At 72.7% G+C, this 114053-nt stretch carries 114 protein-coding genes and 2 tRNA genes (2 of these 116 only partly in view); 46 read left to right on the top strand and 70 right to left on the bottom strand.

The genetic code is table 11. The features are described from left to right. Positions 1 to 247, top strand: partial view of a DUF2631 domain-containing protein gene (locus tag JL106_RS00845; protein ID WP_205258771.1) — the 3' portion only. It extends 92 nt beyond the left edge of the window; the window shows 247 of its 339 coding nt (coding positions 93–339); its start codon lies beyond the left edge, outside the window; it ends in the stop codon at positions 245 to 247. 63 nt (positions 248 to 310) lie between these two features. Here the strand turns inward: JL106_RS00845 and rlmN are convergent, their stop codons facing one another. Continuing rightward, positions 311 to 1420, bottom strand: coding sequence for a 23S rRNA (adenine(2503)-C(2))-methyltransferase RlmN (gene rlmN, locus JL106_RS00840; RefSeq protein WP_236006400.1), 1110 nt, complete (start codon positions 1418 to 1420; stop codon positions 311 to 313). Between the two features lie 164 nt (positions 1421 to 1584). Between rlmN and JL106_RS00835 the strand changes: the two genes are divergently transcribed. The 3 genes from JL106_RS00835 to JL106_RS21825 all read left to right on the top strand — a co-directional run bounded on the left by JL106_RS00835 (position 1585) and on the right by JL106_RS21825 (position 4062). Further along, the gene (locus tag JL106_RS00835) at positions 1585 to 2049 is read left to right on the top strand and encodes a PTS sugar transporter subunit IIA (protein WP_205258769.1); all 465 of its coding nucleotides are present in this window, start codon (positions 1585 to 1587) and stop codon (positions 2047 to 2049) included. Positions 2050 to 2114: 65 nt separating this feature from the next. Then, entirely contained in the window at positions 2115 to 2381 is a 267-nt protein-coding gene (locus JL106_RS00830) for an HPr family phosphocarrier protein (RefSeq protein WP_205258768.1), read from the top strand. A 4-nt stretch (positions 2382 to 2385) separates the two neighbouring features. Continuing rightward, positions 2386 to 4062, top strand: a complete 1677-nt coding sequence (locus tag JL106_RS21825; protein ID WP_205258767.1) for a putative PEP-binding protein — start codon at positions 2386 to 2388, stop codon at positions 4060 to 4062. Between the two features lie 10 nt (positions 4063 to 4072). Here the strand turns inward: JL106_RS21825 and JL106_RS20510 are convergent, their stop codons facing one another. The 3 genes from JL106_RS20510 to JL106_RS00810 form a co-directional block, all read right to left on the bottom strand. Further along, positions 4073 to 5020, bottom strand: a complete 948-nt coding sequence (locus tag JL106_RS20510; RefSeq protein WP_205258766.1) for a mechanosensitive ion channel domain-containing protein — start codon at positions 5018 to 5020, stop codon at positions 4073 to 4075. A 70-nt stretch (positions 5021 to 5090) separates the two neighbouring features. Then, a complete protein-coding gene (locus JL106_RS00815; protein WP_205258765.1) occupies positions 5091 to 5885 on the bottom strand; it encodes a fructosamine kinase family protein in 795 nt (264 codons plus the stop codon). Positions 5886 to 5898: 13 nt separating this feature from the next. Further along, complete coding sequence (locus JL106_RS00810; RefSeq protein WP_205258764.1) at positions 5899 to 6585, bottom strand: HAD family hydrolase; 687 nt, start codon at positions 6583 to 6585, stop codon at positions 5899 to 5901. Positions 6586 to 6743: 158 nt separating this feature from the next. Between JL106_RS00810 and JL106_RS00805 the strand changes: the two genes are divergently transcribed. From JL106_RS00805 to JL106_RS00795, 3 genes are all read left to right on the top strand, one after another. Then, positions 6744 to 7451, top strand: coding sequence for an MOSC domain-containing protein (locus tag JL106_RS00805; RefSeq protein ID WP_205258763.1), 708 nt, complete (start codon positions 6744 to 6746; stop codon positions 7449 to 7451). A gap of 1 nt (position 7452) precedes the next feature. Further along, complete coding sequence (locus JL106_RS00800) at positions 7453 to 8316, top strand: Fpg/Nei family DNA glycosylase (RefSeq protein WP_205258762.1); 864 nt, start codon at positions 7453 to 7455, stop codon at positions 8314 to 8316. Between the two features lie 252 nt (positions 8317 to 8568). Beyond that, positions 8569 to 10506 carry a prolyl oligopeptidase family serine peptidase gene (locus JL106_RS00795; protein WP_205258761.1) on the top strand — a complete coding sequence of 646 codons (1938 nt, stop codon included), beginning with the start codon at positions 8569 to 8571 and terminating at the stop codon, positions 10504 to 10506. Here the strand turns inward: JL106_RS00795 and JL106_RS00790 are convergent. Continuing rightward, positions 10489 to 11166, bottom strand: coding sequence for a ferritin-like fold-containing protein (locus tag JL106_RS00790; protein ID WP_205258760.1), 678 nt, complete (start codon positions 11164 to 11166; stop codon positions 10489 to 10491). The two genes, JL106_RS00795 and JL106_RS00790, sit on opposite strands and share 18 nt — an antisense overlap. 412 nt (positions 11167 to 11578) lie before the next feature. Here JL106_RS00790 and JL106_RS00785 point away from each other — a divergent pair, with 412 nt between their 5' ends. Beyond that, the gene (locus JL106_RS00785) at positions 11579 to 13366 is read left to right on the top strand and encodes a DEAD/DEAH box helicase (RefSeq protein ID WP_205258759.1); all 1788 of its coding nucleotides are present in this window, start codon (positions 11579 to 11581) and stop codon (positions 13364 to 13366) included. A 94-nt stretch (positions 13367 to 13460) separates the two neighbouring features. Then, the gene (locus tag JL106_RS00780) at positions 13461 to 14981 is read left to right on the top strand and encodes an Rv3212 family protein (RefSeq protein WP_205258758.1); all 1521 of its coding nucleotides are present in this window, start codon (positions 13461 to 13463) and stop codon (positions 14979 to 14981) included. On the opposite strand, the gene JL106_RS00775 is transcribed toward JL106_RS00780, so the two are convergent. The 3 genes from JL106_RS00775 to JL106_RS00765 all read right to left on the bottom strand — a co-directional run bounded on the left by JL106_RS00775 (position 14971) and on the right by JL106_RS00765 (position 17627). Then, positions 14971 to 16185, bottom strand: a complete 1215-nt coding sequence (locus tag JL106_RS00775) for a DNA polymerase domain-containing protein (protein WP_407940062.1) — start codon at positions 16183 to 16185, stop codon at positions 14971 to 14973. The two genes, JL106_RS00780 and JL106_RS00775, sit on opposite strands and share 11 nt — an antisense overlap. 106 nt (positions 16186 to 16291) lie before the next feature. Beyond that, positions 16292 to 16672: a hypothetical protein gene (locus JL106_RS00770; RefSeq protein WP_205258756.1), complete on the bottom strand. Its 381-nt coding sequence runs from the start codon at positions 16670 to 16672 to the stop codon at positions 16292 to 16294. A 79-nt stretch (positions 16673 to 16751) separates the two neighbouring features. After that, the gene (locus JL106_RS00765) at positions 16752 to 17627 is read right to left on the bottom strand and encodes a PHP domain-containing protein (protein WP_205258755.1); all 876 of its coding nucleotides are present in this window, start codon (positions 17625 to 17627) and stop codon (positions 16752 to 16754) included. 218 nt (positions 17628 to 17845) lie between these two features. Between JL106_RS00765 and JL106_RS00760 the strand changes: the two genes are divergently transcribed. Next, positions 17846 to 19027, top strand: a complete 1182-nt coding sequence (locus tag JL106_RS00760) for a magnesium and cobalt transport protein CorA (RefSeq protein WP_407940061.1) — start codon at positions 17846 to 17848, stop codon at positions 19025 to 19027. A gap of 78 nt (positions 19028 to 19105) precedes the next feature. Here JL106_RS00760 and JL106_RS00755 read toward each other — a convergent pair whose 3' ends face one another. Further along, the gene (locus JL106_RS00755) at positions 19106 to 19618 is read right to left on the bottom strand and encodes a general stress protein (protein ID WP_205258821.1); all 513 of its coding nucleotides are present in this window, start codon (positions 19616 to 19618) and stop codon (positions 19106 to 19108) included. 370 nt (positions 19619 to 19988) lie between these two features. Here JL106_RS00755 and JL106_RS00750 point away from each other — a divergent pair, with 370 nt between their 5' ends. Beyond that, positions 19989 to 21122: an Mrp/NBP35 family ATP-binding protein gene (locus JL106_RS00750; RefSeq protein ID WP_205258753.1), complete on the top strand. Its 1134-nt coding sequence runs from the start codon at positions 19989 to 19991 to the stop codon at positions 21120 to 21122. 22 nt (positions 21123 to 21144) lie between these two features. Here the strand turns inward: JL106_RS00750 and JL106_RS00745 are convergent, their stop codons facing one another. The 4 genes from JL106_RS00745 to sigE form a co-directional block, all read right to left on the bottom strand. Continuing rightward, on the bottom strand, positions 21145 to 21729 hold the full coding sequence (locus tag JL106_RS00745; protein ID WP_205258752.1) for a Sec-independent protein translocase family protein: 585 nt from the start codon (positions 21727 to 21729) through the stop codon (positions 21145 to 21147). 216 nt (positions 21730 to 21945) lie between these two features. After that, positions 21946 to 23220 (bottom strand): S1C family serine protease, encoded by a 1275-nt coding sequence (locus JL106_RS00740; protein ID WP_328840880.1) that lies wholly within the window; start codon positions 23218 to 23220, stop codon positions 21946 to 21948. 397 nt (positions 23221 to 23617) lie between these two features. Further along, entirely contained in the window at positions 23618 to 23980 is a 363-nt protein-coding gene (locus JL106_RS00735; protein ID WP_205258750.1) for an anti-sigma factor, read from the bottom strand. After that, a complete protein-coding gene (sigE, locus tag JL106_RS00730; protein ID WP_205258820.1) occupies positions 23956 to 24603 on the bottom strand; it encodes an RNA polymerase sigma factor SigE in 648 nt (215 codons plus the stop codon). Before sigE ends, JL106_RS00735 begins: the two co-directional genes overlap by 25 nt. A gap of 315 nt (positions 24604 to 24918) precedes the next feature. On the opposite strand from sigE, the gene JL106_RS00725 reads away from it, so the two are divergent. Continuing rightward, positions 24919 to 25542, top strand: a complete 624-nt coding sequence (locus tag JL106_RS00725) for an O-methyltransferase (protein ID WP_205258749.1) — start codon at positions 24919 to 24921, stop codon at positions 25540 to 25542. Further along, complete coding sequence (locus tag JL106_RS00720; protein ID WP_205258748.1) at positions 25539 to 26237, top strand: D-alanyl-D-alanine carboxypeptidase family protein; 699 nt, start codon at positions 25539 to 25541, stop codon at positions 26235 to 26237. The genes JL106_RS00725 and JL106_RS00720 overlap by 4 nt, the downstream gene beginning before the upstream one ends. 41 nt (positions 26238 to 26278) lie before the next feature. Here JL106_RS00720 and glgC read toward each other — a convergent pair whose 3' ends face one another. Continuing rightward, positions 26279 to 27499, bottom strand: a complete 1221-nt coding sequence (gene glgC / locus JL106_RS00715) for a glucose-1-phosphate adenylyltransferase (protein ID WP_205258747.1) — start codon at positions 27497 to 27499, stop codon at positions 26279 to 26281. An 88-nt stretch (positions 27500 to 27587) separates the two neighbouring features. Between glgC and glgA the strand changes: the two genes are divergently transcribed. Continuing rightward, a complete protein-coding gene (gene glgA / locus JL106_RS00710) occupies positions 27588 to 28751 on the top strand; it encodes a glycogen synthase (RefSeq protein WP_205258746.1) in 1164 nt (387 codons plus the stop codon). Between the two features lie 95 nt (positions 28752 to 28846). Here the strand turns inward: glgA and JL106_RS00705 are convergent, their stop codons facing one another. Beyond that, a complete protein-coding gene (locus JL106_RS00705) occupies positions 28847 to 29014 on the bottom strand; it encodes a DUF3117 domain-containing protein (protein WP_205258745.1) in 168 nt (55 codons plus the stop codon). Between the two features lie 308 nt (positions 29015 to 29322). Here JL106_RS00705 and JL106_RS00700 point away from each other — a divergent pair, with 308 nt between their 5' ends. Beyond that, positions 29323 to 29616: a DUF6191 domain-containing protein gene (locus tag JL106_RS00700; protein ID WP_205258744.1), complete on the top strand. Its 294-nt coding sequence runs from the start codon at positions 29323 to 29325 to the stop codon at positions 29614 to 29616. Positions 29617 to 29664: 48 nt separating this feature from the next. Here the strand turns inward: JL106_RS00700 and JL106_RS00695 are convergent, their stop codons facing one another. The 4 genes from JL106_RS00695 to folP all read right to left on the bottom strand — a co-directional run bounded on the left by JL106_RS00695 (position 29665) and on the right by folP (position 32127). Then, positions 29665 to 30273, bottom strand: coding sequence for a DNA-3-methyladenine glycosylase I (locus JL106_RS00695; RefSeq protein ID WP_205258743.1), 609 nt, complete (start codon positions 30271 to 30273; stop codon positions 29665 to 29667). Continuing rightward, positions 30270 to 30770 (bottom strand): SRPBCC family protein, encoded by a 501-nt coding sequence (locus tag JL106_RS00690; RefSeq protein WP_205258742.1) that lies wholly within the window; start codon positions 30768 to 30770, stop codon positions 30270 to 30272. The genes JL106_RS00695 and JL106_RS00690 overlap by 4 nt, the downstream gene beginning before the upstream one ends. Then, positions 30767 to 31234 (bottom strand): DivIVA domain-containing protein, encoded by a 468-nt coding sequence (locus JL106_RS00685; protein WP_236006398.1) that lies wholly within the window; start codon positions 31232 to 31234, stop codon positions 30767 to 30769. Before JL106_RS00685 ends, JL106_RS00690 begins: the two co-directional genes overlap by 4 nt. 80 nt (positions 31235 to 31314) lie before the next feature. Next, positions 31315 to 32127, bottom strand: a complete 813-nt coding sequence (gene folP, locus JL106_RS00680; protein ID WP_205258819.1) for a dihydropteroate synthase — start codon at positions 32125 to 32127, stop codon at positions 31315 to 31317. A gap of 249 nt (positions 32128 to 32376) precedes the next feature. Between folP and JL106_RS00675 the strand changes: the two genes are divergently transcribed. Continuing rightward, entirely contained in the window at positions 32377 to 33126 is a 750-nt protein-coding gene (locus JL106_RS00675; protein ID WP_205258740.1) for an SDR family oxidoreductase, read from the top strand. Between the two features lie 14 nt (positions 33127 to 33140). On the opposite strand, the gene JL106_RS00670 is transcribed toward JL106_RS00675, so the two are convergent. Both JL106_RS00670 and JL106_RS00665 read right to left on the bottom strand, forming a co-directional pair. Continuing rightward, positions 33141 to 36560, bottom strand: a complete 3420-nt coding sequence (locus JL106_RS00670; RefSeq protein ID WP_205258739.1) for an ATP-dependent helicase — start codon at positions 36558 to 36560, stop codon at positions 33141 to 33143. Beyond that, on the bottom strand, positions 36557 to 39916 hold the full coding sequence (locus JL106_RS00665) for an ATP-dependent helicase (RefSeq protein ID WP_205258738.1): 3360 nt from the start codon (positions 39914 to 39916) through the stop codon (positions 36557 to 36559). Before JL106_RS00665 ends, JL106_RS00670 begins: the two co-directional genes overlap by 4 nt. Positions 39917 to 40028: 112 nt before the next feature. Here JL106_RS00665 and JL106_RS00660 point away from each other — a divergent pair, with 112 nt between their 5' ends. Then, positions 40029 to 40343: an MGMT family protein gene (locus JL106_RS00660; protein ID WP_328840868.1), complete on the top strand. Its 315-nt coding sequence runs from the start codon at positions 40029 to 40031 to the stop codon at positions 40341 to 40343. Positions 40344 to 40422: 79 nt separating this feature from the next. Next, complete coding sequence (locus JL106_RS00655) at positions 40423 to 41538, top strand: DUF4192 domain-containing protein (RefSeq protein ID WP_205258737.1); 1116 nt, start codon at positions 40423 to 40425, stop codon at positions 41536 to 41538. 20 nt (positions 41539 to 41558) lie between these two features. Here JL106_RS00655 and JL106_RS00650 read toward each other — a convergent pair whose 3' ends face one another. The 4 genes from JL106_RS00650 to JL106_RS00635 form a co-directional block, all read right to left on the bottom strand. Then, positions 41559 to 42395 (bottom strand): TIGR02569 family protein, encoded by an 837-nt coding sequence (locus JL106_RS00650; protein ID WP_205258736.1) that lies wholly within the window; start codon positions 42393 to 42395, stop codon positions 41559 to 41561. A 117-nt stretch (positions 42396 to 42512) separates the two neighbouring features. Continuing rightward, positions 42513 to 43688, bottom strand: coding sequence for an adenylyltransferase/sulfurtransferase MoeZ (gene moeZ / locus JL106_RS00645; RefSeq protein WP_205258735.1), 1176 nt, complete (start codon positions 43686 to 43688; stop codon positions 42513 to 42515). Between the two features lie 125 nt (positions 43689 to 43813). Next, entirely contained in the window at positions 43814 to 44824 is a 1011-nt protein-coding gene (locus JL106_RS21820) for a DUF3152 domain-containing protein (protein WP_205258734.1), read from the bottom strand. Between the two features lie 325 nt (positions 44825 to 45149). Further along, the gene (locus JL106_RS00635) at positions 45150 to 46250 is read right to left on the bottom strand and encodes an alpha/beta fold hydrolase (RefSeq protein WP_205258733.1); all 1101 of its coding nucleotides are present in this window, start codon (positions 46248 to 46250) and stop codon (positions 45150 to 45152) included. Positions 46251 to 46440: 190 nt separating this feature from the next. Between JL106_RS00635 and JL106_RS00630 the strand changes: the two genes are divergently transcribed. From JL106_RS00630 to JL106_RS00615, 4 genes are all read left to right on the top strand, one after another. After that, positions 46441 to 46725, top strand: coding sequence for a hypothetical protein (locus JL106_RS00630; protein ID WP_205258732.1), 285 nt, complete (start codon positions 46441 to 46443; stop codon positions 46723 to 46725). Positions 46726 to 46759: 34 nt separating this feature from the next. Then, positions 46760 to 48334, top strand: coding sequence for an alpha/beta hydrolase (locus JL106_RS21815; RefSeq protein ID WP_205258731.1), 1575 nt, complete (start codon positions 46760 to 46762; stop codon positions 48332 to 48334). Positions 48335 to 48439: 105 nt separating this feature from the next. Beyond that, positions 48440 to 49336, top strand: a complete 897-nt coding sequence (locus JL106_RS00620; protein WP_205258730.1) for a hypothetical protein — start codon at positions 48440 to 48442, stop codon at positions 49334 to 49336. A 250-nt stretch (positions 49337 to 49586) separates the two neighbouring features. Beyond that, positions 49587 to 50228 carry a TetR/AcrR family transcriptional regulator gene (locus JL106_RS00615; protein ID WP_205258729.1) on the top strand — a complete coding sequence of 214 codons (642 nt, stop codon included), beginning with the start codon at positions 49587 to 49589 and terminating at the stop codon, positions 50226 to 50228. 77 nt (positions 50229 to 50305) lie between these two features. On the opposite strand, the gene JL106_RS21810 is transcribed toward JL106_RS00615, so the two are convergent. The 3 genes from JL106_RS21810 to murA form a co-directional block, all read right to left on the bottom strand. After that, positions 50306 to 50539, bottom strand: a complete 234-nt coding sequence (locus JL106_RS21810) for a DUF3107 domain-containing protein (RefSeq protein WP_205258728.1) — start codon at positions 50537 to 50539, stop codon at positions 50306 to 50308. A 214-nt stretch (positions 50540 to 50753) separates the two neighbouring features. After that, complete coding sequence (gene nucS, locus JL106_RS00605; protein ID WP_205258727.1) at positions 50754 to 51413, bottom strand: endonuclease NucS; 660 nt, start codon at positions 51411 to 51413, stop codon at positions 50754 to 50756. Positions 51414 to 51476: 63 nt separating this feature from the next. Beyond that, positions 51477 to 52736, bottom strand: a complete 1260-nt coding sequence (gene murA / locus JL106_RS00600; protein ID WP_205258726.1) for a UDP-N-acetylglucosamine 1-carboxyvinyltransferase — start codon at positions 52734 to 52736, stop codon at positions 51477 to 51479. Between the two features lie 122 nt (positions 52737 to 52858). Here murA and JL106_RS00595 point away from each other — a divergent pair, with 122 nt between their 5' ends. Further along, positions 52859 to 53494 (top strand): cob(I)yrinic acid a,c-diamide adenosyltransferase, encoded by a 636-nt coding sequence (locus JL106_RS00595; RefSeq protein WP_205258725.1) that lies wholly within the window; start codon positions 52859 to 52861, stop codon positions 53492 to 53494. A gap of 34 nt (positions 53495 to 53528) precedes the next feature. On the opposite strand, the gene JL106_RS00590 is transcribed toward JL106_RS00595, so the two are convergent. The 12 genes from JL106_RS00590 to JL106_RS00535 all read right to left on the bottom strand — a co-directional run bounded on the left by JL106_RS00590 (position 53529) and on the right by JL106_RS00535 (position 63939). Further along, a complete protein-coding gene (locus JL106_RS00590) occupies positions 53529 to 54008 on the bottom strand; it encodes a DUF2550 domain-containing protein (RefSeq protein WP_205258724.1) in 480 nt (159 codons plus the stop codon). A 25-nt stretch (positions 54009 to 54033) separates the two neighbouring features. Next, complete coding sequence (locus tag JL106_RS00585; protein ID WP_205258723.1) at positions 54034 to 54426, bottom strand: F0F1 ATP synthase subunit epsilon; 393 nt, start codon at positions 54424 to 54426, stop codon at positions 54034 to 54036. A 296-nt stretch (positions 54427 to 54722) separates the two neighbouring features. Then, complete coding sequence (gene atpD / locus JL106_RS00580) at positions 54723 to 56162, bottom strand: F0F1 ATP synthase subunit beta (protein ID WP_205258722.1); 1440 nt, start codon at positions 56160 to 56162, stop codon at positions 54723 to 54725. Between the two features lie 91 nt (positions 56163 to 56253). Continuing rightward, entirely contained in the window at positions 56254 to 57192 is a 939-nt protein-coding gene (locus JL106_RS00575; RefSeq protein ID WP_205258721.1) for a F0F1 ATP synthase subunit gamma, read from the bottom strand. Positions 57193 to 57286: 94 nt separating this feature from the next. Next, positions 57287 to 58930 carry a F0F1 ATP synthase subunit alpha gene (gene atpA, locus JL106_RS00570; RefSeq protein ID WP_268927881.1) on the bottom strand — a complete coding sequence of 548 codons (1644 nt, stop codon included), beginning with the start codon at positions 58928 to 58930 and terminating at the stop codon, positions 57287 to 57289. Between the two features lie 130 nt (positions 58931 to 59060). Continuing rightward, the gene (locus tag JL106_RS00565; RefSeq protein ID WP_205258719.1) at positions 59061 to 59885 is read right to left on the bottom strand and encodes a F0F1 ATP synthase subunit delta; all 825 of its coding nucleotides are present in this window, start codon (positions 59883 to 59885) and stop codon (positions 59061 to 59063) included. Then, positions 59885 to 60415: a F0F1 ATP synthase subunit B gene (locus JL106_RS00560; RefSeq protein WP_205258718.1), complete on the bottom strand. Its 531-nt coding sequence runs from the start codon at positions 60413 to 60415 to the stop codon at positions 59885 to 59887. The genes JL106_RS00565 and JL106_RS00560 overlap by 1 nt, the downstream gene beginning before the upstream one ends. A 34-nt stretch (positions 60416 to 60449) precedes the next feature. After that, positions 60450 to 60680 (bottom strand): ATP synthase F0 subunit C, encoded by a 231-nt coding sequence (gene atpE, locus JL106_RS00555; protein WP_205258717.1) that lies wholly within the window; start codon positions 60678 to 60680, stop codon positions 60450 to 60452. A 173-nt stretch (positions 60681 to 60853) separates the two neighbouring features. Further along, entirely contained in the window at positions 60854 to 61672 is an 819-nt protein-coding gene (gene atpB, locus JL106_RS00550; RefSeq protein ID WP_205258716.1) for a F0F1 ATP synthase subunit A, read from the bottom strand. Further along, positions 61663 to 61992, bottom strand: a complete 330-nt coding sequence (locus tag JL106_RS00545) for an AtpZ/AtpI family protein (RefSeq protein ID WP_205258715.1) — start codon at positions 61990 to 61992, stop codon at positions 61663 to 61665. Before JL106_RS00545 ends, atpB begins: the two co-directional genes overlap by 10 nt. Before the next feature lie 106 nt (positions 61993 to 62098). Next, positions 62099 to 62677, bottom strand: a complete 579-nt coding sequence (locus JL106_RS00540; RefSeq protein WP_205258714.1) for a hypothetical protein — start codon at positions 62675 to 62677, stop codon at positions 62099 to 62101. 59 nt (positions 62678 to 62736) lie between these two features. After that, positions 62737 to 63939 (bottom strand): MraY family glycosyltransferase, encoded by a 1203-nt coding sequence (locus JL106_RS00535; RefSeq protein ID WP_205258713.1) that lies wholly within the window; start codon positions 63937 to 63939, stop codon positions 62737 to 62739. A gap of 610 nt (positions 63940 to 64549) precedes the next feature. Between JL106_RS00535 and JL106_RS00530 the strand changes: the two genes are divergently transcribed. Both JL106_RS00530 and JL106_RS00525 read left to right on the top strand, forming a co-directional pair. After that, on the top strand, positions 64550 to 64888 hold the full coding sequence (locus tag JL106_RS00530) for a hypothetical protein (protein ID WP_205258712.1): 339 nt from the start codon (positions 64550 to 64552) through the stop codon (positions 64886 to 64888). A gap of 83 nt (positions 64889 to 64971) precedes the next feature. Next, positions 64972 to 65478, top strand: coding sequence for a hypothetical protein (locus tag JL106_RS00525; RefSeq protein WP_205258711.1), 507 nt, complete (start codon positions 64972 to 64974; stop codon positions 65476 to 65478). On the opposite strand, the gene JL106_RS00520 is transcribed toward JL106_RS00525, so the two are convergent. The 12 genes from JL106_RS00520 to argS all read right to left on the bottom strand — a co-directional run bounded on the left by JL106_RS00520 (position 65441) and on the right by argS (position 78470). Continuing rightward, positions 65441 to 66091, bottom strand: coding sequence for an L-threonylcarbamoyladenylate synthase (locus tag JL106_RS00520; RefSeq protein ID WP_205258710.1), 651 nt, complete (start codon positions 66089 to 66091; stop codon positions 65441 to 65443). The two genes, JL106_RS00525 and JL106_RS00520, sit on opposite strands and share 38 nt — an antisense overlap. Continuing rightward, complete coding sequence (gene prmC / locus JL106_RS00515; RefSeq protein ID WP_205258709.1) at positions 66088 to 67026, bottom strand: peptide chain release factor N(5)-glutamine methyltransferase; 939 nt, start codon at positions 67024 to 67026, stop codon at positions 66088 to 66090. The genes JL106_RS00520 and prmC overlap by 4 nt, the downstream gene beginning before the upstream one ends. Beyond that, the gene (prfA, locus tag JL106_RS00510) at positions 67023 to 68117 is read right to left on the bottom strand and encodes a peptide chain release factor 1 (protein WP_205258708.1); all 1095 of its coding nucleotides are present in this window, start codon (positions 68115 to 68117) and stop codon (positions 67023 to 67025) included. Before prfA ends, prmC begins: the two co-directional genes overlap by 4 nt. A gap of 118 nt (positions 68118 to 68235) precedes the next feature. Beyond that, positions 68236 to 68448 (bottom strand): 50S ribosomal protein L31, encoded by a 213-nt coding sequence (gene rpmE, locus JL106_RS00505; protein WP_205258707.1) that lies wholly within the window; start codon positions 68446 to 68448, stop codon positions 68236 to 68238. A gap of 213 nt (positions 68449 to 68661) precedes the next feature. Then, a complete protein-coding gene (locus JL106_RS00500) occupies positions 68662 to 69084 on the bottom strand; it encodes a PPOX class F420-dependent oxidoreductase (protein ID WP_205258706.1) in 423 nt (140 codons plus the stop codon). A gap of 26 nt (positions 69085 to 69110) precedes the next feature. After that, entirely contained in the window at positions 69111 to 71201 is a 2091-nt protein-coding gene (gene rho / locus JL106_RS00495) for a transcription termination factor Rho (protein ID WP_205258705.1), read from the bottom strand. Positions 71202 to 71620: 419 nt separating this feature from the next. Further along, positions 71621 to 72619: a homoserine kinase gene (thrB, locus tag JL106_RS00490; protein ID WP_205258704.1), complete on the bottom strand. Its 999-nt coding sequence runs from the start codon at positions 72617 to 72619 to the stop codon at positions 71621 to 71623. After that, positions 72616 to 73743, bottom strand: coding sequence for a threonine synthase (gene thrC / locus JL106_RS00485; protein WP_236006396.1), 1128 nt, complete (start codon positions 73741 to 73743; stop codon positions 72616 to 72618). The genes thrB and thrC overlap by 4 nt, the downstream gene beginning before the upstream one ends. Continuing rightward, positions 73740 to 75056, bottom strand: a complete 1317-nt coding sequence (locus JL106_RS00480) for a homoserine dehydrogenase (RefSeq protein WP_205258703.1) — start codon at positions 75054 to 75056, stop codon at positions 73740 to 73742. The genes thrC and JL106_RS00480 overlap by 4 nt, the downstream gene beginning before the upstream one ends. After that, positions 75053 to 75304: a hypothetical protein gene (locus JL106_RS00475; protein WP_205258702.1), complete on the bottom strand. Its 252-nt coding sequence runs from the start codon at positions 75302 to 75304 to the stop codon at positions 75053 to 75055. The genes JL106_RS00480 and JL106_RS00475 overlap by 4 nt, the downstream gene beginning before the upstream one ends. Further along, complete coding sequence (lysA, locus tag JL106_RS00470) at positions 75301 to 76740, bottom strand: diaminopimelate decarboxylase (protein WP_205258701.1); 1440 nt, start codon at positions 76738 to 76740, stop codon at positions 75301 to 75303. The genes JL106_RS00475 and lysA overlap by 4 nt, the downstream gene beginning before the upstream one ends. Beyond that, the gene (argS, locus tag JL106_RS00465) at positions 76740 to 78470 is read right to left on the bottom strand and encodes an arginine--tRNA ligase (protein ID WP_205258700.1); all 1731 of its coding nucleotides are present in this window, start codon (positions 78468 to 78470) and stop codon (positions 76740 to 76742) included. The genes lysA and argS overlap by 1 nt, the downstream gene beginning before the upstream one ends. 259 nt (positions 78471 to 78729) lie before the next feature. Between argS and JL106_RS00460 the strand changes: the two genes are divergently transcribed. From JL106_RS00460 to JL106_RS00450, 3 genes are all read left to right on the top strand, one after another. Continuing rightward, positions 78730 to 79674, top strand: coding sequence for a DUF3105 domain-containing protein (locus tag JL106_RS00460; protein WP_205258699.1), 945 nt, complete (start codon positions 78730 to 78732; stop codon positions 79672 to 79674). 4 nt (positions 79675 to 79678) lie between these two features. Continuing rightward, positions 79679 to 80461, top strand: coding sequence for a DUF305 domain-containing protein (locus JL106_RS00455; protein ID WP_205258698.1), 783 nt, complete (start codon positions 79679 to 79681; stop codon positions 80459 to 80461). A 90-nt stretch (positions 80462 to 80551) separates the two neighbouring features. Further along, positions 80552 to 80623 (top strand) — tRNA-Arg (locus JL106_RS00450). A 61-nt stretch (positions 80624 to 80684) separates the two neighbouring features. On the opposite strand, the gene JL106_RS00445 is transcribed toward JL106_RS00450, so the two are convergent. Continuing rightward, complete coding sequence (locus JL106_RS00445; protein WP_205258697.1) at positions 80685 to 81551, bottom strand: MBL fold metallo-hydrolase; 867 nt, start codon at positions 81549 to 81551, stop codon at positions 80685 to 80687. A gap of 150 nt (positions 81552 to 81701) precedes the next feature. Between JL106_RS00445 and JL106_RS00440 the strand changes: the two genes are divergently transcribed. The 3 genes from JL106_RS00440 (at position 81702) to JL106_RS21805 (ending at position 84562) form a co-directional block, all read left to right on the top strand. Further along, positions 81702 to 82436, top strand: coding sequence for a sensor domain-containing protein (locus JL106_RS00440; RefSeq protein WP_205258696.1), 735 nt, complete (start codon positions 81702 to 81704; stop codon positions 82434 to 82436). A 263-nt stretch (positions 82437 to 82699) separates the two neighbouring features. Beyond that, on the top strand, positions 82700 to 83860 hold the full coding sequence (locus tag JL106_RS00435) for a sensor histidine kinase (RefSeq protein WP_407940060.1): 1161 nt from the start codon (positions 82700 to 82702) through the stop codon (positions 83858 to 83860). Between the two features lie 60 nt (positions 83861 to 83920). Next, complete coding sequence (locus JL106_RS21805; protein ID WP_205258695.1) at positions 83921 to 84562, top strand: response regulator transcription factor; 642 nt, start codon at positions 83921 to 83923, stop codon at positions 84560 to 84562. A gap of 27 nt (positions 84563 to 84589) precedes the next feature. Here JL106_RS21805 and JL106_RS00425 read toward each other — a convergent pair whose 3' ends face one another. Continuing rightward, complete coding sequence (locus JL106_RS00425) at positions 84590 to 84802, bottom strand: hypothetical protein (RefSeq protein WP_205258694.1); 213 nt, start codon at positions 84800 to 84802, stop codon at positions 84590 to 84592. Positions 84803 to 85001: 199 nt separating this feature from the next. On the opposite strand from JL106_RS00425, the gene JL106_RS00420 reads away from it, so the two are divergent. Continuing rightward, complete coding sequence (locus tag JL106_RS00420) at positions 85002 to 85946, top strand: PP2C family protein-serine/threonine phosphatase (RefSeq protein WP_205258693.1); 945 nt, start codon at positions 85002 to 85004, stop codon at positions 85944 to 85946. A gap of 23 nt (positions 85947 to 85969) precedes the next feature. Here JL106_RS00420 and JL106_RS00415 read toward each other — a convergent pair. From JL106_RS00415 to JL106_RS00405, 3 genes are all read right to left on the bottom strand, one after another. Then, a tRNA-Val gene (locus JL106_RS00415) sits at positions 85970 to 86044 on the bottom strand. Positions 86045 to 86188: 144 nt separating this feature from the next. Further along, positions 86189 to 86665, bottom strand: coding sequence for a redoxin domain-containing protein (locus JL106_RS00410; protein WP_328840848.1), 477 nt, complete (start codon positions 86663 to 86665; stop codon positions 86189 to 86191). 47 nt (positions 86666 to 86712) lie between these two features. Beyond that, positions 86713 to 87138, bottom strand: a complete 426-nt coding sequence (locus JL106_RS00405; RefSeq protein ID WP_205258692.1) for a DUF3052 domain-containing protein — start codon at positions 87136 to 87138, stop codon at positions 86713 to 86715. Between the two features lie 388 nt (positions 87139 to 87526). Between JL106_RS00405 and aceE the strand changes: the two genes are divergently transcribed. The 7 genes from aceE (at position 87527) to JL106_RS00370 (ending at position 96320) form a co-directional block, all read left to right on the top strand. Continuing rightward, a complete protein-coding gene (gene aceE / locus JL106_RS00400; RefSeq protein WP_407940056.1) occupies positions 87527 to 90358 on the top strand; it encodes a pyruvate dehydrogenase (acetyl-transferring), homodimeric type in 2832 nt (943 codons plus the stop codon). A 339-nt stretch (positions 90359 to 90697) separates the two neighbouring features. Beyond that, positions 90698 to 90901, top strand: coding sequence for a cold-shock protein (locus tag JL106_RS00395; RefSeq protein ID WP_205258691.1), 204 nt, complete (start codon positions 90698 to 90700; stop codon positions 90899 to 90901). Positions 90902 to 91023: 122 nt separating this feature from the next. Continuing rightward, a complete protein-coding gene (locus JL106_RS00390; RefSeq protein WP_205258690.1) occupies positions 91024 to 92322 on the top strand; it encodes a PucR family transcriptional regulator in 1299 nt (432 codons plus the stop codon). A gap of 116 nt (positions 92323 to 92438) precedes the next feature. Further along, complete coding sequence (locus JL106_RS00385) at positions 92439 to 93413, top strand: ACP S-malonyltransferase (protein ID WP_205258689.1); 975 nt, start codon at positions 92439 to 92441, stop codon at positions 93411 to 93413. Further along, positions 93410 to 94387 carry a beta-ketoacyl-ACP synthase III gene (locus JL106_RS00380; protein ID WP_205258688.1) on the top strand — a complete coding sequence of 326 codons (978 nt, stop codon included), beginning with the start codon at positions 93410 to 93412 and terminating at the stop codon, positions 94385 to 94387. Before JL106_RS00385 ends, JL106_RS00380 begins: the two co-directional genes overlap by 4 nt. A 221-nt stretch (positions 94388 to 94608) precedes the next feature. Continuing rightward, entirely contained in the window at positions 94609 to 94851 is a 243-nt protein-coding gene (locus JL106_RS21365) for an acyl carrier protein (RefSeq protein WP_205258687.1), read from the top strand. Between the two features lie 245 nt (positions 94852 to 95096). Beyond that, positions 95097 to 96320, top strand: a complete 1224-nt coding sequence (locus JL106_RS00370; RefSeq protein ID WP_205258686.1) for a beta-ketoacyl-[acyl-carrier-protein] synthase family protein — start codon at positions 95097 to 95099, stop codon at positions 96318 to 96320. 54 nt (positions 96321 to 96374) lie between these two features. Here JL106_RS00370 and JL106_RS00365 read toward each other — a convergent pair whose 3' ends face one another. Both JL106_RS00365 and JL106_RS00360 read right to left on the bottom strand, forming a co-directional pair. Beyond that, positions 96375 to 97874 (bottom strand): glycoside hydrolase family 3 protein, encoded by a 1500-nt coding sequence (locus JL106_RS00365; protein ID WP_205258685.1) that lies wholly within the window; start codon positions 97872 to 97874, stop codon positions 96375 to 96377. Continuing rightward, positions 97871 to 98413 carry a hypothetical protein gene (locus tag JL106_RS00360; protein ID WP_205258684.1) on the bottom strand — a complete coding sequence of 181 codons (543 nt, stop codon included), beginning with the start codon at positions 98411 to 98413 and terminating at the stop codon, positions 97871 to 97873. Before JL106_RS00360 ends, JL106_RS00365 begins: the two co-directional genes overlap by 4 nt. 354 nt (positions 98414 to 98767) lie before the next feature. Between JL106_RS00360 and JL106_RS00355 the strand changes: the two genes are divergently transcribed. Then, positions 98768 to 99259, top strand: coding sequence for a DUF3145 domain-containing protein (locus JL106_RS00355; protein ID WP_205258813.1), 492 nt, complete (start codon positions 98768 to 98770; stop codon positions 99257 to 99259). A 12-nt stretch (positions 99260 to 99271) separates the two neighbouring features. On the opposite strand, the gene JL106_RS00350 is transcribed toward JL106_RS00355, so the two are convergent. Beyond that, a complete protein-coding gene (locus JL106_RS00350; protein ID WP_205258683.1) occupies positions 99272 to 99409 on the bottom strand; it encodes a hypothetical protein in 138 nt (45 codons plus the stop codon). Between the two features lie 73 nt (positions 99410 to 99482). Here JL106_RS00350 and JL106_RS00345 point away from each other — a divergent pair, with 73 nt between their 5' ends. From JL106_RS00345 to JL106_RS00335, 3 genes are all read left to right on the top strand, one after another. Next, positions 99483 to 100421, top strand: a complete 939-nt coding sequence (locus JL106_RS00345) for a LysR family transcriptional regulator (RefSeq protein ID WP_205258682.1) — start codon at positions 99483 to 99485, stop codon at positions 100419 to 100421. Between the two features lie 277 nt (positions 100422 to 100698). Next, complete coding sequence (locus JL106_RS00340) at positions 100699 to 100860, top strand: hypothetical protein (RefSeq protein WP_205258681.1); 162 nt, start codon at positions 100699 to 100701, stop codon at positions 100858 to 100860. Positions 100861 to 100882: 22 nt separating this feature from the next. Continuing rightward, positions 100883 to 102571, top strand: a complete 1689-nt coding sequence (locus tag JL106_RS00335; protein ID WP_205258680.1) for a flavin-containing monooxygenase — start codon at positions 100883 to 100885, stop codon at positions 102569 to 102571. A gap of 67 nt (positions 102572 to 102638) precedes the next feature. Here the strand turns inward: JL106_RS00335 and JL106_RS00330 are convergent, their stop codons facing one another. Next, positions 102639 to 103307 carry a GntR family transcriptional regulator gene (locus JL106_RS00330; protein ID WP_205258679.1) on the bottom strand — a complete coding sequence of 223 codons (669 nt, stop codon included), beginning with the start codon at positions 103305 to 103307 and terminating at the stop codon, positions 102639 to 102641. 115 nt (positions 103308 to 103422) lie between these two features. On the opposite strand from JL106_RS00330, the gene JL106_RS00325 reads away from it, so the two are divergent. Beyond that, positions 103423 to 104373 carry an alpha/beta hydrolase gene (locus JL106_RS00325; RefSeq protein ID WP_205258678.1) on the top strand — a complete coding sequence of 317 codons (951 nt, stop codon included), beginning with the start codon at positions 103423 to 103425 and terminating at the stop codon, positions 104371 to 104373. A gap of 64 nt (positions 104374 to 104437) precedes the next feature. Here JL106_RS00325 and JL106_RS00320 read toward each other — a convergent pair whose 3' ends face one another. Beyond that, positions 104438 to 104896, bottom strand: coding sequence for a tellurite resistance TerB family protein (locus tag JL106_RS00320; protein ID WP_205258677.1), 459 nt, complete (start codon positions 104894 to 104896; stop codon positions 104438 to 104440). Positions 104897 to 105077: 181 nt separating this feature from the next. Here JL106_RS00320 and JL106_RS00315 point away from each other — a divergent pair, with 181 nt between their 5' ends. Continuing rightward, positions 105078 to 105434: an HNH endonuclease gene (locus tag JL106_RS00315; RefSeq protein WP_205258676.1), complete on the top strand. Its 357-nt coding sequence runs from the start codon at positions 105078 to 105080 to the stop codon at positions 105432 to 105434. Between the two features lie 103 nt (positions 105435 to 105537). Next, positions 105538 to 105660, top strand: coding sequence for a hypothetical protein (locus tag JL106_RS21360; protein WP_268927878.1), 123 nt, complete (start codon positions 105538 to 105540; stop codon positions 105658 to 105660). A 952-nt stretch (positions 105661 to 106612) separates the two neighbouring features. Here JL106_RS21360 and JL106_RS00310 read toward each other — a convergent pair. From JL106_RS00310 to JL106_RS00275, 8 genes are all read right to left on the bottom strand, one after another. Next, a complete protein-coding gene (locus JL106_RS00310) occupies positions 106613 to 107476 on the bottom strand; it encodes a GAF and ANTAR domain-containing protein (protein WP_205258675.1) in 864 nt (287 codons plus the stop codon). Positions 107477 to 108240: 764 nt separating this feature from the next. Beyond that, a complete protein-coding gene (locus JL106_RS00305; protein ID WP_205258674.1) occupies positions 108241 to 108684 on the bottom strand; it encodes an acyl-CoA thioesterase in 444 nt (147 codons plus the stop codon). A gap of 428 nt (positions 108685 to 109112) precedes the next feature. Next, positions 109113 to 109745, bottom strand: a complete 633-nt coding sequence (locus JL106_RS00300; RefSeq protein WP_205258673.1) for a TetR/AcrR family transcriptional regulator — start codon at positions 109743 to 109745, stop codon at positions 109113 to 109115. 94 nt (positions 109746 to 109839) lie between these two features. Then, positions 109840 to 111066 (bottom strand): acetyl-CoA C-acetyltransferase, encoded by a 1227-nt coding sequence (locus tag JL106_RS00295; RefSeq protein WP_205258672.1) that lies wholly within the window; start codon positions 111064 to 111066, stop codon positions 109840 to 109842. 106 nt (positions 111067 to 111172) lie between these two features. Beyond that, positions 111173 to 112423 carry an NAD(P)/FAD-dependent oxidoreductase gene (locus tag JL106_RS00290; protein ID WP_205258671.1) on the bottom strand — a complete coding sequence of 417 codons (1251 nt, stop codon included), beginning with the start codon at positions 112421 to 112423 and terminating at the stop codon, positions 111173 to 111175. Then, positions 112420 to 112743, bottom strand: coding sequence for a 2Fe-2S iron-sulfur cluster-binding protein (locus tag JL106_RS00285; RefSeq protein ID WP_205258670.1), 324 nt, complete (start codon positions 112741 to 112743; stop codon positions 112420 to 112422). The genes JL106_RS00290 and JL106_RS00285 overlap by 4 nt, the downstream gene beginning before the upstream one ends. A gap of 121 nt (positions 112744 to 112864) precedes the next feature. Then, on the bottom strand, positions 112865 to 113515 hold the full coding sequence (locus JL106_RS00280; protein ID WP_205258669.1) for a TetR/AcrR family transcriptional regulator: 651 nt from the start codon (positions 113513 to 113515) through the stop codon (positions 112865 to 112867). A 100-nt stretch (positions 113516 to 113615) separates the two neighbouring features. Further along, positions 113616 to 114053: the end of an LLM class flavin-dependent oxidoreductase gene (locus tag JL106_RS00275; RefSeq protein ID WP_205258668.1), read on the bottom strand. The gene runs 741 nt beyond the window's last position; the window shows 438 of its 1179 coding nt (coding positions 742–1179); its start codon lies beyond the right edge, outside the window; its stop codon occupies positions 113616 to 113618.

The raw sequence follows: 114053 nt of genomic DNA, 5'->3' as shown, positions 1-114053 counted from the left end.
CGTCCGCTACAACCCGGACGCACCCAGCCAGGACTGGGGCTGGCACGGGTCGTGGCGCGAGTTCGCACCGCGCGGCAGCAACATCCTGCTCGTCTCCGGTGTCGTGGTCCTCATCCTGATGTTCTTCATCGGCAATCACGTGTCGAACGTCGAGAACTACTGGCTCTGGGCCATCGCCGCGCTGATGGTGGTGTGGATCGCCTTCCGCACCCGAGCGCTCAAGCGCAAGCAGTCGCGGCGCCCCTGATCCGACGCGGACGGGCCGGTCCGGCGGGAGCACCGCCGGACCGGCCCGTTCGTGTGTCCTGGGTCAGACGCCCTCGGCGGCCAGCTGCCCGCAGGCCGCGGCGATCTCCTGACCGCGGGTGTCGCGGACCGTGCAGGACACGCCCGCCGCCCGAACCCGACGAACGAACTCCTGCTCCACCGGCTTCGGGGAGGCGTCCCACTGCGAGCCCGGCGTCGGGTTCAGCGGGATGAGGTTCACGTGCACCAGCTGGCCGAGCGCCTCGCGCAGGATGCGGCCCAGCTCGTCGGCCCGCCAGGCCTGGTCGTTCACGTCCCGGATCAGCGCGTACTCGATGGACACGCGCCGACCGGTGCGGTCGGCGTACCCGCGGGCCGCGTCCAGCACCTCGGCGATCTTCCAGCGTTGGTTCACCGGTACCAGGGAGTCGCGCAGCTCGTCGTCCGGGCAGTGCAACGACACCGCCAGCCGGACCTGCAGCCCCTCCTCGGTGAGCTTGCGGATGGCCGGCACCAGCCCGACCGTCGAGACGGTGATCGACCGGGCCGAGATGCCCAGACCGTGCGGCGCCGGGGCGGCGATCAACCGGATCGCCCGCAGCAGCCGCGAGTAGTTGGCCAGCGGCTCGCCCATCCCCATGAACACGATGTTGGACAGCCGGGCCGGGGCGCCGAGCGCGCCGTCGCGGGACGCCTTGGCGGCCAGCCGGACCTGCTCGACGATCTCCGCCGTCGACAGGTTGCGCTGCAGCCCGCTCTGACCGGTGGCGCAGAACGGGCAGGCCATGCCGCAGCCGGCCTGTGAGGAGACGCACAGCGTGACCCGGTCCGGGTACTGCATGAGCACCGACTCGATGAGGGTGCCGTCGTGCGCCCGCCACAGCGTCTTGCGGGTGGTGTCGTCGTCACAGGCCAGCGAGCGCACCTCGGTGAGCAGCTCGGGCAGCAGGGCGGTCACCAGCGCGTCCCGGCCGTTGGCCGGCAGGTCGGTCATCTCAGCCGCGTCGCGGGTGAGGTTGCCGAAGTAGTGGCGGGCGAGCTGGTCCGCGCGGAAGGCGGGCTGGCCGGCGTCGGCGACCGCGGCACGGCGGGCGTCGGCATCGAGATCGGCGAGGTGGGTCGGCGGCAGCGCCCGGCGGGGGGCGGTGAACACGAGCGGCAGGGACTTCGTCATGGCCTGATCAGTGTTCCACGCCGATCGGCCCAGGTCCGGGGCCCGCCGCGGCGCGGAGGCGCCCCGGGGCCCGGTTGGCGCGAGACGACGGTCACACATAGCGTGCCGGTGCACACCGTCCGCGCGTCCCCCGACCGCACGCCGACCCCTGGAGGACACGCCCCATGACCGGCAGCAGCAGCGACCTGATCACCGCCGACCTCGTCGTGCTGCAGCTCCGGGCCAGTGACCGGCAGGATGCCATCCGGCAGCTGGCCGGCCGGTTCGCCGCCGCCGGCCGGGTCACCGACCTGGACGGGTTCCTGGCCGACGTGGCCGCGCGGGAGCAGCAGATGGCCACCGGCATGCCGGGCGGCGTGGGTCTACCGCACGCCCGGTCCGCGGCCGTCACAGCACCCAGCCTGGGGGTGGCCACCGCACTGGACGGCGTCGACTTCGGCGCCCCGGACGGACCGGCCACGCTGATCTTCCTGATCGGGGTGCCGGACGGGGCCGGCAGCGAACACCTGACCATCCTGGCGTCGCTGGCGCGCCGGCTGGTCCGGCCGGGCTTCCGCCGGACCATCGTCGAGGCCACCGACCCCGAGACCGTCGCGCACTTCCTGCGGGAGCAACTCGCGCCGCGCTGACCCGACCCGCCGGCCGCCGCCGGCACCGTGTCCACCGTCGTCCCCCGGAACGAGGAGCTCGCCCGATGCCCACCCGAACGGCCGCGGTCGCCTCGCGAGTCGGCCTGCACGCCCGTCCCGCGTCCCTGTTCGTGCAGGCCGCCACGGCCACCGGTCTGGCGGTGACCATCGCCCGGGCCGGCGGCGTGCCCGTCGACGCCCGCAGCATCCTGCTGGTCATGGGGCTCGGCGCCCGGCACGGCGACGAGGTGGTGCTCGAGGCGCACGGCGAGGGGGCCGAGACGGCGCTGGACGCACTGGTCCAGCTGTTGCAGACCGACCACGACGCCTGAAGCGGTGACCCCGGCACGCTGGCCCGGGATCGGCGTCGGTCGCGGCGCGGCCATCGGCCGGGTCGTGCAGCTGGCGCCGCCGGTCCGTCCACCGGTGGACGAGGCGGCCGGCGACCCGGTCCGGGCGATGGCGCAGGTCCGGACGGCCACCGGAGCGGTCGCCGGGGCGCTCCGGGACCGGGCGGCGGGCACCGACGCCACGACCGCGGCGGTGCTCGAGGCGACGGCACTCATGGCCCTGGATCCCAGCCTGCTCGCGGACGTCGAGGCCCGGGTCGAGCAGGGCGTTCCCGTCACCCACGCGGTGGACGCGGCGGTGGAACGGTTCTGCGCAGTGCTGATCGCCGGCGGTCCGGTGCTGGCCGACCGAGTCACCGACCTGCGCGACGTCCGCGACCGACTCGTCGCACGGCTGCTGGGCGTCCCGGAACCCGGTCTGCCCGTGCTGACCGGGCCGACCGTCGTGGTGGCCGCCGACCTCGCCCCCAGCACGGTGGCGGCGTTCGATCCGCGGCTGGTCGTCGCGATCGTGCTGGAACTGGGCGGGCCGACCAGCCACACCGCCATCCTCGCCGCCGAGCTCGACCTGCCCTGCCTGGTCCGGGTGGCCGGCGCCCGCACCATGCCGACCGGTGCATTGGTGGCGGTGGACGCGGCCGCGGGCACGACCGTGCTGTTCCCCGACGCGTCGGTGCGCGCCGCGGTGGCCCGGCGACGCACTGCCCGCGCCACCGGCCGGACGGCGACCTCCGGCCCCGGGGCGACCCGCGACGGCACCCCGGTGCGTCTGCTGGCCAACGTCGGCACCGTTGCCGACGCGGTGGCCGCCGCGGGTCGGGACGTGGAGGGCGTCGGCCTGTTCCGCACCGAGGTGCTCTTCCTGGACCGCACGGTGGCCCCGTCCGAGGCCGAACAGGCGGACGCCTACGCGGCGGTGCTGGCCGCGTTCGGTGAACGGCCCGTGGTGGTCCGCACCCTGGACGCGGGTGCCGACAAGCCGCTCACCTTCACCGCCGGGGAGCCGGAGGTCAACCCCGCGCTGGGCCGGCGCGGACTGCGCACCGCGGCCCGGTTCCCGGACCTGCTGGACGACCAGCTGCGGGCGCTGCGCCGGGCCGCGGACCGGACCGGGACCGAGCCGTGGGTGATGGCGCCGATGGTCGCCACCGCGGCCGAGGCCCGGTGGTTCGCCGATCGTGCCCACGCCGCCGGGCTGCCGACCGCCGGGGCGATGGTCGAGGTGCCGGCGGCGGCCCTGCGCGCCGGGGCCATCGCCGCGACCTGCGACTTCCTGAGCATCGGCACCAACGACCTCACCCAGTTCGTCATGGCCACCGACCGCGCCGCCGGATCGCTGGCCGAGCTGCTGGACCCGTGGCAGCCGGCCGTGCTCGACCTGATCGCGGCGACCGGGGCGGCCGGGCGGTCGGCCGGCATCCCGGTCGGGGTGTGCGGCGAGGCCGCGCGGGACCCGCTGCTGGCCCTGGTGCTGGTCGGATCGGGGGCCACCAGTCTGTCGATGGCCGCACCCGCCGTGCCGGCCGTCCGGTCAGCGCTGTCCCGCACCGACCTCACCACCTGCACGGCGATGGCCGCGGCCGCCCGGACGGCGGAGTCGGCCGCGCACGCCCGCGCCGCCGTCGAGGCGATGGCGGATCCGGATCTGTTGGACGGGCGCTGACGGACGCGGATCAGGACGTGCCGCGGCCGGTGCGCACGGTGGTGTCCTCGGCTCGGTCGTCGAGGCCGTGGTCGGGTTCGAGGGCGTCGGGATCCGCCGTGGTGGCATCCGCGGCGACCGGCCGGGGCGGACTGGACGTGGCCGCCGGCTCAGTCCCGGGGTCGTGGTCGGCGTCGGCGTCGGCCAACGGCGCGGGGTCCACCGTCACCGCCGCCGCCAGCAGGCCGGCGTTCGGCAACCGCATGAGCCCGGCGTCGGTCTGCACGGACGTGTACATGACGCTGGCCTCGATGATGGTGCCGTCGAACGGCCCGCCGAGAGCGCCGGTGTGCACGCGCACCCGCTGCCCGGGGACGTACGGACGGGCGAAGAACAGCACCATGCCGGCGAAGAAGTTGCCCAGTGTCTGCTGTGCGGCGATGCCCAGCACCACGCCGGTGAGCGCGCCGCCGACCAGCAGGTTGCCCAGGTTCAGTTGCAGCACCGTCATGGCGCCGATGAGGACGATGACGTAGCCGACGATCAGGGTGACCAGGCGGATGGCCGACGCGGCGGCGACCCCGCCCAGGTTGCGGCTGACCCGGGCGAGTTCCTTGGCGATCGACCGCACGGCGACGATCCCGGCGATGACGAACCCCAGGGCCAGGCCGATGACCAGCACGAGGCCCCATCCCGCGGGCATGCTCACGGTCCAGCCGAAGATCCACGCCCCGACCCGGTCCGTGCCGGTGTAGTCCCCCACCCGAGTGCCGACCGCGAAGCAGGCGAAGGCCAGGATCGTGGCCGGGACTGCCTTGATCAGATTGATCCGGCCGGCCCGCGGATCGACGCGGCTGAGCGTGTCGCGGAAGCCGCTGCGCTCATCGGGAGGCGTCGGCCCGGTCGGCGGGCTGGTCGGCGGGCTGGTCGGATCGTCGGTCGATCGGGCGGTCGGGGGACCGGCGGGGGGAACCGTCACCCGTCCATGGTGGCAGTGGCCGCCGTCCTGGAACCCCGGCGCCGATCCGGTGCAGCGCCCGCGGTCGGGATCATCGGTAGCGGCGGGCGACCTGGTCGGCGTGCCGGCCGTAGGACGGCCCGTGGGACACGGCGTGGACCAGCAACGGGTGGAGCTGGTGCAGGCCGGTGCGCTCCGGCCAGTCGGCCGGCAGGTCCGCGGCCTCGGCGTACGCGGCCTGGATCCGCGCGAGCTGCGGCGCGCCGAACAGTTCCAGCATGGCCAGGTCGGTCTGCCCGTGGCCGCCGTGTGCAGCCGGGTCGATCACCACGACGCCGTCCGCGGTGAACAGCACGTTGCCGCCCCAGAGGTCGCCGTGGATCCGGGCCGGCGGGCGGTCGTCGTCGAAGTCGCCGGCGTGCAACCGGTCGGCGACCCGTTCCACCGCCCGGAGTCCGTCCGCGCCGAGGTGGCCGATCTCGGCGGCGCGCCGGGCGTAGGGCAACACCCGCAGGTCGGCGAAGGACGCACCCCACGCCTCGAACGACCGCATGGGCGACACCTGCCGACCGATCCACGCGTCGCCCTGCCACCCGGGCGGCGGCGCCCCGAACGCCGCGGCGCCGGCGGCGTGGGTGACGGCCAGCGCGGTCCCGAACGCCTCGGCCGCCGCCGCGGTCGGCGGCACCTCGCGCAGCCGCTCCAGGGTGATCGTCCCGGTCCCGACGGCGCGTACGCGCACCGTCCGGGCGCCGCCGTTCGGTTCGGCCTCGGCCAGCCAGGCCAGTCCCGCGGCCTCGGCCGCGAAGAACCCGTCCGGTGCGTCGGGGCGCCGCTTGACGAAGCCGCCGCCGGTCGCGTCCGGGTACCCGTCTCCCCTGCTCATCGGGTCACCGCCGTCACAGCTCCCACAGCCGCAGCAGCACCTCGGTGTCCTGCAGGTCGTCCAGCAGCAGGTCGGCGCCGAGCTCGGCCATCGACGCCGCCGGACGGCGGCCGGTGCCGACCAACGCGCAGCGCACGCCCAGCAGGCGGGCGCAGGTCAGGTCGCGGGGCGTGTCGCCGACGATCCAGCAGTCCCGCAGCGAGTGCGGTCGCCCCGCGTCGGCCAGCCGCCGCAACGCCGCAGCCGCCACCTCCAGCCGGTCCCGGCCGTCGTCGCCGAATCCGCCGAGATCCGGCTCGATCGGCGGGTCGAGCTGCGCCGCAGCCAGTTTCATCCGGCCCACCAGCGCGAGGTTGCCGGTGACGACGGTCTGGGTGACGCCCGCCCCGGCCAGCTGGGCCACCAGCTCGGGGACTCCCGGCAACAGGGTGACGTGGGCGTCGAAGTCGCGCACCCGCTCGGTCGCCAGGTCCCGGAACCGGGCCAGCACCGGCTCGACCAGCGCCGCGTCGGCGCCGACCGCGTCGAGCAGGGCGGCGGCGATCTCCGGGTCGATCCGACCGCCGAAGTCCAGTCCGTCCGCCACCGGCCGGGCACCTGCGACCTGTTCCACGGCGTCCAGGAACGCGCCACCGGCGACCCAGCCGGCGGTCAGCAGGGTGCCGTCGATGTCCCACAGCACCGTGCCGATGCGCGTCACCGGTGTCCTCCGTCGTCGTCCACGACCGCGACGGTAGTGAGCGTGACGCCGGGAGACCGACGGGACCGGTCGTCGGACCGGTCTCGCCGGTGATCGCGCCGGGGAGATCGCGACTGGGAGATCGCGACTGGGAGATCGCGACGACTACCGTGCGATCCATGTCCGAGATGCTGGACCCCTTCCTCCCGACCTTCGACGGCCCGGCAGTCGTCCGGTCGGTGAACGTCGGCGCGGCGAGCACGGTCGGGTCGCGCGGCCGGGTCACCGGGATCGACAAGCGGCCGGTGGACGGGCCGGTGGGCGTGCGCGCCCCCGGGCCGCGCGGAGTGGGCTTGGGCGGACTCGCCGGGGACACCATCTGCGACCTGGCGCACCACGGCGGCGACGACCAGGCGGTGTACGCGTACGCCCGGGAGGACCTGGACGTCTGGCAGCGCGAGCTCGGCCGCCCGCTGAGCGACGGCGGGTTCGGCGAGAACCTCACCACCGCCGGTCTCGACGTGAACGACTGCCTGATCGGCGAACGGTGGCAGGTCGGTCGGACGCTCGAGCTGGAGATCAGCGACGTGCGGATCCCGTGCCGGACCTTCGCCGACTTCCTGGCCGAGCGGGCCTGGGTACGCCGCTTCACCGAACGGGGCGCGCCCGGGGCGTACCTGCGCGTGCTGACCCCTGGGTCGGTCCGCGCCGGCGACGCCATCACCGTGCTGTCCCGACCCGACCACGGCGTCACCGTCCGTACCGCGTTCCGCGCCCAGATGGACCGGCCCGACCTGCTTCCCGAACTGGCCACCGCGCCGCAGCTGTCCCCGGCGACCCGGATCAAGGTGCTGGCCAAGCTCTCTGCCCCGGATCGGGCGTCCTGACGTGCCGGAACTGCCCGAGGTCGAGCGGGCCCGACGGTTGCTGGCCGACCACGCCCTGGACCGCACCATCGTCGACGTCGACGACCGCGACGAGTTCGTCACCCGACCGCACCGCCCCGGCGAGCTGCGCAGCGCGCTGACCGGCCGGACCCTGACTGCGGCCCACCGTCGCGGCAAGTCCATGTGGCTCACCACCTCGCCGAACGGAACCGACACGGACGGCCCGGACCTGGGGATCCATCTCGGGATGGGCGGCGTGCTGGTCGTCCGGGACGCCGACGGCTCGGTGTTCCTGGACGGCGATCCGAACCCCACGGCGCGGCCGACGGTCGACGACGGCCCCTACGGCGCGGCCTCGCGCGCCGCCGGGCCGCACAAGCCCGAGTGGGACCGCTTCGTGCTCCGCTTCGCCGACGGCGGGACGCTGGCGCTGTTCGACAAGCGGCGCCTCGGCCGGGTGCGGCTGGACCCGGCCGTCGACGGGCTGGGCCCGGACGCCCTGGGACTGCCGCGGGCCCGGTTCCGCGACCGGATGGGCCGCTCCACCGCTCCGGTGAAGGCACGGCTGCTCGACCAGTCGGTGCTGGCGGGCGTCGGCAACCTGCTGGCCGACGAGGCGCTGTGGCGGGCGAAGATCCACCCCGCGACCCCGGTGAGCGAGCTCGACGACCCGGCGATGGACCGGCTCCACCGCAGCCTCAAGGGCGCGCTGGACGACGCCATCGCGCAGGGCGGGGTGCACACCGGCCGGGTCATCCCGGCCCGGGTCAAAGGCGGCCGCTGCCCGCGCTGCCGGGCGGCGATGGAACACGGCACCGTCGGTGGTCGCTCGACCTGGTGGTGCACCCGGGAACAGGTGCGCTGACGCCAGGTCAGCCCCGACGCGTGGAGGAGCGCGTGCGACGATCCGCCGATGACGTCGTCCCTCGCTGCCGCGACTGCTCCGGATCCGATGGTCGGAGCCCGCGATCGCTCGTCCCTCGCTCCCGCGACTCCTCCGGATCCGATGGTCGGAGCCCGCGATCGCTCGTCCCTCGCTCCCGCGACTCCTCCGGGTGCCTGGCCCTCCCCGCTCACCGCCGAGGACGCCGTCGCCGCCGGCCGGTCACTCGAAGCGGTGCGGTTCGCCGGTGAGCAGGTGTGGTGGTCCGAGGGCCGGCCGTCCGAGGGTGGCCGGGTGGTGGTGTGCCGGGCCGGCGCCGACGGGGAGCCGCCCGTGGTCGACCTGCTGCCCGCACCGTGGAACGCCCGCACCCGGGTGCACGAGTACGGCGGGGTGTCCTGGATCCCGGTGCCCCGGTCGCCGGCCGACTCGACCGACCCGACCGACGAGGTCCCGCTGCTGGCGTTCGTGGAGTTCACCGACCAGCGTCTGTACCTGCTCGACCCGCTGCAGCCGGACGCGGCGCCCCGTCCGCTGACCCCGTCTCCCGACGAGCCGGCCGGCGTCCGGTACGGCGACTTCAGCTGGGACCCACAGCGGTCCCGGCTGCTGGCCGTGTGCGAACGGCACCTCCCGGCCGCGGAGGAACGGCCCCGCATCACCCGGACGGTCGTCGGCATCCCGGTGGACGGGCGCGGCGCGCTCGACGCCGACCTCGTCGAGGACGTGCTGCGGGACGTCCCGACCGCAGACTTCCTGGCTTCCCCGCAGCTCAGCCCGGACGGCCGCGAACTGGTGTGGATCTCCTGGAACCACCCCGCCATGCCATGGGACGGCACCGTCCTGCACCTGGCCGAGATGGGTCCCGGAGGGCGCGCGACCGGAGCGCGATCGGTGGCCGGCGGCCCGAACGTCAGCGTGGTCGAGCCACGGTTCGTCCCGTCGAACGACGCCCGGGTGCTCATCGTGGCGCAGAGCGACGCGACCGGCTTCTGGCGTCCGACGCTGGTCGACCCGCACGCCGGCACCGCCACCCCGCTCACCGACCATCCAGCCGACTTCACCGGGCCGCAGTGGCAGCTCGGGCACGGCTCGTGGGGCCGACTGCCGGACGGCACCGTCATCACCGTCCCGGCCGGCCGGCTCGGCGTGCTGGCCGCGGACAGCACCGAACCGGTCCCGGTGGACGAGCGGTGGTCCTGGTGCGGCGACCTGCAGATCGGTCCGGACGGGTCGGTCGCCGCGGTCGTCGGCGGCGACCGGATCGCGACATCGGTGGTGCACCTGCCGCCCGGGCAGCTCGGTGCGCCGCAGGTGCTGCGCCGGGCGACCGACACCGAGCTCGACGCGGCCTGGATCCCCGAGGCAATCACCCGGACCGTCGACGGCGTGCACGTGGTGATCCACCCGCCGACCAACCCGCACCACACCGCCGCTCCCGGCACCTCACCCGCGGTCCTGGAGATCCACGGCGGCCCGACCGCCCAGTGGCCTCGGGTCCGGTCGGCCCGCACCGCGTACTTCACCAGTCGCGGCTTCACCGTGGTCGGGGTCGACCACCGCGGTTCCACCGGCTACGGCCGGGAGTACCGGGACGCGCTCCGCGGCCGGTGGGCCGGCGCGGACATCGACGACGCGATCGCCGTGGCCCGGGCCCTGCTGGCCGACGGCACCATCGGCGCGGCGCTGATCGCCGGCGGATCGGCCGGTGGCCTGACCGTGCTGGGCACGGTGACCCGTCCCGACCACCCGTTCGCCGGTGGCATGTCGTCCTACGGCATCGCCGACCTGGTCGCTCTGGGCGAGCACACCCACGACTTCGAGTCCCGGTACCTGGAGTCCCTGCTGGGTCCCGACCGGCAGGTGTGGGTCGACCGGTCGCCGCTCACTGCGGCGGGCACGCTGCGCACCCCGGTGCTGCTGCTGCAGGGCGGGCTGGACCCCGTGGTGCCTCCGGAGCAGGCGCAGGTGTTCGCCGACGCCTGCGCCGCCCGCGGGGTGCCGCACGCGCTCGTGCTCTTCCCGCAGGAGAGCCACGGTTTCCGGGCGGCGGCGGCCCGGGTCACCGCGCTGGAGGCCGAACTGTCGTTCGCCGGTCAGGTGCTCGGATTCGAGCCGCCGGGGGTGCCGCGGTTGCCGCTGCGGACCGGGGACTCAGGCCAGGCCGAGTGACTTCATCCGCTCGGTGTGACCCATCTGCAGGCGGCGGAACAACGCGGCGATGCCGGCCAGGTCACCCGAGCCGCTGATGATCAGCTCGGCCAGACTCTCCCGCTCCGCCACCACGTACTGGGCCTGGGTGATCGCCTCGCCGAGCAACCGGCGCCCCCAGAGGGCCAGGGGGCCGGCGATGCGCGGGTCGGCGGCGCACGCCTTGCGCACCTCGCGCACCGCGAAGGCGGAATGCCCGGAGTCACCGAGCACCTCGAAGACCAGGTCCCGGGTCTGCGGGTCGAGCCACTCGGCGACCTCGCGGTAGAAGTCGGCGGCCAGACCGTCGCCGACGTGCGCCTTGACCAGCGACTCCAGCCAGGAGTGCGGGGCGGTGGAGTCGTGGAAGGCGTCGAACGGTCCGGTGAACGGCGCCATGGCCGCCTCGACGGCCACGCCGCGGTCGGCCAGGCTGCGGGCCAGCGCCCGGAAGTGGCCCATCTCGGCCGCCGCCATCTGGGACAGCGCGATCCGGCCCGACATCGTCGGGGCGTACCGGGCGTCCGAGGCCATCCGGTCGAACGCGGACAGTTCGCCGTAGGCCAGCACCCCGAGCAGGTCGACCTCCGCCTGCTCGTGCGCCACCGCGGTGCTCGCGCCCTCGTGCTGCTGCACGTCCATCCTGGTCGGTTCTCCTCACGCCGGAACCCTGCGATTGTGCCCGGTCCGGCTGGCGGCCGGGCCACCGCGGGTGCGCGCGCCGCCGGATGACCGCGCCCGGACGGGCCGACGGATGTCACATCGTGTCGTTCCTCGTGGTCAGCCCGGTCGCGCCGGTCGAGCACGTACCATGCTGGAGAACGCAGGGTGTCCGCGTCTGATCAGGATGTCTGATCAGGGCGAGTCGGATCACGACGTCGGACCGCTCGGTTCCTGCACCAGCAGATCAACTCTGTGCGCGCGTCGCCCGCCGGCCACTCCCTCCCGGAGTCCGGTGCGGCAGCAGGCACGCCGGCCGACCGGCCCGGGTCGCTCCTTCACCCGCTCGCCCTCGCGAGAACGCGCGCGAACGTCGAGGAAGGCACGACCCCACATGACCCACGCACACCCCGAGGCCGACGTCCAGCCGGCCGAGCAGCCCGCCGTCACCAGCACCGATGTGGAGCTGATCGAGGAGTCGGCGATCGCCCCCGAGGACGCCACCGCCTCGCATCCGCTGCAGGCCGACGCCCCGGTCGAGCCGGAGTCGCCCACGTTCGCCGAGCTCGGCGTCCTGGAGCCGATCGTCCGCTCGCTGCACAGCGCCGGCATCGAGCGCACCTTCGCCATCCAGGCCCTGACCCTGCCGATCGCCCTCGGCGGCGGCGACCTGATCGGCCAGGCCCGCACCGGCATGGGCAAGACCCTGGGGTTCGGCGTCCCGCTGCTGCAGCGGCTCGTCGCCACCACCCCGGCCGGCGAGGACGGCCGGCCGGCCGGCGGTCGCGCGCCCCGCGGCCTGGTCATGGTGCCCACCCGTGAACTGTGCGTGCAGGTCACCCGTGACCTGCACGACGCGGCCAATCACCTGGACCTCAAGGTCACCGCCGTCTACGGCGGCCGGGCCTACGAACCGCAGATCGCCGCGTTGAACGCCGGCGTCGACGTGGTGGTCGGCACCCCGGGCCGATTGCTCGACCTGGCCAACAGCGGTTCGCTGCAGCTCGGCGCCGTGCAGGTGCTGGTCCTGGACGAGGCCGACGAGATGCTCGACCTGGGCTTCCTGCCGGACATCGAGCGGGTGCTCGGCATGGTGCCCGACCAGAAGCAGACCATGCTGTTCTCGGCGACCATGCCGGGGCCGATCATCACGCTGGCCCGCAGCTTCATGCGCCAGCCCACCCACATCCGGGCCGAGATGCCCGCCGAGGGCGCCACCCACCGCACGACCACCCAGTTCATCTACCGCGCGCACGCGCTGGACAAGGTGGAGATGCTGGCCCGGGTGCTGCAGGCGCGGGACCGCGGGCTGACCATGGTCTTCACCCGTACCAAGCGGACCGCCGCCAAGGTGGCCGACGAGCTGACCGAGCGTGGCTTCGCCGCCGCCGCCGTGCACGGTGACCTCGGCCAGGGCGCGCGGGAGCAGGCCCTGCGGGCGTTCCGGAGCGGCAAGGTCGACGTCCTGGTCGCCACCGACGTCGCGGCCCGCGGCATCGACGTCGAGGGCGTCACCCACGTGGTCAATTTCCAGTGCCCCGAGGACGACAAGACCTACGTGCACCGCATCGGCCGCACCGGCCGCGCCGGTCGGACCGGCGTCGCGGTCTCGTTCATCGACTGGGACGACATCCCGCGGTGGAAGCTGATCAACGACGCCCTCGGCCTCGATGCGGCCGACCCGGCCGAGACCTACTCGACCTCGAAGCACCTGTTCACCGACCTGGACATCCCGGAGGGCGTGACCGGCCGGTTGCCGCGGGCGCAGCGGACCCGTGAGGGCCTGTCCGCGGAGGCGGTCGAGGATCTCGGCGAGACCGGCAAACGGCAGAAGGCCCCGTCCGGACGGCGTGACGGCCGGTCGGCCGACGCCGCCGGACCTGCCGACAAGCCAGCCGGCGAGGGTCGCTCGCGGCGGACCCGGACCCGGACCCGCAGCGGCCGTCCCGCCGACACCACCACGGCTGGCGGCAAGGCCACCGAGCACGCCGCCAAGGAGACCGGTCCCGGCCCGGAAACGCCGACCGACGAGACCGGTCCGGCCCCGAAGCGCCGCCGGGCCCGCCGCCGCACCCGCGGCGGCTCCGGCAATGCCGCCACCGAGGGCGGGACCGCCGGTCCGAACGACTCCACCGGTGCCGCCGAGGTCGCCGCTGCCGCGGAGCCCGCGACCAACGCCTGATCACCCGCACCACCCCGCCCGCCCCGGTCGCCCTCGCTGGGCGGCCGGGGCGTGGTCGTCCCGGGGGTCCCGTCACGGCCCGTAGGCTCGGACCGTGATCTCGAGCCCGGCCCGGCGCCGCCGCGTCGACCGCCTGGTCGCCGCCGGTCTGGCCGTCGCGGTGCTCGCCGTGGCCGCGGTCGTGTGGCTGACCAGCGACATCCGGGCCACCACGCTGCGGGCCGGCGGGGTCGTCCCGATCCCGGAGCTGCCGAGCCAGGTCCCGACCGCGCTGACCGAACGGTGGGAGCTGGGCACCGATGCCCGGCTGGGGGCGGTGGCCTCGCCCTACGGGGTCGTGGTGACGGCCAGCGAGCACGCCGTCACCGGCTGGGACGCGACCACCGGAACGTCCCGCTGGTCCTACGAACGGTCGAACCGCTCGCTGTGCACGGTCCGGTCGGGCGACGTCGACACCCCGGGCGCCACCGTGGCCGGGCAGGTCCGCGGCATCGCGGCGGTGTTCGAGGTCGGCGACCACTGCTCCCAGGTGCAACTGCTGGACCCGGTGACCGGCGAGCGGACCTACTCCCGGACCGGGCCGTACCAGCCGGGCGGTGCCCTGGCGTTCGGCGGCCCGTACGCCGGGTGGATCGGCCCGACCCTCGTCGAGGTGTGGCGCAACGATCTCGTCCGCACCATCCAGTACGGCGACCAACCGCAACCGACCAAGCCCGGCTCCAGCCGGAACGGCTGCCTGTTCACCGACATCGCCCTGGCCGACACCCAGTTCGCCACCGTCGAGCACTGCTCGACCGGCACCCAGGCCTCCCCCAACGCCCGGCTGGTGATCAACTGGGCGACACCCGGCTCGGCTCCCGACAAGCCGTCCGACCAGGACGTGTTCAAGCACACGCCCCGCGCCGACATCGACACCGGGTCACCGGCCGCCCGGATCGTCGGCATCACCGCCGACCGGGTCGCCGTGCTGGTCTCTGCGCCGGAGCCGGCCGTGGTCGTCTACGACGCGGCCGGCACCGAGACCTCCCGCACCCCGGTGCCCGTCCCGGCCGCCGCGATCGTGCAGGCGGACGTACTGCCGACCACCCCGGAGCAGGTGGCGGCCGGCGCCACCGAGGTCCCGGTGGCGATCACACCGGCCACCGAGGCCGGACCGGTCCGCTACTCGCTCGTCGGGGACGTGGTGCTGGCCGTCGCACGCGACCAGGTACAGGCCCCCGCCCCGGCGACCACCGCCGCGACCACGCCGTCGACCGAGCCGTCGACCAGCGCCACGGCCAGCTCGGTGGCTCCCGGCGCGGCGCTGCCGGGCGCGGCCGAGGCCACCGTGGCCACCGACGACCTGCAGGTCCGCTGGACCCGGTCCGGGGCGCTGGGCACCCCGGCCACCGTCGCTGGGTCGGTCCTCGTCCCGACGGCCGGGGGTTACGACGTGGTGCCCGCTGGCTGGACCGGTGGGGTGAGCCGGCTCGGCAGCCTGGACGAGGCCACCGGTACTCCGGTGAGCAGCATCCCGGTCGTCCGGGGCGACGGAGCGGGCCGGGTCGACGCCGTCGCGGTCGGCTCGATGGTGATCGAGGACCGCGGCGCGACGGTGGTCGGCCTCAGCCCGTGACCGGCGCGGTGGTCGAGCGGTTCCACGGCGCCGACGCCGGGTCGTTGCGCCAGCGCGCCCACGGGTCGTAGTCGACCTCGAGCGGTTCCTGGGGCGGGCGCAGGCCCTCGGGGACGTGCTGCAGGTTGATCCTGATCCGGTACCAGACCGAACTGCTGCCGCGCATCCCGTCGATGAGCACATCGGCCGGCTCGAGCAGCGCGGAGACCTCCGGGTGGCGCTCGCGCCAGCGAGCGAGCCCGGCCACCGCCTCCGGCTTGGTCTTCGCCCGCGCGATCTCCACCAGCGGCATCATCCGCATCCGCGTGCCACTGCCCTTGGGCGGCTTCTCGGCCGGGCCGAGCTCGCGGGCCAGTGCCAGCAACCCGTCCAGCGAGCCATCGGCCCGCTCGATGCCGGCCCACGGGTCACCGATCTCGCCGAACCGCCGCAGCACGGTGGGCACGGTGAAGGCGGCCGGATCGCACGCTTCGACCTCCGACCAGTCCAACGGCGTCGACACCCGGGCGTCCGGGGTGGCCCGCACCGAGTACGCCGAGGCGACCGTCCGGTCCTTGGCGTTCTGGTTGAAGTCGACGAAGACGCCCTGCCGCTCCTCCTTCCACCACCGGCTGGTGGCCAGGTCCGGCGCCCGCCGTTCCACCTCCCGGGCCACCGTCTCGGCGGCCAGGCGGACGTCGCGGAACTCCCAGCGGGGCAGGATCCGGGCGTAGACGTGGAAGCCCCGCGAGCCCGAGGTCTTGGGCCAGCCGGTCAGGCCGTGGTCGGCGAGCACCTCGCGGACGACCAGCGCGGTCCGGGTGATGTCGCTCCACGGCACGCCCGGCACCGGGTCCAGGTCGATGCGCAGCTCGTCGGGCCGGTCGAGGTCCTCGGCCAGCACCGGGTGCGGGTTCAGGTCGATGCAGCCGAGGTTGACCACGTAGGCCAGGCCAGCGGCGTCGTCGACCACGGCCTCCTCGGCCGACGTGCCGGAGGCGTAGCGCAGCGTCGCTGTGCGGAGCCAGGACGGGCGGTTCTGTGGCACCCGCTTCTGGAAGAACGCCTCCTCGTCAATGCCCTTGACGAACCGCTTGAGGATCATCGGACGACCGGCGACGCCGCGCACCGCCCCGTCCGCGACGGCGAGGTAGTAGTCGACCAGGTCGCGCTTGGTCAGGCTCGGGACCGGGAAGACCACCTTGTCCGGGTGGCTGACGGTGATCTCCCGCGCTGATCCGTCGGCGGACGTGAGTTGGAGGACCGCCCCACCCTGCTTCGCAGGCTGCTGCTCGGTCGGCTTCTTCCCGGTCACCGCCAGCCCCTCCCGCTCAGCTCCACCAGCCCCACCACAGCACGGTCACGCCGATCACGACGACCACCGCATCCAACAGCAGTCGGACGGCGCCGGCACGGGCGGTGTCGCGGCCGCGCACCTGGACCAGCACCTCGGCGAGCACGCCGGCCCCCAGCGTGACCAGCACCCGGTCCCAGCCCGGTCCGGTCGCCAGCCCGAGATCCGTCGCGTCGGCCACCGACGGGGACAGCGTCTGGGCGATCAGCAACACCAGGCCGAGCACCGTCAGACCGGCGGCCAGGGCGCCGGCCACCGCGTCCAAGGCCCGGACGGCCCCCGACGGCCGGGGCCGACCAGCCGGGTCGGGGACGGGCCGGGCGCCGGCCGGCCCGTCGAGGCCGGGCGGGACCGGCAACGGCGCCGTCCGTGGCACGTCGGCGGGAGCGTGCTGGTCACAGGCACGGTCAGGCGGCCAGGAGCCGGGTGCGGTCATCTCAGGGCACCGGCCCCAGTGGCGGGGTGACCCCACTGCTCGCGGCCACGATGCGGGCCAACTGGGCCGGCGCGGTCGTCTCCTGGCCGAGCCGGATGGTCTTGTTGGTGCCGTGGTAGTCCGAGGAGCCGGTGGTGATCAGGCCGAGGTCGTCGGCGATGGCCCGGAGCTCGTCACGAGCCGCCTCGTCGTGGTCGGGGTGGTCGACCTCCAGTCCGGACAGGCCGAGTCGCTGCAGCTGCTCGATCCGCTCGGGGGTGAGGACGCGCCGCTCGCCGCGGCCTCGCGGATGGGCCAGCACGCTCACCCCACCGGCCGCGGCGATCATCCGGACCGCGGTGGCCAGGTCCGTGTCGGGCTTGGGCACGTAGTACGGCCCGCGGCCGGCCAGGTAGCCGGAGAACGCCTCGGTGACCGAGGACACCACCCCGGCCTGGACCAGGGCCCGACCGATGTGCGGGCGGCCGACGGGTGCCCCGGCGGCGATGGTGAGCACCTGGTCGTTGGTGATCGGCACGCCCGCGGCGACCATCTTGTCGACGATGGCCGTGCCGCGACGCAGCCGCGCCGCCTGCAGCCGCCGGTGCTCCGCCACGATCACCGGATCGTCCGCGTCGAACAGGTACCCGAGCAGGTGCACGCTCACCGGTCGACCGTCCGGGGACCCGCCGAGCGGATCCTGGGTGGAGAACTCGGCAGCCCGGATGACGGTCAACCCGGCCGGTCGCGCCTCCTCGACCGCCGCCCAGCCGCCCGTGGTGTCGTGATCGGTGACGGCCAGGACGTCCAGGCCCGCGGCCACCGCGGCCCGGACGAGGTCGGCGGGCGGGTCGGTCCCATCGGAGCGATCCGAGTGGGTGTGGAGGTCGATGCGCATCGATTCCCATCCTGCCTTCCCCAGCGATCGTCCCGGTGCGCGGGCGGACCGGTGTGTTCACCATCCGTTCGACTGCGGAGAGTAACTTCCGCCTCGGCGCAGCGTCATCGTCTTCATCGCGGCGTCCCGGTCCGGGGCCGCTGCCTCCGGCCGGTGGACGGACCTGGGACCGGTGCGATGGCCGGTGCGCGAGCAGGAAGAGGTCGGACATGCGGATGATGCCGGCACCGCGTCCCGAGTGGACGCCGCTGGACCTGTTGGCCCGCAAGCACGGCGACGCCGCTCCGACCGAACCGCGGCCGGGGACGGTCGTCGGGTGCGAGGCGTACATCGACGGCGTGCCGCACCCGGGTTGCGCGACCCCCGAGGCAGCCCGGCAGGCGATCGCCGAAGCCGGATCGGGGTTCGTCTGGATCGGCCTGCACGAACCCACCGGGGCCGACATGCAGCACCTGGCCGAGGTCTTCGACCTGCACGAACTCGCGGTCGAGGACGCCGTGCACGCCTACCAGCGCCCCAAACTCGACGCGTACCGCCACAGCCTGTTCATGGTGCTCAAGACGGTCGCCCACGTGGACCACGCGACCGGACTGCTGGGGTCCACCGAGGTCGGCGACCGTCGCGGCGCGCTGCGGCACCGGCCGGCCCCCGTCGGGCACACCTACGCCGAGGCCGACCCCGCCCGGACCAAGGCCAACAGCGTGGAGATCGTGCAGACCGGCGAGATCATGGTCTTCCTGGGCGCCGACTTCATCATCACCGTCCGCCACGGTGACCACTCGAGCCTCATCGGTCTGCGGCAGGAGCTGGAGAGCCGACCGGAGCACCTGCAACTCGGTCCCGCCGTGGTGCTGCACGGCATCACCGACCGGATCGTCGACGAGTATTTCGCGGTCGCGGAACAGATCGAGCAGGACATGGACGACCTCGAGACCGCCGTCTTCTCCCCCGGCGCGCCCGTGTCGGTCGAGCGCATCTACAGCTTCAAGCGGGAGATCATGGAGCTGCGCCGGGCCGTGGTGCCGCTGGCCCTGCCGCTGCGGACGCTGACCAACGGATCCAGTCCGTTGGTGCCGGACGAGGTCCGCCGGTACTTCCGCGACGTCGAGGACCACGTGCTGCACGTCTCGGAGCAGATCGGCTCCTTCGACGAACTGCTCACCAACCTGGCCAACGCACTGCTGGCCGAGGTCGGGGCGCGGCAGAACGAGGACATGCGCAAGATCTCGTCCTGGGCGGCCATCGCTGTGGTGCCGACCGCGATCGCCGGCATCTACGGCATGAACTTCGACGACATGCCGGAACTGCACTGGCAGTACGGCTACCCCGCCGTCCTGCTGCTGATGTTCTGTTTGTGCTTCGGCATCCACCGGTTGCTGCGCCGCCGCGGCTGGCTCTGACCCACCCCGGTCCGAGACGGCGACGGCCCGGCCACCCGGCAGGGTGGTCGGGCCGTCGGTCGGCGACGTCAGGTGGAGTCAGCCGCGGCGGCCGAGCTCCATCTTGGCCAGCAGGTCACGGGCCTGCTCCGCGGTGCGCGGCTGGCAGAGCACGTCATAGAGGCGGGCGACGACCTGGGACGCCGAGGTGAAGTCGCGACGACCCTTGGCCAGCGAGAACCCCAGCCAACCCATGACGGCGCCGAAGATCGCGCCGATGGCGATGGCGGCGAGGATCAGGATCAGGAGGCTGCTCTGCACCGGGGCGAAGAAACTCATCAGCAGGCCGACGAACAGCCCCATCCAGGCACCGGACGCGGCGCCCGCGGCGGCCAGCTTCTTGGCCGTCAGCCGGCCGGTCACCCGCTCGACCATCTGCAGGTCGGACCCGACGATGGTCACGTCCTGGATGGAGAAGTCGTTGCGCACGAGGTGCTCGACCGCGTTCTGGGCCTGCGCGTAGGTCGGGTAGCGGGCGACCACGAACCCGGTCGGTGGCGTGGGCAGGTTCGGCACCGTCGCCGATGCCCGGAAGCCCATCGGTGAGGTCATGACGTACGGACCCTTTCTCGTGCGGGCGGTGGCCGGGAAGACACCCATCGCGCCTGTCCCGGTTCCGCTCGACTCCACGGACGGCCCCTCCCGCGACGAGCGGGTGGAGCCGGCCGTTCCATGCTGACACAACCGGCCGGAGCAGCACCTGGACGGGCACGCCGGAGCCCGGCGCACGAGGACCACTGTCCTGGTTCCGCCGGTGAGTGGCATCGGCGCTGCATGAGAACCGTACGTGCAGCGCGAACGGACGTGACCGCCCCAGCACGTACCCTGACCGATGTGGACAGCGCCGTCCGGGCGGGACCACGTCGGGCGGCGGAGCCGGGCCGCGGTCGCGTGCGGATGGGTACGGACGAGCAGGGAGCGCATGACCGTCACCGTTGAGCAGATCCGCGGCGCCCTCGCCGGGGTGAAGGACCCTGAGATCCGGCGGCCGATCACTGATCTGAACATGGTCGACACGCTGTCGGTGGACGCCGCCGGCGGGGTCGACCTGACCGTGCTGCTGACCATCGCCGGCTGCCCGTTGCGCGACACCCTGACCAAGGACGTCACCGCCGCGGTCCGGGCCGTGCCCGGAGTCTCCGACCTGCGGCTCACCCTCGGGGTGATGACCGACGAGCAACGCGGCCGGCTGCGCGAGCAGCTCAAGGGCGGCGCCACCAAGGACATCCCGTTCGCCCGGGCCGAGTCCCGCACCCGTGTCTACGCCGTCGCCTCCGGCAAGGGCGGCGTCGGCAAGTCCACCGTCACGGTCAACCTGGCCGTCGCGCTGTCCGCCCGTGGTCTGCGCGTCGGCGTGGTCGACGCCGACGTCTACGGCTTCTCCGTGCCACGGATGCTCGGGGTCACCGGCCGCCCCACCCGGGTCGCCGACATGATCATGCCGCCGGTCGCCCAGGGCGTGAAGGTGATCAGCGTCGGCATGTTCGTCGACGGCAACACCCCGGTCGTCTGGCGCGGCCCGATGCTGCACCGGGCGCTCGAGCAGTTCCTGGCCGACGTGTACTGGGGCGACGAACTGGACGTGCTGCTGCTGGACCTGCCCCCCGGCACCGGTGACGTCGCCATCTCCAGCGCCCAGCTCATCCCCACCGCCGAGATCATCGTGATCACCACCCCGCAGACCGCGGCGGCCGAGGTCGCCGAACGGGCCGGCGCCATCGCGTTGCAGACGCGGCAGAAGGTCGTCGGCGTGGTGGAGAACATGGCCGGCCTGGTCCTGCCCGACGGCACCCGCGTCGACGTCTTCGGCACCGGCGGCGGCGAGCAGGTCGCCGCGTCCCTGTCCCGGCTCACCGGCACCCAGGTCCCGCTGCTCGGCTCCATCCCGCTCGACCCGGACGTCCGCGAAGCCGGCGATGTCGGCCTGCCGGTCGTGCTGCGTGACCCACACTCCCCCGCCGCCCAGGCCCTGAGCACCGTCGCCGACCACCTGGCCACCCGACGCCGCCCACTCACCGGGGTGTCCCTGGGCATCTCCCCCGCCGGCCGCCGCTGAGAGCTCGCCGACGGCCCGGCGATCAGGTCGCGTCGGGGTCGAACGGCGGACGTTCACCGGGCTGCAGCGAGACGATCGCGCGACCCGGACGTGACGCCGCGGGGCGGGACGGCCCGCCCGGGGACGGGGTGGGCACCGCGGAGGCCTTCGGCGCCGGTGCCGGTTTGCGGAAGTCCGGCTGCGCCGGGGCTGCGGCCGGTGCTCCCGTGGGCCTCGCCTTGGCCGCGGTGCCGGCCGAGCCGTTGCCGGTGGAGGCGTCACTGGTCGCCGCGGCGGACTGGTCCAGGCCGAGGAAGCCGCCGATGCCGCCGGAGAACTCGTCACCCAGGATGTTCTTGCCGATCAGCCGCTTCGGGTGCAGGTCGCGCAGGTCCCGGAGTTCCTGCAGCTCCTTGAGGGACTGCAGATCGGCCACCTGGCGGCGGAGCTCCTCCAGTTCAGGACCGAGCTGGGTGCGCAGCTCGGCCTGCGCGCCGGCGGCCAGACCCCGGACCCGGCGCAGCGAACTGGTCACCCACTGCACCGCGGTCGGGATGCGCTCGGGCCCGATGACGAACAATCCGACGAGCACGATGATGGCGATCTGACCCCAGGACAGGCCGAACACGTGGCGGTTCCCTCCTGGTCGTCCGCGGCTGTCGTCCGCCGCGGAACGGCGGAGCAGCTGCTGGTGTCGTGGTGCGTCGGCGGCGAGCCTCGGCTGGCCGCGATCCGGCGTCAGGTCAGGATAGCCAGCCGACGGTCCGGTTCCGGGTCGGTGCGATCGTCGTCTCGTCCGCCGCGGGGTCGCGGCGACCGCGGGTCACACGATGCACCGGGTCGGTCACTCGGACCCCAGAACGACCTGGATGGTCGTCTCCCGCCCGTCCCGGACCACCACGACCGGCACGGTCTCACCCGGCTGGTGCGCGCGGACGGCGACGATCAGTTCGTCGGCGTTGCCGACGTCGCGGTCGCCGACCCGGGTGATGATGTCGCCCTCGGCGATGCCGGCGGCGGCGGCCGGTCCCGACGTCTGCACGTTCTGCACCTGGGCGCCGTCGGTCACCCCGTCGGTCGCGGACCTGGCGTTCACGCCGATCGACGCGTGCGTCACGGAGCCGGTGGCGATGAGCTGCTGGGCGATGTCCCGCGCGGTCTCGATCGGGATGGCGAAGCCGAGGCCGATCGAACCGCTCTCCTGACCGCCGAGGGTGCGGATCGCCGAGTTGATGCCGATCACCGCACCGGTCGCGTCGACGAGCGGACCGCCGCTGTTGCCGGGGTTCACCGCCGCGTCGGTCTGGATGGCGTCGATGACCGCGTCGGTGTCCGAACCGCCGCCCTGCAGCCGCACCGGCCGGTCGACCGCGGAGACCACGCCGGTCGTCACCGTCCCCGCCAGGCCCAGCGGCGAACCGATCGCGATCACCGGGTCACCGACCGCCAGGCTCGCCGAGTCGCCGAGCTGGGCCACGACCGCGCCCGTCACGTCGACCTTGACCACGGCAAGATCGGTGAGCGGGTCGCGCCCGACGATGGTGCCGGGAACCCGGGTCTGCTCCTCGTCGTCGAAGACCACGGAGAGCACCGCACCCGCCGTGGTGGCTGCGGACGACACGACGTGATTGTTGGTCAGCACGTACCCGCCATCGATGACGACGCCGGAACCGGTGCCCCCGACGTCCCCGGTGCGCACCTCGATCGAGACGACGGACGGCAGCACCCGGCCCGCGATCTCGGCGACCGAGCCGGGGTCGCGCACCACACCCGGCTGGACCTGGGCGAGTTCGACGTCCGGATCGGTGAGTGCGCCCGGCGTCCGTTCCACCACCAGCGCCCCGATCACCGCCCCCACGGCTCCGATGAGCATCGCTGTGACCAGCAGCCCGATCAGGGTGCTGAGCCGCAGGCGCCGTTCGAACAACGCCTCGCGCAGCGTGAAGCGACGCAGCGCCGCCGGCGGCTCCGGATCCGGTGATGCCTCCGGCGGCCCGGCCAGGCGGGTCGGCTCGTGCGGGTTGCGCCAGCGGCGCTGCGGATCGTCGTCGTCCCGGGTGGGCCCGTCGTGCCGCGTGACGCCGACGGTGCCGGGCTCACGGGACAGGTCGTCGGTCACCCCCGGTGGACGACCGAAGGCGGATCGGACGGCGTCCGGCAACGGCGGTGCGGTGCCCACCGCACCGCGGCCGGTCCCATCCGGACGGGGTGGCCGGAACGAGCCGTGATGCGCGTCCGGTCGGCGGAAGACCGACGCGACGGCCGGGTCGATCGTCGGCGTGACGGGTCCGTGCTGGGGCCTCCGACCCGGGACGTCCGCGTCGGCGGATCCGGCGCGCGGCCGATCGCCGCCCGCGCCGTTCACGGGCTCGCTGCCGTCCATGTGTGCTCCTGCTGCTGCGCGCCTGACCGTCCCGCCCGTCCCAGGCTACGGGGCGGCCGATGTCGTCCTGGGCGGTGGCGGTCGGCTGCGCGGGATGCCGCCGGGACGTCGATCGATCGGGTGAGCGGCGGGGTCAGCTGCGCGGATCGACGCTCCACCGGGCGACGACGCCACGGGGAGCACGCTCCCGCAACCGGGGCAGCCCGGCACGGCTGCGCTCGACCGGAGCCACCTCGGCGCGGACCGCCCCGGGCTGGCATCGCCCGGGCACGGCGATCGGGATCGACCGCAGCGCCTCCCACAACGACCGCGGCATGGCTGGCGCCTGCGCGGAGCGCAGGAACTCCCGAGCGCTGGCCTGCTCGGCAACCTCCTCGGTGCACCGGGTGCACCGGTCGAGGTGGGCGGCGGCCCGCTGGTACGCCGTCAACGGCATCTCGCCGTCGGTGAACGCGACGATGGCGTCCAGGGTCAGGTGGTCGTCGAAGACCGCCACGGCTGCACCACCTTCCGGGTGTCGCTGGACTCGACGTGCGCCGCTCGCCTCCGTTCCAGGCCGGCTCGCAGCGCCTGGCGGCCGCGGTGGATCCGGGAACGCACGGTCCCCAGTTTGACCCCCAGCGTCGCACCGATCTCTTCGTACGACAGCCCCTCCACGTCGCACAAGACCACGGCGGCACGGAACTCCGGCAGCAGGTCGTCCAGGGCGCCCTGCAGGTCCGGATCGAGGCTGGAGTCCGCGAACGCCTGCTCGGGCGAGGGCTCCCGACCGACGATGCGATCGGTCTCCTCGGGCAGCGCCTCCATGCGGATGCGTTGACGACGACGGACCAGGTCGAGGAACACGTTGGTGGCGATCCGGTGCAGCCAGCCCTCGAAGGACCCCGGCCGGAAGGTGTCGAGCGAACGGAACACCCGGATGAACGTCTCCTGGGTGATGTCCTCGGCGTCGTGTGAGTTGCCGGCGAGTCGGTAGGCGAGCCGGTACACCCGGTCGCCGTGCTGCCGGACGATGTCGTCCCAGGACGGCGGGGTCCACTCGACGGGGGCGGCGCCCGCGTCGTCGAGGCGGTCCGGATCGACCTGATCGGCGCTGCTGGGCTCGCCTGGTCGCCCGATCGCCGAGCGCGTCGGGCCGTCTGCGGCCACGGCGGACAGTTCGGACAGGACAACCACCTCCGGGTGAGCCGGCACGGTCGCCGACCTCACAATTGTCGCGACCGCCGATGTGAGCGGGGTGTGAACGGCACCCGCTCGGGTGGGGTACCGGTGCTGATCTCCGCCTGATCGCCCGGGTCCGTCGTCGTGGGGCACGACCCGGAACGGCGCGGTGCGTCACCCCCGGTAATCTCAGCGAGTCGCGCGCCCGCCGTCGACCCCGGTGACCTGTGTCGGGGTCCGGACCGGCTGCCGCCCCGAGTCAGGAGGTTCCCGGTGACCACCAGCCGGTCGTACGCAGAGTTCTTCGTCCCCGAGGACGATGCCGTGCTCGCGGCACGTGGCCGCGCCGCCGAACTCGGCTCGGTGCCGCTCGGGTCCGGCGCCGCAGCCGCGCTGAGCTTCCTGGCCGCCACGCTGGCCGCCCGCACCGTGGTCGAGGTCGGCACCGGGACCGGGGTGAGCGGCCTGCGTCTGTTCGCCGGGATGAGCCCGGACGGCGTGCTGACGTCCATCGACCCGGAGGTCGAGCACCAGCGGGCCGCGCGCCAGGCGTTCGCCGACGCCGGCATCGCCTCGACCCGCACCCGGCTGATCAACGGCCGTGGGCTGGAGGTGCTGCCCCGCCTGACCGACGGGGCCTACGACATGGTCCTGGTCGACGGCATCCGCACCGAGTACCCGCAGTACGTGACCGAAGCGGTCCGCCTGCTGCGCCCGGGCGGCGTGCTGGCCCTCAACGGTGCGTTGGCCGGCGACAAGGTGCCCGACCCCACGCAGCGCGACCCCGACACCAGCGCCGTCCGCGAGGCCGGGCGACTCGTCCGGGACGACGAGCGGCTGCTGCCGGTCATGCTGCCGTTGGGCGACGGCCTGCTGGTGGCGGTCAAGCGCCGGTGATCGCGCGGCGTGTCCGCGGCGCGATGGCGCTGCTGGGCGCCGCGTCGGTGCTGCTGGCCGGCTGCGGACCGGGCGGCCGCGCCTCGGCGGCCGATCCGACTGCCACAGCGACCACGGTGTCGACCGCTGTGCCGACCACCGCGCCATCGAGCAGTGGTGCCGTCTCGACGGTCTCGACGACCACGGTGTCGACGACCACCTCCTCGACGACCAGCGCCGCATCGGCCGCGACCCCGCCACCGTCAGCTCCCGACCAGGGTGACGTGCCCGGACCGGAGGGCACCGGTCGCTGCGCGGTGGACACCCGGTACACCGACGAGCCCGCGACCGGGCTGCTGCCCGAGGTGGCCGCGGCGTGGGCTGCGGTGCTGGCCGAGGCCGCCCAGGTGGGCGTCGACGTCTGTCTGGCCGACGGCAAACGCAGCCGCGCCCAGCAACAGCAGATCCGCGACGAGTACGTGCGGGACTACGGCGAGGCGATGGCCGAGCAGTACACCCTGCCCCCGGAGCGCTCGGCCCACGTGACCGGGACCGCCGTCGACGTCCAGCCGCGCGCCGCGTCGAACTGGCTGGAGGGCTCCGCCGGTCGGCTCGGCTTCTGCCGGACGTACGACAACGAGCCGTGGCACTTCGAGTTCGACGCCACGTTCGCCGTGACCGGGTGCCCGGCCCGACTGCCCAGCCCGAACGGTTGATCCCCGCTGCCGAGGCAGCGCGGGCCAGCCCACCCGGACGCTCAGCCGGCGACCGTGACGCCCTTACCGACCACGGTGATGCCGCTCTGACTCACCGTGTACCGCTGCCGGTCGACGTTGAGGTCGACCCCGAGCATGGCGCCGTCCGGCACCACCACGTTCTTGTCGAGGATGGCGTTGCGGATGACCGCGCCGCGGCCGACCCGCACCCCGGGCAGCAGGACCGATCCCTCGACGTGACTGCCGGACTGGATGTGCACGTCCTCCGAGATCACCGACCGCTTCACCGTGCCGCCGGAGACGATGCTCCCGGGGCCGACCATCGAGTCCAGCGCGGTGCCGTTCTCGACGAACTTCGCGGGCGGCCAGCCGACCGGCAGGCTCAGGATCGGCCAGCGCCGGTTGTAGAGGTTGAAGATGGGATGCACGGACACCAGGTCCATGTGCGCGTCGTGGTACGCGTCCAGCGTGCCGACGTCCCGCCAATAGCCGCGGTCCCGGTCCGTGGTGCCTGGCACCTGGTTCCGCGCGAAGTCGTAGACGTGGGCGGTGCCCTTCTCCACGAAGGCCGGAACGATGTCGCCGCCCATGTCGTGCGCGGAATCCTCGTTGAGCGCATCGGCCCGCAGCGCCTCGATGAGCGAGGCGGTGGTGAACACGTAGTTGCCCATCGAGGCGTACGCGATGTCCGGGTCGTCGGGGACGGCCGGCGGATCGGCCGGCTTCTCCAGCCAGCTGTCGATCCGGGTGCCGTCCTCGGTCTGGATGACGCCGAAGGCGGTGGCTTCGCGACGGGGCACTCGGATGCCGGCGACGGTGCACTCCGCGCCGGAATCGATGTGGTCCTGCACCATCTGCGACGGATCCATCCGGTACACGTGATCGGCACCGAAGACGACCAGGTAGTCAGGGTTGTCGTCGTACACCAGGTTCAGCGACTGGAAGATCGCGTCGGCGCTGCCGGTGTACCAGCGCGGGCCGAGCCGCTGCTGCGCGGGCACCGGCGTCACGTAGTTGCCGATGAGTTGATCAAGCCGCCACGTCGTGGTCAGGTGCCGGTCCAGTGAATGCGACTTGTACTGCGTCAGCACGCAGATCCGCGTGTACCCGGCGTTCACCAGGTTCGACAGCACGAAGTCGACGAGTCGGTAGTTGCCGCCGAACGGAACGGCTGGCTTGGCCCGATCGGCGGTGAGCGGCCACAGGCGTTTGCCCTCGCCACCGGCCAACACGATGCCGAGGACCCTGGGCTTGGAGACCATGCCCGAACAGTAGCGGTCGCAGCGGACATCGGCGCGCACACCATGGGGCGGATCAGCGCGCCGTCCGCGGCGGCGCTACGTTGCCGAAGTGCGGACCGCCATCCTGACCCGTGAGTTCCCGCCGGACGTGTACGGCGGCGCCGGCGTCCACGTCGAGTACCTGGTGCGCGAGCTCCGGGCGCTGATCGACGTCGACGTGCACGCCTTCGGCGATGACCGGCCCGGCGCCACTGGCCATCGGCCCGGCCCCGGCCTGGCCGACGCCAACGCAGCACTGAGCACGCTGTCGGTCGACCTGGACATGGCCGCGGCGCTGGACCGTGGCGTGCGTGCGGACGTGCTGCACTCCCACACCTGGTACGCCAATCTGGCCGGCCAGGTGGGCGGACTGCTGACCGGTGCGCCGCACGTGATCACCGCGCATTCGCTCGAGCCGCGGCGCCCGTGGAAGGCCGAGCAGCTGGGCGGTGGCTACCGGTTGTCCAGCTGGGTCGAACGCACCGCCTACGGGGCGGCAGACGCCATCATCGCGGTGTCGGACGGCATGCGCACCGACGTGCTCGCCGTCTATCCGGAACTGGACCCGGCCAAGGTGCACGTGATCCGCAACGGCATCGACACCGCGATCTACCACCCGGTGGATGCCCGAACGGTGCTCACCGATGCGGGTGTCGACCTGGACGCCCCCATCGCGTCGTTCGTCGGCCGCATCACCCGACAGAAGGGGGTCCGGCACCTCATCGCGGCGGCCCACCAGTTCGATCCGGGAGTGCAGCTGGTGCTGTGTGCCGGGGCTCCCGACACGCCCGAGATCGCGCGGGAGACCGCCGAGGCGGTGGCGGAGTTGCAGCGGAGCCGACCGGGCGTGTTCTGGTTCGACGGCATGCTCACCCTGGACCAGGTCACCCAGGTGCTCTCCGCGTCCACCGTCTTCTGTTGCCCATCGGTGTACGAGCCGCTGGGCATCGTCAACCTCGAGGCCATGGCCTGCGGGGCGGCGGTGGTGGCCAGTGACGTCGGCGGCATCCCCGAGGTCGTGCAGGACGGCGTGACCGGGACGCTGGTGCACTACGACCCGGACGACGAGACCGCCTTCGCGACCGACCTGGCCGCGGCGGTCAACGCACTGGTCGGTGATCCGGCCGAGGCCGCTGGGTTCGGCCGGTCCGGACGCCAGCGCGCGGAACGGGAGTTCTCCTGGACCGCCGTGGCCGAGCGGACGGTGGAGCTGTACCGGCAGGTGCTGCGCTGATCGAACGGAGCAGCCGGCCGACCCGTGTCGGATCGACTCCGGCCCGGCGCCGGTGGAGGAACGACCGGCGCCGGCGCACGAACGTCAGCCGTCGGTCAGTTGACGACAGCCTTCAGCGCATCGCCCAGGGCAGCCGCCTCGTCGGCGGAGATCTCGACGACCAGCCGGCCGCCGCCCTCCAGCGGAACCCGCATGACGATGCCCCGCCCCTCCTTCGTGACCTCCAGCGGTCCGTCTCCGGTCCGGGGCTTCATGGCCGCCATCTGCGACTCCCTCCACTTCGTTTGCACGTCCGGCCGACGGGCCCACGTCCGTGGACCGGTCGACCGAGCGGCGCTCATGCCAGCCGGGCGGTGTTCCGTCCGGCACGTCCCGCACGCCGCGCGGGAACTCCATTCTCCCTCATCACAGCCTCGCTGCGGAAACCGGACCCGCCGGACCGGGCGCTGATGCTCGCGCGGCGGCGGGCGAACCTGGTCGGCCGGCGGTCGATCATCGTCGGCCTGACGGTGGTCGGCGGAGCCGGCTCGCTCCGGAACCCGGACCGGGCGCGCTGACGTAGCCTGGGGCGGTGACTCTCGGAGACCTCGGCGCCCTGTTCAACCCGGGCATGCGCCATGAGCTCGCTGAGCGCCGCTCCCGGGCGATGCGCCGTGAGGAGGAGGGACACGGCCGCGACGGCGACCTGCGCATCGACTTCGAGTCAGGCGTCGCCGTGATCAACGTGCAGCAGCCGGACGCCGAGGCTGCCGAGCCTGAGGACGACGACCCCGGCGCCGACGGGCCCGACGCCGCCGGAGCGCAGGACGCCCCGGACGACGACACGGTTGAGGCGAACGGCCGAGCCACCGGCCGGGACGCCTGAGACCCACTCCTGATCGTCCGCGGGGTGGTGTGGGGGACGGCGCTCCCCTCAGCTGGAGGTCGGCGCGAGCCAACACGCCTGAGCGTGGTCGTTGACCATGCCGGTGGCCTGCATGAGCGCGTAGGCGGTCGTCGGTCCGACGAACCGGAAGCCGCGCCGCTTCAGCTCGCGCGCCATCGCCGTCGACTCGTCGGTCCGGGCCGGCACGGCGCCCGGGGCCAGCGGCGCGGACCTCGGCGCGGGCGCGAACGACCACAGCAGCGCGTCCAAGCCATCGGGCAGCGCGGCCGCGGCCCGCGCGTTGCCGATGGTGGCCTCGATCTTGCTCCGGTTGCGGACGATCCCGTCGTCGGCCAGCAGTCGTGCCACGTCGTCGTCGGAGAACGCCGCCACCGTGGCCATGTCGAAGTCGGCGAACGCCGTCCGGAACGCCGGTCGCTTCCGCAGGATGGTGATCCAGCTCAGGCCCGACTGGAAGGCCTCCAGACTCAGCCGTTCGAACAGCGCCGCGTCACCGTGCAGCGGTGTCCCCCACTCCTGGTCGTGGTAGGCGACGTACTCGGGGGCGCTGCCGGCCCATCCGCACCGGCCGGGGTCCTCGGCGGGCTCCGGAGCGGACGGCTCCGGCCCGGTCGCTGCGTGCGCCGGGGTGCTCATGCGCGCCCTCCGCCGGTGACGGCGGTGGTGCCCGTGGTGGCGGCGGCCGCATCGGCGCGGAGCTGCACGGCGAGCCGGCGCAGGGAGACCTGCAGTCCCACCCTGGCGACCGGCCGGACCAGCGGCCAGCCGAGCCGGCCGACCAGCCCGAACGGCAGGTCGAGATGTTCGGTCCAGGTCACACGACACGAGTCGTCCCGCGCGGCGTCGATCTCGAAGATCCCGACGCCCCGGACGAAGTCGGCCTCGTGGGCGGTCACCCACCGACGGGGCGGGTCATATTCGGTCACGGTCATCACGTCGAGGAAGCCGACGCCGGCGACCCCGGTGAAGGCGGCCAGCCGGGCACCGACCTGTGGTGACGGCGCGGGCGCGGTCAGTTCGTAGAGCCGCGTCGCGACCATCCACCGTTCCTGGCGGGCCAGGTCGGTCACGGCCGTGAAGACCTGGTCGGCCGACGCGCGCAGCACCTTCGACGCGGACACGGTGACGGTCATCGCTGCGGCTCCTCGTGGCTGGTGGACAGCGATCCGGATGCGGCGGCCGACGGCCCGGCGGGTGGTCGGATCGGCTCTGACGCCGCCCCGCCGGCGTGCGAGGGGACCGGGTCGCCGGCCGTTCCGCCGGGCGGCGTCGCCTCGGCGGCGACGTCCGTCCCGGCTCGTGGACCGTTCACCGCGTCCGGATCGAGTTCACGGAGCCGGGCGCGGAGCCGGTCGAGTTCACCGGACAACCGGTGCAGCGTCCAGTCGACGTCGCTCATCCGGTAGCCGCGGACCGCCAGGCCGAACCGCACCTGCTCCACGTCGCTGCCGGTGATCGGGCCGTCCGGCAGGTGCGCGGGCGACGTCCGGGGCGGCAGTGGCGCCATCTGCTCCCCACGGCCGAAGACCACGACCGCGATGCCGAACACGGCGAGCCCGATCACGGCCGCGATCAGCAGGTACTGCAGCAGGGTCATCACGGTGCCGATGGTGCCACGGGGTGCCGACAGCGCTCCGAAGGTGGAGGTGCAGGCATCCGCGGGCGGACCGGGACGGTTCAGACGAGCCCGCGGACCGGCGCGACCGGCGGCCGGGTGCCGCGGATGCTGGCTGCCATCTCGACGACCCGCCGGGTGGCCCGGACCTGATGGGCGCGGAAGACGGCGACCCCCTGCCACGCCGCGATGGCCGTCGCCGCCAGTGTGCCCTCGACCCGCTGGTCGACCGGCAGGTCCAGGGTCTCGCCGACGAAGTCCTTGTTGGACAGCGCCATCAGCACCGGCCAGCCGGAGGCCACCAGCTCGGCCGACCGGTGCACCAGCTCCAGCCCGTGCCACGTGTTCTTGCCGAAGTCGTGCGTCGGATCGATGAGCACGCCCGCAGCCGGAACGCCGGCCGCCACCATCCGGTTCGCTGCGGCCGTCGTCTCGGCGAGCACGGATGCCACCACGTCGGCGTACGCCGGCCGGAACGGGTTGGTCCTGGGCACCGCGCCCCCGGTGTGCGAACACACGATGCCGGTGCCGAACTCGGCCGCCACCTCGACCAACCCCGGGTCGGCCCCGGCCCAGGTGTCGTTGATCAGATCCGCGCCGGCGGCACAGGCGGCGCGGGCCACCTCGGTGCGCCAGGTGTCGACGCTGATCACCAGGTCCGGGAGCTCGCTGCGCAGGCGTTCGACGAACGGCACCACCCGCCGGATCTCCTCGGCGACGTCGACGGCGGCTCCGACGCCCGCCTTGACACCGCCGACGTCGACCAGGTCGGCGCCCTCCTCGACCGCCCGGTGCGCCGCGGCCAACGCCGGGGCGTCGTCGAACGTGGCGCCACCGTCGTAGAACGAGTCGGGGGTGCGGTTGATGATCGCCATGACGGCGGCCCGGTCGGCCGGCAGCGCCCGCCCACGCAGCACGACGGCTGGGCGCGGTGCCGGCTCCCCCGTCGATCCGCGCTCGTCGGTCCCGGTCCGGTGCGGCGCCGGCTCGACGGCAGGTCGCGGCCCGGTGCGGTCGTCCGAGGGGGGTCCGGGCACCCGCCTAGGCTACGGCCGGACCTGATCCGACCGACATCGGTGGCGGTCGGAGCGACACCACGACGACCTGTCCTGAGGAGATCGACGATGAGCACCGTGTTGGTGACCGGAGCCAGTGCCGGGTTCGGGAACGCCATCGCCCGACGGTTCGTGTCCGAGGGACACCGGGTGATCGCCACCGCCCGGCGGGTCGACCGTCTCGCCGCGCTGGCCGAGGAGCTGGGCGAGGCGGTGCACCCGGTGGCGCTGGACGTCCGTGACCGCGCGGCGGTGGAACAGGTGGTGGCCTCCTTGCCGGAGCCGTTCGCCACCATCGACGTGCTCGTCAACAACGCCGGCATGGCGCTCGGCATGGAGCCCGCGGCCGAGGCCGATCTGGACGCCTGGGACCAGATGGTGGACACCAACTGCAAGGGCGTCATGTACTGCAGTCGCGCCGTGCTGCCCGGGATGGTCGAGCGCGGGCGCGGCCTGGTGGTCAACCTCGGGTCGATCGCCGGCAACTGGCCCTACCCGGGGGGCAACGTCTACGGCGCCACCAAGGCCTTCGTGCAGCAGTTCAGCCTCAATCTGCGCGCCGACCTGCAGGGCACCGGCGTGCGGGTGACGTGCATCGAGCCCGGCCTGTGCGGTGGCACCGAGTTCTCCACGCTGCGGTTCCGGGGCGATCAGGACCGCGCGGACGCCCTCTACGCCGACGTGGAGTCCATCTCGGCCGACGACATCGCCGAGTCCGTGTACTGGGTGGCCAGCCTGCCCGCGCACATGAACATCAACACCATGGAGATCATGCCGGTGGCGCAGAGCTTCGGGCCGCTGCCGGTCTTCCGGGGCTGACCCGGACGGTCGGGTCACCGGCGGCCGGCGGGGCTCGGTGCATCGTCGGGCTCGCCGTCGGTCGCCGACCGGATCAGTGCCGCCAGCCCATCGGCGTCCAGCATGTCCACCGGCATGACGGTGCGGTCCTGACGGACGTAGTGGAACGCGGCCCGGACCTGGTCCAGCGGCAGGTCGAACAGGTCGGCCACCGCCAGGCGGTAGACGGCCAGTTGCACCGCGGCGATCCGTTCCTCTTCCGGGTCCGGTCGCCGGCCCGTCTTCCAATCCACGACCGTGCGTCCGCCGTCGTCGTCGACGTAGACGGCGTCGATGCGGCCGCGCAAGGCCAGGCCTCCGACCGTCACCGAGAACGGCAGCTCCACGGCGACCGGTGTGCGGCGCGCCCACGACGACCCCTGGAACGCCGCCTGCAGGCGCTCGAGTTCCGGGTCGTCCCGCGCGCCGGGATCACCAGCACCGGGCAGGTCACCGAGGTCCAGCATCGCCTGACCGGCGCTCTGCCGCTGCAACCAGTCGTGGAAGGCGCTGCCCCGCCGCCGGGTCCGCAACGGCGGGACCGGCAACGGTCGCCGGACCCGGAGCGCCAGCTGCTCGGGATCGCGAGCCAGGTCCACCAGCGCGGACACGGTGAGCCCGGCCGGCAGGTCGACCGTCATCGACGTGCTGGCTGCGGTCGCGGTCCGTTCGGCCAGCAGCAGGTCGACGTCGCGGCGCCAGCCGTCGATGTCGTCGTCGATGCCGTCGCCCGGCGCTCTCGGTTGCGCGAGCGGATCCGCGGGTGGCGGAGGCGCGTCGGGCTGATCGGGCTCGACCCGGCGCATCGCCTCGACCACCAGGCGTGCCCCGGCGGTCGCGGTCGTCCGCTGCCCGCCGAGCGGGTCCACCGGCCACGTGGCCGAGCGCGGCACCGCAGTCATGGGGTTGATCGCCTCCGGCTCAGGCGGGTCCGCCCAGCAGTCGACCTCGACCCCCGGCACACCGGACAACTCGGTGAGGAACTCGCTCGGCCCCAGCGGCTTGGCCGTGCTCGCGCCCCAGTGATGCCCCGACAGCAGCAGCATCGACTCGGCCCTGGTCACCGCGACGTACATGAGGCGCCGCTCCTCGTCGAGCCCGGCGGCCTTGAGTTCGTCGACGTGCTCGCCCAACGCCCGGGCCAGCTCGCCCTGGTCGCCGCCGACGGGCAGATCCAGGACGGGGACGTCGGACCGGTCGCCCCGCAGGTCCGGGGGCAACTGGGCGGCGTCCTGCAACCAGTGTTCGACCCGGTTGCTGGGGAAGACGCCGGCCACCAGGTGCGGGACCGCGACGGTGTCCCACTCGAGGCCCTTGGCGCCGTGCACGGTGAGGATCTGCACCGCGCCGGGCGTCACGGTCGTGTCCCCCGGCTGCAGCCCGTCCTCGCGTTCCTCGGCGGTGGCCAGGTAGTCGAGCAGTTCCGGCGGGCCGACGCCGGACGCCGCGACGTCGGCGACGACATCGGCGAAGGCGTCGAGGTGGACCCGGCCGTCCGGACGGTGCAACGCCGTCTCGACATCGATGCCGATGGTGCGCTCCACGTCGGCCACCACGTCGGTGAGCGGCTGGTCGAGCCGCGACCGGAGCCGGTCCAACTCGGCCGCGAACCGGCTGAGCCGGCGGTGTCCCGTTGCTGAATAGGCCGCGGGTTCACCCAGGTCGGCCAAGGCGTCGACCAGGGACATCGGCTCGCGTTCCAGGTCGGCGAGGTCGATCGTCCCGGCGGGTGGCCCGGCTGCGCCCGGATCCGCCGGGGCCGGGTCGGGAGCGGGAACCACGGTCGTGGCGGCGTCGCGGGCCAGCAGCCGCGCACGGTCGGCCAGCACGCGCAGGTCCGCCATGCCGATCCGCCACCGCGGCCCGGTCAACAGCCGCAGCACCGCATCGCCGGCATGCGGGTCGACCAGGACGCGGAGCGTGGCGATCACGTCCGCCACCTCCGGTTCGTGGATGAGCCCGCCGAGTCCCATGACCTCGACGGGCAGGCCACAGGCCCGCAGCGACTCGGCCACCGCCGACATGTCCCGGCGTCGCCGCAGCAGGACCGCGGTCGTCGGGGTCGGCGTTCCGCCCGGGGTTGACTCGGCCGACCAGCCGGCGGCCTGCCAGCGTCGGGCGATCTGATCGGCCAGCCAGTCGTTCTCGTCGTCGACGGTGGTGAGCAGACCGGTCACCACCCGCCCCACGGGGGCCCCGGTCCGGCCGCGCAGCTCGTCGACCAGCACCGTGGACGCCTCCCGCAACGGCGCGGAGGTGACGTTGGCCAGGTCGAGCACCCGGGCCGGATTGCGGAAGCTGGTCAGCAGCGACATGACCGGGGCCGGCCGACCGTCCCGGTCGGGGAAGTCGGTGACGAACCGGGCGAGGTTGGCCGCACTGGCGCCACGCCACGAGTAGATCGACTGCACGGGGTCGCCGACGGCGGTCACCGCCGGCGGGACTGACCGCTCCTCGCGATCGCCGACCCGATCGGGGTCAGCCCCGAACACCGCGCGCAGGATCACCCGTTGGGCGTGCCCGGTGTCCTGGTACTCGTCCAGCAGCACCACCCGGTACCGACCACGGACACTGCGCCGGACCTGCGGGTACTGCCCCACCAGCCGGGCCGCCTGATGCATCTGATCGGCGAAGTCCAAGGCCCCGGCGCGACGCTTGGCCTGCTCGTAGGCATGCACCAACGGCAGGATCCAGACCCGGTCCTGCAAGCTCTTCAACGGGCCGGCCAGTTTGGTGTGCACCGGGTTCCGCTGCCGCGGGGCCGGTGGCGCAGAGCGCAGCAGCGTCACCAGCTCGGCCAGTCGGTCGGCCACCGCGTCGACCGACACGAGATGGTCGGCGAGCCCGCCGGCCAGGGCGAGCAGCCGTTCGGTCACCGTGTCAGCGGTGAGCTCCGTCTCCAGGTCACCGTCCCACCGGCTGACCACGCGGCGGGCCAACTGCCAGGACGCCGTGGCGGTCAGCACCGTCTCGGACGGCTCCAACCCGACGAGCGGCCCGAACTCGTTGATGAGCTGGCCACCGAAGGCGTGGTAGGTGAAGACCTCGGGCTCGCCCGACGCGGCGGCGAGCCGGGCGCGGACGCCCTCGGGAAGCCCCCCGGCCTCCTGCAACATGCGCAACCGCGCTCGGATCCGGGCACCGAGCTCACCAGCGGCCTTGCGGGTGAACGTCAGACCCAGGACTTCCCCCGGTCCGACCACGCCGTTCGCGACCAGCGAGACGACCCGGGCCGCCATGGTCTCGGTCTTGCCGGAACCGGCACCCGCCACCACCAGGGCCGGACGGAGCGGCGCCTCGATGACGCGGGTCTGTTCCGGCGTCGGCCGGGGCAGACCCAGGACGGTGGCCAGCTGGTCGGCGCTGAGCCAGCCGGCCGATCCCGGACGGGCGGCCGCCGGATTCCGCCCGCTCATCGGGTCACCTGCCGGCCTTCGTCACGGAGCGGGCAACTGGATCTGACCGGGCACCGTTCACACCCACGGTTCTCGGTGGCGGTGAGCGCCGTGCGCGTCAGCGCCCCGGCCGAGTCCAGGATCAGCTCCCGCCACCGCTGCGCCTGTTCCTCGGTCAGCGGCGGCTGCGCGAGGACCTTGGGCCGACCGCTGCGCAGGTAGACCAGTTCCGCGCCGCCGGGTGCCCCGGTGACCCGTCCCGGATCGGCGTCGGTTCCCGCCGTCCGGGCGCCCGCGCCGTCGGCCAGCGCGACCTGGTAGGCACCCAGCTGGGCGTGCTCGGCGACCTGCGCCCGGGTCGGCACGCTGGCGCCCGTCTTGAAGTCGGTGACCACCAGCGAGCCGTCGGACCGCCGGGACAGCCAATCCATCCGGCCGGCGATCCGCGCCGCCGGGGTCTCCGGGCCACCGGGCACCTCGGCGACGACCTCGAGTTCGGCTCCGACCGGCGTCCGGTCCTGCTGGTTCTCCGCGAGCCACTGCTCGGCCGCGTCCAGCATGGTGAGCAGTCCGCGGCGCGTCCGCGCCCGCAACCATCCGGCGAGTTGTGACTGGCCGGTCAGGAAGTCGTCGACGCGCTGCACCAGCTCCTCCCGCGGCACACCGTCGGCCAGTCCTTGGACCAGCGCGTGCAGCAGGATGCCCTCAACCTGCGCGGTGCCGGTGGGTCCGCCACCGCCACGCGCCTGCAGGACCCCGCGGAGCTCGCACGTGGTGATGCGCTCCACGGCCGACGGCGAGACGGGCACCGGTCGATCGGTCGGCAGGGCAGGCTCGTCGGTGCTGGTCCCGGCCAGGCCCCACCACTGGCCGGGGTGCGCCCCCGGGACGCCCGCGGTCGCCAACCGCGCGAGCTGTTCGGCGGCGCGTGCCGCCGTTCCCGGTGCCTCCTCCGGGTCGACCACGGCCCGGCGCAACTCGGCGACCAGGTCGGTCAGCTGCGTCCCGCGGCGCCGCCGACCACGTCGATCGACCGGCCAGCCGAACAGGATCTCCGCGTCCGCCCCGACCAGTTCGGCCAGGAAGCGGGACGGTTCGTCCGACGCCGACCGGACGGCGGTGACCAGCAGCCGCCGACCCGCCCGGGTGCAGGCCACGTAGAACAGGCGCCGTTCATCGGCCAGCGTCGCGGCGGGCACCGAGACCGTGCTGGGCAGACCGGACGCCGCGGCGAGCAGCTCGCCGGCTCCCAACAGGTCCGGTCGGGAACGCAGGTCGGGCCAGCGGCTCTCCTGGACGCCGCTGACCGCGACGACGTCCCACTGCAGACCCTTGGCCCCGTGGGCGGAGACCACGCGCACGCCGTCGGCGCCGACCCGCCGGGCCGGATCCGCGTCCGCGAGTCGCTTCTGGTCGATCAGTTCGAGGAACGCTGCGACCCCGGCCATCGGCAGCCGCTCGGCGAAGTCGGCCGCCGTCCGGAACAGCGTCACCACCGCGTCGAGGGTCGCGTCCGCCCGGGCGCCGGACCGTCCACCGGCCAAGACGTCGGCGAGCAGGGAGTCGGCCAGACCGGACAACTCCCAGACGGCCCAGAGCGGCTGTTCGGCGTCGGTGGCATCGATCTGGGCCCGGGCCGCGTCCAGCATCCCGGACAGGTGGTGGACCGCCGTCCGCTCCGGATCGGCCACCGAGTCCGGCAGCGGCGCGCCCAGCAGGGTAGCGGCCAGTTCGTCCGCGGTCGTCGGCCCGGCAGGCCGACGCGACCGGATGGCACGTCGCAACCGCCGGAGGGCGATGGCATCGAGTCCCCCCAGCGGACCGGTGAGCAGCTCGGTCGCCCGCTCGGCGGTCAGGCCGACCGGGTCGGCGGCGCAGCGGAGGACCAGCACCATCGCCCGGACGGTGGGATCCAGCTGGAGCACGGGAGCGGTCTCCTGGGTGACCAGCGGCACACCGGCCGTCGAGCAGGCCCGTCGCAACGCGGTGATCCCAGCGCTGGGTGACCGCATCAACACCGCCATCCGGGACCAGGGCACCCCGTCGTGGATGTGGGCCCGGCGCAACTCGTCGGCCACGAAGGCGGCCTCCGACGCGGCCGAGGCGAGGATGCGGACCTCCACGGACCCGGACGGACCGGGCACCGGAACGGCAGGTGCAGGCACCGCGACCCGTGGAGGGTGCAGGGGACCACCCGAGGACGGCGGCAGCGTCGACTCAGGGAGCGTGGTCGGCAGCCGCAGCGTCCGGTGCCCGGCGGGACCCGGCAGCCGGTCGGCCAAGCGACGGGTCGCCCCGATCACCGCCTCGGGCAGCCGGTGGGAGGTGGACAGCACGATGGTGCGGTCCACCGACACGGTCTGCAGGGCCTCCCGGTCCGACCCGCGGAAGCCGAACACCGATTGGTCCGGATCGCCGAACACGACGAACTCGTCGGCACCGTCGGCGAGCCGCTCGACGAGCGCCGCCTGCGCGGGATCGACGTCCTGGTACTCGTCGACCAGGATCCGGCGGAACCGGCGTTGCTCGCTGGCCAGGGCGGTGTCATCACGGAGCACGGCGAGGGCGGCCGTGGTCAGCTCGGCCTGGTCCAGCGCCGCGCCGAAACCGCTGCTGCCCTGCCGCAGATCGGCCACATCCTGGTACTCACGCGCGAAGGCACCCGCGGCCTGCCATTCGGGTCGGTGCCGGCGCCGGCCCCACTCGGCGATCCGGGCGGGGCTGAGCCCCCGTTCCGCCGCTCGCATCATGAGGTCGCGCAGGGACGCCGCGAACCGCGCGGAGGTGAGGGCCGGCCACAGACTCGGCGGCCACGGGCCCCCGCCTTCCGCGGCGTGCCCCGCCAGCAACTCCCGGACCATCTGGTCGGAGTCACCGGCGACCAGCAGTCGCGGCGCCGCCTCGCCGGTGCGGTCCGCGTCGCGGCGCAGCAGCGCGAAGGCGTACGAGTGCAGCGTGCGGACCAGCGGCTCGCCGGTGGTCCGCCCGGTGCGGTGGGCGATCCGGTCGGACAACTCGGCCGCGGCCTGCCGGGAGAACGTCAGGACCAGGATCTGGTCCGGATCGACGGCCGGGCGACGCACGCGATCCGCGACCGCCTCGACGAGCGCGGTCGACTTGCCGGTACCGGGGCCACCGAGCACCCGGAGGCGCCCGCGATCGTGCTCGACGACCGCCCGCTGCTCGTCGTCCAGCACCACCGGCGGCTCCGCCGCCCGACGGCGCAGCCGCAACCGGCACCCCGGCGAACCGTCCGGTGCCATGAGCGGCCCCGGCTCCAGCACCCGGCCGCCGGCGGAGACGCGCGACCGGCCCGGTCCACCCGGGTGTGCTGTCACCCCGAGCGCCGCCTGCGCCGTCCCCACCGTGTCCACCATGGCCAGGATTGCACCACCACCCACCGACAGTCGGCCGTGACGAGCCGGCGACCGTGATCGGCCCACCTGCTCCGGCTTCCCGGAGACCCGGTCACCACCGCACACTGTCCGGGTGGACGAGGTACTGGCGGACCGGATGCTCGAGGTGGTGCGCGCGGTCCCCGCCGGCACTGTGGTCACCTATGGGGACATCGCCGCCCGGGCCGGCTCGCCGTCCGCACGACTCGCGGGATGGGTGCTGTCCAACCTGGCTGACGAGTCGGTGCCCTGGCACCGGGTGGTGCGGGCGGACGGCCGGATGGCGGCGCATCTTGCGGTGGAACAACGGACGCTGCTGGCCGCCGAGGGCGTGCTGTCCGTCGACGGTCGCGTCGACCTGCGCCGGTTCCGCCACCGGCCCGGGCGCGACGACGGTCTGAGCGGTTGAGTTGTCCACATGGGTGCCAGTTGTCCACCGACCGGACCGGCCATCGATCCGGACGCGGACGGCCTCCACCGTCACCGACATGACCGACGACCGTCCGCCCGCCGCCCAGACCCGCCCCGCCGTCCCGTCGCCCGACCCGTCGGGCGGCAGTCGCGTCCGCCTCTCCGGGGTCGTCGGACTCCTGGCGGCCGTTCCGGCCACCCTCGGGTTCCATCCGTCCGACAGCCTGGTGATGGTCTGCCTGACCGCGACCGGGGAGCTCGGGCCGGTCGCCCGGGTGGACCTCCCGGTCGGGCCGTCGGGCGGCGTGCCGTACCAGCGGCTGGCGTCCTTCGCGGCCCAGCACGCGGACTCCGTGGTGCTGCTGAGCTACCGGACGCGCGCGGCGATCCCCCGCGCGCTGCCACGGTTGGCCGGCGCACTCCGGCAGGCCGGTGTCCCGCCCCGGGACCTCTGGGCGGTGCACGGGGGTGCGGCCCACCGGGTGGATCCGGTCCGCGGGGTCCGCGACCCGTCGGCGGCGCCGGTGCCGCTCCCGGGCCGGGACGATCCGCAGGTGCTCACCATGCAGGCGCTGACCGCGTTCTCCGGCCGGGCGATCCTGGACTCCCGGCGGGAGCTGTGCCGGACCATCGCTCCCCCGGACCGGGAACGGCTGACCGCCTTCAGCCAGGCGTTGAGCCGGACACCTCGTCGCCTGCCGGACCTCTCCGGCATCGGGACGGCACCGGACCGCCGGTCGCCGACCGACCGGCGACCGGGTCCGGTGGACGTGGCCCTGCGCCAGGTGGAACGCACCGGTGACGTGGACGCGCCCGCCGCGGCCGCGGTGGTGGTGGCCATGCAGGAACACCGAGGTCGGGACGCCGTGATCAGCCGGGCGATCAGGGAGCCCGATCGGCCGTGGGCCGCGATGCTCTCGGCGTGCGCTCGCTGGACCCCGGACCGGGCGGCCGCCCAGCTCTGCGCAACGCTGACCGTGGTGGCCTATGCCGAGGGCGACGGCGCCCTGGCACAGGTGGCGGTCGATCGATGCCTGCGCGCCGATCCTTCGCACGGACTCGGCACCCTGCTGCTGTCGACCATCCAGACCGGCCTGCCGCCGGTGACGGTCCGCGGGATGCTCGCTGGCCTGGATGATCCGCCGTCCGGCGATGCGGTGGGCGGCGCACACCCGGGGATGCCGGGCCGATGACGTCCACCGCGGTGGTCGGCTCAGTCGCGGTGGTCGGCGGACCGGACGAGCAGGACGGGATCGAGCAGTTCGGCCGCGGCCAGCAGTTCCACCAGACGCGCCGGCCCGTCGGCGGGCGGCTCGAGCAACGTCTGCGCCAACCGGAACAACATTGCGCGGCGCAGCAGTTCCGGCCAGTCGGGGAACCGCCCGGACCATCGCTCCGCGAGCTCGAGTCCGGCGCCGCCGTGTGCGATCCCGTCCACGACGACCAGCGCGCTCGCCCACGGCGCCGGGCGCCACAGCGGCGTCAGGCCCACCACCGCGGGCGGCGCGGCGCCGGCGAACAGGACGTCGCCCGTCAGCTCGACGTGGACGACCTGCAGCGGCAGGTCCAGCGGTCGACGCGCCGCGGCCAGGCGCTGGAACAGGCGGGCGCCGTGACCGGCACCGATGACGCCACCGGGCTCGACGGCGTCCCAGGTCAGGTGATCGGCCAGACCGACCGCGCCGGTGCGATCACGCAGGAACCGCGGCTCGGGCAGGCGGGAGAGCGCGTCGTGCAGCGACAGCGACACCGCGATGAGGTCATCGAACCGTGGCTCCGGGTCGCCGGTGACCACGCGCTGGGCCCGCCAGCCGGCGATGACCCACCGCCCGTCCGAGGCACGGACCGGCCGGGCGAGCCGCAGCCCCGGCACGTCGAGCTGGTCGAGCACCCCGGAGGTCCAGGCGGCCTGGACCGCGGAACCCGTGCGGACCGGGACCACGACGAGGTCGCCGCACCGCCATCCGGCGACGCCAGGACCGTCCGACCACGCACCTGCGTCGGTCGGGGATCCGAAGGCGGCCAGGACATGGCCGGGTGGAGCGCTCACCACGAGCGGCACGCTACCGCGATGATCGACGACCGCCACGCCGGCGGACGCCGGCGACGGCCGGAGCGGTGGCACGTGGGCGCCACCGCTCCGTTCCGTCGGGACACACCCGGTCGCTCAGTAGGTCGGCAGCGACGGATCGACCTGCTTGATCCACGCGAGCACGCCGCCGCCGACGTGCACGGCGTCGGCGAAGCCGGCCTTGTGCAGGACGGCCAGCGCCTCGGCGGAGCGACCGCCGGCCTTGCAGTGCAGGACGATCGGCTTGTCCTGCGGCAGCTTCTCCAGCGCCTCACCCGAGAGGATGTCGTTCTTCGGGATCAGGACGGCGCCGGGGATCGACACGATCTCGGCCTCGTTCGGCTCGCGCACGTCGACGAGCAGGAAGTCCTCCTGCGCGTCGATCCGCTGCTTGAGCTGCAGCGCCGAGATGGTGTGACCGGAAGCGGCCTCCGCGGCCTCGTCGGACACGGCCCCGCAGAACGCCTCGTAGTCGATCAGACCGGTGATCGGCTCGCCTGCCGGATCCTTGCGGATCCGGACCGTGCGGTAGGTCATCTCGAGCGCGTCGTAGACCATGAGCCGGCCCAGCAGCGGCTCACCGATGCCCGTCAGCAGCTTGATCGCCTCGGTCACCATGATCGAACCGATGGACGCGCACAGCACGCCGAGCACGCCGCCTTCGGCGCACGAGGGCACCATGCCCGGCGGCGGCGGCTCCGGGTAGAGGTCCCGGTACTGGACGCCCTCGCGCCCGTTGCCCGGTTCCGCCCAGAACACGCTGGCCTGGCCCTCGAACCGGTAGATCGACCCCCACACGTACGGCTTGCCCAGCAGCACACACGCGTCGTTGACCAGGTAGCGCGTCGCGAAGTTGTCGGTGCCGTCCAGGATCAGGTCGTACCCCGCGAAGATGTCCATCGCGTTGTCCGAGTCGAGACGCTCGGTGTGCAGGACGACCTTGACCAGCGGGTTGATCTCGGCGATCGACTCCGCGGCCGACACGGCCTTGGGCTTGCCCACGTCCGACTGGCCGTGGATGACCTGACGCTGCAGGTTGGACTCATCGACGACGTCGAAGTCGAGGATGCCCAGCGTCCCGACACCAGCCGCGGCCAGGTACAGCAACGCGGGCGATCCCAGGCCACCGGCGCCGACCACCAGCACCTTGGCGTTCTTCAGTCGCTTCTGCCCGATCATCCCGACGTCCGGGATGATGAGGTGACGCGAGTAGCGCTCCACCTCTTCCTTGGTCAGCGAATCGGCCGGCTCGACCAGCGGTGGCAATGACACGGGATCTCCAGCGGGGAACGTCGGGTCAGAGGCAGACCCTCACGGCAATCTGGGGTGACAGTCTGCCTGATGGCAACGTCGACGCGGTCGCGCTTCTTCCCGGAGCGGGCGGGACCGCCTGCGCGTCAGCCGGCCACGACCGGCGGCGCCCCAGCCGCGGGGTAGGGGTACGGGTTCGGCACACACACCTTGCCGTCCGGCGGGATGGTCTGCGGATTCAGCATGGCCAGGTCGTCGTTGGACACGCTCCAGGACTGCTGCATCATCACCGGCGCGGCGCCGCCGGCGGTGGCGCACGCCTCGTGGCCGTGACCGATGGCGTGACCCACTTCATGGTTGATCACGTACGTGCGGTAGCCCGCCAGGTCGGTGCCGTAGACCATCGAGCCACGGAACCAGCGCGAGTTGTTGATGATCACGCGTCCGTTCGACCCGTCGTAGCACGACGGTTCCAGCTGGATGTAGAACCCGCACGCATCCCCCGCGTGCGCGACCTCCTGGCTGGTCAATGCGATGACGAGGTTGGGCGCGGCGTTGGGATCGCTGCCGTCGACCCGCTGGAAGCTGACGGCTCCCCCGGCCGTCCACGACCGTGGATCCGAGAGCACCGCCTCGACGTCGACGGCGAACTGGGCGTCGGCGGCCGGCTCCTGGATGCCGTCCTCGACCTGGACCTGGTATCGGACCACCCGGCCGCCGGCTCCGACGACCGGGCCGCTTCCCGGCACGGTGTGCCAGGTGCCAGCGCCACGGGCCGTGAACGGCGCGCCGGACGGCAGCGCACCGGACGGCACCCGGTCGGCGTCGGGGGTGTGGTTGGCCGGATCCGGGGCCAGCGTGGTCGGCGCCACCGGCTCGTCGACGGCGGACGGTGCCGCGCTCGGGGTCTCGGCGCTGGATACAGGTGTGTCCGCGTCGGTGATCGCCGGGGCCGCCGCCCCCTCCGTGGACGGCGGACCTGGGCTCGCCGTGTCGGCCGCATCCGCATCGACGCGGGTGATGTCATCGGAATCACCGGTCACCGCCGGGTCCGCGGACGACGACGGGGTCAGGGTCGTCACCGGGACAGCTGCCGTGCCCTCGCCCGTGCCACCGCCCCCCGCGACGATCTGCCAGATCACCACCACGGTGATCACCAGCAGGACCGGAATCGCGACGACCCGCCAGCCGAGCCGCCCGGAGCGGGGACGTGCCTGCCCACGCGGGTCGCGCGCGGCCGAGCGATCAGCCGGCGACGAGCGGACGGCGGTCGACGCCCGACCGGCTCCTCGCGGGGCCGCGGGTGCCCCGGACCTCGACGTCGACACCCGGCTCGAGTCGCCTGCGCGCGGGCGCGGGCGGGACGACTCCCGTCCCCCTCGTGACCATGACTGCGAACGGTCCGGGGGAGGCTCTGTCACGGCGCCGACCCTTGCACAGCCGACGGTGCGCCGTCGGGCGACGCGCCCGCCGGTGGGCGGATCACACCGCGTCCCCCAGCCGCTCCCGGCGCCACAGGGCGGCGACGGCCGCCGCCGTGATCGCGGGAAGTTCCATCTGGGCGACGTGCCCGCACTCGGGCAGCACCAGCAGACGCGCGTCGGGGAAGGCGTCAGCGGTGCGGCGGCTCAGCCGGACGTCGACCAGCCGGTCCCGCGTGCCCCAGACGACCAGCACCGGGACCTGGATCCGAGCGGCGGTGGCCGGGAACGACCACCGCCCCAGGCGGCAGTAACTGGCGATCAACGACCGCAGCGACCCGAGCGTCGAGGTGTGCACCCACGGCAGGCCGAAGCGCCACCCGAGGTCGTCCGCCGCCGCCTGCAGGTCCTCATCACTGAGCAGATCAGGTCGGCCGAAACAGGTCCGGGCCAGCCCCTCGGCACGTCCGCGCGCGGTGATCCGGGCCAACCGCCGGGACGCCACCGTGTCGATGCCGGGCAGCATGACCATGGCCAGCCGCGGATCCGCGCCACGATCGGTGGTCAACCGCAGATCGGGCACCGCCGGGGAGATCAGGGTGAGCGTCGCCACCAGGTCGGGATGCCGGGCCGTCAGCGCGGTGACGACCATGCCACCCAACGAGTTCCCGACCAGGTGGACCGGCCGGTCACCGGTCACCTGGCGGATCGTCGCGGCCAGCAGATCGGCGTCGGCGGTCAGGGAGTAGCGCTGGCCCGGCGGCGGATCCGAGTGACCCGAACCCGGCAGATCGATGCTGTAGCCGACGGCCAGCGGAGCCAGGGTGGCTCCGAGGCGCGACCAGTTCGTGCTGGAGCCGCCGAGACCGTGCACGTACCAGGCCGGCACGTCCGGATCGGGGGTCGCGATCGGCTCCGAGCTGGGCTCGGGGTCGCGGTCCGAGCGGACCATCCGTTCGTGCCGACGGACGAAGACGCCCCGTCCGTCGACCAGCTCGGTCCACCCGGGCGGCGCGGGGTCGACGAAGGCCGGGACCTCGGCCAAACCCCGATCGTCGGTCGGGGCATCGCTCCAGGCCGCGAGTTCGTCGCGGGGCGGCGGTCCCGCCATCAGCAGGGCCGACCGCGGAGCCTCGGCCGGAGCGGACACGGTGCGGGTCACCCGACCATGATGCCGATCCGGCCCGTTGTCCCCATGCCGTCAGCCATCCACACCGCAGCTGGCGGCCCACGACGTCGGGCCGGGTCCGGCCCGACGATCCCGGCGTGCCCATCTCCCCGTCGCTCCCCCGGCCTCCTGTCCACGCCCTCGTCCGGTGCGGTCCGCTCGCCAGACGTCCCAGGTCCCGGTCATGACCGGGCAGCTCTCGGTGGACACCGCGCTGCTGCGTCGGTCGTCGCGATCGCTGCGGGCGGCGGCCCAGCACTGGCGGGCCGAGTCGCCCGATCCGTCAGCCGTCATGGCCCCACCGGTCGCGGCGTCGATCGGCGACACCGCGACGGCCGTCGAGGCGATCTCACTGCTGCAGCGCCGGATGCGTTCCGCCCTGGCCACGGCCCGGTGGCTCGGGCAGATCGCTGACCACCGCGCCGATCTGCTCGACCGGACGGCGAGCGCGTTCGAGGCGACCGGATGAGCACGGCGACGGCTGCCGTTCCGCGGCGACGTCCGTGAGTGGCGACCACCTGGTCACCCAGTGGGCCGAGGCGCTGCGGATGCCGGATCCGATGCCGACGGCCAGGATGCTGACCGCGCTGACGCCGGAGACGGTCGGCGCATGGTTCCGGTCGGTCGGCCGCACGGTGACCGGTCTGCGCACGGGTGCGGACGACATCCACACCGCCGGGGCAGCAGCCGCAGCCGGCTGGAGCGACCCGGTCGCCGGCGAAACGATCATCCGGCTCGGCCGCGACGTCGAGACCACCGCCGCGATGATCGAGGCGCAGCTGCTCGCGGTGGAGACCTTCACCGACCGGGTGGCGTCGATCAGGGTGGAGGCCGAGGCCGCCCTGGCGATCACGACGAACCAGCTGACCACCGATGCAGGTCCTCGGCCTGACGTGCTACTGGTCGATCTGGCCCCGGACAAGCCGATCGCCGACCTCGCCGTCGGCGCCATCGCCACGCTCACCACGGCACTGGCCCGGCTCAGCGACACGCTGGACGCGGCCGCCCGGCTGCTCATCGCGGCCTTGCGCGACGACCCCGAGGAGCTCCAGGAGGGCTGGACCGATCCGTCGGCCGGCGGGCCGGCGCTGGCCCTGACCGCCGCCCGTCGCGAGCTCGACGACATCGACCAGGACAACCGGATGCGGCTGCTGCTGGATCTGAGTGCGGTGGACCACACGACCGCCACGACCGCCACCGGCATCCATCGCGATCTGGGCGCCGCCATCAGCTCCCGGCCGACACAACTGGTCCTGTACGAGTCGGCGCACGCGCTGACCCAGGCCCGTGCCGCGGTGGCGGTCGGCGACCTGGCGTCCGCCGACCACATCGCCGTGCTCGTGCCCGGGGTGAGCAATTCACCCGCGAACATGGCCGGGGCGCTCCAGGACGCGGCCGGACTGGCCGACCGGATGGAACAGGTCAGCGGCGAGCAGTCCGCCGTCCTGGTCTGGTTCGGCTACGACATCCCCGGGTCGACCAGCGACGACGGGATGGGTGGCTTCGCCTCGGACCCGTGGGTCATCGACTGGCTCAAGGGCGCCGGCGGCGCCGCGGTTCTCGGGCGGTTCGGGTCCGTCGACGTGGAACAACGGCTGCTGGCCGATCTGGGGCGACTCCGGCCGCTGATCAGCGCGGACGTCCACCTGACCGGTATCGGGTTCTCCGCCGGATCCACGGTCGTCTCGGCGACCGCGGTGGCCGGCGCGCCGTTCGACGACGTGGTCCTGCTCGGATCGCCGGGCGCCGGGACGGCCACCAGCGTCGACGACTACCCGATGCCCGAGCCCGAGCACCACACCTGGGTGATGGGCTTCGAGGACGACCCGGTCGCCCAGGTGGTCCCGGGCTTCGGCGTGGACCCGGACAAGCCGGACTTCGGCGCCCAGGTGCTGGAGCCGGAGCAGTTGACCTCCCGCGAGGTGCTGCCGCTCGCCGGGTTGGTGCCGTTGTCGTTGGTCCCGCGGTTCGGGGTCGGTCTGGTCCGGATGCACCGACAGGACCGCTACCTGCAGCAGCCCCAGGTGGCCGAGGTGGCGGCCGGTCGGTACGACCGTGCCCGGCGGACAGACCGGTGACCGCGCGTCGCGCCGGTGTCGGGAACAGGAGCGAATCTGCCGTCGGGTGCTCCGGTCCGCGGTCCCGAACGCCATCGGACTGGGCCGGCCGGGCAGGATGACCAGGTGCCGTCGTTCTTCCGATCCTCCCGGCGCCGGGCCGCCTCCGCCGACGGCAGCCCGGCCGTCCCGCAGCCGACGACGCCCACCTCCGGACCTCCGCCCGCGTCCGGGGCCGCGCCCGGGCCTGTGGGTTCCGAGGCGACGACCGCACTGCTCGACCATCTGCGGGACCGGCGGGTGGCCGCTGTGCGGACGGACGGCAGCTGGTGGACCGGAGCCGACACGATCGACGACGACGCGGAGCTCGCCGATGCAGTCGCAGCCGGGGTCACCGGGTGGCTCGACCTGGGCGGCCGCAGGGCCACCACCTCGGGAGCCACCACCTCGGGAGCCACCACCTCGGGAGCCGCCTCCGGACGCGCCGACCGGGCCGGCATCCGACTCACCGTCGGCCCCGGCACCCATCTGGCCACCGCCGCGACGGCCACCCTGGCCATGCTCGAGGACCTGGCTGCCGCGGGCGTCCCGGCCGTCCCCACCACCGGCGGCCCCGGCACGCTGTGGGTGCTGCTCTCCACCGTGGGCACCGCCGCGGCGGCCGATGAGGTGGCGCGATCGGCCGTCCACCGACTGGTGACCGACCGGCCGGAGAGTGTCACCACCGACACGGCGCAGGCGCAGGGGCGGGCGGGGGCGATGATCTTCGACGGCCGGGACGGACGGTGGGCACCGGTCCCCTACAGCCCCACCGTGCCCGCCGCTCCGGGCGCCATCGGAGCTGGGGCACCGTCGCTGGCACCGGACGATCCGGACCTGTCCTGGGACGGCTCCGCCGCGGTCATCCCGCTGCACCCGGACGAGATCGCCGCGATCGCCGCCGGGATGCCATTGACGGTCGGGGCCGCCGACCTGCCCGCGCGACTCCGGACCCGAGGCGATCTGGCGGCCGTGCTGCGCTGACGACGGCGGTGCCGGAACTGGTGCCGGAACTGGTGTCGGTGCGGCCACCCCCGGCTCAGCGGCTCAGCAGCTGCGGACCGCAGTGCGACGGCCCCCGGCACGTAGGGTCGACCGGGATCGGACCCGTTCGGCTCGTCGACGGTCACGCTGGGTACCTGTCCGCCAGGCGGGCGCCCGACGACGACAGCGCGCGACCGACCGACCGGGTCCGCCGCACCGCCGACCGTCACCACCCGGAGGACGCCGACCGATGACCGACGCCGACGCCGGACCCAACGGCGCCCACACCGGGCAGACCGCGCAACGGCTCTCCCGCGGGGCACGGCGGGCCCAGCTCGTCTCCGTGGCCAAGTCGGTGTTCGTCTCGCAGGGCTACCACGCCACCGCCATGGACGACATCGCCGAACGGGCCGGTGTCAGCAAACCCGTGCTCTATCAACACTTCTCGTCGAAGCTTGAGCTCTACCTGGCACTGCTGGCGGAGTCCGCCGAGGAGATGGTCCGGCTGGTCACCGGCGCCATCGACCGGACCACCGACAACTCGCGCCGGGTGCACGGTGCGGTCGACGCCTACTTCTGTTTCGTGGCCGACAACGACGAGGCGTACCGGCTCATCTTCGAATCGGACCTGCGCGGCCAGCCCGAGGTGACCGAGATCGTCGACCGCGCGGGCGAGCAGTGCATCGCCGCGATCGCGGAGTCCATCGTGGTGTCCACCGGTCGCGATCCCGACGAGGCGCGGCTGCTGGCGTCGGGACTGGTCGGCGCGTCCCAGGTGGCGGCCCGCTACTGGCTCAACCAGATCCCGTCCGTCGACCGCAGCCGGGCGATCGAGGCGGTGTCGATGCTGGCCTGGCGGGGACTCGCAGGCTTCCCCACCCGACCTGCCTGATCGGTCGCCGACCGGACGTCCGGCCGGCGACCGCAGTGCGACCGTGGTGCGAACACGGTCGCACCACGGTCTGACGGTCAGCCCTGGACGCCGAAGCCGACCCTGCGCTGGCCGTCCGACGGCGCGATCTCGACGTACGCGATCCGCGCGGACGGCACGATGAGCTTGCGGCCCTTGTCGTCGACCAGGGTGAGCAGCCCCGTCGGGTCGGCCAGCGAGGCAGCCACCTGGGACTCGATCTCCTCCGGCGTCGCCGCCGAACTCACCGTCAGCTCGCGCCCGCTGTCCGCCACACCGATCTTGACGTCCACGCCACCCTCTTCTCGTCCGTCACGAAGTCCCGGTCCCTGCGTCCGGCGGGCAGCGCGCCCGCCGGTCGGGCACCGGCCCTTCCAGGCTAGTGCAGCGCATCCGCCGCCCGACGCGACGCAACTGCGCCCACGGTGAACACCCGCCCCAGAAGTGTCGGCGCACAGGCCAAGTCGCCGCACCGATGGACGTCCTGCCAGAGCGACCGACGAACACTCAGAACAGCCGGAACGCGTCCGACTCCCGCCCGCGCAACTCGTCGTAGTCCAGCACCACGCAGCGGATGCCACGGTCCTCGGCCAGCGTCCGGGCCTGCGGCTTGATCTGCTGCGCGGCGAACACCCCGGTGACCGGGGCCAGCAGCGGGTCCCGGTTCAGCAGCTCGAGATAGCGGGTCAGCTGCTCGACACCGTCGATCTCGCCGCGCCGCTTGATCTCCACCGCCACCGAGCCGCCACGACCGTCCCGGCACATCAGGTCCACCGGGCCGATCGGCGTCGGGTACTCCCGCCGGACCAGCGACCAGCCCTCGCCCAGGGTGGCGACGTGCTCGGCCAGCAACACCTGCAGGTGCGCCTCGACACCGTCCTTGGTCAACCCTGGATCCACGCCCAGGTCGTGCTGCTGGTCGCTGAGCACCTCGTCGAGCGTGATGAGCAACTGCTCACCGGCCTTGTTCTCCACGACCCAGCGGCCGGGCTCCTCGACCAGCCGGCACGGCGGCGACATCCAGTTCAGCGGCTTGTACGAGCCGCCGTCGGAGTGCACGAGCACCGAACCGTCGGCCTTGATCATCAACAGCCGGGTCGCGAGCGGCAGGTGAGCCGTCAGCCGTCCCACGTAGTCCACCGAACACCGGGCCACCACCAGTCGCACCCGACCACCCTAACGGCCGCTGCCGAGGGAGCCGGGTGTGCCACGACCGAGCCGAGCCGAACTTCAGATGTCCTGCCCGATGCGCCGGACGTCGGCCCCCAACGCCTGCAGGTCCTCGACGAAGTGCGGGTATCCGCGGTCCACGTGGAAGACGTCGTGCACCTCGGTGACGCCCTCGGCCACCAGCCCGGCCAGGACCAGGCCGGCACCGGCGCGGATGTCGGTCGCCCACACCGGGGCACTGGAGAGCTGTTCGCGGCCGGTGATGGACGCATGGTGGCCGTCGGTCCGCGCATCGGCGCCCATCCGGATGAGCTCGTCGACGAACTTGAACCGCGCCTCGAACACGTTCTCGGTGATGAGCGAATGCCCCTGCGACACCGCGGCCAGGGTGAGCGACATGGGCTGCAGGTCGGTCGGGAACCCCGGGTACGGCATGGTGATGAAGTCGACGGCGCGCGGCCGATCGGGCATCCGGACCCGGAACGACTCGCCGCGGGTGTCGATCTCGGCCCCCGCGGCCTGCAGCCGTTCCAGCGGCGCGGTGAGGAACGCGGGATCGACTCCGGTGACGCTGAGATCACCACGGGTGATCGCCGCAGCGTAGGCCCAGGTCCCGCCGACGACCCGGTCACCCACGGTGCGGTGCTTGATCGGCTGCAGCTTCTCGACGCCCTTGATGGTGATCGTCGCCGTGCCGGCGCCCTCGACCTGGGCTCCCATCTGCTGCAGCATCACCGCCAGGTCGATGATCTCCGGCTCGCGGGCGGCGTTGTCGATGACCGTGGTGCCCTGGGCCAGGACCGCAGCGGTGAGGATGTTCTCGGTGGCGCCGACGCTGGGGAAATCCAGCGTGATCGACGCGCCGACCAGTCGATCCGCGGATCCGACGACCTTGCCGTGCTCGATGCCCATCCGCGCGCCCAGGGCCCGCAACCCACTCTGGTGCATGTCCAGCGGCCGGGACCCGATCGCATCCCCGCCCGGCAGGGCCACCTCCGCCCGGTGGCATCGGCCCATCAGCGGTCCCAGCACGCAGACCGAGGCGCGCAGCCGCCCGACCGCCGGGAAGTCGGCGTGCCAGGACAACTCGGCGGGGGTGTCGATGTGCACGGAGGCGCCCTGGATCTCGACCGTGCAGCCCAGACCTCGGAGGATCTCGGCCATCAGCGGGACGTCCAGGATCTGCGGGCAGTTGTCGATGACGGTGGTGCCCTCGGCCAGCAAGGCGGCGGCCATCAGTTTCAGCACGCTGTTCTTGGCGCCGGCGACGGCCACTTCCCCGTTCAGCCGCGCCCCGCCACTGACCAGGAAACGCTCCACGCCCCGACTGTAAACCGGTTGTCGGGCTGCTCCTCGCACGCTCGCCGCCGAGGGCCGCGGTCACCGCCACGGCCCGGGACAGCGTGTGTCGGGTCGACCATGGGCTCCGTAGGGTGCACGTCATGGCTGTGCACCTCACCCGCATCTACACCCGGACCGGCGACGACGGGACCACCGGTCTGGCCGACTTCTCCCGGGTGCACAAGACGGATCCGCGGCTGGTCGCCTACGCCGACTGCGACGAGACGAATGCGGCCATCGGCCTGGTCCTGGCCCTGGGGAACCCGTCCCCGGAGATCGGCGCGGTGCTGCGCCGCATCCAGCACGACCTGTTCGACACAGGAGCCGACCTCGCCACTCCGGTCGAGCCCACCGAACTCGACGACGCGCCCGGCGCCACCGAGCAGGACGGCCGGCCGCGCCGCGCGGCCCCGCTGCGGGTCACTGCGGACTACGTGCAGCGACTGGAGACGGCCTGCGACCGGTTCAACGAGGACCTGGCGCCGTTGCGTTCGTTCGTGCTGCCCGGCGGGACACCGGCCGCGGCGCTGCTGCACCAGGCGCGCACGGTGGCCCGGCGCGCGGAACGGAGCGTGTGGGCGCTGGTCGCGACCGACGGCGAACGCACCAACCACCTGACCGGGCACTACCTCAACCGGCTGTCGGACCTGCTGTTCATCCTGGCCCGGGTGGCGAATCCTGGCGGCGACGTGCTGTGGGTGCCGGGCGGACCGCACCGGGACGAGCTCGGGGCCTGACCCGCCGGTCGGGGCCGCAGGACGGTCGGTCCGGTCAGCGCTCCGGGTCGCGCGGTCCAGGCGACCGGCCGTGCGCCGGTGAGGTGGTCGGGGCGGACTCGATCCAGGACCGCACCCCGGTGAGCGCCTGCTCGGCCAGCGCGAGTTCGATGTCCGCCCCGTCCTCACAGCACCGGACGATGACCGAGTCCACCGGCAGCAGATCGGGTTCCGCGCCGACCGGGGATCGCTGGGCGCCCAGCTCCAGCCGGCCGCGGCGGAGCACCTTCGAGGCGGTGGGCAACGGCGAGAACGAGCGGTACAACAGCCATCGGTCGCCGTCGAACCGCCCCTGGCCGAGTGACCAGCCGCGGCCCGACCGGGTCAGGTCGCCGCGCCAACAGACGTCGATGGCACCGGAACGGAGCAGCCAGGAGCGGCGGATCGCGACGACGACGATCCAGATGACCACCAGGATCAGCACTGTCAGCCCGGCGATGGTCCCCAGCGTCCCCATGTCCACCGTCTTGATCACCCGGTTCCGCGCGCCGACGCCTGGATCAGATGGATTCCCCGGTCGCCAGCAGCTGGGCCTGCGCTCGACGCAGTTCGCGCTCGGTCTCGGCGGTCTCGCCACCGCGCGCCCTGGCGGCCTCGTAGGCGGCCCGCGCGTGGGTCACGTCGATCTCGTCGGACAGCTGGGCCTCCTCGGCCAGCAGCGTCACGGCGTCCTTGGTCACGGAGAGGAACCCGCCGTGCACGGCCACACCCAGCACATTGCCGTCGGGCTCGATGATGCGGGCGGCGAACCCCTCGCGCAGCTGGGCCAGCACCGGTGCGTGACCGGGCATCACGCCGATGTCTCCGTCGACCGTCCGGGCCACCACCATGCGGGCCGGGCCCGACCACACCTCACGCTCGACAGCGACCAGGTTGACCTGCATCTCAGCCACGGATACTCCCGTCTCTGCCGAACGATCCCTCGACCGGCTCACTCGTCGTCACGACGGCGGCCACACGGACGCGGCAGCACCCGCGTCTGGTCGGACTCCCGGGGAGTCTAACCGAACGAGGTGGAGACGGGTCCGGGGCCGACAAGGCTCACACACCGGACACTCGAGACCGCAGGAACGGCGCGCAGAGTGTCCGGACGAACACGAAAGCCGCCCGGGACGTGGAATCAGCACGCCCCGGGCGGCCTTCGGTACTGCACTGCACCGGGACCGGCGCCGGCCGGACCCGGGTGGGCTCAGCCCTCCAGGGACTTGGCCTTCGCGAGCACGTCCTCCATGCCGCCGACGTTCAGGAACGCCTGCTCGGGGATGTGGTCGTACTCGCCCTTGGCGATCGCGTCGAAGGACTCGATCGTGTGCTTGAGTTCCACGTACGACCCGTCCTGGCCGGTGAACTGCTTGGCCACGAAAAAGTTCTGGCCCAGGTAGCGCTCCATGCGGCGGGCGCGCCCGACGAGGAGCTTGTCCTCCTCGGACAGCTCGTCCATGCCGAGGATGGCGATGATGTCCTGCAGCTCCTTGTACTTCTGCAGGATCCGGATGACCTCCTGGGCTACCCGGTAGTGCTCGTCACCGACGTACTGCGCATCCAGGATGCGGGAGGTCGACGACAGCGGGTTCACCGCCGGGTAGATGCCCTTCTCGGTGATCGCCCGGTCGAGCTCGGTGGTCGCGTCGAGGTGGGCGAAGGTGGTCGCCGGCGCCGGGTCGGTGTAGTCGTCCGCCGGCACGTAGATGGCCTGCAGCGAGGTGATCGATCGGCCACGGGTGGAGGTGATCCGCTCCTGCAGCTCGCCCATCTCGTCGGCCAGCGTGGGCTGGTAACCCACCGCGGACGGCATCCGGCCGAGCAGCGTGGACACCTCCGACCCGGCCTGGGTGAAGCGGAAGATGTTGTCGATGAACAGCAGCACGTCCTGGTTCTGGACGTCGCGGAAGTACTCGGCCATCGTCAGCGCGGACAGCGCCACCCGCATGCGGGTCCCCGGCGGCTCGTCCATCTGGCCGAACACCAGGGCGGTGTCGTTGATGACGCCCGACTCGGTCATCTCAGTGAAGAGGTCGTTGCCCTCGCGGGTCCGCTCCCCCACCCCGGCGAACACCGAGGTGCCACCGAAGTTCTTGGCGACGCGGGTGATCATCTCCTGGATGAGCACGGTCTTGCCGACGCCGGCCCCGCCGAACAGACCGATCTTGCCGCCCTGCACGTAGGGGGTCAGCAGGTCGATGACCTTGATGCCGGTGACCAGCATCTCGGTCTTGCCCTCGAGCTGGTCGAACGACGGGGGCTTGCGGTGGATCGGCCAGTGCTCGGCGTCCTCGGCGGTGCCGGGGACGTCCAGGCAGGCGCCCAGCGCGTTGAAGACGTGGCCCTTGACGGCGTCGCCGACCGGCACCGAGATCGGCCGGCCGGAGTCGGTGACGGTGGCCCCGCGGACCAGGCCGTCGGTCGGCTGCATGGAGATGGCGCGGACGATGTCGTCACCGAGGTGCAGGGCGACCTCGAGGGTCAGCACCCGGTTGTCGCCGAGGCCACCCACGGTGACGTTCAGCGCGTTGAACAGCTCCGGGACCTCACCCCTGGGGAACTCGACGTCGACGACCGGGCCGATGACCCGGACGACGCGGCCGGTGGTGGACGGCGCCTGGGTGGGCGCGTCGGCGAACGTGGTCATCGTTGTCCCTCTTCACGATCGGAACGGACTTCGGCATGGAGTGCGGTGGCGCTGCGGGTGGTACTGCGGGGAGCGACGGTGGAGGCGGACATTAGTCCTCCTCGTTGGTGGCGGCCGCGAGAGCATCCGCTCCGCCGACGATCTCGCTCAGCTCCTGGGTGATCTGGGCCTGACGGGCCTGGTTCACCTCACGGCTGAGGCTGCGGATGATGTCGTTGGCGTTGTCGGTGGCGCTCTTGCACGCCGCCCGCCGGGCCGCGGACTCCGAGGCCGCTGCGTCGAGCATGGCCGCGTAGATCCGCGACGTCACGTACTTGGGCAGCATCTCGTCGAGCAGCAGGTCGGCCGACGGCTCGAACTCGTACGCCGGCAGCAGCTTCGACGCGCCGTCGCTGGGCGCGCTGGCGTCGACGTACTCGATCTCCATGGGCGCCAGCCGCCGCGCCCGCGGGGTCTGGGTGATCATCGAGACGAAGTGCGTGGAGACGATGTGGATCTCGTCGATGCCCTGGTTGCCGTCCTCGTCCTGTCCGTCCGAGCCGGCGATGAACGCGGGCAGCAGTGCACTGGCCGCGGCCTCGGCGTCGGCGTAGCTCGGCTGCTCGGAGAAGCCCGTCCAGGACTCGGCGATCGCCCGCTGCCGGAAGGTGTAGTAGCCCACGCCCTTGCGGCCGACGATGTAGAGCACCGGCTCCTTGCCCTGGCTGCGCAGCAGCGCAGCGAGCTCCTCGGCCGCCTTGATGCCGTTGGCGTTGTATCCGCCGCACAGCCCGCGGTCCGAGGTGATGAGCAGGATCCCGGCCCGCTTGGCCGACGACCGTTCGACCAGCAGGGGGTGGTCCAGGGTGGAGACGTTCGCGAGCGCCTCGAGCACTTCGGTGATCATCTCCGAGTACGGCGCGGCCGCCTGCACCTTGGCCTGGGCCTTGGCGATGCGCGAGGTCGCGATCATCTCCATGGCCTTGGTCGTCTTCTGGGTCGACCGGACCGACTTGACCCGCTGGCGGAGCACCCGCACCTGAGCGGCCATCATGCACCCCCGGGGTGTCGACGGGCGGCCCGGCCGCTGAGGACCTCAGCGGCCGGCACCGGGAACGATTGCCGAGCTGTCACCGCGCTCGGGCTCACTGCTTCGGCTGGGCGCGGCGGACCTGGATCTTCTCCTGGCCCACCTCGCCCGCGTCCATCGGACGCGCCTCGGGCTCGCGACCCAGGATGGTGCCCTCCGAGGTGGTGAAGCCGTCGGAGAAGTCCTTGAGCAGGCCGAGGAGCGCAGCTTCCTCGTCCTTGTTCAGTCGCTTGCTGGTGCGGATGGCCTCCAGCGGGCTGTTCGGCGCGTGCCGCAGGAACTGGAGGAACTCGGCCTCGAACCGACGGATGTCCTCGACCGGCACCCGGTCCAGGTGACCGCGGGTGCCCGCCCAGATGGAGACGACCTGCTCCTCCACCGGGAACGGCGAGTACTGGCCCTGCTTCAGCAGCTCGACCAGACGCGACCCACGAGCCAGCGAGCGCTTGGAGGCGGCGTCCAGGTCGGACCCGAAGGCGGCGAACGCCTCGAGCTCGCGGTACGCCGACAGGTCCAGACGCAGCGTGCCGGACACGTCCTTCATCGCCTTGATCTGCGCGGCGCCGCCGACCCGGGACACCGAGATGCCGACGTTGACGGCGGGGCGAACCCCCGCGTTGAACAGGTCGCCCTGCAGGAAGCACTGGCCGTCGGTGATCGAGATGACGTTGGTCGGGATGTACGCCGAGACGTCGCCGGCCTTGGTCTCGATGATGGGCAGACCGGTCATCGAGCCTGCGCCCAGTTCGTCGGACAGCTTGGCGCAACGCTCCAGCAGCCGGGAGTGCAGGTAGAAGACGTCACCCGGGTACGCCTCGCGGCCCGGCGGGCGGCGCAGCAGCAGCGAGATGGCGCGGTAGGCCTCGGCCTGTTTGGACAGGTCGTCGAACACGATCAGGACGTGGTTGCCCTGGTACATCCAGTGCTGCCCGAGCGCGGAACCCGTGTACGGGGCCAGCCACTTGAAGCCGGCGCTGTCCGAGGCTGGGGCGGCGACGATCGTCGTGTACTCCAGGGCGCCGGCGTCCTCGAGCGCCTTGCGGACACCGGCGATCGTGGTGCCCTTCTGGCCGATGGCGACGTAGATGCAGCGGACCTGCTGCTTCGGGTCACCGGTCGCCCAGTTGTGCTTCTGGTTGATGATCGTGTCGACGCAGACGGCGGTCTTGCCGGTCTTGCGGTCACCGATGATCAGCTGGCGCTGACCGCGGCCGATCGGCGTCATGGCGTCGATCGCCTTGATGCCGGTCTGCAGCGGCTCGCCGACGCTCTGCCGCTCGACCACCGAGGCGGCCTGCAGCTCGAGCGGCCGGTTGGTCTCGGCCTCGATGGCGCCGAGGCCGTCGATCGGCTGGCCCAGCGGGTTCACCACGCGGCCGAGGAAGGCGTCGCCGACGGGGACGGAGAGGACCTCGCCGGTGCGGGTGACCTCCTGCCCCTCCTCGATGGTGTTCGCGTCGCCCAGGATGACGGCGCCGATGGAGCGCACCTCGAGGTTCAGCGCGACGCCCAGCACCCCACCGGGGAACTGGAGCAGCTCGTTGGCCATCACCGACGGCAGGCCCTCGACATTGGCGATCCCGTCCCCGGTGTCGGCGACGATGCCGACCTCTTCCCGGGTCACCTCGGGGGCGTAGTCGGCAACGTAGCTGTCGATCGCGGAGCGGATCTCGTCTGCGGAGATCGTCAACTCGGTCATCGTCGTCCCGTTCTTTCAGTGCTGTTCAACGGCTGGCGACCGCTTCTGCGCGGCTGGTCATGGTGTTGTGGTGGAGCCTCGACGCCTCGGGGACGTCACCGACGCACGGGGCGCCGGATCAACGCGAGCATCACGAGCCGGCCAACGACCGCCGCAACGACTCCAGTCTGCCTGCGATGCTGCCGTCGATCACCTCGTCGCCGACCTGCACCCGCAGCCCGCCCACCAGCGCGGCGTCGACCTCGACGTGCAGTGAGACCTCGCGGCCGTAGATCCGGCCCAGGGCCGCGGTCAGCCGGCGCAGTTGGTCGTCGGTCAGCGGCCGGGCGGTGCGGACCACCGCGACGACCTTGTCGCGACGCTCCGCGGCCTGCTCGACCAGGTCACGGACGCCGTGGCTGAACGACCGGCCCTCGGGGTCGCGGGCCAGCGACTCCAGCAGGTCGACGACCAGCGGAGCGGCCCGTCCCTGCAACAGTCGGTGCACCAGCGAGGCCCGCGCCTGCGGGTCTGCCGTCGGGTCGTCCAGGACGACCGACAGCGACGGATTGGCGTCGACGATGCGGGCGAACCGGAACAGCTGGTCCTCGACCTCGTCGAGCTCGCCGCTCCGCTCGGCCAACCGGAACTGAGCCGTGCGGCCCAGTCGGCTGACCGCCTCGTGCAGGTCGCGGCCCGAGGACCACTGCTGCGCGACGACATCGCGGACGACCTGGACGGCGTCGTCCACGACCTTGCCGGCCAGCAGACGATCGACGATGCCCTGCCGGGCCTGCTCCGAGAGGGTGTTCTCCGAGAGGGTCCGGCGCAGCGGCGCCTGCTGGAGCAGCAACTGCGACACGGACCGCAGGTCCGTGCCCAGCTGCTGCAGCGCCTGGTCGTCGAGCTGCTCGGTGCGATCGAGCAGACGCCGGGTGGTTGCGGCCAGGGCGTCCCGGCTGGCGAGGTGCTGCATCAGCGCTCCAGCTCGGCCAGGAACCGTTCGACGGTGCGGTTGGCCCGCTCGTCGTCGGTCAGCGACTCACCCACGATGCGACCGGCCAGGTCGACCGACGACCGGCCCAGCTCGGTGCGCAGCTCGGCGACGATCTGCTGCCGCTGAGCCTCCAGCTGGGCCCGACCCGCGGCCGAGATGCGGTCGGCCTCGGCGTGCGCCTGGGCCAGCATGTCGTCGCGGATGGCCTGGGCCTGGGTGCGGGCGTCCTCACGGATCTTGGCCGCCTCTTCCCTGGCCCCGGCCAGCTGCTGCTGGTACTGCTCCAGGGCCGCCTGCGCGTCCCGCTGGGCGGATTCGGCCTTCTCGATGCCGCCCTCGATCGCCGCGGTCCGGGCCGCGTAGGCCTTCTCGAACTGGGGCCAGACGAACTTGCCCAGCACGACCAACAGCACGATGAAGCCGACGGCGCCCAGGATCACCTCGCCGATCGGCAGGCCGATCGGGTTGGTGGCTTCGCCTTCGGCCGCGAGGGTGTCGACAATGCTCATGGTGTCTCCTCGGGTCGGAGTCGGACGTCGAGGATCAGGTCAGGATGAACGGCACCACGAAGCCCAGCAGGGCCAGCGCTTCGGAGACCGCGAACCCGAGGAACGCGTAGGTCCGGGTCAGGCCGGCCGACTCGGGCTGCCGGGCGGTCGAGGAGATGTACGAGGCCCACACGATGCCCACACCGATACCGGGGCCGATGGCGGCAAGGCCGTAACCGACGGTGCCGATGTTGCCGGTGAGCTCGGCGAGGTACTCAGCTGCCATTGGAGTGCGTCTCCCTTTCGGTGCTTTCGCGGTGCGTCCGCCGTGGAGCACTGCAGGTCGTGGAGCGATTCCTGGCCTGCGGGGTGCGGACCAGAGGTGGAACGGTCTGTCGTCGGTCGGGGTTCGACTCGATGATCAACTGCGGGTCGGACGGGCCGGTCGGTACACCGGCGTCAGTGCTCGTCAGCCAGAGAGGATTCCAGATAGATGGCCGCCAGCAACGTGAACACGTAGGCCTGGAGTCCACAGATCAACAGTTCGAAGAACACCAGGCCGATGCCGCCGACGGCCGGGAGGATCCCGAGGAGGAAGTTGGTCACGCCACCCGAGGTCCACAGGTAGATGGCGCCGAAGCCGGCGATGGTGATCAGCATGTGGCCGGCGAACATGTTGGCGAACAACCGGACGGCCAGGGTGAACGGCCGGAGCACGATGTTCGACAGGAACTCGATCGGGATCAGCAGGATGTGCATGGCCGGCGGGATGCCCGGGATGTAGCACATCATCTTGAAGAAGCCGAAGAACCCGTGCTTGCGGATGCCGACGTACATGTAGAGCACCCAGACGACCAGGGCGAGCAGCACCGGGATGGCGAAGTGCGAGGTCACCGGCAGCTGCGCCACCGGGACGATGCCCCAGATGTTCTGGATGAAGATGAAGAGGAACAGCGTGGCCAGGAATCCGGCCCACGCCTTGCCGTGCTTGCCGAGGATCTCGATCGCGATGCCGTTGCGGATGAAGCCGTAGAGCGACTCGCCAGCGAACTGCAGCTTGCCCGGCTTCATCGCGGCTTTGCGAGAGGCGGCCAGGAAGAAGGCGCAGAGGATGATCACGCCGAGGATCAGCAGCACCATCGCCTTGACGGAGGCGATGACGGTGCCGTCACCGATCCGGTCGAAGAAGAAGGAGTGCTCGACCGTGGGGGCGACGAATCCCTCCTCCTCGCCCTCCGGCGCTGCCAGCAGGCCCTGCGCAAGCAGAGTCAGGGACACTCGGTCTCCCTCCGGGTGCTGATCGGATCCGCGTGCTGTGTCGCGGGTCCGGCAGTCTCGTCTCGTGGCTTGGTCGTCTTCACGGGCCGTGGATCCGCGTGACCGGTAGCGGATGCCCTGGCCACCACGGCGTAGATCCCGAGCGCCATGCCGATCATCAGGCCGATGGGAGTCATCAGGCGGGTGCCCCACCAGAGGTCCAACAGCCAGCCGATCCCACCCCAGACGACGAAACCGCCGATCAGGGTGGAGATCACCGCCCAGCCTTCGTTCGACCCAGCGGAACTGGGGCGCTTGCCGGGCAGGAGGATCTGTTTCATGGCACCGCGGACACTATCAGTTGCCCTCCGGTGTCGTTGCACTCGGACGGGCAACTTTCTACCGTTTGTCGAAGATGCGACGTGGATCACTCCGTACGGCGTTCTCTCACCAGCGTCGGCGCTTGGTGCCGCCCTGGTCGCCCGCCTTGGGCGTGGGTGCGTCCCGGGCCACCGCCGCGTCGACGTAGAAGATCTTGGTGGTCAGCACGGAGCGCAACTGCATGCCCAGCCAGCACAGGACGCCCAGCCCGATCGCGCCGGCCATCCACCGTGAATCGATCACCGAATCCCGCGGCAGCAGCACCATGACCACGCCGAGTGCCACGATCTTGATCACGTAGGTGATCATCGCGATGAGCATCACCTGTTTGGGGTCTTCGCGGCCGATCTTGGCGATCACCACGGCCGAGACGGTGAAGAAGAGCCCGACGATGGCGGCGCCGACCGACACGCCCAGCACGGCCGACCAGCCCTGCACCAGCCCGCCGACGATGCTGAGCACCACGGCGCCGGCGACGAGCGCCGTCCAGGAGCCGGGCAGATGACGGAGCGTCCAGGCTCCCGCCGCGGCCGACCGCTCCATCGCGGCCACCTCGCGGGATCGCTCGGACAGGTCCACCGGCGCGCCGGGCGCGCGGCGGCCCGCCGAGTCATCGGGGCGGGCGGGCGTGGAGTCGGAGGACATGCGCTGATTGTCGCTGATCCACCGGCTGGAGACGCCCGTCCGGCGACGGTCGGTGCCGGTCAGGAGGCCAGGTCGGCCGCGTCGCCGGCGACCGCCTGTCGCCGCCGGCGTCCGAGGCGACGGGCGCGCACCCACGGCCAGGCCGAGCAGGTGGCCGCGACCAGCACGGCGACCAGGACGCCGGTGCCGTAGACCCAGCCGTCCCGCTCCAGGTCGACGAACACCAGGCCGACCGATCCCCCGGCCAGCACGGCGGCCCACATCCAGAAGATGAGCACGGCCTGCCGATGGGTGTGACCGATGGCCAGCATCCGGTGGTGCAGGTGCTGCTTGTCGGCGCTGAACGGATGCCGGCCCTGCCGGGTGCGCCGGATGACCGCCATCAGGAAGTCGAGCACCGGGATGAACACCACGGCCAGCGCCACGATGAGCGGGGCCAGCGCGGCGATGGTCGACCGCGGACCGAACGCCGAGGGATCGATCTTGCCGCTGGCGCTGATGGTCGCGCCGGCCATGGCCAGCCCGATGAACATGGCGCCCGAGTCGCCCATGAAGACGCGCGCCGACGAGAAGTTGTGCGGCAGGAAGCCGACGCACGCCCCGACCAGCGCGGCCGCGATGAGCGGCGGTTGCGAACCGTTCAGGTCGTTGGCGGACAGGTACAGCTGGCGGCTGGAGAAGACGAACACCGCGATGCCGGCGATGGCGGCCACGCCCGCCAGCAACCCGTCCAGCCCGTCGATGAAGTTCATGGCGTTGATCAGCACCACGGTGATACCGATGGTGATGAGCGTGCCCTGCACCTGGTCGAACCCGACCGTGGTGCCGCCCGAGGGCGAATCCGGGTCCGGCAACCACAGCAGTCGCCACTGCACGCCGAACAGCACCAGCACCCCGGCGGCCAGGATCTGGCCGGCCAGCTTGGTGACCGGGTCCAGGTCGAACCGGTCGTCCAGTACCCCGACCAGGCAGATCACCCCGCCCGCGGTGAGCACACCCGCGATCTCGGACGACGCGGTGTAGGCGTTGCCCAGCGTGGCCAGCTGCATCGACAGCACCACCGCGGCGGCGAAGCCCGCGTACACGGCGACGCCGCCGAGGCGCGGGATGGGCGCGGTGTGCACGTCGCGGTCGCGGATCGGGGTGACGGCACCCGCCCGCTGGGCGGCCCAGCGGACCAAGCCGGTGAGCAGGAAGGTCACCACCACCGCGGACCCGAAGACCAGTGCGTACTCCTTGAGCGGCAGTTGGTACTGGGTCATCGCGGCGCAGCGTATCCCCGCCGTCCCGTCCGGACGTCGATGCAGCGCCGCTGACGTGGCCGGTCACCGCGCGCGGTGACGACCTCCCCGAGTCCGCTGATCACGCTGTCGGGGGGCCGTGCTTCCATGGGCTGGTCGCGCCCGACCGATCCACGACCGGGCGCGCCCGTGTGTCGACCCACCGCCGAGACGACCTTGTTGGAGGTCCGACCCAGTGAGCACGCCCGCGCAGCCCGATCCCAGCGGTCCCCGTCCCTCGCCGGGACCAGGCCCGGGCCCGTCCTCGGGTCCGGGTCACGGCTCCCCCGCCCACGGCACCGGCGCACCGCCCCCCACGTCCGCGATGACGATGCAGCCCGGACCGCCGCCCGGACCGCCGCCCGGGCCGGGCACGCCGCCCCCGGCGTGGTACGCGGGGCCGGCCGACCGCGGACCGGGGCAGGGACCGGGTGGATGGCCCGCAGGGCCCGGCCCCACCGGGCCGTGGCCGGGACCGCAGGGCCAGGGCGGACCCGCCCCAGGCCCGCCGGGATCCCCCGGCCACGCCGGCCCGAACGGCGGTCCGGCGCTCGGCGCCCCGGCCGCCCCGCCGGGGGTGACGCCGGCCGGCGTGACCGTTGCCGCCCACCTGGTCACCATCGTGTTGATCGCGTTGGGTCTGGCCATCCCGTTCTCCGACGACAACTTCTTCTCCTCCAGCCTGGCCTGGTCGGTGTTCGCGATGGTGGCGGCGCTGGTGCAGGCGGCGCCCCTGCTCATGCGCGGCCCGGACGGCCGACCGACGCGCACCGGGTGGCTGGTCGGGGCCACCGCGGCCGGCGCGCTGGTCGGGTTCTGGGTGCTCATCGCCCTGCCCGACATCACCAGCAACCAGGGGTTCGTGCTCTCGCTGGGCACCGCGACCGCGGTGCTGGCTGTGGTGGCGTCGCCCGGCCGCGCGGAACGATGAACTCCTCCGGTCCCCCGGTCGCCGCTCCAGCGACCGGCGTTTCCGCGGCCGCGCGTCCTGGTTCCGGGTGGCCGTGGCTGCTGGTGGCCGGCGCCCTCGGCGTACTGTCGCTCGGCCTGGCCTGGTGGCCGTCGGTCGGCGTCGCCTCGACGATCTACACGGCGGGCTCCTGCTACACGGACGCCGACGGGTACTTGCAGTGCGAGCCGGGCATGGTGTTGTTCGGGTTCGGATCGGACGGCATGGTGCCGGGCGCGTCGACCGGGGCCCGGGTGTTCCTGACCGCCGCCGCGGCGTTCATCTGGTGGGGCTACCGGCGATGGTCGGTGGCGTTGGTCCGGATCGGCGTCCTGGTCGCCGCGTGCGGACTGGTCATCATCGGCCCGGCCGTGCAGTCCGGACCGGTGGCCTACCTGCTCGCGGTCGTCGCCCTGGTGGTCGGACTGCGTCGCGACGGATGGTCGCTGCTGGGCCGGGACGGCGAGGAGGCGCGGCGCCGGCTGGTCGGCCGGCTCACCGCGGCATCCCCGTCACCGGTCCCGGAGGCGGGCGTCAGCCCGACCGGTCGGCCGTCCGCACCTCGCCGATGACCTCGCGCAGCTGGTCGACGCCGACGGCGCCCTCCCGCAGGACGGTCGGCACCTCGGCCGTGAGATCCAGGACGGTGGACGCGACACCGACCGGCGCCGAGCCACCGTCGAGGTAGACGCTGACGTCCTCGCCCAGCTGGGCGTAGGCCTGGGCGGCCGTGGTGGCAGGCGGTTGCCCGCTGCGGTTCGCGCTCGAAACCGCCATCGGGCCGACCGCCCGGAGCAGGTCCAGCGCCACCGGGTGCAGCGGCATCCGCAGCATCACGGTGCCCCGCGTCTCGCCCAGATCCCACGCCAGCGACGGTGCGTGCTCCAGCACCAGTGAGAGCCCGCCCGGCCAGAACGCCTCGATCAACGTCCGGGCGAGCGGCGGTACCGCCATGACCAGGCCGTCGATGGTCGTCCAGGATCCGACCAGGACCGGGACAGGCATGTCCGGGCCACGTCCCTTGGCCGCCAGCAGTGCCTGCACGGCGGCAGGGTCGAAGGCGTTCGCACCGATGCCGTACACGGTGTCGGTGGGCAGCACCACCAGCTCACCGCGGCCGGCGGCCTGCTGGGCCGCGGCGAGCCCGTCGCGGCGGGCGACGGGATCGGCACAGTCGTAGATCATCGCGACTCCTGGGTGTTCACGGAGGACGGGCCGGCCAGCGGGACGCGCCGCGCGGTGACGAACCGCGGCCGGCCGGTGAGATCGGGATGGTCCTGGACCTCGGCGAACAGCCGGCGGCGCCCGATCAGCTCGGGCACCACCTCGCCGTGGCTGTCGTCGTGCTCGATGGCCAACACGCCACCGACCCGCAGGAGCGCGGCCGCCACCGGGATGAGCGGGAGGATCACCGAGAGCCCGTCCGGCCCGGCGAACACCGCCTCCGGCGGGTCCCAGTCCGCCACCTCGGGATCGACCCGGGTGCCGTCCGGCACGTACGGCGGGTTGCTGATCACCAGGTCGGCGCGGCCGTCGAGGTCGGCGAGCACCCGCTCGTCCAGCACGTCGCCCGCTCGCAGCTCGACCTGGCCGCCGCCGGCCGCGCGGTGCGTGCCGACGTTCCGGCGCGCCCACGGCAACGCCGCCACCGATCGCTCGACCGCGACGACCTGGGCGTCCGGGCGGGCGCGGGAGACGGCCAGTGCGATGGCACCGGTCCCCGCGCACAGGTCGACCACGAGCGGGGCGGCGACCGACGCGATGGCCTGCACGGCCCACTCCACCATCGACTCGGTCTCCGGCCGGGGCACGAAGACGCCCGGTCCCACGGCGACCTCGACCGGGCCGAGCACGGCGGTGCCGAGCAGGTGCTGCAGTGGCTGCCGGGCGGCGCGCCGGGTCACCAGGTCACGGAAGGAGTCCCGCTGGTCCCCGGTCAGCAGCGGGTGCAGGCCCAGCCGTCCCCGGTCCACGCCCAGGACGTGCGCGGCCAACCACCGAGCGTCGGCCACCGGACTGGCCACGCCGGCCGCGGCCAGCAGCCGCTCGGCGGCCGACAGTTCAGCGCGCAATGTCACCGGCCCGGCGGCCGACGATCCGGACCGTTCGGCCCCCGTCATCGGGCTCCCCCTCCGATCCGTTCGGTCCGGTCGGCCTGGGCGAGCGCATCCAGGACGCCGTCGAGCTCCCCGGCCAGCACCGCGTCCAGGTTGTGCGCCTTGTACCCGACCCGGTGATCGGCGATGCGGTTCTCCGGGAAGTTGTACGTGCGCACCCGCTCCGACCGGTCGACCGTGCGGACCTGGGAGCGACGGGCGTCGGAAGCCGCGTCGGCGGCCGCGGCGCGAGCCGCGGCCAGCAGGCGGGCCCGCAGGATGCGCAGCGCCTGTTCCTTGTTCTGCAGCTGTGACTTCTCGTTCTGGCAGGACACCACGATGCCCGTGGGCAGATGGGTGATCCGGACGGCGGAGTCGGTGGTGTTGACCGACTGACCACCCGGGCCCGACGACCGGAAGACGTCGATGCGCAGATCGTTGTCCTTGAGCTCGATCTCGTCGGTGGTCTCGTCGGCCTCCGGGGCGACGAAGACGCCGGCCGCCGAGGTGTGGATCCGTCCCTGGGACTCGGTGACCGGGACCCGCTGCACGCGGTGTACCCCGCCCTCGAACTTGAGCCTGGCCCAGACGCCGTCCGCCGGGGCGGGCGATCCGGGCGCCTTGACGGCCAGGGTGACGTCCTTGTACCCACCGAGGTCGGAGTCCGAGGACGACAGCACCTCGGTCCTCCACGACCGGCGCTCGGCGTACCGGACGTACATGCGCAGCAGGTCACCGGCGAACAGGGCCGACTCCTCGCCGCCCTCCCCCGCCTTGATCTCGATCAGGACGTCCTTGGCGTCGTCCGGATCGCGCGGCGCGAGCAGTTCGGCCAGTCGGTCCTGCAGCTCCGACCGTTCAGCGGCGAGCTCTTCGGCCTCCTCGGCGAAGGCCGGATCCTGCGCAGCCAGCTCGCGTGCAGTGACCAGGTCGTCCCCGACCTGTCGCAGTCGGCCCGCGGTGGCCGCGATCGGGGTCAGCTCGGCGTACCGCCGCCCGAGTCGGCGGGCCTGCGCCTGATCGGCGTGGACGGCCGGGTCGGCCAGGGTGCGTTCCAGTTCGGCGTACTCGTCGACCAGGGCGGCCGTGGGATCGGCACTGTGCCCGTCGGTCATGGTGCTCTCCTGAGGGACGACGCGTTCGGCGATGGTGCTGGTGCCCGGACCCGGTTCCGGCCCGGAACGCCGAACGGCGCCCGCCGGCCTGCTGGCCGACGGGCGCCGTAGGGTTCGGTCAGCGGTTGCGCTTGCCGTACCGCGCCTCGAAGCGGGCGACACGACCGCCGGTGTCCAGGATCTTCTGCTTGCCGGTGTAGAACGGGTGGCAGTTCGAGCAGACCTCGACGGTGATCTTCCCGCTGGTCTCGGTGCTGCGGGTGGTGAAGGTGTTCCCACAACCGCAGGAGACCTCGGTGGTGACGTACTCGGGGTGGATGCCGGTCTTCATGGTGTCCTCTCTCGTGGCTCCGGGTCGCCGTCCGGACTTCGGCCGCGCGGATCCCCGTCAGGAACGACGTGGTGTCTCCGAGCGGCATCGGGCGGCGTGAACCGGGGCCGGGCTCGACCTGCCAGTGTGCCACATACAGGCACCTCCGCCTGAACGTCGCCCGCCTCCCCGGCATTCCCACCGTAGGGAGCCGGCCGGAGCCGACGAGGGCGGTCAGGGCAGGTGGATGGCGATCCCCGCCGCCGCACGGCGGGGCAACCGTGCCAGCGGACCGGGCCACTGCCGGGTGGACAGCGTGGTCAGCCAGGCCGTGATGCCGTACTTGCGCACCAGCGCTCGGATGACGTCCTGCACCCGGTCGTCGGGCAGTCGCTCCGCGCGGGCCGTGATCGGCTCACCGATGGGGGTCCCACCGATGGAGCACGGCTGCACCAGCACGTCGGACGGTCGGCGCAGCCGCTTGATCTTGCCCGCCCGGGGGTTGGACCAGACCAGCAGTGCACCGGCCAGGTCACCCCGGCCGGGCGCGATCCAGACCGGAGTGGCCACCGCCGCCCCGGACTTCCGGAACGTGGTGAGCAGCACGTAGGACGTGCGCGCCAACACCTCTCGGGCCAGGACCGGACTGGTGGGCACGATCGCGGCTGCCTCCTGCGGCATGATCAATCGCCGGGGGTGGACTTGGCCACCTGCATCAGGAACTCGACGTTGTTGCGGGTCTTGCGCAGCCGGTCGAGCACCACCTCGAGGGCCTGCTGGGTGTCCAGCGCGGCCAGCACCCGACGGAGCTTGACCACGATGGCCAGCTCGTCGGGCGAGAGCAGCAGGTCCTCCTTGCGGGTGGAGCTCTGGTCGACGTCGATGGCGGGGAACATCCGCTTGTCGGCCAGGCGCCGGTCCAGCTTGAGCTCGGCGTTGCCGGTGCCCTTGAACTCCTCGAAGATCACCGTGTCACCGGCCGACCCGGTCTCCACCAGCGCCGAGGCGAAGATGGTGAGCGAGCCGCCGTTCTCGATGTTGCGGGCCGCGCCGAGGAAGCGCTTCGGCGGGAACAGCGCGGTCGAGTCGACACCACCGGACAGGATCCGGCCGGACGCCGGCGCGGCCAGGTTGTAGGCGCGGCCGAGTCGGGTGATCGAGTCGAGCAGCACCACCACGTCCTTGCCCATCTCGACCAGGCGCTTGGCCCGCTCGATGGACAGCTCGGCGACCAGGGTGTGGTCGGCCGGCGGCCGGTCGAAGGTGGAGGCGATCACCTCGCCCTTCACCGACCGCTGCATGTCGGTGACTTCCTCCGGCCGTTCGTCGACCAGCACCACCATGAGGTGGCACTCCGGGTTGTTCGTGCTGATGGCGTTGGCGATGGCCTGCAGCACCGAGGTCTTGCCGGCCTTGGGCGGCGAGACGATGAGCGCGCGTTGCCCCTTGCCGACCGGCATGACCAGGTCGATGACCCGGGTGGTGAGGATGTGCGACTCGGTCTCCAGGCGCAGCCGCTCGTTCGGGTAGAGCGGCGTGAGCTTGGTGAACTCGGGGCGCTGCTTGGCCGCCTCGGGCTCCATGCCGTTGACCGAGTCGAGCCGCACCAGGGCATTGAACTTCTGCCGCTGCTGCTCGCCCTCCCGGGCCTGGCGGACGGCGCCGGTGACGGCGTCGCCCCGGCGCAGGCCGTACTTGCGGACCTGCGAGAGCGACACATAGATGTCGTTCGGGCCGGTCAGGTAGCCCGAGGTGCGGATGAACGCGTACGAGTCGAGCACGTCGAGGATGCCGGCCACCGGCAGCAGCACGTCGTCGTCGCGCACCTCCGGCTCGGCACCGCCGCCCTCGCCGGCCAGCCGGTCGCGGCCCCGCCGGTTCCGCTCGCGGTAGCGGCGGCCGCGGCGGCCGCGGCCGTCACCGTCGTCGTCCTCGTCGGCGGCACGACGCTGGTCGTTGCGGCCCTGACCCTGGTCCCGGGACTGGTCCCGGCCCTGGTTGCGCTGGTCGTTGCGGCCCTGCTCGGGCCGTCCGTCGCGATTCTGGCCGGCGCGCTGGTCGCGCCCGTCGGCGCGGTCACCCGAGCGCTCGGCGCTCCGGTCACCCTCGCCGCGGTCGTCGGTCTGCTCGACCGTCGCGCTCGCACCCTCGCCACCGTCCCGGTCACGCCGGTTGCGCCGGTTGCGACGGCTGCCGCGCGAACCGTCCTCGCGGCCCTCGCCCTGGTCCCGACCGTCCCGCGGGCTGATCGGCGGCAGGTCGAGCTGGAGTGATTCAACGGTGGGTGCGGAGCGGTCGCGCGACTCGTCTCGGTCGGCGGCCGGAGCGGCGACATGATCATCGGCGCCGTTCACCGCGGCCGACCGCTCGGTGTCCGGTCGATCGGCGTCAGGACGATCGGTGTCACGACGTTCGGGGCGCTGCGCGCGGTCCGCATCGGCTCGGGTGCCACCGGTCTCGGTGGCCGGCGCCGCGGAGGGAGCCGTCGCCCGGTCGGGGGACGCATCGGGGGTGGTGACGGTCGGCGCGGGCCGGCTCCCGCTGTTCGTGGTGCCCGAGGCGCCACCGGTCTGCCGGGCCGAGATGGCCGCGACCAGGTCACCCTTGCGCATCCCGGAGGTGCCGCGGATGCCGAGCTGACCGGCGATCGCCTTCAGATCGGCCAGCACCATGCCCGACAGGCCCTCGCCGCGCTGACGGACGCGGCGAGGCGCCGCACCGGTCTCGGTGTCCGCGGGCAGCAGGGTTTCGAGCGACTCCGTGGTGTCAGTCACGAAGATCCTTCCTGTCCGGCCGATGAGTTCGGCCGGGATCGTGCGCCGTCAAGACGTGACGGCTGCCGTCCCGCGTCAGTCGAGGACGCGGTGAGGTTCTGCGGATCACCGGGGTCGGGTTCTGGCATCGCAACGCGAGAGGGCGGGCGACAGAGCACTCCGGCGGCTGGACGCTCATCCCCGCTCACGCGAACGGGAGAATGGAGGCGATCGACAGAAGACGGAGGGAGTACCCCCTGCGACTCCGGCTCGTGAGTGCGGGTGAAGGACGCAAGGCCGGTGATCTGTCCGCCAGAGTAACCGCGGACGGGATGACCAGCAAGCACGACGCGCGTGTCACACGTCGCGTTCCATCGTCGGGGTGATGGGAACCGTCGCGGCCGGGGTCACCGGACGGACGTCAGCAGGCCGGATCGGCCTCAGCCGGCGCACTCCGCCCAGACCCCGCCCGGACGACCGTCGTCCGCCCGGACCTGGCCGCCCGTGCGGCAGATGGCGACGTCGCGCACGGTGAAGCCGTCCGCGGGGAGCTGCCCGGCGTCGAGCAACCGGTGCACCTCCTGCTGCTGCGACTGGTCGCACAGCACCAGCACCGATGGTCCGGCACCGGAGACGACCGCGGGCAGGCCGGCGGCGCGCAGGTCCGCGATGAGCGTGGTGGACGCCGGCATGGACGCGGCCCGGTACGGCTGGTGCAGCCGGTCCGCGGTGGCCGGGAGCAGCACCGACGGATCCTGGGTGAGCCCGAGGACGAGCAACCCGGCGGCGGCGGCGTTGGCCGCCGCGTCGGCGTGCGGCACCGTGGCCGGCAGCAGACCGCGGGACTGCTTGGTGGACGACGAGGCCGCGGCCTCGAACGCGATGGGCCGCAGGTCGGGGTGGACCACGGGTGACACCACCCGGGTGCCACCGTTCGGTGCGGGATGGCACAGGGTCAGACCGCCGAACAGGGCCGGGGCCACGTTGTCCGGGTGTCCCTCGAGCTCGCAGGCCAGGTCGAACAGATCGGCGTCGGACAGCGTGCGGTCCGGCTGCGCCGGATCCGGGGTCGGCAGCAGCGCCCGGCCCAGCAGCAGACCGGCCACGATGGCGGCCGCCGACGACCCCAGCCCGCCGCCGTGCGGGATGCGGTTCCAGCACCGCAGGTGCACCCCGGGCAGCGTCTGCCCGACCGTGGCGAAGGCACGGGACATGGCCCGCAGCACCAGGTGCGACTCGTCCAGCGGCACGGCGTCGCGTCCGGGCCCGTCGATCTCGACGACGAACCCGCCAGCGGTGGGCCGCACGGCCATCTCGTCGTGCAGGTCGAGCGCCAGCCCGAAGCTGTCGAATCCAGGCCCCAGGTTGGCCGACGTCGCGGGAACCCGGACGTGCCACCACGTCTCGGACCCGCCGGCATGAACCTGCGGCTCCGTCACGCCAGGTCCAGCGCGGCCGCCACGGCCTCCGCGGCGACCGGGACGACGACCGGGTCGGTCATGGTCAGCATGGCGGTGTCCGGGTCCTTGAGTCCGTTGCCGGTCACCGTGCAGACGACCACCAGCGGCCCGGCGGCGGTCTTCCGGTCCGCGAACAGCCGGCCGTCAGCGGCGACGGCGAGCAGGCCGGCCACCGACGCGGCCGACGCGGGCTCGACGAAGACACCCTCGTTGGTGGCCAGCAGCCGGTAGGCGTCCAGGATCTGCTCGTCGGTGACCGCGTCGATGAGCCCGCCGGACTCGTCGCGGGCCCTGAGCGCCTGCGCGCCGGAGGCCGGGGCGCCGATCCGGATGGCGGTGGCGATGGTGTCGGGGTTCGGCACCGGGTGCCCGAGCACCAGCGGCGCGGCCCCGGCCGCCTGGAACCCGAGCATGCGCGGCGTGGTGGCCACCACGCCGTCGCGCTGGTACTCGGTGAAGCCCTTCCAGTACGCGGTGATGTTGCCCGCGTTGCCGACCGGCAGGCAGTGCACGTCGGGCGCCCGCCCGAGCACGTCGCAGATCTCGAACGCGGCGGTCTTCTGGCCTTCGATGCGGACCGGGTTCACCGAGTTGACCAGCTCGATCTCCGGGTGGGCGGCGGCGGTCTTGCGGGCCAGCTCCAGGCAGTCGTCGAAGTTGCCCTGCACCTGCAGGATCCGGGCGCCGTAGGCCACCGCCTGGGCCAGCTTGCCGCTGGCGATCTTGCCCTGCGGGACCAGGACTGCGCTGTTCAGCCCGGCTCGCGCGGCGTACGCAGCGGCCGAGGCCGACGTGTTGCCGGTGGATGCGCAGATGACGGCCCGGGCCCCGGCGGCCAGCGCGTGGGTGACCGCGACGGTCATCCCGCGGTCCTTGAACGAGCCGGTCGGATTGGCCCCCTCGACCTTGAGCCAGACCTCCGCGCCGACCCGGTCGGACAGCGCACCGGCCGGCACCAGCGGAGTGCCGCCCTCCTGCAGGGTCACCACCGCGGCGCCCGGGGGGACGGCCACGCGATCGGCGTAGGCGTGGATCAGCCCCGGCCAGCCCGGGGAGGCCAAGCCCGCCGACACCGTGCCGCTGGTCATCGTGGTGCCGCTCATCGCAGCTCTCCCATCACCCGCATGACCGAGGTGACCCGGTGCACCGCAGGCAGTTCGCCCAGCTGCGCCACGGTCGTGGCCAGCACCGCATCCGGCGCGGTGTGCGTCACCGCGACCAGCTGCGCGTCCGTGCCGCGGCCCATCTGCCGGACGTCGGAGATCGACACCCCGGCGGCCGCGAACGCCCCGGCCACCGCGGCGAGCACACCGGAACGGTCGTCGACGTCCAGGCTCACGTGGTACCGCGCCGGGACCTCACCCATCGGCTGGACCGGCAGGTCGGCGTGGGCCGACTCCCCCGGGCCCCGCCCGCCGACCAGCCGGTTGCGGGCCACCGCGACCAGGTCACCCAGCACGGCCGACGCCGTGGGGGCACCGCCGGCTCCGGGGCCGTAGAACATCAGCCGCCCGGCCGATTCGGCCTCGACGTAGACCGCGTTGTAGGCCCCGTCGACACCGGCGAGCGGATGGGCCACCGGCAGCATCACCGGGTGCACCCGGGCCGACACCGCCTCGCCCCCGCCCACCGAGACCCGTTCGCAGATGGCCAGCAGCTTCACCACGCAGCCGATCTCCCGCGCCGCGCGGATGTCCGCCGCGGTCACCCCGGCGATGCCCTCGCGGTGCACCTGGTCGGCACCGACCCGGGTGTGGAAGCCGATGGAGGCCAGGATGGCGGCCTTGGCCGCGGCGTCGAAGCCGTCGACGTCCGCGGTCGGATCGGCCTCGGCGTAGCCCAGTCGAGTGGCCTCGGCGAGCGCCTCGCCGTAGCCGACGCCCTGCTGGCTCATCGCCGACAGGATGAAGTTGGTGGTGCCGTTGACGATCCCCATGATCCGCGAGATGCGGTCTCCAGCAAGGGATTCGCGGATCGGACGGATCAGCGGGATGGCTCCGGCGACGGCTGCCTCGAAGTACAGATCGGCGCCTGCCGCGTCGGCCGCCTCGTACAGCTCCGGGCCGTGTTCGGCCAGCAGCGCCTTGTTCGCGGTGACCACCGCCGCGCCCCGCCGCAAAGCGGTGAGCAGCAGTTCGCGCGTGGGCTCCAGGCCACCGATCACCTCGACCACCACGTCGACGTCCGGCCGCGCGACCAGCGCCGCGGCGTCGGTGGTCAGCAACGCGGCCGGGACGTCGGGGTGCCGGTTCGGGCGGCGGACGGCCACCCCGGCCAGCTCCAGCGGGGCGCCGATGCGCGCGGCGAGCTCGTTGCCGTGCTCGAGCAGCAGCCGGACCACCTGGCTGCCCACCACCCCGGCCCCGAGCACCGCCACCCGGACCGGTCCGCCGACCTCCCGCGCGTCCGGCCTCATCGGCCGCTCCCCCGGCGCGCGGTGTCGCGGAACACCTTGAAGGCGTAGCCGAGCAGCGTGACCACCACCAGCACGGCCAGGATCGCGATGACCACCTTGAGCCACTGCGGCATGTCGGGTGCGACCAGCACGACCACGATGAGCACTGCGGCGATCACCAGCAACACCACGCCGGGGACCAGGGACGGCTGTCGGGCCGGTGCCGGCGTGGTCTTCGCAGGGCGGTCCGGCTCGGGTGCAGTGCTCACCAGGTCTCCAGGCGCATCAGGTCGTCGTCGGTCTCCCGGCGGAGCAGGGTGCGGGCGGCACCGTCGGCCACCGCGATCACCGGCGGCCGGGGCACCCGGTTGTAGCTGCTCGCCATCACGTAGCAGTACGCGCCCGTGGCGGCGACCGCGAGCAGATCCCCCACCGCCAGGTCGGCAGGAAGGTAGCAGTCGCGGACGACGATGTCCCCGGACTCGCAGTGCTTGCCCACGACCCGGCAGCGTGTCGCCGGGGCCGTCGAGGTCCGCGAGGCCAGCGTCACCGTGTAGGCGGCGTCGTAGAGGGCGGTCCGGATGTTGTCGCTCATCCCGCCGTCGACCGACACGTACCGCCGCACCACCCCGCCGTCGAGGACGACGTCCTTGATGGTGCCGACCTGGTAGACGGTCACCGTGCCCGGGCCGGCGATGGCCCGGCCGGGCTCGACGGCGACGTCCGGCACGACCAGGCCGGCGGCCTGGCACTCCCGGCTGACGATGTCCAGCAGCGACGTGGCCATCACGTCCGGCTGCGGCGGATCGTCCGCCGACGTGTACGCGATGCCCAGGCCGCCCCCCAGGTCGAGCACCGTGATGCTGTCGGCCAGCGCCGGATGGTCCTCGAGCAGCTGCCGCAGCAGGCTGACCACCCGCCGGGCGGACACCTCGAAGCCCGACGGGTCGAAGATCTGCGAGCCGATGTGCGAGTGCAGTCCGATCAGCCGCAGCCCGGGCAGGGCCACGATGCGGCGGACGGCCTCCTGCGCGTCGCCCGCGCTCAGCGAGAAGCCGAACTTCTGGTCCTCGTGCGCGGTGGCGATGAACTCGTGAGTATGCGCCTCGACGCCGACGGTGACCCGGATGAACAGCCGGATGGGGTCCGAGTCGGCGTCGGAACCACGAACGAGCCGTCGCCGCTCAGCGATGCCGGCCAGCCGGCCGATCTCGTCGTACGAGTCGACGACGATGGCGCCGACCCCGACCTCGGCGGCCAGCTCCAGCTCGGCGTCGGACTTGTTCGAACCGTGGAAGGTGATCCGGTGGGGCGGGAAGCCGGCCCGCAGGGCCAGCCGCAGCTCGCCCCCGGTGCACACGTCCAGCGACAGGCCCTCCTCGTCCAGCCACCGCACCACCTGGGTGCACAGGAACGCCTTGCCTGCGTAGTGCACCGCCTCGGCCCGGCCGTAGGCGTTCACGAAGTCGCGGCACCGACTGCGGAAGTCCTGCTCGTCGAGCACCATCATCGGCGTGCCGTGCTCGGCGGCCAGGTCGCGGACGTCGTTGCCGGCCAGCACCATGGCGCCGTCGGCCCCGCGCCCGGCGTGCCGCGGCCAGATGACCGGGTCGAGCCGGTTCAGGTCGGCCGGCAGCGCGTCCAGCGGGCGATCGTCGACGTGTTCCCCGGATCGCGGTCCGGCGGGATGGACGCGGGCGGACATCACATGCGCTCCGGGGCCGAGACACCGAGGACGTCAAGGCCGTTGGCCAGCACCTGCCGGGCCGCGCGGCACAGCCAGAGTCGGGCCACCGTGTGCGCAGGGGCCGGGCCTCCGTCCTGTTCATCCCCCATGGGCAGCACCCGGACCGCGTCGTAGAACTTGTGGTAGCCGGAGGCCAGGTCCTCCAGGTACCGGGCGACGCGGTGCGGCTCGCGCAGTTCCGCGGCGGTGCGCAGCAGCGCCGGCCAGGCCGCGAGCAGGGCGATCAGCTCGGACTCGCGCGGGGTGTCGAGCAGCATCGGATCGAAGGCGGCCGGATCGTCGTACCGCGGGTCGATGCCGAGGTCGGCGGCGTTGCGGGCCAGCGACGCCAACCGGGCGTGCGCGTACTGCACGTAGTAGACCGGGTTGTCGTTGGTCTGCTTGGTCCACAGGTCCAGGTCGAGGTCGAGGGTGGTGTCGACCGAGTACCGGATCAGCGCGTACCGCGCGGCGTCCACCCCGAGGGCGTCGATCAGGTCGTCCAGGGTGAGCACCGTCCCGGCCCGCTTGCTCATCCGCAGCGGCTGCCCGTCGCGGACCAGGTTGACCAGCTGCCCGATGAGCACCTCGACCACGGACGGGTCGTCGCCGAATGCAGCGGCGGCGGCCTTGAGCCGGGAGATGTAGCCGTGGTGGTCGGCGCCGAGCATGTAGATGCACAGGTCGAAGCCGCGGGAGCGCTTGTCCAGGAAGTAGGCCAGGTCGCCGGCGATGTACGCCGGGTTGCCGTCCGACTTGATGACGACGCGGTCCTTGTCGTCGCCGTACTCGGTGGAGCGCAGCCACCAGGCGCCGTCCCGGGCGTAGAGGTGCCCGGAGGCCTTGAGCCGGTCCACCGCGGCCTGCACCGCACCGCTGCTGTGCAGCGAGTCCTCGTGGAAGTAGACGTCGAAGTCGGTGCGGAACTGGTGCAACGTGGCCTTGATGTCGTCGAACATCCGGTGGACGCCCTCGCGACGCAGCAGCTCCTGGGCGTCCGCGTCGGCCATGCCGTGCAGGGCGGGCTGGTCGGCGGCGATGGCCGTGGCGATCTCGGCGATGTACTCGCCGCCGTAGCCGTCCTCGGGAGCGGGCTCGCCGCGCACCGCGGCCAGCAGCGACCGGGCGAACCGGTCGATCTGCGCGCCGGCGTCGTTGAAGTAGTACTCCCGGGTGACCGCGGCACCCTGGGCGCTCAGGATCCGGCCGAGCGCGTCGCCGACCGCCGCCCACCGGGCGCCGCCGATGTGCACCGGACCGGTCGGGTTGGCCGAGACGAACTCGAGGTTGACGGCGCGACCGGCCAGGGCGTCACCGGTGCCGTACCGCTCGCCCTCGGCCACCACCCGGGCCACCGTGGCGGCGGCGGCCGCGGTGTCCAGGGTGAGGTTCAGGAAGCCCGGGCCGGCGATCTCCACCTTGGCGATGCCGGGCGCCGAGGCGAGCCGGTCGGCCAGCACCTGGGCCACCGCCCGCGGCGACATGCCGGTCGGCTTGGCCAGTCTCATGGCCAGGGAGGTGGCGTAGTCGCCGTGCTCGCGGGATCGGGGCCGCTCCACGGTGATCTCGGTGGCGGCCAGCGCGGCCTGCGCTGCGGCCGGACCGACGCCCTCAGTGCTGTCGGGGACGGCCTTCGGGGTCAGGTCACCCTCGGCCACCGCCGCCGTCAGGGCAACACGGAGCACGTCGACCAGGGACTCGGGATTCACCCGTCCATCTTAGGAAGCCGCGACGAGCCTTCCGACCACGCTCCCGAGCGGGCGCGAGGGCGCTCCGGGAACGCCCGATCACGCTGCGCGTTCACAGCCGGGCCACGCGCGCGGTCCGTACACTCCGCAGCGGCCGAGGTCAGGGCCGGTTCGACCGCCTCGCGGGCGGTCGGCGCGGCGATCGCGGCGTCGAGCACGGGGCGTTGTCCCGGGCCGGCTGTTCCTGTCCCACCGATCCGACCGAGGTTGCGCTTCCATGATGGCCAGCGGCAAGTCCGCCAAGAAACGACGCTCCGCTCCCCCCGCGCTGGTCAGCCGACGGCAGGGCCTGCCCTGGCTGACCATCGGCGCGGTGGCGGTGATCGTGGCCCTCGCCGCGGGCATCTTCATCGTCGTCTACAACCAGAACCGGTCCAACGACCAGGCCGCCGCCGAGGTGGCCGCCTGGACGCCGACCGAGGAGAACCGGGACCCGTCGACCGACATCCCGGGCATCTACGTGGGCGCGGCCACCGTCTCCGAGGACGGCCGGTTCAGCTACGACGACTACGCGGCCGCCCTGCACGTGGGCGCCGACGAGCGGGTGGCCTACAACCGCTTCCCGCCGGTCGGCGGTCCGCACGACGGTGTGTGGGCGGCCTGCAACGGCGTCGTCTACACCGTGCCGGTCCGTGACGAGAACATGGTCCACACGTTGGAGCACGGCGCGGTCTGGATCACCTACAACCCGGACACCGTCGCCGACGGGGATCTCGAGGTGCTGCAGGGCCTGGTGGACGGGCAGACCTACATCTCGCTGAGCCCGTACCCCGGTCTGGACAGCCCGATCTCGCTGCAGGGCTGGGCGCACCAGCTCAAGGTCGACTCCGCCTCCGACGAGCGGGTCCGGCATTTCATCGCTGCCGTCCGGCTCAACCCGTACATCTACCCGGAGACCGGTGCGACCTGCTCGCAGCCGACCTTCGACACGGTCAACCCGCCGGCGTTCGACGCGTCCCCGCGGGGCGCCGACGCGGTTCCGATGAGTGGCGCCGGGGCCACCGAGGCGACCAGCGAGATGTCGGCCATCGACCAGAGCACGCTGCCGACCACGACCAACGGCGTGCCGGTGGAGACGGGCAGCCAGACCGAGACCGCCCCGGCGTCGTCGGCGGAGACGCCCGCCGAGACCTCGGCCGAGAGCCCGGCCACCTCGGGCAGCTGAGCCGATGACGAGCGCGGCACCCCACTCGCCCGGCGCCCCGGAAGCGCCGGGCGGTGACCGCACGCCCGAGGCGGGCCAGCCGCAGCACCGGCCGTCCGGCCCGCGGTGGGGCGGGCGCACCACCACGCTGGTGCTGGCCGCCGGGGCGATCGTGCTGCTGCTGGTCGGCGCGACGATCGGCATGGCACTGAAGCCCGGCACGTCCACGGACGCGGTGAGTGTGCCGGCCTCGGACTCGGTGGACGCCGGGTTCGCGCGCGACATGATCGTGCACCACACCCAGGGCGCGCTGATGGCGCACTACGCCCAGGAGAACACCGACGACCCCGAGATCGCGGTGATGGGTTACGACATCGACGCCACCCAGACCGCCCAGCTGGGCCAGATGCAGGGCTGGCTGGCGCTGTGGCAACTGCCGCAGGTCACCGGCGAGCCGCCGATGGCCTGGATGGGCAGCGACGGCCACGCGCACGGCAGCGGCACCGGGGCGACGGCCTCGGCCCCGGCAACCGGATCGGACGGCGCGATCATGCCCGGCATGGCCACGAACGCCGAGATCGCCCAGCTGCGTGACGCCCGGGGCGAGGCGTCCGACGTGCTGTTCCTGCAGCTGATGATCCGGCACCACCAGGGCGGGGTGCCGATGATGCAGGAGGCCGCCGACCACGCCGGCAACCCGATCGTGCGCAACTTCGCCGGCAAGATGCTGGAGACGCAGCAGAGCGAGATCGCGGTGATGACGCAGATGCTGCAGCAGCGCGGCGCCGAGCCACTGCCGGCGTCGTGAACGCTCGCCGGAGCTCGCCGGTGGGCGGCCGTGCGACGGCCGGACAGCAGGCGGGAGCACCGCCGCGGATGCGGTAGAGTTCCTTCCCGCGCCCCCGTAGCTCAGGGGATAGAGCACCGCCCTCCGGAGGCGGGTGCGCAGGTTCGAATCCTGCCGGGGGCACATCGGAGCGGGGCGGCACCGCACAGGTGCCGCCCCGTTCGGCGTTCCCGCCGACGGTCGGTCAGACCTCGTCCGGCCAGGGCAGGCCGAGATGGCTCAGGTAGCGCCGGGCGGAGCGCCGGACCGCCGCCTTGCCGTCGGTCGGGACGACCTTGCCCCACCACGCGCCGTACACGGCCTCGAACGCGAACGGCTCCAGCATCCGCACGGTGCGGACCACCGTGTCCGGGTGCTCCGGGATCAGGTTCGGGTAGCTGTACATGAAGGACACCCACCGGGTGTCGTTGACCACCTGCACGATGTCGCCGGAACACAGTGCGCCGCCGGGGATCTCGCTGACGGTGGCGTCGGCGTGCAGCACGGTGCCCCCGGCGAAGTGCACGCCGGTGTTGATCAGCGTTCTGCCGGGCAGGATCTCGCGGGTCGTGCCGTCCCAGCGTTCGACGCCGCCGGTCCGCCCCAGCCACTGTTCGTCGGCCCGGTGCACGAACACCGGGACGCCGCCGAACGCCCTGCTCCAGGACGCCACGGCGCTGTAGAAGTGCGGGTGCGACATCGCGATGGCGGCCACCCCGCCGAGCGCGTCCACCGCGGCGGCGGCCTCGTCATCGACGAGCGGCACGCAGTCCCAGAGCAGGTTTCCCTCCGGCCCGGGCACCAGCAGTGCGCGCTGCCCGATGGCGAACCCCGGCGTGGTGCCGATGCCGGTCAGGCCTGCGTCGGTGCGCACCTCGACGCGGTGCCCACCGGCGGCCAGCTCCCCCATCGACGTCCAGCGCTGGCCGTCGGCCGGCACCCACTGCCGGTCGTCCGCACAGATGGGGCAGACCGCGGGCCGGTCACCGGCCTCGCGCTGCACCCCGCACGTTGCACACACCGGCAGCTCGTCGTCCACGCCCACCCGGGGCGATCGCTCTCCTGGTCGCATGCCGGCATCCTGGCCCGCGCGCCGCGGTCCGGCAGCCAGGGACAGCCGGGGGGCCGGGGGGGCCGGGGGGCCGGGGGTATGGCCAGCCCCACCCTGGATCGGGGGGTGCGCACCATGGGACCGACGCGGTAGCCGGACCAGGCTCGATCCATGACCACACACCCGTTCCCGGCCGCCGGCTCCGCCGCCGACCCGCTGCACGTCTCGTCCGGGACCGGCGACCAGCCGGTCCTCGGCTCGCTCGCGACCACCTCCGGCCGCCCCGTGTCGGTCGGCCATGGACCCGGCCTGGCCGCGTCGGTCGCGTTCCTGCTGCTCGGTCTGCCGCTGGGCATCGTGTCGTTCACCCTGCTGGTCACGCTGATCAGCGTCGGGGTGTCCACGGCGATCATCTGGGTGGGCCTGCCCGTGCTCGCCGCCGCCGTGCTGGTGGTCCGAGGCCTGGGCCGGATGGAACGGGAGCGGGTGGCCGGCATGCTCGGGGTGCGGCTGCCCGAGCCGGTCGACCGCATCACCGGCCGCACCGCACGACAGCGATGGCAGCAACGCCTCGAGGACGGCTCGACCTGGTCCTCCCTGGCCTACCTGCTGCTGCTGTTCCCGCTGGGCATCATCCAGTTCACCGTGGTGGTGACCCTGTGGGCCACCGGTCTCGGGGCGATCACCCTGCCGATCTGGTACCGCTTCCTGCCCGAGGGCGCCATGCACTTCCCCAGCGACGACGAAGGCCACCGCTGGCTGACCGTCGACAGCTGGTGGTCCGCGCTGCCCTGGAGCGCCGCCGGGGTGCTGGTCGTCGCCGTCGCCATCGTGGTCACCCGCGGCCTGGTCCGCGGCCACGTCGCCCTGGCCCGCAACCTGCTGGCCGGCCGGGACGGGGCGTGATCGCCATGCGCCCGTCCCCGGACCCCTCCCCGGACCCGACCCCGGTCGCGGACGGCGGGCGGCGGCTGGGTCCGGCCCGGTCGGTCGACCGGCGGGCCATCTGGACGACCCCGGCCGCGACGCGGGGGCGGTCCCGGACGGCGACCGGCCCCGCGACCGGGCGGCGGACTCGGGGGCAGGATGACGCCGTGTCCACCGAACGGCCGCAGCCGGAGGCCGGTCCCGTCCCGGCGGACCCGGCGTCCGGCGCCGGCCCGGCGCAGCTGGCCGAGCGCCGGCCCGGCGCCCTGCGGTCGGTGGCGTACTTCGTGGTCTCGTTCCCGCTGCGCATCCTGACCTTCACCCTGGTCGTCGTCGGCGTGATCCTCGGCGTGGCGACGGTCGTCGTCTGGGTCGGCATCCCGATCCTGATCGCCACCACCACCCTGATCCGCGGCCTGGCCCGGCAGGAGCGGGCCTGGGTGCGCACCGCGTTGGCCATGCCGGTCCCCGAGCCGGCGCCGGGGCCGGAACCGGCCGGGGTCCTGGCCCGCTGGCGCCGCGACGTGGTCGATCCCGCGACCTGGCGGGCGTTGCTGTACTTCCTGCTGGTCCTGCCGCTCGGCACCGTGCAGTTCGCCATCACCCTGGTGGGCGTCGTGCTGGTGCCGGTGGCCGTCTGGGTGCTGCCATGGATGGCCTGGCTGCACTGGACGCTGGCGGTCGCGCTGCTGGGTCCGAAGGCCTCCGGCCGCTGGGAGCAGCGGGCACAGGCGCTGCAGGCGTCCCGCGCCCGTGGCGTGGATGCGGCCGAGGCCGAGCGTCGCCGGATCGAACGGGACCTGCACGACGGTGCGCAGCAGCGGTTGGTGGCGGTGGCCATGACGCTCGGACGGGCCAAGGCCCGGCTGGACGCCCAGGCCCCGGTGGACGGCACCGGCGGACCCGGATCCGTCACGCAGGAGCACGGCGACCGGTTGACCCGCGACCTGATCGACCAGGCCCACCTCGACGCCAAGCTCGCGGTGGCCGAACTGCGGGACCTGGCCCGGGGCATCCATCCGGCCGTGCTGACCGACCGCGGGCTGGACGCGGCGGTGTCCGCCCTGGTGGCCAGGTCCGACCTGCCCGTCCAGATCGACGTGTCGCTCCTGGAGCGGCCACCGGCCGCGGTCGAGACCATCGCCTACTTCATCGTGGCCGAGGCGCTCACCAACGTGACCAAGCACGCCGAGGCCACCGCAGCCCAGGTGCGGATGTGGCGGACGGAGGCGTCCGTGGTGGTGCAGGTCACCGACGACGGCCGGGGCGGCGCCGCGGCGCGCAGCGGTGGCGGCCTCGCGGGGCTGGCCGACCGGGCTGCGACCATCGACGGCGTGGTCACCGTGGTCAGCCCGGCCGGCGGCCCCACCGTGGTCCGCGCCGATCTGCCATGCAGTTGGTGAGCTGGACGCGACGCGGATCCCGCGGATCGTGGCGCTGACGCATGCGGCAGGATCGGGCCGGTGCGGGTGGTGGTGGCCGAGGACGGCGTGCTGTTGCGGACCGGCCTGGTGCACCTGCTGGCCGACGCGGGGATCGAGACGGTCGCTGCGGTGGGCGACGGGCCGGCGGCCCTGGCGGCCGTGGCCGAGCACCGTCCGGACCTGGTCGTGATGGACGTGCGGATGCCACCCACCTTCACCGACGAGGGACTGCGCGCCGCCCTCGCGCTGCGCCGCGGGAGGTCGCGGCTGCCGGTGCTGGTGCTGTCCCAGTACGTCGAGGAGAGCTACGCGGCCGACCTGCTCGCGGACGGCGCCGGCGGCGTCGGGTACCTGCTCAAGGAGCGGGTCGCCGACGTCACCCAGTTCGTCGACGCGGTGCGGCGGGTGGCCGCCGGCGGGACCGCCGTCGATCCCGAGGTGATCGCCCAGCTGATGGCCCGCGGCCGGCGGAACCGGGTGCAGGACCTGACGCCTCGCGAGTCCGAGGTGCTCGGGCTGATGGCCCAGGGATTGTCGAACGCCGCGGTGGCCGACCGGTTGGTGGTGTCGGCCGCGGCGGTCGAGAAGCACGTCGGCAACATCTTCGCCAAGCTCGGCCTGCCGACGGATCCCTCCGAGCACCGCCGGGTCCGCGCAGTGCTCGCCTGGCTGGGTCGCTGACCGCCCCGGACCATCAGCCCGGAGGCGTCACGTCGCCGGGTACTCCTCCTCCTCGCCGCCGGCGACCGGCACGGCCTGCTCCTGGACGTCGGCGGCGTCCGCCTCGTTCGGCAACGAGTCCGGGGCGTCCAGCTCACCCAGGCCCGCGTCCGGCTGATCGGGATCGACGGACAACGGCTGGTGCTGTTCCACCCAGTCCGCGTCGGGGGCTTCCAGGGCCGAGTCCTGCGGGCTGCTCATCGGGATCTCCTCCGATCGTCGGGCGTGGACGAGGTGCAGGTTCCCGCCACCACCGGCAGGCAACCGTCCCGACCCGGTGCCGGAGCACCCGGCCGACCGCGGGTCGCCGCTCCCCGTTCATCCGAGAGGCCGACGATCGGGCTGCCGATCGCATAGAGTGACCCTTCAGTCACCGTGTGTCGAGGGAGGCAGATCCGTCATGCACCAGGCACCGAGTTCGGTGGTCGAGGTCGACACCGCCGCCGCGACCTCGACGAACGGGACGGCCACCGGGTCGGGCATCGCGCTCACCACCGGCGCTCCCGGACCGTCGGAGGCACCCCGGCGGACGTCGGGCCGATCCCCGCGCTCCGGTCCGGCGGCGCTCACCCGACCCCGGATCCGCGCCTCCCTGCGGTCCTCTGGCGCCACCCCGGCCGGACACCATGTGGCAACACTGCACCTGCGGAGTCCGCAGGCGTCCGGCGACTGGTGCGACTGGTTCATCGATCACGACACCCTGACGGTCACCCTCACCACCGCCCTGGTCCGCGGCCGGGCCGGGGTGTCGGCCAACGCCACCGCTCGCGCGGCCCTGCGGGCCGACGCCGGTTCCGGAGCGGGCGACCACACCGGCGACCACCCCGCCGACCGGCTGGGCACCGCATTCGCGGCGGCCCATCGGGAGCTGATGCCCCGCGCGGCGTTCGTCACCGCCTTCGCCGCGTCGGTGGACGCCGCCGGGCGGGTCGGGTTCGTGGACGCCGGTCACGGGCTGACCCTGCTCGTCCGTGCGGACGGCACCCGGTCCCTGCTCGGGACCCACAGCCTGCCGCTCGGCATGTGGGAGGGCTCGACCTGGCCGGTCCGGTCGGTGCACCTGCAGCCCGGCGACGTGCTGCTCGCATTCAACGACGCCGTGCTCGACCTGTTCACCGGCGACCTGGCCGGCGTGCCGCTGCTGGCGCAGATGGTCCGTGACGAGGGAACACCTCAGCGGGTGCTGGACCGGCTGGCCCGGGCAGCGGGTCGGGCGGCGGCCGACCGCGGCCGCCGCGACGGCACGCCGGCGCCGCTGCTGGCCGTGTGTGTCCGGCGCGACGCTGTGCCCAGCGCACCGGACGCCCGCTCGATGCAGCTGGTGGCGGCGACCACCCGGGTCTGAACCGGGTGCTCCGTCGCTGACAGTGGTGGGCGCGACAGGGTTCGAACCTGCGACCGCCCGGGTGTAAACCGGGTGCTCTCCCGCTGAGCTACACGCCCTCGAGCCGCGTCGGCCCGTCCGGCCGGTCCGGACCTGTGGGGCCGGAATGGCGGACGGGTGCCGCGTGCGGCCCCAGTCCTACCAGATCGCCGTCCCACCGGAGGCCGATCGGGGCATCCCGGACGGGTGTCCTCCGGCGCCCGTCACCCCGGATCCGACCCGAACGTGACCGCCCGCACGGCCGCCCGCCAGGCCGCCGTGTCCCGCGGCACCCCGACCGGCCCGAGCTGGGCGAACCTGACCATCCCGGTCGGGTCGACCAGGAAGGTGCCGCGGCGGGCAGTGCCGGACCGTTCGTCGAAGATCCCCCAGGCCCGCGCCGCCGCACCGTGCGGCCAGGCGTCGCTGAGCACCGGGAAGCCGAACCCCTGGTGGCGCGCCCAGGCGGCCAGCGACGGCACCGGGTCGGTCGAGACTGCCAGCACCTGCACACGGGCGTTCTGGAAGCTCGGCAGGTCGGCCTGGACCGCCTCGAGCTCGCCGGCGCACACCGGCGTCCAGGCGGCCGGGAAGAACACCACCAGCGCCGACCGGCCGGAGGCGGGAACGGATGCCAGGTCGACCGGCGCTCCGTGCTGGTCCCGCAGCGCCATCCCGGGCGCGCCGTCCCCGACGCCCACGGGCCGGTCCGGCGGGAGGCTGCCCGTCGTGCCCGGCCCGGCGCCGGTCACCGGCGGGGCCGACCCGCCCTGGACCGTGCCAGCCGCGCGATCATCCAGCCGGGACTGCCGGGCACCGTCGTCGTCTGGGCCAGCCCGGCCGTCCGCGTCGCCTCGGCGATCTCGCTGGGGTCCACCGCGCCCGGACGTCCGGTCTTGGGCGTCAGCAGCCAGATCACCCCCGACTCGGCCAGCAACGAGATGTTGTCGACGAGTGCGTCCGTCAGGTCGCCGTCCTGCTCCCGCCACCACAGCAGCACCGCGTCGAGGACCTCGTCGGCGTCCTCGTCGAGCAGCTCGCCACCGACCAGCTCCTCGACGGCGTCACGCAACTCGTGGTCGACGTCGTCGTCGTAGCCGAACTCCCCCACGGTGTCGCCCGCCGACAGGCCCAGGCGGGCAGCGACCGATCCCGACTGCGCCACCTCACCCACGCTCGCCCACCGCACCCTCTCCCACCGCTGCGTCCGTGGCCGTTGATCGAACGCGTCGACCCACCGGACGCTGTCCCTGCGTCATGGCTGATCACCTTATTCGGCCGACCGCGTCCGGAGAACCCACAACCCCGTCGAACGCGCCGTCGGATGGCCAGGGATCGCCCGTGTCGAGGCCTCGCCAGGGACATCTCGGACAGCCGCGAGGGGTCGAGCGGGACGCTCGAGCGGGCCAGCGGACCACCGCCCCGGCGGATGGTCCAGGATGGACGGTGCCGCGGACGACCGGAGGCAGGACCACCGCCGCTCCGACCACCGCGCGATCACCCGTCCGGCCGTCCGGCTCCACCAGGGCCGCGGCCGAAGCGCACGAGGAGAGCGGATCACAGTGACAGGCACCCTGGACCACCCGGATCTGGCGGCCGGACCGGCCGCCGACGGCTCCGGCGACGCGGGACCCGCTCGCCACAACCTGATCCGGGACGGCATTGCGGCGCAGATCCCGGACCAGGATCCGGAGGAGACCGAGGAGTGGTTGTCCTCGTTCGACGCCATGGTCGACGCGGACGGCCGGCAGCGAGCGCGCTACCTGATGATGCGGATGCTGGAGCGCGCCCGGGATCGGCACATCGGGCTCCCGGCCCTGACCACCACCGACTACATCAACACCATCGCCACCGAGGCCGAGCCCGACTTCCCCGGTGACGAGGAGATCGAGCGTCGCTACCGGCGATGGATCCGGTGGAACGCGGCGGTGATGGTGCACCGCGCCCAGCGACCGGGCATCGGCGTGGGCGGTCACCTGTCCACCTACGCGTCGTCGGCCAGCCTCTACGAGGTCGGCTTCAACCACTTCTTCCGGGGCAAGGATCACCCCGGCGGCGGCGACCACGTCTTCTTCCAGGGCCACGCCTCGCCCGGCATGTACGCCCGCGCCTTCCTGGAGGGCCGGCTGTCGGCCGATCGACTGGACGGCTTCCGGCAGGAGCTGTCCCACCCCGGCGGGATCCCCTCGTACCCGCATCCCCGGTTGATGCCGGACTTCTGGGAGTACCCGACGGTGTCCATGGGCTTGGGCCCGATGAACGCCATCCAGCAGGCCCGGATCAACCGCTACCTGCACCACCGCGGCATCAAGGACACCTCGGACCAGCACGTCTGGGCGTTCCTCGGTGACGGCGAGCTCGACGAGGTCGAGTCGCGCGGCATGATCCACGTGGCCGCCCTGGACGGTCTGGACAACCTGACCTTCGTCATCAACTGCAACCTGCAGCGCCTGGACGGCCCGGTCCGGGGCAACGGCAAGATCATCCAGGAGCTGGAGGCGTTCTTCCGCGGCGCCGGCTGGAACGTCGTGAAGACCATCTGGGGCCGCGAATGGGACCCGCTGCTGGCCGCAGACCGCGAGGGCGCGCTGGTCAACCTGATGAACGCCACTCCCGACGGTGACTACCAGACGTACAAGGCCAACGACGGCGCCTACGTCCGTGACCACTTCTTCGGTCGCGACCCGATCACCAAGGCGATGGTCTCCGACATGACCGACGACCAGATCTGGGGACTGAAGCGCGGCGGCCACGACTACCGGAAGATCTACGCCGCCTACGCGGCCGCGACCCGGCACGTCGGCCAGCCGACGGTCATCCTGGCCAAGACGATCAAGGGCTTCCACCTCGGCTCGTCGTTCGAGGGTCGCAACGCCACGCACCAGATGAAGAAGCTGACCCTGGACAACCTCAAGGCGTTCCGGGACGAGCTGCAGATCCCGATCGACGACGCACAGCTCGAGGCTGACCCGTACCAGCCGCCGTACTACCACCCCGGCCAGGACGCCGAGGAGATCAAGTACCTGCTGGAGCGGCGGCGGGCGCTCGGCGGATTCGTGCCGGAGCGTCGGGTGACGGCGAAGCCGCTGGCCATGCCGGACGACACGGTCTTCGACGTCATGAAGCGGGGTTCGGGCAAGCAGGAGGTCGCCACCACGATGGCGTTCGTCCGGCTGGTCCGAGACCTGTTCAAGGACGAGGGCATCGGCAAGCGGATCGTCCCGATCATCCCGGACGAGGCCCGCACCTTCGGCATGGACTCGTTCTTCCCGGCGCAGAAGATCTACAACCCGCACGGGCAGCTGTACACCGCGGTGGACGCCAACCTGATGCTCGCCTACAAGGAGTCCGAGCAGGGCGTCCTGCTGCACGAGGGCATCAACGAGGCGGGTTCGACGGCCGCCTACACGGCCGTCTCGACCAGCTACGCCACCCACGGCGAGCCGCTGATCCCGATGTACATCTTCTACTCGATGTTCGGATTCCAGCGGACCGGCGACGGCTTCTGGGCGGTCGGCGACCAGATGGGCCGCGGGTTCATCCTGGGCGCCACCGCGGGTCGCACCACGCTGACCGGTGAGGGCCTGCAGCACGCCGACGGCCACTCGCACCTGCTGGCTGCGACGCAGCCGCACATCGTGGCCTACGACCCGGCCTACGGCTACGAGATCGGGCACATCGTCAAGGACGGCATCCGCCGGATGTACGGCGAGGCCACCACGGACGCAGCGGGTGCGAGCGTGCTCGGCGGCGAGAACATCTCGTACTACATCACCATGTACAACGAGCCGTACCAGCAGCCGGCCGAGCCCGACGGCCTGGACGTCGAGGGTCTGCTCAAGGGCATCTACCTGCTGTCCCCCGCCAAGGACACCGACGGCCGGGCCCGGGCCCAGCTGCTGGCGTCCGGCGTCGGCGTGCGGTGGGCGCTGGAGGCCCAGCAGCTGCTCAGCGAGGAGTGGTCGGTCGCCGCCGACGTCTTCTCGGTCACCAGCTGGTCCGAGCTGAGTCGCGAGGCCGAGGGCGTCGAACGGGCCCGGCTGCTGGATCCCGGTGCGGCGCAGCGCGTCCCGTACATCACCCAGGTGCTGCAGGACCGGCCGGGCCCGGTGGTGGCGACCAGCGACTACCAGCGCGCGGTGCAGAACCTCATCGCTCCGTGGGTGCCGGGTGAATACGTCGCGCTGGGCGCGGACGGTTTCGGCTTCTCCGACACCCGGCCGGCCGCGCGTCGCCACTTCCTCATCGACGGCCCGTCGATGGTGGTGGCCACGCTGGCCGCGTTGGAGCGGCGCGGCGAGTACCGGGCCGGCGCGGCGGCCGAGGCGGCGCAGCGCTACCAGCTCGACGACGTGCGGGCGGGCCGGTCCGGCAACGCCGGCGGCGAGTCCTGAGCCCTCGTCCACGGGCTCCCAGTACGGCGCGGTCACACGATCGCGCCGTACCACCGGAGCGACCGGAGCGCCCGGCGAGATCGGGCGTTCCGGACATCTCGCCCGGCTGGTCTGGCTGTGATCACCAAGGGCGGTGACCGGCCCGGAATTGCCCGCAGATGATCTCGAACAGGGCTGGTCCACCGATCAGCACACGTTGTACGCTCCGTCCGTTGTTGCTCTTCTCCTTGGTGCCGCAAGGCATCCGGCGGGGGTAAGCGCATCCCCCCGGACGGAGAAGGTCCGCCCGGGGTGTTCCACCCCGCGGGGGTCCGCGGACAACGCTCGAGGAGAGCAAGCATGGCGCAGGGCACTGTGAAGTGGTTCAACGCGGAGAAGGGCTACGGCTTCATCTCCCCCGACGACGGTTCCGGTGACGTCTTCGTCCACTACTCCGCCATCAACGGCAGCGGCTACAAGTCCCTCGAGGAGGGGCAGCGGGTGACGTTCGAGGTCGAGCAGTCCCCGAAGGGGCCGCAGGCGACGGGTGTCACCCCCGCCTGAGCTTCCGATGATGCACCGGCGAGGCCGGTACCCGGGTCCGTCCCGCGGTACCGGCCTCGCTGCATTCCCGCCCCGTGTGGTGGCTGGCCGGCGGGGCGACCCGCCGGTGGTTCACTGACCCGGTGACCGACCCGGACCCCGACCCCGACCCCGAGGTCACCGCCGCGCGGCTCGGGTCGTTCCCGACGCCGGGCTCCGCGTCGCGGTCGGCCCGGGCCAGCACCGCTCCGGGGGTCAGCGACGCCACCCTCACCGCCGTGGAGCGCGCCGCGGGTCGGCTGGCGCGGCTGTCGGTGGCCCTGATGGACCAGCGGCTGTCCTGGTTCGGCGATCTGTCTGCCCAGCAGCGGTCCTGGGTCACGCTGGTCGCGCAGGCCGGCATCTCGGGCTACACCCGGTGGGTCAACCACCCGGCCGCCGGGCAGCGCATCACCGGCGAGGTGTTCAGCGCGGCCCCGAGGGAGTTCACCCGCAGCCTGCCGTTGCGCCGCACCGTCGAGCTGCTGCGGATCGCCATCGTGGTGGCCGAGGAACACCTGCCCACCCTGGCCGACGGCCCCACCGAGACCGCCGCATTGCGCGAGTCGCTGCTGCGCTACAGCCGTGAGGTGGCCTTCGCCGCGGCATCCGTGTACGCCATCGCCGCCGAGACGCGGGGCGCCTGGGACGCCCGGCTGGAGGCGGCGGTGGTGGACGGGATCGTCCGCGGCGAGGACCCGGCCACGCTGTCGGCCCGGGCCGCCGCCCTGGACTGGGACCCGACCGCGGCCGTCCGGGTGGTGGTCGGCACCGCTCCGGCCGGCGACCGGGCCGAGGTGCTGGACGCGGTGGCCGACTGGGCGTCGGGCCGCCGGGCCCTGGCCGGCGTGCAAGGTGACCGGCTGGTGGTCGTCGTCGCGGCCGGACCGGGAATCGATCCGGACGCCGATCTGGAAACCGCGGTGCGGGATCCGGAGTTGTTGCAGCACTTCGGGTCCGGACCGGTGGTGACCGGGCGGTCGGGCACCGGGCTGCGCGGGGCGACCGGATCGGCGGCCGAGGCGGCCGCGGGACTGCGGGTGGCGTCGGCCTGGCCGGCGGCGCCCCGCCCCATCGACGCCGACGACCTGCTGGTGGAACGGGTGCTCGCCGGCGACGAGCGGGCGGCCCGCCGGCTGCGCGGCACGGTCTACCAGCCGCTGGCCGCCGCCTCGGGCGGCCTGCTCGACACCATCGACGCCTACCTGACCGCCGGCGGTGGGCTCGAGCCGGCCGCCCGGTCGCTCTTCGTCCACCCCAACACCGTCCGGTACCGGCTGCGCCGCGTCACCGAGATCACCGGCCGCGATCCGTGGCACCCCCGGGACCTGGCCGTCCTGCGCACCGCCGTCATCCTGGGGCGGCTGGCCGATGCCACCGGCGATCCCGACGTCCGACCCTGACCACGATCAACTTGGCGCAACCACTGGATGCCGTTGGAGGATCCCTCCAAACCGCCCGGTGCGACTTGGTGTGGCGCGGCAGCGCGGCGACGCCCCGGGCGTGATTGGGTGAACCCGTGCTTGCGATCGTGTGTCCCGGACAGGGCGCCCAGAAGCCCGGCATGCTCACCCCCTGGCTGGAGGTACCAGGCCTGGCGGAGCTGCTCGGTCGGTTCTCCGAACGGGCCGGCCTCGACCTGCGGCGGCTCGGCACCGAGGCCGACGCCGAGGAGATCAAGGACACTGCGGTCACCCAGCCGCTGATCGTGGCGGCGTCGCTGCTGGGCGCAGCGCGGCTGGCCGTGCCGCCGGGCGGCGTCGTGGCCGGCCACTCGGTCGGTGAGCTGGCCGCGGCGGCCGTCGCCGGCGTGCTCGCTCCGGCCGACGCGGTCGCCCTGGCCGGGGTGCGCGGACGGGCCATGGGCGCAGCCTGCGCCGAGGCCCCGTCGTCCATGGCCGCGGTGATGGGGGGCGATCCCGACGCGGTCACCGAGGTCCTCACCGGCATGGCGCTGACCCCGGCCAACGTGAACGGCGCCGGGCAGATCGTGGCCGCGGGCGCGACCGCCGCCATCGAGGCGCTGGTCGCCGAGCCGCCGGTGGGCACCCGCGTCATCGCCCTGCCGGTGGCCGGTGCGTTCCACACCGCGTTCATGGAGCCGGCCCGGCCGGCCCTGGGCGAGGCCCTCGCCGCCCTCACCCCGCGGGATCCGGACCGGCCGCTGCTGACCAACGCCGACGGCAGCGTGGTGGACGGCGGCCGGGCGTTCCTGGACCTGCTCGGCGCCCAGGTGACCCGGCCGGTCCGCTGGGACCGTTGCATGGCCACGCTCGCCGCCCTGGGCGTGACCGGCGTGCTGGAGCTCCCGCCGGCCGGCACCCTGGTCGGCCTGGTGAAGCGGGAACTGGGCGGGAAGACCGCCGAGCGACCGGTCGAGACGTTCGCCCTGAAGACGCCGGACGACCTGGACACGGCCGCCGAGTTCGTCGCGCGGCACGCCGAACCCCGGCAGTCCGACACCGATCACGAGACCGCGGAGGTTCCGGCATGACGGGCATCAGACTGGCCCCCACCTCCCCCGGGTCCCGCATCGCGGGACTGGGTCACTACCGACCGGAGAAGGTCGTCACCAACGACGATCTCGCGCAGATCATGGACACCAACGACGAGTGGATCCAGTCGCGGGTCGGCATCGCCGAGCGCCGGTTCGCCTCACCCGAGGACACCGTGGCCACCATGGGAGCGACGGCCGCGGCCAAGGCCATGGCCGAGGCGGGCATGACCCCGGCCGACATCGACACCGTCATCGTGGCCACCTGCACCGCAGAGGTCCAGGTCCCGCACACGGCGACGCAGGTCGCGGCACTGCTGGGGATCAGGGCGCCCGGCGCCTTCGACCTCAACGCCGCCTGCGCCGGGTTCTGTTATGGGCTGGCCGCCGCCGATCACGCGGTGCGGACCGGCAGCGCCCGCACCGTGCTGATGATCGGGTCGGAGAAGCTGACGTCCTGGACCGATCCGGCCGACCGGGCCACGGCGATCATCTTCGCCGACGGCGCCGGCGCCGCCGTGGTCACCGCCTCCGACACCCCCGGGATCGGACCGGTGGCTTGGGGCAGCGACGAGCAGCACACCCAGACCATCCACATCCCCGACCGCAGCGGCCGGCTGTTCCAGGAGGGCCAGACGGTGTTCCGCTGGGCGACCAGCGCCATCGCCCCGGTCGCGATCGAGGCCGCCGAGCGCGCCGGAGTCTCGCTGGCCGACATCGACGTGCTGGTGCCGCACCAGGCCAATCTGCGCATCATCGATGCCGTCGCCAAGAAGGTGATCGCCGCGGGGGCGCGCCCCGACCTGCTCGTGGGCCGGGACATCATCACCACCGGCAACACCTCGTCCGCCTCGATCCCGATCGCCCTGGACCGGATGCGGGCCGCCGGACAGGTGCGCTCCGGTGCCCTCGTCCTGGCCGTCGGCTTCGGCGCCGGGTTGACGTTCGCCGGGCAGGTCTTCGTGTGCCCGTGACGGACCGGCTCCGGGTGCGTCAGGCCCGATCGGGCGCCCCCGGTGCGGCACAATGCGGCGCAGCGCGTCGGCCGGGGTCGAGGCCACCGCATCTGCGACCACCACGATGCAGCAGGTCAGCCACCGGTGGCCGCAGCGGCAGTGCCCCCCGACGCCGCCGCCCGATCGACTCCCGATCCGGCAGCCGCAGTGCCCCAGTTGGAGAACCGAAAGGAAACACCGTGAGCAACGAGGACACCCTCACCGGCCTGGCCGAGATCGTCGAGGAGGTGGCCGGCGTCAGCGCGGCGGACGTCACCGCCGACAAGTCGTTCACCGACGACCTGGACATCGACTCGCTGTCGATGGTGGAGATCGCCGTCCAGGCCGAGGACCGCTTCGGCGTCAAGATCCCGGACGACGAGCTGGCCAACCTCAAGACCGTGGGCGATGCCGTCGCCTACATCGAGAGCCACAGGGCCTGATCCGCCGGGGGGCCCCCCCCCCCCCCCGGGGGGGGGGGGGCCCCCCCCCCCCCACCCCCCCCCCCCCCCCCCCCCCCCGCGGCGGCCCCCCCCCCCCCCCCCCCGCCCCCCGCGTCCCACCCCGCACCCTTCCCAGCACCGCAGACGTCCCGGACCTCCCCGACCGGGCGCCGACCGAGAACCCTCGGTCACCGAACCACCGGTCGCCCCGCTGCGGGCGCCCCGCCCCACCACGGAGGATCACGATGAGCACCGACCACGACGTCGTCGTCACCGGGATCGGCGCGACCACCCCGCTGGGCGGGACCGCCCCGGAGACCTGGCAGGGCATGCTGGAGGGCCGCAACGGCATCCGGCCGCTCACCGAGGAATGGGTGGAGCGGTTCGGTCTGCCGGTGCACGTGCACGCCCCGCTGGCCGTCGAGCCGACCGAAGTGCTCCCCCGGGTCGAGGCCCGGCGACTGGACCGCAGCCAGCAGGTCGCACTCATCGCCGCCCGCGAGGCCTGGACCGACGCCGGCGAGCCCGAGCTGGACCCGGAGCGGCTGGGCGCGGTGGTCGGCACCGGCATCGGCGGGGCGCTGACCCTGCTCGGGCAGGACGACGTGCTGGAGACCGACGGCCTGCGCAAGGTCGCCGTGCTGACCATCCCGATGCTGATGCCGAACGGGCCGGCGGCGGCCGTCGGGCTGTGGGCCAAGGCCCGCGGCGGCGTGCACGCCCCGGTGTCCGCGTGCGCCTCCGGCGCCGAGGCGCTGGCCTGGGCCTACCGGCTCATCAAGTCCGGCGAGGTCGACGTGGTCATCGCCGGTGGCGCCGAGGCCGTCACCCACCAGCTGCCGGTCGCCGGCTTCGCCCAGATGCGCGCCATGACCAGCAACGCCGACCCGGAGACCGCCTGCCGCCCGTTCGACACCCACCGGGACGGCTTCGTCCTGGGCGAGGGCGCCGGGATGATGGTGCTGGAGCGCGGCGAGTTCGCCCGCGCCCGCGGCGCTCGGATCTACGGCCGGCTGGCCGGCATCGGCATGTCCAACGACGCCTTCCACATCACCGCTCCCGAGCCCGACGGCGAGGGCTCGGCCCGGGCCATCGGCAAGGCCCTGCGGACCGCCGAGCTGACCACGATGGACATCGGCCACGTGAACGCGCACGCCACGTCCACCCCGGTGGGCGACGTCGCAGAGAGCAAGACCATCCTGCGGGCCATCGGCGACCACCCGGTGGTCACCGCGACCAAGTCGATGACCGGCCACATGCTGGGCGCCTCCGGTGCCGTCGAGGCCATCGCCACGCTCATGGCCGTGCACGACAACACGGTGCCGGGCGTGCGCAACCTGGTCGAGCTGGACCCGGAGATCAAGGTCGACGTGGCCACTGAGACCCGATCGGTGCCGCTGACCGCCGCCGTGAACGACTCCTTCGGCTTCGGCGGCCACAACGTGGCCCTGGTCTTCACCGGCGCCTGACCCCGCCCGCGCCGGTCGGTCCGTCCGCTCCGTGCCGCGGGTGACCGCGGCCGGTCAGGCCGCGGCGTCCACCCGGTCGACCAGGGCCTGGTGCTCGGCCGAACCGACCACCTCGAGCCCGGGCTGCGGGGTCCGGGCGCCGGCGATCCGCAGCGCGGTGACCCGGGTCGCGGCCTCGGCCAACCGGGCCGGGTCCAGGGATCCGTCCCGCACCGCGGTGACGACGCCCTGGTGGGCCGCCTCCGGGTCGACCGGCATCAACAGCAGGTCCTGCCCGGCCGACAACGCTTGCACAGCAGCGGCCGCCGAGTCGTAGCGGTCGGCCACCGGGTCCATCTCCAGGGCGTCGCTCACCGCGATCCCGCCGTAGCCCAGGCCCTGACAGCCGGCGACGTCTCCGGTGCCGCGCAGCAGCTGGGTGACGACCCGAGGGGACAGGCTGGTCGGCCCGAGTGCCCCGTCGACCGCGGGCAACCGGACGTGCCCGGTCATGACCATGGCCACGCCGGCGTCCACCGCAGCCCGGAACGGCGGGCGTTCGTGCTCGTTCCACTGCGCGCAGTCCTGGCCCAGGGTGGGCAGTGTCTGGTGGGTGTCGGCCGCGAGCGAGCCGATGCCCGGGAAGTGCTTGACCGTGGCTGCCACCCCGCCGGACTGGTAGCCGATCACGGCCGCCGCGGTGAGGGCGGCGACCCGGTCGGGGTCGGTGCCGTAGGAGCGGTCGCCGATGGAGGACGCCCCGGAGACCGGGAGCACGTCGGCGACCGGCGCGAAGTCGACGGTGATGCCGACCGCTCGCAGCTCGGCCGCGGCGGCGGCCGCGGTCTGCCGGGTCAGCTCGGCCGCCGTGGCCAGGTCGTCCACGGCACCGAGCTCGTCGGCGCCGGGGAAGGCGGTGAAGCCGTTCACCAGCCGGGCGACCGTGCCGTACTCCTGGTCGGTGGCGATCAGCGCCGGCGGTCGGCCCGCCAGCACCTGGGCCTGCACCGCGTCGGTGACCGCCCGCACCTGCGCGGGCGTGCCACCGGTGGTGCCGTCGACGACGCCGCGGCTGCCCATGAGGATGACGCCGCCCAGGTGCAGCCGCGCGACGAGGTCGGTGCCGACGGCGTGGGCCGAGTTGGCCATGATGACCGCGCCGGCCCGCTCCTCGTCCGTCATGCCGGCGACCAGCTCGGTGGCCGCGCGCAGGTCGTCGGCCGTGATCGGGCCGGGCCCGTCGGGGTCCGGTTCCGGGGTCGGCGCGGCGGTGGGCGTCGGCTCGGGGCTCGGCGGCGGGCTGGCCGTGGCGGTGGGCGCCGACGCGCCGGTCGACCGCCCGTCCAGCGACGAGGACACCGACGCCGACACCGACGAGGACGTCGACCGCGGCGCGGTCTCTGACACCGAGGACGGCGACATGACCGCCGTGCTGGCGGTGGTGCGGTCCTGAAGTGCATCGCCGGTGCCCGAGTCGCAGGCGGCGAGCAGTACCGCCGCGGCGGTCGCCGTCAGTACCGGCCGCCACCGCCGGGCCGCCGTCCGGCGGACGGAGCGGGCGGGTGGTCGGGTCATGGGCACTCCGTCATCTGCTGATTGGTCGGGTCGATGCCGTTGATGACCAGCCTGCCGTCCTGGTCGGCGAACAGGTACGTGAGGTCCCAGCTGATGCACGCGACCGGCAGGTCCGCCGGCGCGTACGCCGGGTGCTGCTGGGAGGCGAACCACACCCGGGCTCGCAGCGGCCGTTCCTGCACGTCGACGATCCGGATCGCCGAGTCGGCCGTGGTCGAGTAGCGCTCGGTCCACCACTCGGCCTGCTGGGCGGCGCGCTGGCCCGGAGCCACCGCGGACGCCCACCGCGACCAGTCCTGCTGGTTGATGCCGTCGAAGTAGTCCTGGAGCACGGCCTGGATCTCGGCGGACCGCGGGTGGTCGGCCGCCCCGGCTGCGGGATCGGTGAGCTCGACCGTGCCGCTGCCGTCCGGGACGGACGGCTCCCACGGGGCCACCGCGGCCGTCAGCGGCCGGTGCCCGAGCGTCCACGCGGTCGCGGCGCCGGCGACGGCGATCACGGCGACCACGGTCGCCAGGACGACGGTGAGTCGTGACACGCTGCACTGCACGGGTGACGGCCTCCGGAGGATCAGCACGGCGGGGCCGCCGGTGCGGATCCCGGAGTGGTGGACGCCGTCCCGGCCGGGGCGGTTGTCCCTCCGTCGGGCGATAGCACTGCGATCGAGGACACGCCGAGCGACACACCGCTGCCGCGGAACGATCGACATCGGGTACTGGACGGGTCGGTGGCCGAGTGTGCACAATGGTCAAGGAACATCACTGGCAGTGACAGCCAGGCCGGTCCGCCGGCCTGCAAGTCACGTCATGCATGGTCCGGGACACCCTGGCACCGCACGCCGCACTCGATCACCTCGTTGGGGAAGACGCAGGAGATCGAACGGAGGTGGACGGTGGTCACTCGCGGGGTGGTGTTCGTGCACGCGGCGCCGGCGGCGCTGTGCCCGCACGTCGAATGGGCAATCAGTGGCGTGCTCGGCGCACGGGTCACGCTCGCCTGGACGGCGCAGCCGGCTGCGCCGGGGCAGTTGCGCGCCGATGTGAGCTGGACCGGCGATGCCGGCACCGGCAACCGGCTGGCCCAGGCCCTGCGGACGTGGCCGATGCTGCGCTTCGAGGTGACTGAGGAGGCCAGTCCCGGCAACGACGGCGAGCGCATCTGCCACCTGCCGAACCGTCCCATCTGGCGTGCCCCCATGTCGGCCAACGGCGACGTGATGATCGGCGAGGACCAGGTCCGGGCCGTGCTGGACCGGGCGGACGGCTGGGAGTCGGCCCGGCACGCGCTGTCCGCGCTGCTGGGCGCCGACATCGACCGTGAGCTGGAGCCGTTCCGCCGCGCCGGCGAGGGCTCGGTCGTGACCTGGTTGCACCAGGTCGGCTGACCCGGGCGGGAACTACCAGCGGGGCGTCTCCCACAACGGTCCGTCCTGGGCACGGGACGACCAGCCGCCGGAGCGGCGGCTGTCGGCTCCGGCCAGCGGACCCAGCACGGCCAGGACGGCGAGCACGAGGACGATCAGCAGCAGAGTCATGCCGATGACACTGGCCCGGCCGATCCGACCAGTCCATCTGTTTGTTCTTCACCGAATTCGGTAGCGTTCCTGCATGCTCGATCTGCGGCGCCTGGAGATCCTCCGCGAACTCGACCGGTGCGGCACGGTGGCCGCCACTGCGGCCGCCGTGCACCTGACGCCGTCGGCGGTGTCCCAGCAGTTGGCCGCGCTGTCCCGCGAAGCCGGCACTCCCATGCTGGAGCCGGACGGGCGCCGGGTCCGGCTGACCGAAGCCGCCCGACTGCTGCTGGGTCACGCGCACGCGATCTTCACCCAGCTCGAGCACGCCCAGTCCGACCTGGCCGCCTTCCGGGACGGCGACGGTGGCACCGTCCGGCTCGGGTCGTTCCCGTCCGCCATCCCCGCGCTGGCCGTGCCGGTGCTGCGCCGGGTCGCGGCCACGTCCCGGTTGCGGGTCGAAGTGCGCGAGGTGCAGCCGGAAGAGGCGGCCGACGCCCTGCTGGGCCGACGGGTCGACGTCGCCCTGATGCTCACCGCCGGCGACCTGGACCCCACGGACGGCGACACCCGGCTGGCCAGCGAGCACCTGCTCGACGACGTGATGGACGTCGTGCTCCCCCTGGGACACCCGCTCGCCGATGACGACACCGTCGACCTGTCCTCGTTGACCGACGAGGACTGGATCCTCAACATCCCCGGAGTGCCCTGCTGGCAGATCACTCTCGCCGCCTGTGAGGCGGCCGGCTTCCGTCCGCAGGTCCGGCACATGGCCGACGAGTTCAGCGGCTCCATCGCCCTGGTCGCCGCCGGGGCCGGGGTGGCCCTGCTCCCCCGGCTGGCCCGGTCGGTGGCCGCACAGGCCCCCGTCGTCGTCCGGCCCGTGCGGGGCACCCGGCCGGTGCGCCGCATCGGCTCCCTGGTACGGGCGGGCACGCAGCTGCAGCCGCACATCGCGCCGGTGCTGGCCGCCCTGCGCGCGGTGGGCATCACGGCCGGCGACGAGGCTGCGCTGACAGCCGTCGGATCCTGAACGGTCTCCTGGGCGGCCCCGACCCGTGGCGGACGAAATCCTTGCCCGCGACCGGCTCTCGTCCGTCCGACGCGCCCGGGCCCGCCGGGGGTTGTTGACCAGCCGGTCGATGCATCCTACATTCGTGGCGTGCGTCACCTCCGGGTGTGCGCCATCTCCGTGTGATGATCGGCCGGATGCCCTGTGCGGCACGGCCGGCCGGTCGTCGGTCGCCCGGTGAACCCGCCGGTCGCGGCGCAGGTCCGGACCACCTTCCACCGACGTGAGGTGACGCGCCATGACGCTGGACGACGCCGTCCCTCGGCGCCGGCCCCCGATGCCGGCCCGCTGCCTCGCCGCCCACTCCGGCACCTCCACGCACTCCGGCACCTCCACGCACTCCGGCACCTCCACGCACTCCGGTACCACCACCCACGCCGCTGCCGAGCACCCCGCCTGACCCCTTCCCGAGGAGGACGACGATGTCCGCTGCCGAAACCGGTCCCGCAAGTCCCGAGGTCGCCGCGCGCGGCCTGCCCGACGAGGTCCCGGACGGCGGTGGTGCCGATCGGAGCCTCCCGACCGCGGTCGACGTCGTCATCGTCGGCGCCGGTTTCGCGGGCATGTACCTGTTGCACCGCTTCCGGGGCATGGGCATGTCGGCGCTGGTGTTCGAGGCCGGCACGGACGTGGGCGGCACCTGGTACTGGAACCGCTATCCGGGCGCCCGGGTCGACGTCGAGAGCCTGTCGTACTCCTACTCGTTCGACCCGGACCTCGAGCAGGAGTTCGAGTGGCGAGAGCGCTACCCCACCCAACCGGAGATCCTCGCCTACGCCCGTCACGTGGCGGACCGCTTCGACCTCCGGCGGGACATCGTGTTCCGAACCCGGATCACCGCGGCGCACTGGGACGCCGACGACGCACGCTGGACCGTGCGCACCGAACACGAGAACGCCGTCACGGCGCAGTACCTGGTGATGGCGTCCGGGTGTCTGTCGGCCTCGAAGCTGCCGGAGATCCCCGGCATCGACACCTTCAAGGGCGAGACCCACCACACCGCGCACTGGCCCCATGACGGCGTGGACTTCACCGACAAGCGGGTCGGCCTCATCGGCACCGGTTCCTCCGGCGTGCAGTCCATCCCGGTGATCGCCGCCCAGGCAGACGAGCTGACCGTGTTCCAGCGGACGCCGGCCTACAGCCTGCCCGCGCGCAACCGCGCACTGCGGACCGCCGAGATCACCGACATGAAGGCCAACTACCGGGCCTGGCGACAGGCCCAGAAGGAGTCCGGGTTCGGCGTACCGACGCCGACCGCCACCCGCTCGGCCCTCGAGGTGTCGGACGCCGAACGCAGCGCGATCTTCGAGCAGGCCTGGGAGAGCGGCAGTTTGGTCAACCTGCTGACCAGCTTCAACGACATCTCCACCAGTCAGGAGGCCAACGACACGGCCAAACGGTGGATCCACGACAAGATCATGTCCATCGTCAAGGACCCGCAGACCGCACAGGACCTGTGCCCGGACTACCCGGTCGGTACCAAGCGACCCTGCCTGGACACCGACTACTACGAGACGTACAACCAGGACCACGTGCACCTGGTGAACCTGCAGCGGGAGCCGCTGATCGAGGTGACCGAGCGGGGCATCCGGACCGCCGCCCGCGAGTACGAGTTCGACATCATCGTCTACGCCACCGGTTTCGACGCCATGACCGGCGCCCTGACCAACGTGGACATCCGCGGGCGGGACGGCGTCTCGCTCAAGGAGACCTGGCAGGCCGGTCCGCGCACCTACCTTGGCCTGGGCTCGGCCGGGTTCCCGAACCTGTTCATGATCACCGGACCGGGCAGCCCGTCGGTGCTCTCCAACATGGTCGTCTCCATCGAACAGCACGTCGACTGGGTGACAGACGCCATCGCGCACCTGCGCGCGCAGGGCCTGACCACCATGGAGGCGACCCCGGAGGCCCAGGATGCCTGGGTCGACCACGTCAACGAGATCGCCAGCCACACCCTCTATCCGCGGGCGAACTCCTGGTACATGGGCGCGAACGTCCCGGGCAAGGCCCGCGTCTTCATGCCCTACGCGGCCGGAGTCGGCGAGTACCGGAAGGTCTGCGACCGGGTCGCGGCCGACGGGTACGACGGCTTCGTGCTCAGCGCGTGACCGGCGGCCGACGATGCTGTCGACCGTGTTGTCGACCGCCGCCGCGAGCGACTTCTGGCCCGGCGGCTCAGGGCGTCCCGTCGTCGTGATGCCAGAGCGAGGCCTCGACCGCAGCCCGGTACTCGACGTAGATCTGCCGGTACCGGACGACCGCGCTGATCCGGTCGCCCGCCTCCAGCAGTTCGAGCGTCTCGCGGTAGCCGTCGATCCACGGTTGCCAGATGGGGCTGTCCGGGCCGAGCGACTGGAAGCGCAGCGAGCGGGCGACGACCAGGTCCACCAGCGACTGCAGCTCGCGGTTGCCGCCGGCCATGATCACGATGGTGCTGAAGTCCGCCCCGGACGCCCCGGCCGCCGGCACGTTGCCGGTCCGCAGCGCGTCGACGTACTCGGTGAACCGGAGCCGCATCTTGGCGATGTCGTCGTCGGTGAGATTGTCCACGCCCCGAGCGAAGCCGGTGCCGGCCAACAACTCCATCACGTCGACGAGCTCGAGCGCCTGCTTCTGGCTGAACCCGGCGACGGTGCGGGTGCGGTTGGGCGAGATGTCGATCAGCCCCTCGACGGCGAGCTGGGTGATCGCCTCCCGCACCGGGGTGATGCTCACGCCGAGCCGGCCGGCCAGCTCGGCGTCCTTGAGCAGCGTGCCCGGAGGCAGCGCTCCGGAGGCGATCTCGGCCCGGAGCCGCTGCGTCACCGCCTCCCGCCGCGTCGGCGGCACCTCGAACGACGACACGACCACACCCCCGTCCTCCCGCGGCCGCCGGCGCCGACGGTCGACGTCCCGATCCTGGACCCGATCCTGATCCTGCACCCCGACCCGAGTGAGTCCCCACGAACCCTGGAGAGCCATGTCGACTCGTGACCTGATCGATCCCGACAGCCGCATCCCGCTCGACGGCCTGCTGAGCGTGATGCCCGGCGGGTTCAACGCCATCGCTGACATCGTGGCCCGCCGGGCCACCGTGGACCAGATGTTGGCGTCCATGCCGGTGGTGGAGAACCCGAACGTGGCCAAGGAGGACCGGGCGGTACCCGGTCCGGCGGGCGACCCTGACGTGACCGTCCGCATCTCCCGGCCGAAGTCCGCCACCGGGACGCTGCCGGGCATCTACTACATCCACGGCGGTGGCATGGTGCTGGGCAGCGTGGCCGGGGAGGACGCCACGGCCAGCCGGTTGTGCGACGAGGTCGGCGCCGTCGTCGTCTCCGTCGAGTACCGGCTGGCCCCGGAGCACCCGCATCCCGCGCCGGTGGAGGACTGCTACGCCGGACTGGTCTGGACGGCGGAGCACGCCGCCGAGCTCGGCATCGATCCCGACCGACTGGCCGTCTACGGCGGGAGCGCGGGCGGTGGGCTGGCCCTCGGCGTCGCTCTGCTGGCCCGCGACCGGGGCGGCCCGGCGCTGCGATTCATGATGCCGATCTACCCGATGATCGACGACACCAACACCACGCCGTCGTCCCAGGAGATCGTCGACGTCGGCATCTGGGACCGGGCCGGCAATCTCGAGGCGTGGGCCTGGTACCTGGGCGGCAAACCGGCCGACCAGTACGCGGCACCGACCCGGGCCGCGGACCTGTCCGGCCTGCCGCCCGCCTTCATCGACGTCGGCACGGTGGACCTGTTCCGGGACGAGGACATCGCCTTCGCCCAGCGGCTCATGCAGGCCGGGGTGTCCTGCGAGCTGCACATCAACCCGGGCAGTTACCACGCGTCCGAGACGTTCGCCCCCGACGCCGCACTCACCCAGCGGATCTGGGCCATGCGCATCGACGCGCTGCGCCGTGCGTTGACCTGACTCGCTCGTCCGGGGGCGGCGGGCGCCCCCGGACGAGCGTTCGCAGCGGGTCAGGCTGGAACGGTCAGGCGACGCCGAACTCGGCCGGCGGCAACCCGACGGCGTGGCAGATGTCTCGTACGGCGCGCTGCTCGTCGGCGTCGAAGTTCCCGTCGGCCCCACCGACGATGACGCCGATCTGCACCACTGCCCGGGCCTGGTCGGGCTTGCTGCGCAGCTTGCCGACCGCCTGCAGCACCTCGATCTTGCCGAAGTCGTAGTCCTGGGTGAGCTTGCTGCAGTACCGGTCGAACGAGTCACGCAGCTGGCCGGCGTCGAACACCGAGAGCACGTCATTGCTGCCGATGAACGCGGCCGTCTTCTGCCGCTCCGCCGGATCGATGGTGCCGTCGGCAGCGGCGATCAGCGCGCACGTGGCCATGCTTGCCTCGGCGAAGTCCTTGGAGCGGAACTGTCCGACCTTGGTCTTGAGCTGGTCGCCCGCCAGGAGGCCCTTGCTCTTGAGGTTGTCCAGGAAACCCACGGAGTCCGTCCTTCCCTGCGGCTCCGGTCCGTCCGGCCGCAGGCTGCCAACGGGTGGGCGCCGGGACGGGTTCCCGTCGCAGTGATCGTCACCCGCAGCCCGGACGGACCGACGGTCACGCCCGGCCGGGGCTCCGGTGCGCCTGCCCCGTGGCGGCCCGACGCCCGGGCAGGATCGGCGCATGGCCGTCTCCCGACCACGCCGCGCCCGGGCGGCGCGCAAGCGTGCGGTGCGGATGGGCCGCGTCGAGCACGACCTGACGCCCAACCAGTGGGCGAGGCTGCTGGCCCTGTGGGGCGGCTGCGCGTATTGCGGCACACAGGGCGCCGCGCTGCAGCGCGACTGTGTGCTGGCCATCTCCCGCGGTGGCCGGTACACGGTGGGCAACGTCGTCCCGGCCTGCGCCTCGTGCAACGCCAGCAAGTGCAACGACGAGGTCACCGGCTGGCTGCGGCGCAAGCGGCTCGACGAGCAGACGTTCCTGACCCGGAACGCCCAGGTGCAGATCGCGCTGCGGGACCCGGCTGAGCCGGCCTGAGCCGTCCGGTCCGGGTCCGGCGGACCGACCTCGCTGTGAGCGCGGTGAGAGCGATCCTCGAGACTGTCGTGCGTCGGCGCAGCCGCTGTTCGACGCGCTCACCGTGCCCAAGGAATACATCCTCTTCACCAACGCCGAGGGCGCCGGCGAGCACGACGAGGGCGGCGCCGCGGTGCTGTGGGCGCAGCGGATCTACGACTGGCTGGACGAGACGATGGGCCGCTGATCGGTGGCCGTCCCGGTGCGGTCGGCCGGGGCGGCGGGGCGGGAGGGGACCGCGACGTCGACAGCGTCGACGGTGGCCATCGCGAGGGCGGCCGGTGCGAGCCCGGCCATGCGCGCGGCGCTCGCCCGGTGGCGGTCGAACTCCGCTCCCCCAGCTCGGCGCGCAGGGTGGCCAGACGCGGCGCGGTCCCGGGGTGCCACGGCCAGCTGCGCCCGGGATCTCGCTCCAGGCCGCGGACACCGCGTCCGCCCGGGCGGCTCGTCGAACTGACCGGCGTGCAGCAGATGGGTCCCGCGGGACTCGAAGGAGTCGGCAACGTTTCCGCCTGCCCAGTCCGACCTGGGCGCGCAGCACCGCGTCGCTGTGCCGTACTCCGGCCGGACCGTCACCGGCGAGCTGGGCGGCGATGGACCGGGTCGCCTCCGCGAACAGCACGGCGAGACCGTTGCCGACCAGCGTGTTGTCGGTCACCACGGCGGCCGCCAGCGCCTGGGTCCATCACGGCGGTCGCCGCCGGGGCCGACTCGACCACGTCGTCGCCGAACGCACAGCAGGTCACCACCACCACCACCACCAGCAGCAGCAGCAGCAGCAGCCGGGCAGCGTCACGGGTGGCGTCCGGCGGCGGGTCGGCCAGCACCGGCACCGCGCGGGCGAGGCTGGCGACGCGACGAAAGGACCGAAGGCCGTCGCTACCTCGGCCTGGACGTCCTGGCCCGCTGCCGCATGCGGCCCGTCACCACCAGCACGGAGGTGACCGACCAGACCACCGTCCCGGCGCTCAGCACCTGACCCCAACCGAAGATCCCGCGGCAACCGTCACACACCACGCCACCGGACTTGACCTGGTGGGCTGGGCAGCTGTGCGGATTCAACAGCCCAGCCCTCAACGCTGATCGTCGCCGGGTCCGATCAAGCGCCGTAGCCACGTGGTGCCCCGCCACCGGCACACTCACACCCTCCGGACTGGCAGTTCTTCCGCGGGGCGGCGGGGCGCCACCATCGGACGGGACGGCCCGGGGGGATGGGATCGGTGGTCGACCGGGTCGGGTGGGCCGCCGGTGGTGGCCAGGGCCCAGGCGATGTCCCGCACTTTGACGTTCAGCGTCTGCGACAGGCGGGCCAGTTCGGTGAACGCCTGCTCGGCGGTGATCTTGCCGCGTTCCATCAGAATGCCCTGCGCCTGACCGATCAGGTTGCGGGTGTCCATCGCGGTCCGCAGGTCCTGCTGCTGCTGGCGAGCCTGCAGCGCGATGGCCGCGTGGCTGGCCACCAACACCGCGATCTGCTTGTCGTCCTCATCGAAGGCGCCCGCGCGCCGGGCGTACAGGTTCACGGCCCCCAACTCGCGGCCTGGCACTGACAATGGCACCGCCAGCATCGAGGCGACCCCCAGCGCCGCCGCCCGCAGCCCGAAACCGGCCCACCGGTCGTCACCAGCAAGGTCCGCGCTGTCGATGATGGCCTGTTCCCGGATGGCCTGCAGACACGGGCCCTGGCGCAATTCGTACTGCAGCTCATCAATGCGGGTCACCACCCCATCGGTGACCGCCGGCGAGGTGGCCACCCCACCGCGCATCAGCGTGATTCCGGCGTGATCGGCCCCGGCGACCGCCTCCACCGCCGCGTGCACGATCCGCAGCACCGTGGCCTGTACATCCGGCTCGGCCTGCAACCCGCGAGCCACGGCACTGAGCGCACGCGCCAGCTCCCACCGATCCACAGCCGCCCCGTTGCGGCGATACGTCGGCCCGACCGTCAGGCCCTGGCCGCCAGACTCCACATCATTGATCTCCGCCATCACCGGCACCTCCATCACGACGAAGCACACACCCGAGCCGCCGCTACGGCACCCAACTTTCCGTGAATCGGTGCACGGGACATCATGACGCGCCGTCGAGCGGAGCCCGACCTGGTTCTCCGGACAACACCGACGTGCCGATCACGGCGCGCTGACGGTGTTGACCTGCAACGGTCTGAGGTAGCGAGCTGACATGCCTTCTGCGCTTCGTCGGGTGCATCCCCGCTTGAGTCACCGCCCGCACCCCAGGCCCCTGTCAGGAAGCCGTGGCGGCATGGCCGGGCGCGGCGGGCGGGTCGATCTGGTGGTTGTCGTACCACCGGTCCGGGTCCCACTGGTCGGTCGATCCACCGAGGAACCCCCCACGGAGGCCGGGTCGCGCTCGTGGTGGGGGTGGACCTGAGCGCGGGCCTGACCGTCGTGTTGGTGTCGGTGGCCGAGCGCATGGCGTACGCCCTGGTGGCCGGGATGGATCCGCCGTACGGCCCCACGGCCCGGATGTCGGTGGGGCCTGTTCAGTCGTTCCAGGTCGTCGCGGCCCGGGAGCGGCGCTGCCGTCCGGGCGCGGCAGCCTTCCACGACGGCCCTGCAAGACCCTCGCCGACATCGAACACGCCAGGTCTGGACAGGTTGAATCGCCTGGACGAGGCGATCCACCCGGTCGGCGGCATCCAGGCGGGCCGGGCGACCGAGATGGCTCGCCTCCAGAACGCACGATCGACGGCTCGCTCCCCGACGATGATCCGAGACAGGAGGTCCGAAGGCAGGACGGCCCTGAGTCAACTGGACTTCGAGCTGTCCTCAGAAGCGCCATGTCGTCTCAGGAACCGTCGTTCGGAATCACCAACCGGTCGAGGCCGACCTTCACTGTCGGTCAACACGATCACTGCTCGAAGTGACGCCGAGACAGCGCCGTTGCTCAGTACGTTGTACCGCAATGTGAATGAGGTCCTACCGATGCGCTCGACGCACATCTCCACATCAACCGATGCGGTCCCGTACCCAATAGGTCGGAGATAGTCACACTCGACGCGTGCCACGACAAACCCTCGGTCGAGCACATCTACGCCGCACTCGTCACGCCACAGGCTCATGAAATGGATGCGATGCTGCTCGCAGTAGCGCACGAAGTGAACATGGTTGACATGACCGAACACATCGTGATCGGCGAACCGAACCTCGACCGGGATGCTCAGCGAGAATTCCAGCACTGCTTCAGACATCGTCACTCTCCGATTCCGTTGATCGACCCCGTGCATTTGCTCAGCAGTAGCTTCGCGCGAGGATCCGGAGAAGCCAGATCACGCGCGTCAGTCGGTTGCCCTTCGCTCATGGATACCCACTGCGCTTCGGCTGGGACGGGCAGCATGACAATCTTCCACATCGGGGCTGCGCTGATCGCGCCTCCGTGAGCACCAGGCAGCCGTCCCGTGACGGCGACAGAGTCGAACGGAACCGGAACGGGTGAGGATACCGGAACAAGACTGCCACTGTTCCAGCCGCTACCGAATGGGCTCCGATATGTATGGACATGGCACTGCAACCCATGGCGCGCGCCCCAGAAGCGACCACCAGCACGCCCCATCGGCAGTCCTTCATGTCCGCAGCACTTCGTCGTCGCCCGACGTCTCGCTCCGGTGGGCTTCTGTCGTCAGGCGCTTCGACTGATGTCCGACGCCCCCGGATCCACGTCGGTCGAACCACGGCCGGGAATGCCGGCCGGCTCGACCAGTCTCATGGCCATGTCGCCGAAGTGGTAAGCGACCTGGGCCATGGACAGGTTGAGCGCAGATTGCGCGGCTGACTGCGTTCCCATGCTGAGCAAGGTCGGTACGAGCAGCTCGACCGACGCCACCCGGAAGTGACCGCTGGCACAGCCGCGGTTGATCAAGGCAAGCCAAGAATCTTCGTACTGGGCGATGCGATCGGTGACAACCCCACGAGGTTGTTCGTCGAGGTGGTGCACTTCCAGGGCGAGCACGCGAATGAAATGCGGGTGCTGGGCTTGGAACAGCACCTTCGCTTCCACGGCTCGCCGGAGTTGCAGCTCGACGTCGGGGGTGGAGCTGATGGCCTGGAACTGGGCGTCCACCAACCCGTCGAGGGCGCTGTCGATGATGGCGCGCAAGACGTCGGCTTTGGAGTGCACCCGGTTGTACAGGCTGGGAGCATGCAGTCCTACGGCGTCGGCGATGTCTCTCATGCTGGTGCCCCGGTATCCGCGGTCGGCGAACAGTTGGGCCGCTGCTTCCACGACCTGCTGGTACTTCGTCGAGCCGGTCACGTGACCGAGGGGGTGGTAGGGCGCCCCAGATGCTTTCTCTGCCATGTCCTTTCGCCTCCCTGCAACGTCCGGTGCGACCGCTTGAGCGGCGGAGTCAGCTGAGCCGCTCAATGGCCATGGCCATGCCCATGCCACCGGCCACACACGCTGATGCGACGCCGATCTCGCTGTCGGTCCAGCGCAGTCCGTTGATCAGCGTCGAGGTGATCCGGGCTCCGGTCATCCCGAACGGGTGTCCGATGGCGATGGCGCCGCCATTCACGTTCAGGCGATCCATCGGAAGCTCGAGTTCCTGGGCACACGCCACCACCTGGACGGCGAACGCTTCGTTGATCTCGAACAGGTCGACGTCGTCCACGGTCATGCCGCTGCGCTGCAAGACACGCTGGATGGCCGCGACGGGACCGTAGCCCATGATCTCTGGAGACAGGGCGGTCACGGATGTCGCGATGATCCGCGCCAGCGGGGTGAGCCCGAGGTCCCGCGCCTTGGTGTCGCTCATGACGATCAGCGCTGCGGCGCCGTCGTTGAGTGGGCAGGCATTGCCGGCGGTGACGGTGCCGTCCGGTCGGAACACCGGCGTGAGCCCAGCGACGGCGTCGAGCGTGACGCCGGCACGGGGGCTGTCGTCGCCGGTGACCACCGTGCCGTCCGGCAGCGTGATCGGGCTGATGTCCGTGGCCCAGAATCCCGCTGCGATGGCACGTTCCGCCCGGTTCTGGCTCCTGACGGCGTACTCGTCCTGTTCCCGACGCGAGATTCCCGTCAGCTGTTGGATGTTCTCGGCGGTCTGCCCCATCGAAAGGTACACGTCCGGCAGCGACTGCTCGGTCCTCGGATCCACCCATGTGGAGGCGCCTGCTGTTGTTCGCTGAGCCGATCGCGCCTGGGCGGGGGCGAACACCGGGTTGGTGAGCTCCACGCCGGGGATCGCATCACTGCTGCCCTTGACGAAGCTGCTGACCACTTCGACTCCGGCTGAGAGGTAGGCGTCGCCCTCGCCGGCCTTGATCGCGTGCAGGGCCATCCGGGTGGTCTGCAGCGAGGACGCGCAGTACCGCGTGATCGTCGTGCCCGGCAGGTGGTCGTACCCCAGCATGACCGCAACGGTGCGTCCCAGGTTGGATCCCTGCTCGCCCCCCGGCAGCCCACAGCCGAGCAGGAGGTCATCGATGTCCCGCGGGTCGAGCTGCGGTACCTGGTCGAGTACGGCCCGGATCACCTGGACGGTCAGGTCGTCGGCTCGCACGGACCGCAGCGAGCCCTTGTTGGCTCGTCCGATCGGCGAGCGCGCCGCGGCAACGATCACGGCTTCGGCCATCACCACTCCTGGTCGGTCGGGACTTCACGATTCGATGTGGCGGCGGGGTCGAGTCGGCATGCTCGTCCGGCACCTGCCGTGATGGTCGACGGGTCGACACCGGTGATCACTCGACCGTGCTCGCCATCTCGGAATTCTCGATCACCGCGTCCTGCATCCGCACGGTCGTGTCCGCGAGCAGGTTCGGGTCCACCGCCGATCCGGCGCTGATCAACCGTCGCGCGACCACGTGCTCCCCCGGCTTGCTGACACTCTCGGCCCACACCAGCCGGCCGTCGCGCAGGTACAAGAGGGAGAATCCGCCCGCTTCCGGGTCGCCACGGAGGACGACCTCGTCGTGGTCCTGCGCCAAGCCGGCCATCTGCAGCTTGAGGTCGTACTGGTCTGACCAGAACCACGGGACCGCGTCGTACGGACGACTGAGATCGCCCGTGATCGTCCTGGCGGCCACCGTGGCCTGGTCGATCGCGTTCTGCACGGAGGTCAGCACCCTGGAGTGACCGGCGAGGTCACGGTGCTGGGCGCAATCCCCGGCCGCCAGGACATTCGGCTGTGTCGTCTGAGCGAACTCGTCGACCAGGATGCCGAGCCCCATGCCAAGGCCCAGGTCGACTCCGAGGTCGGTCGTCGGCACCGCACCGATCCCCACGACGATCAGCGACGCCGGGATGGATTCACCGGTGGTGAGCAGGACACCGCCGGCCTCACCCGGCGTCCCCTCGATGATCTCGGAGACCGAGGAGTTCAGTCGTACGTCGACCCCGCGGGCGCGGTGCTGCCGGAGGAAGAAGTCCGCGACCCGCGGGGACACCGCGCGTCCCATCAGCCCGGCCGTCGCCTCGACGAGGGTGACGGTCTTGCCCAGGGCAGCGGCGGTGGCCGCGAGCTCCAGCCCGATGAACCCACCACCGAGGACCACGACGTCCTCGACGCCGTTGAACGAGGTGGCGATCGCGACCGCGTCCTCGACGCTGCGCAGGGTCAGCACGTTCCGCAGTCGCGCTCCCGGGCCGGGGAACGGCCGAGGATGAGACCCGGTCGTGAGCACCAGGTGCTCGAACGGATACCGCCGCCCCAGGTGTCCGACGGCCGACCGGGCCGACCTGTCGATCTCGACGATCCGATCCCCGGTGATCACCTCGATGTCCCGCTCGGTGTAGAAGGACTCGACCCGAAGCGCCAGCTGGTCGACCGTCGTCCTGCCGGTGACGAATCCCTTGGACAGCGGCGGCCGTTGGTACGGCAGGTGTTGTTCCTCGCCGATGAGGGTGATCGCTTCGGAGTACCCGTGCTCACGCAGCGAGGCGGCCGTCTGCATGCCGGCCTGGCAGGCGCCGACGATGACGACGCCGCTCACATCTGGCTCTCAGGGACCTCGATGCGGACGCCGTCGGTCTCGTCCGACATGGTCAGCTGGCACGACAGGCGACTGTTGGGCAGTCGCTCGCATGCCGTTGTGTCGAGCAGTTCGTCCTCGAACGACCCGACCGGAGCGAACCGGCCCTGCAGCCGCTCCTCGACGTACACATGGCAGGTCGCGCAGGAACAGGCACCGCCGCAGTCAGCGACGATGCCCTCGATCCCGTGCTGTTGCGCCGCCATCATGACGCTGGTGCCGGGCTCGACGTCCACCTGCTGTTCGGTGCCGTCGGGCTCCACGAAGAAGATGCTGGGCATTCGACGCTGCTTCCTGGGTTGACCGGTCGTCTGGCGACCTCGACGGGCATGGGTCATCACGGCTGCGCTGCACGGCCGACGAGGCGGTGCCGCAGCATCCTGCGGGCGAGTACGTGCGGGTTCAGGCGGGCCGCGGAGCGGTGGCCGCCTCCGCCCCGGGATGGCCGAGGTCGGGACAGCTGTCCGCGTGGGCGTCCCGATCGAGACGGACGAGGTCCATCGCGAACTCGACGTAGATCTGGGCGATCTCCTCGGCGGAGTGGTCGCCCGTACTGCGGAACCATTGACTGACTCCGAGGCCCATGGCCACGAGGCTGAACGACGCGAACTTCACGGAGCCCTGCAGGAAGTAGCCCTTGGAGTGGCCGCGCGACAGGATCGCCTCCAAGGACCGGGCGTACTGGTCTCGCTGGTCGTGCACGACCTGCATGCGTTCGTCGGTCAGGTGCCGCCACTGGGTGTTGCCGATCCGTGCCTCGCCCCGGTGGTGCGCGAGATACTTGACGTGGTTGGTCATGAACACCTCGAGCTGAGCGACCGGACACGCACTGACCGCCTCGGCGCGGGCGGCGTTGCCGAGGATGTCGCCCATCGTGCGCGAGATGATCTTCCACAGCATCTCCTCCTTGGAAGATGTGTGGTTGTAGATCGCGGCCGGGCTGACCCCGACCTCGGCGGCCAGGTCGCGGATCGAGACGCCGACGAATCCGTATTTCGCGAACAGCCGTACGGTCGCACGCTCGATCGCGTCAGCCGAACTGCGTCTGGCCATCTCTCACCAACCAAGGAAGGGGAAGGGGCGGTGCTGGATCAGTGTCGCTCGGTGCGACCAGGAAGAGCGTTGCGCATTCGTTCCGCCGACATCGCGTCGCTCACACGCCGGCCGACCGGGGGACACCGCGCTCGACGCGATAGCGCTCGGTCGCGGCGGCCTGGGACTTGGCCGTCGCCTCGACGCCGGCACCCTTGAGGTCGAGCAACCGCCGGTAACTGGCGTCGATCGGCTCGATGGCCCCGGTGAAGTGAGGCATCACCCGCTCCGCGAACAGCTCGTAACTGCGCACGGTCGCGCTGTGCGAAGCGTAGTCAGCCCCCTGCAGCAAGTAGGTGCCGTAGCCACCGGACTTCTCCTGCAGCCGCTTGAGCTGGGCGACGGCCATGTCTGGAGTGCCGATCACTCCCTTGCCGGTCGCGTTCATGGTGTCGACCAACTCGCTGATGTCGGTGAAGTCACCCGTCGTGGTCGGTGAGACGTGCTTCATGTAGTTCATCAGCCACAGGAAGCCGTGCTCCATGTTCTTCTTGGCCTG

The sequence above is a fragment of the Nakamurella leprariae genome, from assembly GCF_016918035.1.
Taxonomy (GTDB): Bacteria; Actinomycetota; Actinomycetes; order Mycobacteriales; family Nakamurellaceae; genus Nakamurella; species Nakamurella leprariae.
This window is presented reverse-complemented; position numbering and strand designations above follow the sequence as displayed.

Excerpts from the sequence above, each read along its gene's own strand:
- rlmN (WP_236006400.1), bottom strand. The coding sequence starts at position 1,420 with ATGACGAAGTCCCTGCCGCTCGTGTTCACCGCCCCCCGCCGGGCGCTG.
- JL106_RS00835 (WP_205258769.1), top strand. The coding sequence starts at position 1,585 with ATGACCGGCAGCAGCAGCGACCTGATCACCGCCGACCTCGTCGTGCTG.
- JL106_RS00830 (WP_205258768.1), top strand. The coding sequence starts at position 2,115 with ATGCCCACCCGAACGGCCGCGGTCGCCTCGCGAGTCGGCCTGCACGCC.
- JL106_RS00815 (WP_205258765.1), bottom strand. The coding sequence starts at position 5,885 with ATGAGCAGGGGAGACGGGTACCCGGACGCGACCGGCGGCGGCTTCGTC.
- JL106_RS00805 (WP_205258763.1), top strand. The coding sequence starts at position 6,744 with ATGTCCGAGATGCTGGACCCCTTCCTCCCGACCTTCGACGGCCCGGCA.
- JL106_RS00790 (WP_205258760.1), bottom strand. The coding sequence starts at position 11,166 with ATGGACGTGCAGCAGCACGAGGGCGCGAGCACCGCGGTGGCGCACGAG.
- JL106_RS00785 (WP_205258759.1), top strand. The coding sequence starts at position 11,579 with ATGACCCACGCACACCCCGAGGCCGACGTCCAGCCGGCCGAGCAGCCC.
- JL106_RS00765 (WP_205258755.1), bottom strand. The coding sequence starts at position 17,627 with ATGCGCATCGACCTCCACACCCACTCGGATCGCTCCGATGGGACCGAC.
- JL106_RS00760 (WP_407940061.1), top strand. The coding sequence starts at position 17,846 with ATGCCGGCACCGCGTCCCGAGTGGACGCCGCTGGACCTGTTGGCCCGC.
- JL106_RS00755 (WP_205258821.1), bottom strand. The coding sequence starts at position 19,618 with ATGACCTCACCGATGGGCTTCCGGGCATCGGCGACGGTGCCGAACCTG.
- JL106_RS00750 (WP_205258753.1), top strand. The coding sequence starts at position 19,989 with ATGACCGTCACCGTTGAGCAGATCCGCGGCGCCCTCGCCGGGGTGAAG.
- glgC (WP_205258747.1), bottom strand. The coding sequence starts at position 27,499 with ATGGTCTCCAAGCCCAGGGTCCTCGGCATCGTGTTGGCCGGTGGCGAG.
- JL106_RS00705 (WP_205258745.1), bottom strand. The coding sequence starts at position 29,014 with ATGGCGGCCATGAAGCCCCGGACCGGAGACGGACCGCTGGAGGTCACG.
- JL106_RS00695 (WP_205258743.1), bottom strand. The coding sequence starts at position 30,273 with ATGAGCACCCCGGCGCACGCAGCGACCGGGCCGGAGCCGTCCGCTCCG.
- JL106_RS00690 (WP_205258742.1), bottom strand. The coding sequence starts at position 30,770 with ATGACCGTCACCGTGTCCGCGTCGAAGGTGCTGCGCGCGTCGGCCGAC.
- JL106_RS00685 (WP_236006398.1), bottom strand. The coding sequence starts at position 31,234 with ATGACCCTGCTGCAGTACCTGCTGATCGCGGCCGTGATCGGGCTCGCC.
- folP (WP_205258819.1), bottom strand. The coding sequence starts at position 32,127 with ATGGCGATCATCAACCGCACCCCCGACTCGTTCTACGACGGTGGCGCC.
- JL106_RS00675 (WP_205258740.1), top strand. The coding sequence starts at position 32,377 with ATGAGCACCGTGTTGGTGACCGGAGCCAGTGCCGGGTTCGGGAACGCC.
- JL106_RS00670 (WP_205258739.1), bottom strand. The coding sequence starts at position 36,560 with ATGAGCGGGCGGAATCCGGCGGCCGCCCGTCCGGGATCGGCCGGCTGG.
- JL106_RS00665 (WP_205258738.1), bottom strand. The coding sequence starts at position 39,916 with ATGGTGGACACGGTGGGGACGGCGCAGGCGGCGCTCGGGGTGACAGCA.
- JL106_RS00655 (WP_205258737.1), top strand. The coding sequence starts at position 40,423 with ATGACCGACGACCGTCCGCCCGCCGCCCAGACCCGCCCCGCCGTCCCG.
- JL106_RS00630 (WP_205258732.1), top strand. The coding sequence starts at position 46,441 with ATGACCGGGCAGCTCTCGGTGGACACCGCGCTGCTGCGTCGGTCGTCG.
- JL106_RS00615 (WP_205258729.1), top strand. The coding sequence starts at position 49,587 with ATGACCGACGCCGACGCCGGACCCAACGGCGCCCACACCGGGCAGACC.
- JL106_RS00595 (WP_205258725.1), top strand. The coding sequence starts at position 52,859 with ATGGCTGTGCACCTCACCCGCATCTACACCCGGACCGGCGACGACGGG.
- atpD (WP_205258722.1), bottom strand. The coding sequence starts at position 56,162 with ATGACCACGTTCGCCGACGCGCCCACCCAGGCGCCGTCCACCACCGGC.
- JL106_RS00575 (WP_205258721.1), bottom strand. The coding sequence starts at position 57,192 with ATGGCCGCTCAGGTGCGGGTGCTCCGCCAGCGGGTCAAGTCGGTCCGG.
- atpA (WP_268927881.1), bottom strand. The coding sequence starts at position 58,930 with ATGACCGAGTTGACGATCTCCGCAGACGAGATCCGCTCCGCGATCGAC.
- JL106_RS00565 (WP_205258719.1), bottom strand. The coding sequence starts at position 59,885 with ATGCAGCACCTCGCCAGCCGGGACGCCCTGGCCGCAACCACCCGGCGT.
- JL106_RS00560 (WP_205258718.1), bottom strand. The coding sequence starts at position 60,415 with ATGAGCATTGTCGACACCCTCGCGGCCGAAGGCGAAGCCACCAACCCG.
- atpE (WP_205258717.1), bottom strand. The coding sequence starts at position 60,680 with ATGGCAGCTGAGTACCTCGCCGAGCTCACCGGCAACATCGGCACCGTC.
- JL106_RS00545 (WP_205258715.1), bottom strand. The coding sequence starts at position 61,992 with ATGAAACAGATCCTCCTGCCCGGCAAGCGCCCCAGTTCCGCTGGGTCG.
- JL106_RS00540 (WP_205258714.1), bottom strand. The coding sequence starts at position 62,677 with ATGTCCTCCGACTCCACGCCCGCCCGCCCCGATGACTCGGCGGGCCGC.
- JL106_RS00535 (WP_205258713.1), bottom strand. The coding sequence starts at position 63,939 with ATGACCCAGTACCAACTGCCGCTCAAGGAGTACGCACTGGTCTTCGGG.
- JL106_RS00520 (WP_205258710.1), bottom strand. The coding sequence starts at position 66,091 with ATGATCTACGACTGTGCCGATCCCGTCGCCCGCCGCGACGGGCTCGCC.
- prmC (WP_205258709.1), bottom strand. The coding sequence starts at position 67,026 with ATGACGGGGGCCGAACGGTCCGGATCGTCGGCCGCCGGGCCGGTGACA.
- prfA (WP_205258708.1), bottom strand. The coding sequence starts at position 68,117 with ATGACCGACGGGCACAGTGCCGATCCCACGGCCGCCCTGGTCGACGAG.
- rpmE (WP_205258707.1), bottom strand. The coding sequence starts at position 68,448 with ATGAAGACCGGCATCCACCCCGAGTACGTCACCACCGAGGTCTCCTGC.
- thrC (WP_236006396.1), bottom strand. The coding sequence starts at position 73,743 with ATGAGCGGCACCACGATGACCAGCGGCACGGTGTCGGCGGGCTTGGCC.
- JL106_RS00480 (WP_205258703.1), bottom strand. The coding sequence starts at position 75,056 with ATGAGGCCGGACGCGCGGGAGGTCGGCGGACCGGTCCGGGTGGCGGTG.
- lysA (WP_205258701.1), bottom strand. The coding sequence starts at position 76,740 with ATGTCCGCCCGCGTCCATCCCGCCGGACCGCGATCCGGGGAACACGTC.
- JL106_RS00460 (WP_205258699.1), top strand. The coding sequence starts at position 78,730 with ATGGCCAGCGGCAAGTCCGCCAAGAAACGACGCTCCGCTCCCCCCGCG.
- JL106_RS00455 (WP_205258698.1), top strand. The coding sequence starts at position 79,679 with ATGACGAGCGCGGCACCCCACTCGCCCGGCGCCCCGGAAGCGCCGGGC.
- JL106_RS00445 (WP_205258697.1), bottom strand. The coding sequence starts at position 81,551 with ATGCGACCAGGAGAGCGATCGCCCCGGGTGGGCGTGGACGACGAGCTG.
- JL106_RS00440 (WP_205258696.1), top strand. The coding sequence starts at position 81,702 with ATGACCACACACCCGTTCCCGGCCGCCGGCTCCGCCGCCGACCCGCTG.
- JL106_RS00425 (WP_205258694.1), bottom strand. The coding sequence starts at position 84,802 with ATGAGCAGCCCGCAGGACTCGGCCCTGGAAGCCCCCGACGCGGACTGG.
- JL106_RS00420 (WP_205258693.1), top strand. The coding sequence starts at position 85,002 with ATGCACCAGGCACCGAGTTCGGTGGTCGAGGTCGACACCGCCGCCGCG.
- JL106_RS00395 (WP_205258691.1), top strand. The coding sequence starts at position 90,698 with ATGGCGCAGGGCACTGTGAAGTGGTTCAACGCGGAGAAGGGCTACGGC.
- JL106_RS00380 (WP_205258688.1), top strand. The coding sequence starts at position 93,410 with ATGACGGGCATCAGACTGGCCCCCACCTCCCCCGGGTCCCGCATCGCG.
- JL106_RS00370 (WP_205258686.1), top strand. The coding sequence starts at position 95,097 with ATGAGCACCGACCACGACGTCGTCGTCACCGGGATCGGCGCGACCACC.
- JL106_RS00365 (WP_205258685.1), bottom strand. The coding sequence starts at position 97,874 with ATGACCCGACCACCCGCCCGCTCCGTCCGCCGGACGGCGGCCCGGCGG.
- JL106_RS00350 (WP_205258683.1), bottom strand. The coding sequence starts at position 99,409 with ATGACTCTGCTGCTGATCGTCCTCGTGCTCGCCGTCCTGGCCGTGCTG.
- JL106_RS00345 (WP_205258682.1), top strand. The coding sequence starts at position 99,483 with ATGCTCGATCTGCGGCGCCTGGAGATCCTCCGCGAACTCGACCGGTGC.
- JL106_RS00340 (WP_205258681.1), top strand. The coding sequence starts at position 100,699 with ATGACGCTGGACGACGCCGTCCCTCGGCGCCGGCCCCCGATGCCGGCC.
- JL106_RS00335 (WP_205258680.1), top strand. The coding sequence starts at position 100,883 with ATGTCCGCTGCCGAAACCGGTCCCGCAAGTCCCGAGGTCGCCGCGCGC.
- JL106_RS00325 (WP_205258678.1), top strand. The coding sequence starts at position 103,423 with ATGTCGACTCGTGACCTGATCGATCCCGACAGCCGCATCCCGCTCGAC.
- JL106_RS00315 (WP_205258676.1), top strand. The coding sequence starts at position 105,078 with ATGGCCGTCTCCCGACCACGCCGCGCCCGGGCGGCGCGCAAGCGTGCG.
- JL106_RS00310 (WP_205258675.1), bottom strand. The coding sequence starts at position 107,476 with ATGGAGGTGCCGGTGATGGCGGAGATCAATGATGTGGAGTCTGGCGGC.
- JL106_RS00305 (WP_205258674.1), bottom strand. The coding sequence starts at position 108,684 with ATGTCTGAAGCAGTGCTGGAATTCTCGCTGAGCATCCCGGTCGAGGTT.
- JL106_RS00295 (WP_205258672.1), bottom strand. The coding sequence starts at position 111,066 with ATGGCCGAAGCCGTGATCGTTGCCGCGGCGCGCTCGCCGATCGGACGA.
- JL106_RS00285 (WP_205258670.1), bottom strand. The coding sequence starts at position 112,743 with ATGCCCAGCATCTTCTTCGTGGAGCCCGACGGCACCGAACAGCAGGTG.
- JL106_RS00280 (WP_205258669.1), bottom strand. The coding sequence starts at position 113,515 with ATGGCCAGACGCAGTTCGGCTGACGCGATCGAGCGTGCGACCGTACGG.